This is a genomic window from Rhodococcus sp. 14-2483-1-1 (assembly GCF_002259335.1).
GTDB lineage: Bacteria > Actinomycetota > Actinomycetes > Mycobacteriales > Mycobacteriaceae > Rhodococcoides.
The window spans coordinates 1-115343 of sequence record NZ_NPFX01000015.1 but is presented as its reverse complement, the minus strand read 5'-3'; the positions used below and the strand labels follow the sequence as shown (position 1 = coordinate 115343).

Below are 115343 nucleotides of genomic sequence, written 5' to 3'. Positions count from 1 at the left end.
ACTAGCAGACAACGCACACTGGCAGATCCTCCTCACCGAAGCCCGCAATTTGGCGGAGAACCTCGGCTACGGCGAAGACCTGGAGTCACTCGTAAACCTCGATACCGATACCGATACCGATACCGATACCGATACCGATACCGATACCGACAATGGCACGGGCACTGAAGACAAGGGCGCCGAAAGCAGCGCCGACAGCGGCAGCAGGTCGCAGGTGGTGTTTCATCCGCTGGGACGCAGTCGTCGTCGCGTCGGCGGTTCGGTTCCTCGGCCCCCGAAGTCCGCACAACCACCGCGAAGCACCTGTGTCGCCACACCGTATCGGGGCACTTACACCTTCGTTGCCGAACGCGAAGCGGCCATCACCGCAGATCCCGCTCTTGGGCTCGCGCTCCACCCGGACGGTCATGGAGGTCTCGTGTTGCCTCCACCCGGAGCCCTCGTCTATCGCCCGACTGTTGCACTTGCAGAACGTATTCGGTACCGCGACCGCACGTGCCGGCACCCCGGCTGCGATGTCCCGACCCAGCAATGCGAGATCGACCACATCGTGCCGTACTTCCATCGCGACCCCGAGTCCGGTGGCTGGACCATCGACACCAACCTGCACTGCCTGTGCCGCTACCACCACAGTCTCAAGACCATGGGGTTGTGGACGCCGGTGATGCTCGCCGGCGGTGTCGAGTTCTGGGTCTCGAATGCCGGCACCACCTCGATCACTGTTCCCGGCACCACGCAACTCGCGGACCTGAGCCATCTTCCCGTTGTCCACCGCAGGCCCAAAGGTGAAGCGATGCAGGCAGGTACCCCAATCCTCGAGATAGTCCAGCCGCTGCCCGCGCCGGTACCTACGTCGGCACCCGACGATGATCCTCCGCCTTTCTGATGGATCTCGGGTCAGTACGCAGAAGTTCCACCGCAGTCGACGTGTCTGCGGTGGAACAACTGTGCCCAATCGGCGTCGCGGGTGTCAGCCCGTGTAGGTGCTGAGGTCGTACACCGTCGCGCTGCCGACGGTGCTGGCGGTGAAGTTCGCCTCGACCCATTCCTGGATCTGCGAGGAAGTACTCGCGGAGTCACCGCCCATGCCCCCGCGCGCCATTCCGCCACCCATTCCGCCCGACACGTAGTACGCCACCTCGTGATTGGAGACGTACTCGATAAACTCGTCGAGAGTCGGGGTGGGATCGCCGCTCCATCCGCCGATCGCCATCACTGCCGTATCGGACGCCAACTCGTATCCGGCTGCAGACATCGAACCGTTCACAGCAGCGGACCACCGCGTGGTCGTGGACTCGAGCAGAGCCGTCAACTCCTCGTCGGTCTCACCCATACCGCCCATCGACATACCGCTCGGCAGGTCGCCGCTGCCGAAGCCGGCCGGAAGATCGGCAGCATCAGCCGGCATGCTCGCATCATCGCCCGACGCAGCATCAGCCGGCATCGCATCGCCCGGCATCGCTCCCGTCGGCATACCACCACTCGGCATTCCACCACTCGGCATACCACCGCCTGGCATACCGCCAGGGCCGCTGTCGGTGACGGCACCGGTCGGGCCTGCGGTGGGGACGGATCCACTGTGCGCGTTCGTCGTCGTGGCGATCGCATAGGAAGCGCCACCGCCGAGACCGGCCACGGCTCCGAGGATCAACGCAGCGGCAGTGAGCTTTCGGTACCGCCCGGCCAGCAGAATCATCACGGCCGCAAGGATGGTTCCCGCCAACAGAATCCACTTCAACGCCGGCAGCCAATCCGCGTTGCGGTGCAGCAGCACCCAACTCCAGGTACCGGCCGCAATCATCATCGCCGCCATACCCGCTCTGCCCCAGATGGATTCGCGCCGAAGCCACAGTGCGTAGCCGCCGGTTCCGATCATGCCCGCAAGTGCAGGAGCGAGCGCGACCGTGTAGTACGGGTGGATCGTGCCGGACATGTAGCTGAAGATCAGCGCCGTCACCAAGAACCAACCGCCCCACAGAATCAGGGACGCACGCAGCAGGTCGGTCCGCGGCGCTCGACCACGAGCAATCAGACCGAAGACCAGCGCCACCAGAGCAGCAGGGATCAGCCACGAAATCTGGATTCCCATTTCACTGCCGAACAGGCGGTCCAGGCCGGTCGACCCTCCGAAGCTCGATCCCGCTGCCCCCGCGCTCATTCCGGCTGGAGCCTCCATGCCGCCTCCACCGGTGTTACCGAAGATACGACCGAGCCCGTTGTAGCCGAGCACCAGATCCATCACGGTGTTGTCGGTGGACCCGCCGATGTACGGGCGCGCACTTTCCGGCCACAGCTGAACCGTCACCACCCACCAGCCGGCGGCGGCGACCAATGCCGCGAACGCACCGACCAGATGCAGCAGTCTTGCGCGCAATTGTGCCTGTCCAGCAACCAGATATGTGAGACCGAACGCGGGCAACACCAGCAGCCCCTGCAACATCTTCGTCAGGAACGCGAACCCGAGCGCCACGCCGGCGAAGGCCAGCCACATCGCGGCCCGTCGACCGGCCGATGTCTGCAGAGAGCGCACGACGAAGTAGCCGCCGAGAGTCATGAGCAGCACCAGCAACGCGTCGGGATTGTCGAAGTCGAACATCAGCGCGGCGGCAGGAACGGACGCCAGAGTGAAGCCGGCGAGCAAGCCGGCAGTGGGATTCGCGACCCGCTTGACCGCGGCATACACCGTTGCCACTGCGGCGACACCCATCAAGGCTTGCGGGAGAAGCAAGCTGAAGCTCGAGAACCCGAACAGACGGGCCGACAGTCCCATCACCCACAGTGCGGCCGGTGGCTTGTCCACGGTGATGAAGTTCTCGGAATCGAGTGATCCGAAGAACCACGCCGTCCAGTCCTTGGTGCCTGCCTGCACCGCCGCGGCGTAGAACGTGTTCGCGTAACCACTTGCGGTCAGGTTCCACAAATACAGGGTTGCGGTGGCCGCGAGCAGAATCAGCAGCCCGAGCAGGTGCCGGCGGCGATACCACCACGTGTCCTGCCAGGACGGCTGGCGGGCGTGCGACGGGGGTATCGCGGCCGGTCGGTCGATTTGGGCAGTCATCGCAAATCCTGTTCGTCGAAGTTGTCGACTACGAGAGTGTGCGATGGACCGTCGGCCCGGCTGGGAGCAGCCTGCGAGGTTGCTGTGAACGCGTGAGCTCGGTCAGACGCGATCGGCGTACACGACGATGTTGTCGTCGTAGCTGGAGATGTCCGAGTCGAACTCGCCGCCACAGGTGATCAAGCGCAGGCCGGGATGATCGATGTCGCCGTACACCTTGTCGGTGGGAAACGCGTCTTTCGGATACTGCTCCACCGCGCTGACGACGAAGCGGACGGTACCGCCCTCCTGGTCCGTGACGGTGACGTCGTCACCCTGCGCGAGATCCCGAAGTCGATAGAAGACTCCCGGGCTGCCACCCCAATCCACGTGTCCGGCAACGATCGACGGCCCCAACTGGCCCGGGATCGGCGACCCCGTGTACCAGCCTGCGGGAAAACCACCCGGCGGAACTTCCATCGAACCGTCCGAACGTAGACCGAGACCCATCACGTCGGAACCGACGTCGATCGCTGGAATGTCGATGCGGGCGGGAGGTGATCCGGCCGCCGGTGAGTTCGTTTGCGCTGCAACATCACCGGAAGAGGTATCGGGTGCCTGAGTGGACACGGCCGGAGACGCTGAAGTGCGTTCCGTAGGCGCTTCGTCCGAAGGCGTTGCACAACCGGTGAGAAGCAACAGGAGCATGAAGCAGGCAGCGGCCACTGCTCGCACCGCGACCCGGGAAAGGGTCGCGGTGCGAGCAGATTCAGCCGGAGGTGCGCACTCCGTGACTGCGGATCTCACAGATCAGCGCCGACGTCGGGTCATCATCGTGACCGATACTGCCCCGACCGTGAGCAGAGCGAGAAGAGTCCACATCGTCACGGCCGACGCACTGGTCGACTGCGTGACCGTGCTGCCGTCACCGGTATCGACGCCACCATTGGGAATCTGCGTGATCTGCCCACCCGGGTTGTACGTACCCGGCTGATCCGGGCCGGAGGGAGTGTTCGGCTGATTCGGAACTCCGGGCGTGTTCGGCTGATCGGGCACGTTCGGCTGGTTCGGGACGTTGGGCTGGTTCGGGACGTTGGGCTGATTCGGCACGTTCGGCTGATTCGGCACGTTCGGCTGATTCGGCACGTTCGGCTGATTCGGCACGTTCGGCTGATTCGGCACGTTCGGCTGATTCGGGACGTTGGGCTGATTCGGCACGTTCGGCACGTTCGGCTGATTCGGCACGTTCGGCTGATTCGGCTGATTCGGCACGTTCGGGACACCGGGGATCGGCGGGATCGTGATGCCGGGGATCGGGGGTAGGCCCGGAATCGGGGGCACTTCGATGACAATCGGCGGCGTACCGCCACCATCGCCCGGAGTGCCCGGGGTACCGCCACCATCACCCGGGGAACCGCCACCATCACCCGGAGGCGTCGTGGTCACGGGCGGAGTAGTGGTCACCGGAGGCGTGGTGGTCACCGGCGGAGTAGTGGTCACCGGCGGAGTCGTGGTCACCGAAGGAGTAGTGGTGACGGGAGGCTCTGTGGTTCCGCAACCCGGGTTGGTGATCGTGTTCGAGTCGAGGGTGACGGCACCATCCAGAGCCAGTAGCCGTCCCTGTACATCGGCATTCGTGGTCGCGGTGATCGACGCCCGCGCCATGATCGTGCCCACGAAATCGGTGTTGGTACCGAGAGTGGCCGAGCTCCCGACCTGCCAGAACACATTGCAGGGGTTGGCCCCGTTGATCAGCGAGACACTGCTGTCGGACGCCGTGATCAACGTGGATGCAGCTTGGAAGATGAACACGGCATCGGATCGGCCCTGCGCATCGAGTGTCAGTGTTCCGGTGAGGCCGAGCGTGCCAGAACCGTACAACCCGGCCAGCAGCGTCTGCCCGCCGAGTTCGACTCCGGTCGAGGTTGCTCCCGGCCGTCCGGCCGCGTCGTCGTATCCGGTACTCAGGTCCGCTTTTGCTTGCGCTGCAACCGAATTGCGGTCATTTATGACTCCGCTGGTGAGCTCTCCCGGTGGGAATCCTGTGATGAACGGTTCGACACCGACGCCTGGGCTCACTCCGACGTTGCCGCTGATGCTCGACGGTCCGGTGTTCGTGATCTTGGAACCGGCCAGTACGGCATAGCTCTCGGCGGTGCCGAGTTCGACGGTTGTGGGCTGAGCGAGGGCCAGAGGGGCATTGACCAGCATAAGCGCGCTGGTGGCCAGGGCAATTGTTCCTACGACGGGAATGAGCGTCTTGCTGCGGCCGGTGATGGTGGACGCATGGGTGCGCTGCGAAGCATGCATGGATTACATACCGATCTGCTGGTGGGGGAAGAAGCGGGCCTGCTGCCTCGCTTCGTAAATCACGCGCATCGATCCCCCGACGAGTTCGATTGCGTTGCAAATGATTTCGCGACGTTCGACGATGTTCACTGGCATAAACCAGGGGCGTCGAGGTCTCGCGGTCTGTGCACTTCGATGGCATCGCCTGCCGGCTTTTTGCAACATGGCGATCGGAGTAAGAAGTGCGGAGGCTCGTGCCCCACTCCGCGAAAAAGAGTTTCCCCGTATCTCTACGGTGTAGGGCTACAGCACATCACGTGTAAACTGGTGGGTCAAGCGAAAACACCTGCAGGACAACGAGTTTGTTTACAGGCAAAAAACCGTCCAAATGTCGTTTACTCGATTTCCGGAAAGGTGGTGCTGTTCGTTGTCACCGGTAGACCATTACGACGGGTACGCCCCCGACAAGATCGACCGGGAGTACGTGGTGTCGGCGGCCCTGTCCATCATCGATCGCACCGGACTCGACAGCCTGTCGATTCGCAGCCTGGCCGCTTCGATCGATCGTGATCCGATGACGGTGTACCGGTATCTCCCGACGAAGGAAGCACTACTCGACGCAATCGCCGATTCGATACTCATCACGCTCGTCACCGTGGACCGAACAGACCCCGATTGGCAGGGCCAGCTGAGGATCTTCGCCCGGCACTATCGCGAACTCGCCCTACAGCATCCGAACGCGGTGATCCTGCTGGCAACTCGGCCGCAGTCGACTCCGATGGGACTGGGCACCACCAGATCTTTGAGATCACTGGAGGGCGTTCTGGCGTTGCTGTCCGCCAATGGGTTCAGCGTGCCCGAGGCATTGTCGACCTACCGAACGCTCAAATCGTTTCTACGAGGACACCTGTTGAGCGAAACGCAGGAGATCACCGAGAACCCCGACGAGACCGGCGACCGGCTGACCCTGGCATTGCGTCGGCTACCCATCGACGAATTTCCGCTGCTGTCCACGCTGCCACCCCTCATCACAGAATACGACGGTGCCCTCGAGCTCGAGCGTGGACTCGACGCGCTGTTCGAGGGCCTCGTCCGAACCGTCCGCGGAGCGGGCTGACACCTCGACTCCGCCGGATCTTACGACGCAACCAGCTCCTACGGAGTTCACAGCATCGGAAGTCACCGCACTCACAGCACGGGGCCGGTCTCGTTCGCCTTCTCCTCGTCTCGCTGCTGCTGCGCTGCGGCCAGCCCCGACATCGTGCGCAGCGGAACCTCTTTCAGGAACAGCACCAGCACGAACCCGATGACCATCAGGATCGACACGGCCAGGAACACGTAGTCCATGGCATCCGAGAAGCCGATCCGGAACGGTTCGGCAAGTGCGGGTTCGAGCTTCTGAATGAACGAGCTGTCCTGCAGCGCACTCCCGGCGACCGAGGCGTCACCCGACGCAATGGCCCGGGCGAACCCGGATTCCAGTGGATCGGAACTGCTTGCCGCGGTCTGCACCGCTTGCTGGAAGGCCGGCGTCGAGCTCGCGGCGATCAGTGCATCGCCCGTCTTCGGGGTCAGCTGAGTGAAGAGCATCGACAGGAACACCGCCACACCCACCGTCGCACCGATCTGGCGGAAGAACGTTGCGGCAGAGGTCGATACACCCATGTCCTTGGGCGGCATCGCGTTCTGGATGGCGAGCGTCAGCGGCTGCATCATCGAACCGAGACCGAGACCGAACACGCCCATCACGACCATGGTCTGCCACAGCGGAGTATCGGCGTGCACGTAGTGGAACGTGAACATCGCGATCGCCATCAACGCGGTACCGACGATCGGAAAGATCTTGTAGCGCCCCGTCTTCGAGATCATCCGGCCCGAGACGATCGACGCGATCATCAGTGCACCCACGAGCGGCAGGGTTTGGTAGCCGGCCAGAGTGGGCGAGGAGCCCTTGACGACCTGCAGGTACTGCGGCAGCAGAGAGATACCACCGAACATCGCAGCACCGGCGATGACGCTGACGGCAATACACAACGAGAACAACGGGTTTCGGAAGAATCGCATGGGGATCAGGGCGTCGTCGCCCATCTTGATCTCGGCGAGCACGAATGCGATGACGCCGACGATGCCGATTCCGAAGCACAGCAACGCGCGTGGCGAGCTCCAGCCCCACACACGACCCTGCTCGGCGATGATGAGCAGCGGCACGAGGCCTACGCTGAGAAGCACTGCGCCCCACCAGTCGACGCGCGCTTCGCGTCGGTACACCGGCAGGTTCAGCACCCGCCACACGACGACGAGTGCAATGATGCCGAGCGGCACGTTGATGTAGAAAACCCAACGCCAGCCGGTGATTCCGAGGATCGACGACTGCCCGGCGAGCAGCCCACCGATGACCGGCCCGAGCACACTCGAGGTACCGAAGACGGCCAGGAAGTAGCCCTGGTACTTGGCGCGCTCACGCGGCGGCACGATATCCCCGATGATGGCCAGCGCCATCGACATCAGACCACCCGCACCCAGGCCCTGGATAGCGCGGAAGGCGGCGAGCTCGTACATCGACGTCGCGATGCCGCACAGCATGGACCCGACGACGAAGATCGAGATGGCCGTCATGAAGAACGGCTTGCGCCCGTACAGATCGGAGAGCTTGCCGTAGAGCGGGGTCGAGACCGTGGAGGTGATGAGGTAGGCCGTTGTCACCCAGGCCAGAACCGAGAACCCGTTGAGATCGTCGGCGATGGTACGCACAGACGTCGACACGATGGTCTGGTCGAGGGCAGCAAGGAACATGCCCATCATCAGGCCCGACAGAATGGTCATGATCTCGCGGTGCGAATACTCGCCGCTGGCGGGAGTCACTTCTCGCTCGGTTACCATCTCTTTAGTGCACCTTTACGTAGCGTTTGCTTGTGTCCTACAACGATATTCGGACCACCAGCATGCTCGCAGAAAGCTGTCTAAGCAAAGGTTTATTTGCGACGAATCCTGTCTCGCACCTCACGCATCGTGTGCGGATGAATTCCCTCCGCCGCGAGCACTCGTCTGGTCTTGCGGCGCGTCAGCAGAACGCCGGTAATCGCGACGATCCACACCGGGAACTGCACGAACAAGGCAACCCGGAAACCGTCGAACGTGTAGCCGCCCATCGCGTCGAGAATCCAACCGATCCCCGCTATCACCAACAGCGACGCCAGGAACCCGCCGATGTTCACCATCCCCTGAGCCGTCCCCAGATTTGCGCTCGGATTGAACGTGCGGGCGAGATCGAAACCGATCACCGAACCCGGACCTCCCACCGAGATCACCACCACGAGCAGCACCAGCAACCACAGCGGCGCAGGCCCGGGAAGCGACAGCACGATGGCCCACATCGTGGCATTGCTGATCATGATCGCCAGCACCAGCCACGACCGTCGCATCGGGTAGCGCCCGGTGAGGAGACCGACCACGATGCCCGACACCACCGCGGCCGCCACCGACACCGTCAACAACGCTCCGGCCGTCGACGCGGACAGGCCCTGCGCCGACGTCAGATACGGCACACCCCACAGCAACGCGAACACCGTGATCGAGAACTGGGTGCCCATGTGGGAGAAGAAGCCGAGGCGGGTGCCGGGGCGTCGCCACACCTCCGCGATGGACGCGATGGTCTGCCGCAGCGACGTGGGCTCGGTATCGGGAGTGATGCTGTCACCGGGGCGATCTCGAACCAGCGCGATCACGAGCACAACAGCAAGCAGCCCCAATGCCGCCGCGCTGCCGAATGCGACCGTCCAACCCGGCCCGTTCAACAGAATCAGGAACGGGACCGCCGAGAGCACCTGACCGAGTTGGCCGAGCAGACCTGTCAGCTGCGAGACGATCGGCACCCGCCGCGGGGAGAACCAGCGCGGCACCAACCGCAAGACCGAAATGAAGGTGAGAGCGTCGCCCACGCCGACGAACGCGCGAGCGGCCACCGCGACCGGGAGCGACTCGGTGAGTGCGAGGGTGATCTGAGCCGACGCCATGATCAGCGCGCCCGCGGCGATCATCCTGCGCGAACCGATCCGATCCAACAGCACGCCGGCCGGGATCTGCATCGCCGCATACACGATCACCTGCAACACCACGAACGACGAGAGCAGAGACGGCGACACCGAGAACCGATCCGCCGCACTGAGACCAGCGACTCCGAACGACGTGCGATGCAGCACCCCGATGATGTAGGCGAAGACACCGATGCCCCACACCACCCACACGGTTCTCCCTGTAGTCACGAGACGATTGTGTCAACCACGCTGTGGAATGATCAGACCCGGTAGTTCGTGGAGCAAGAAAGTGAGTGACGTCATGGCCAAGCAGCTGTTGGTACTCAACGGTCCGAATCTCAACATGCTCGGCACCAGGCAGCCCGAGGTGTACGGCCACGCCACCCTCGCCGATGTCGTCGCCCTGTGCGAGAAGACCGCCGCCGACCTCGGACTCACCGTGAAAGCAGAACAGTCCAACCACGAGGGTCAGATCATCGACTGGATCCACGAGGCCCGCGGGGTGGCGTCGGGCATCGTCATCAACCCCGGTGGACTGACGCACACCTCGGTGGCGCTGCGCGACGCACTCGTCATCCCGGAGGTCCCGATCATCGAGGTGCACATTTCCAACGTGCACGCCCGTGAGGAGTTTCGACACCACTCCTTCGTGTCGCCTATCGCCAGTGGCGTCATCGCCGGACTCGGCATCGACGGATACCGCTTCGCCATCGAACGACTGGCTGCTCTCATCTGACGCTCAGGTTGCCCTGCATAAACTGGTCGCCGTGAACACCAGCAACAAGGCATCGAAAGACATCAGGGCTATGCAGAACGGCGACAAGAATCGCCGAACGCTGATCCAGATCGTCGTGGCTGTGGTTCTCATCGCGCTCGTTGCAGCAATTGCCTTGTTCATCGTCAACAGGAACTCGACGTCGGGTGAGGCATCTCCCGCCACGAGCTCGTCACCGGGCCAGCAGCTGACGCCCACGTCGTTGACCGACACCGGTGCCATCCGCTTCGGTAATCCCGACGCCACCACCGTCATCAGTGTCGTCGAGGACTTCCAGTGCCCGGCGTGCAAGAACTTCGAGTCCATCAGCGGGTCGACGTTGCAGCAGCTGGCCGACGCGGGCAACGTCGCGGTGGACTACCGACCCATCTCCATTCTCGACCGCTTCTCGAACGGCACGATGTACTCGACGCGTGCCGCGAGCGCCTCGATCTGCGTCGCCGAAAACGACCGGGACAGCTGGATGGACTGGCACAACTCCATGTTCGCGGAGCAGCCCGCGGAGAACGGCACCGGATTGACCGACGACAAGCTCGTCGAGATCGCCACCTCCGCCGGTGCCGACTCCCCCGCCACCGCGTCGTGCATCACCGACGGCAGCTACACCGATTGGGTCACCAGCCAGACGCAGTCCGTCATAGGCGAAGGCATCAACGGGACGCCGAGCGTGCGCGTCAACGGTACCGACGTCTCCAACCCGACTCCGGAGAACATCCTCTCCGCCGCTGCAGCAGCCGGTAACTGAGCGGCAGCCGGTACCAGAGCATGAGGACCCGCGTCGGTGCCGCAGTCTTCACCGTCTTCAGCGCGATCGGGCTACTCGCTGCGCTGACCCTGACGATCGAGCGATTCAAGTTGCTCGAGGACGCGTCGTACGTACCGTCGTGCAGCCTCAATCCGGTGCTCTCGTGCGGATCGGTGATGGTGACGAAACAGGCTGCGCTCTTCGGCTTCCCGAACCCCATCCTGGGCATCGTCGCGTTCTCGGTTGCGCTCGTCGCCGGGGTGCTGTGGCTCGGCCGCGTCGAACTGCCGCACTGGTTCTGGCTCGGCATGAGTGGCGGCCTGCTGCTCGGTGAAGTGTTCGTGCATTGGCTGATAGTCCAGAGCCTGTACGAGATCGGCGCACTGTGCCCTTACTGCATGGTGGTGTGGGCCGTGACGATGCCGCTGTTCGTGCTGGCTCTGAGCCGCCTGATCAGCACCGGCCCGAACAACGGTGGCACGATCGGCCGTCTTTTCCTCGAATGGCGGTGGACGCTGCTCGCCGTGTGGTACGCAATCGTCATCGCGCTCATCGGAATCCGCTTCTCGGACTACTGGACCTCGTTGCTCTGAGTTTCGCTGCTCTGACAGTTTCGCAGCTCTGAGTTTCGCCGCTCCGACAGTTTCGCAAAACTCATGAGTCGATCGACTGCACCGTGCATGATGGGTACAGCACCCGAGTGAGACTGATCACAGCTCCTGGCTCGGGGAAGATCGTTCGAGTAGCAGGAGTCGATACATGGCAGGCGATCCATTCGCAGTCATCGTTGCCGTCATCGTGTCCGCCGCCGGTGTTGTCGCCGGAACCGACGCCCCGGCTCCGATTCCCGATCAGGCAGTGACGGATCAGGCCGCAGAAATTGCCGCCAACGCCGAGGATCAGGCGAAGACGATGAGCGATCAGTGGACCGAACTCCTGGGCACCATGCCCGAGCCTGCCGCCGACATCGCCGATCGCACGTTGTCCGACGCCGCGGACGGCCTGCACACTGCCGTCGAGCCGATGCTCCCGAACCTTCCGACGGTGGAAGACATCGAGGCGGCCGAGGATGTAGCGGTGCCGACCGCGGCGGAAGATGCACTGGCTGCCCTCCCCACTGCCGCTGCGGCTGTACCTGCTGCCGGCTCCCCGTCTGCCCCACTTCCGTTCAGCGTGTTCGCGCCGAGTGCTCTCTCGTCAACCGCTCTCTCGTCAACTGCAGCCGCACTCGGTGCCGGTGCAGTCCAGTTCGCCGGCCGCACGTACACCGCAGCCGATATCGCCACCCAGACGGCGTTCATGGCGTCGGCCGAGGCCATTCGGCGCGCACTCTTTCCCGGGCTGCCCGTCACGTTCACCGGTATCAATGTGGGCCCGATCGGCTTGGGGGCGGTGGGAGCCATCACCGCCTTCGTGCCGTGGCTGCAGAAAGCAGGCAACATCTGCGGAGGCGTCAAAGGCACCACGATCGCCGCACTCTATGCCGCCGAGAATGGCTTTCGGTACGGTCCGACGGCGCCTGTCTCGAGCACCGGCGCACAGGGACCGGGGCAATTCATGCCGGGCACGTGGGCGACCTACGGCAAGGACTACGACGGCAACGGCGTGGTCGACGTCAACAGCGTCGGAGACGCAGTAATGGCGTCGGGCACGATGCTGTGCGACATCTACGGGCAGGTCGACGGCTGGAAGCGAGAGGGCAAGGTCTCCGGTGACACACTCGACCTGACCCTCGCCGGATACAACGCGGGCGCGGGAGCGGTGCTGCGATCAGGCGGTATGCCCTCGGGCACAGTCGATTACGAGACACAGACCAAGCCGTATGTGGCCCGCATCAGGGCGACCGAGGCGCAGTTCGCCTCGATACTGACCCCGTTCGCGGGGCTCGACCTCACCGGAATGGGCGGCCGGGCAGTGCAATTGGCGATGGACTACCTGGGGCTGCCCTACGTATGGGGTGGCGGAAACATCAACGGTCCGTCCGGTGGTGGATTCGATTGCTCCGGTCTGACGTCGTACGCCCTGTTCAAGGCCTCGGGCGGGAAGGTGACGCTGCCCCGGACCTCCGAAACACAATGGAACGTCGGCACCGAGGTTCCGATGGAACTGGCGCAGCCCGGCGATCTGCTGTTCGGGAACTGGGGACCTGCGGGACCCGGACACGTGGCGATCTACATGGGGAACGGCCAGATGGTGCATGCTCCCACCACCGGTGACGTGGTTCGAGTGGCACCGGTGTTCGACGGTATGCGCGCCCGTCACATCGTCTAGGTGCGCGCGTACAGTGCGAACGTGACCAATGCACGCGTGGAACCGGCCGGCTTCGACGACGAGCTGGCACCGGAGCCGCCGCCCGGTGAGGGCTTCGAGAACAACTGGCCGGTGCGGACGGGCGACATCGATCCGACCAACCGACTGCGGTTCGACGGAGTCGCCCGCTACCTGCAGGACATCGGTACCGACAACCTCGATGCCACGCCGCTGGGCAAGACCGATCCGATGTGGATCGTGCGGCGCACCGTCATCGACGTCTTCGAGCCCATCCACTTTCCGGACCACGTGCACATGCGTCGGTGGTGTTCGTCGATGTCGACGCGGTGGTCGAACATGCGCGTGGCACTGACGACCCCGAAGGGTGGTCGTATCGAAACCGAGGGCTTCTGGATCAACATCAGCAAGGACACCGGAATGCCGACCCGCATCAGCGACGGCGCACTGGAAATGCTGGCCCGAACCACCGATCAACACCGGTTGCGATGGAAGGCATGGCTGATCGAGCCGGTGCCCGCGGAATCGCACACCGACCTTCAGTTCCCTTTGCGCGCAACCGATATCGACCCATTCAACCACCTCAACAATGCGGCCTACTGGCATGCGATCGAGGAGTTGTTGGTCGACGTACCCGCGCTGGCCGCGTCGCCGCACCGCGCCGTGATCGAGTACCTGAGCCCTGTGCTGGCAGGCGAACGCGTGACTCTGCGCCACCGCTACGAAGGCGGCGCGTTGACCGTCTGGTTCGTTGTCACCGGCGCATCGGGCGAGCCGACGGTGCGTACCGTGGCCAAGGTGGCACCCAAGGCCTGATGGTCGAGCTTGCCGCGCGGGGTGCGCGGTAAGGCGTCCACGACGGCGATCACCACGGGCAGGCTCGGGCTCGGCAACATCGAGCGAACGTGCCGCCGTATCTGCGCCACTGTGGGTGAGTTCTGCTGGGCTACAACCACTCCCGCCGCCGGCACCTCACCGGTGCGGTCGTCGGGAACGCCGACAACTCCGGCATCGAGAACACCGGGGATCGACAACAGTGCCGCCTCGATCGGGGCCAGCTCGACCGTGAGCCCGGCTCGAACGATCGTCTCGCTGCCGCGGCCGAGCAACGTCAGTCGACCCTCGTCGACACTGCCGCGATCGCCGACCGTCATCCACCCGTCGACGGGCCCGTTCGTCAGGGTGGTGTGGTCGCCGACTCGGCTCAGGTAACCGTCGAACAGCATGTCGCTGCGCACGTGCAGCAGTTCGTTCCTGGTCTCCACCTCCACCCCGCCGAACAACGCGCCCTCCACACTCGCTGCCTCGACGCCCGTGCCGCCAGGAGTTCGACGGTCGTACGAGACGAAGCTCAGTTCCGATGCACCGTAGAAGTGCGTCATGGTTGCGTTCGGTAACACCGTCGCCAATGCCGTGCGGGCCGACTGCGGCCATCGCGCCGCAGACGAGAGCACCTCGCGGACGCCGGGATACCGGGCGTTGGATCGAGCGATGTCCCAGGCGATGGTCGGTACCGAATAGAGATGTGTCGGATCATCTTCGAGAGCGACCGCCGCCTTCCGTAGATCCACCGTCGCACCGCGGGTGAGCCCGTGCAACGCACCGTAGAGAAAGTGCGTGTGATCAAGGGTGCCGGATGCAGACACTCGATCGCCCGGCCCGAGCTCGAACAGTGCATCGGACCGGTCCAGCGTGGCAGCCCAGGACGCCTGATCTCGAACGAACAATTTGGGTGGTCCGGTCGTCCCCGAGGTGATGCCGACCAGGAGTTCGGCGCTGCGTGCGGGTGGATCGAGCGGCGCGGCACGGCCGGTGGTGAGCTCCTCGGGTGCCAGCACTGTGTCGGCACCCCAACGATGCACTCGTGCGTGCTGGCGCGGATGCGCGACAATCAGCGAGGGCTCACACACCGCCGTGACATCGGCGAATTCTCGAGCCAACAGATGTCGATGCAGCAGAACGACACTCACACCGGCATGCATTGCCGCCAGAACCACGACCAGCGACCCGATGTCCGACGTCGGCAGTACCGCGATGCGACGCTTCCCTGCCAATGCGGTCGCCGCGCATGTCACCCGATCCCAGAATTCACGGTACGTGATTCGGTCGGTCGCATCGACGATTGCGATGTCTTCCCGGTCGGAATGCCGCGCTGTTCGGGCGGCAAGAAGCTCACTGGTCATCGCGTGGTTCGTCTTCACCATCGTCTTCACCGTCGTCGTCCACACCGCGCGCGACGAGGGCATCACCCATCGCATCCGCAGTGCGGAGGGCGCGCACCAGAACCGGGGTTGCCAGAGCCGTCATGGACCATTGCAGTCCGCGGGCTTTGCGAGCCTGGGACACCTCTTGGACGATGGACGCCAGCAGCGGGATGCACCGAATGGCAAGGGCCAGGAGCAGCCCGATGCGATCCGGGTCGACGCCGAAGCGTCGGATCGGCCCGAGTGCTCTCGTGACGGTGTCGAGCATGTCGGTCACCCGGGTGGTCAGCGTGACCAGTGCCGCCAGGGCAACGGAGATCACCAGCACCCCGCACACCACCACCGCGCGTTGCCACGTGGTGATCAGTATCTGGAACACGCCGATGATCAGCAACATCCAGAGCACTGGACGAAGTTGCGCCAGAGCGACTTTCGCCGGAATACCGGCCACAGCGAACAGGGCGGCGACCGCCAGAGCCACCACGCCGACCTCGAGCGGGGTGCGCGCGAAGATCACGGTCGCCAAAATTGCAACTATGAGCGACAACAGTTTCCAGCCCGGGCTCATTCGGTGCAGCAGCGATGTACCGGGGCGGTAGAGACCGATCACCCGATCAGCTCCCGATACGCCGGAACCGCTGCGGCGGGGGCACCGTCGAACGCCACGCGGCCGTCATCGATGACGATGACACGCTCGAAGCTGTCCAGCAGAGCGAGCTGATGAGTCACGACGACGACTTGCTGATCCATCGAATCCAGAGCCTGAGCGACGACGCGTCCGTTGCGCAGATCGAGCAACGTGGTCGGCTCGTCCGCAACAACCACCTCCGGCCGCCTGATCAGTACGGCACCGATCGCAAGCAATTGCTTCTGCCCACCGGAAAGCAGATGCGCCGGGTGATCGCGGTGCTGATCCAGTCGAAAGCGGACGAGGATTTCGTCGACGCGGTCGGCCACCTCTTTTTTGCTCAGCCCGGACCTACGCAGAGAGAACGCGAGATCCTCGGCGACAGTCGGCATGACGATCTGCGAATCGGGGTCGGTGAAGACGAACCCGACCTTCTTACGAACCTGCGCACCCTTCTTCGCGGCGTCGACGCCGTCGACCGTGACGCGGCCGGAGTCGGGCTTGATCAGACCGTTGATCATCCGAGCCAGCGTCGACTTCCCCGACCCGTTCGATCCGATGATGCCGATGCGTCGCTCGTCGAATTCCAGGTCGATGCCATGCAGTACCTGCCGCTCCCCGAAGGAGTGGGAAATGTTCTCGAACTTGATGCTGCTCATGTCACTCGCTCCACCAACATCGCTATTCCTTGCCCGCCGCCGATGGCGCAGGCCGCCAATCCCAGTGCCGGACCACTCGGTTGCAGCATTCGAGACGCCAAGCGCACCAGCAGAATTGCGCCCGATGCGCCCCACGGGTGACCCATCGCGATGGCCCCACCGTCCGGGCAGATGCGCTCTTCGTCGATGCCCAGTGCATCCGAGACCGCGAGCACCACCGATGCGAACGCCTCGGTGATCTCGATGACCCCGATGTCGTCGAGTGACACCCCGGTGCGCGTGAGTAGCTTCTCGATCGCAGGTACCGGGCCCAGACCGGGAAGTGCCGGATCGGACCCGGCCACCGCGCTGCCGAGAATGCGCAGTGCCGGCATTCCGGCGGCACGTTCGGCCGTGGTGATCGCCAGAACTGCGGCACCGTCGGAGATTCCGCAGGAATTGCCGGCGGTGACGGTGCCGTCGGACGTGAACGTGGGACGCAGTCTGCCCAGGCGCTGGGCAGTCATGTTGGGGCGGATGCGTTCGTCTGCGCTCAGCTCTCCGATCGGGACTATTTCGGCGGAGAAGTCGTGTGCCGCAGCTCGTGCGAAGGACCGTGCGGCGTACTCGTCCTGCCGCTTCCGGTCGATTCCACGCCTACGCGCGAGATCGTCTGCCGCAACGCCCATGTCAGGATCGGCGAAACCCTCGGGAGCGAACGGCGCTCGGGTGTATCGAACCGGTTCGCCGCCGTCGACCGGCGGCCAGAACCGCCACGGACTCGTACTGGCCGATTCGACGCCACCAGCGAGAATCAACGTCTCGTCGCCACTGCGGATGCGCGACGCAGCCTGCATGACGGCGTCGAGTCCGGATCCACACTGGCGGTCGACGGTAACGCCGGGGACGTCGACACCGAGCCCCGCGAGCAGGGCCGATACACGCGCAACGTCGCCGCCGGGGCCGAGACAGTTGCCGAGGATCACGTCGTCGATCGGGAGTCCGAGCGAACTAACTTCTGCTGCAACAGCTTTCAGCACCGGTGCAGCGAGGTTCGGGGCGGTCACATCGACGAAGCCGTGACCAGCGATACCGATCGCGGTTCGTTTGGCCGCAACGATTACGGGAGTACTCATAGCAGGGCTTTCCGGGCGATTTTGCCGCTCGAGGTACGGGGTAGCTGCTGCACCACCGTCCACCGTCGCGGCAGTGCCTCCTTGGTCATGATCGAGCGGGCGTCGGCGCGGATACGGTCGAGATCGCGGGATCCGTCGAGTTCGATGACGGCAGAGACCGTTTCACCCAACACCGCATGGGGAGATCCGATGGCAGCCGCGGCTCGAACACCGTCGAGTGCGGTCAGGATTCGCTCGACGTCCTCTGCGACGACGGTGGTGCCGCCGACATTGATCGCCGCATCCCCCCGACCGTGGACGAGCAGTTCGCGGCCGCTGAGCTCGGCCAGATCGCCGACGCCGCACCAGCCAGTGGTGCCGAGTGCCGAGTACGGCGAACGGACGACCAGATACCCGTCTTCGGTGCGCGCCTCGACATCGCGGAGCAATCGCAGTGCCGCGTGCTCGCCTGTTACCCGTGCCGCCACCAACGACAGTTCCGCCGATCCGTAGTACTCCACCAACCTGACACCCATGGCCGAGATCGTCTGCGCTGCTGCGAGATCGAGTCCGGCACCAGCTGCGACCGCCACCCGCGCACCGGGCATCCGACAGACCGTGTCGCGAAGCACCGCAGGTACCGCATGCACCGCCGTGGCCTCGGCCGGGTCGTCGGTGACGCAGGCCCCCAGCCACAGTGCGTGCACGGCGGCGAACAGGTGCATCGTGGCATGCAGTGGTCCGGTGATCAGCACCGAATCGGTGGGGCGGATGTCGGTGATCCCGGTGAACTCGGGGAAGCTGTCGACCCACGACGCGGCAGTGCGTTCGAGCGGCTTGGGGCGTCCGGTGGAGCCGGAGGTCGCGACCAGCAGGAAAGCGTCGGGACTCGGCCCCTCCGCACGATCCGGCCTGGTGGCCGGATCCTCGACTCGCACCGCACTTCCCTGCCGCGCCGCCGCAAAAACGCAGATCAGCGCCTCGGGTAGCTCGAGCGCTGAGGCGTCGTGCACCGGGAGGTGAGGCCATTGCTCGACGGCTGCGTCGAGGTCGGCGTAGGTGAGCGTGCGACCCGACCAGACAATGGCCGGGTTGTCGGCCCGGTCATTTACGCTGCCGTTGTCGCCGCCTCGACCTCCCAGCTCGAGAGTCACGCCTTGATCAGGCCCGGGTATGCACGGTGCACGCTCTTGGCGACCACGGTCGCGACGACGACCTTGGCGATGTCACCGGGCAGGAACGGGCCGTTGGACGTGATCGCAGCCCAGACTCCGACGTCGGTACGCAGGATCAGGCCGATGATCCCGAAGACGTACACCACCACGATGCCGCCGACGGCATTGATCGCAAGACCGAGCGCGATCGAGTACTTCGGCAGGATGCGGGCGGTGAGCCAGCCGATCAGCAATGCTGCCGGTATCCAGCCGATGAGGTACCCGACGGTGGGTCCGGCCATCGCAGACAGACCGGTACGTCCACCCGCCAGCAATGGGAGGCCGATCATCGTCAGCGCTAGAAACACCAGGACCGCAGCAGTGCCTTTCCTGGCACCGAGGATCGCGCCGGACAGAATGATGCCGAGGGTCTGCAAGGTGATGGGGACGCCGGAGAAGCCGACCGTGATCGATCCCGGCAGGCCGAGCGCAGCGATGAGCGCTGCGAACACTGCGATCTGCGCCATGTCGCGGGCGGAGACGTTCATTCGGCTGACCTTACGGCTCGGCGGACGGGTACTGCTGTCGACTTCTGACACGGGTGGCTCCTCGAGGAGTGGGGCGGTCACCTGCCCCAGAGACTTGAACGGCGTTCAAGGTAGCAGGTGTGCGGTTCTGACCACACCCTGGACGGTCTTTTGTTCAAAAGGGGGCGGGATCGTATCTGCTCCGGTCGAGTCGAATGCGCACGTGTACGACGCGGCAGTGGTCGAGGTAGGCACGTCTCTTATCCGCCAGTTTCTTCCGTGCAATGTCCGATGACGCGGAACGAAAATCCGCGAGTGTCGGCGGTGCAGAGCTGCTGTATTCGAGCTCCCATCGGGTGGGTTGGAACGGGGACAGCGCATTGTCGGCCGACTTCTTCCGCCGACGGCGGCGTCGAGGAGGCGACGCGATCGAGAACTCCGGCAACGTGACCGCGCGTAGACCGAGAGAGTTCGACCACAGAATTGCCCCTCCGGCGAGCATCACGGCCGACCACGCTTTCGAGGTCTTCGCCTGATGGTGAAATACGCACACCGGTTGAAGATTGGTCACGATCGTCCAGCCGCCACGCCCCGGATCGTCCTTGTCGAACGGGACCACATGATCGATCTGGCACCGGGCCGAGGGCACGTCACAATTGGGGAACGTGCACGTGCGATAGGCCGCCCGCACGACAGCGGCAACGCGCGCGCTCGGCCGATAGGTCACCGCGGCTCGCGACGGAACGCATTCGCCGCCATGACCGTCGGGAAAAATCCCGCGCGCACGCTCGGGCTGTTCGGCAATCCAACCGAGCCAGCGTGCGACAAGCCCATCGCGGACAGACTCCTCCCCCAGAATCCGATCGGCCGGCGGACAACCTTGGGCGCATACGCCGCGCATCGGCGGAAGCTGAGCGGCACTGCGCACCCGGCCGATGCCCAGCACTGTGCGCAACAGACGGAAGCCGGGTGGAGACGGACCGACCGAGTCGTTGCCTCCGGTTGAACCACCGCCCTCATCGTCGGGACCGCCGGGTCCATCGTCGCCAGAACCGCCGGGCCCATCGTCGCCAGAACCGCCGGGCCCATCGTCGCCAGAACCGCCGGGCCCATCGTCGCCAGAACCGCCGTCGTCGTCCGGGCCGTCGTCGTCCGGGCCGTCGTCGTCCGGGCCGTCGTCGTCCAGGTTGTAGTCGTCCGGGCCATCGGTGTCCGGGCCATCGCCGTCCGGGCCATCGCCTTCCCGGCCGTCATCGTCCGGACTGTCGTCATCCGGGGTGTCTTCATCCGGATCGTCGTCGTTCGGGCTCTCGCCCTTCGGGCTCTCGTCGTTCGGGCTCTCGTCGTTCGAGCCGCGCTCGTCGGGGCTGCCTTGCTCGGGCTTCAGCATGTCGACCAACTCGGTCAGCATTGCCTGCCATTTCGCGTCGGCGGCGACGATGCGCGCCACCTCGGGATCGATCGGAGTTCCGTCCGCCAAGGTCGCGGGCTCCGCGGACAGTCCCAGCAGCGTCTCCACCGCCACCACGATCTGCAGGAGATGTCCGCGCCTCGGTGGGAGATCGTCGGCGGCACCGGCAACCGGGCACTCGTCACCGAGATCGCACTGACAGACGAGCGAATGCTCGCCGTGCAGCAACGCCATCAGTCCGGCGGCCCGCAGCATCCCCGTCGACCGCGGATCGTCCTTGCAGACCGTGCCGACGATCTCGACGATGAGCGCATCTGCCTCGGCCGCTTCGAGATCCGTGATCTTCGCGATGAGCGACGAAATACCGCCGGGACCGGTTCGCACGATCCGCACTCCGACTTCCTCCGACTTCGCCGTCTCGCGAGCCTGCGCAGCGCCGTCCGGATCGGCCTTCATCCACAACCGCCAGATTCGGTTCCGCAAGGCCTGCGGACGCATTCGGCCACCTGCGGCGCAGACCTCGTATTCGATTTTCGAGATGGTCTCGTCAGTGGCGCGATGCAACACCGAGGTGATGGTGACCACCGTCGACCAGTCGAAGCTTCCGGTCACGAAACGCAAGGCCGTCAACGGCATTCGATGTAGACGCTCCGCGACGTCGTGCACCACCGACGCATCGCGACGCGTGCCGGTCATCGTCACGGCCAAGTCGCACAACGCGCCGCGGACCGTCTCGCCCGGATCGCCACCGGCGGCTTCGGCAGCCTCCAGTCGCATCTCGAGTACGTCGCAGTACGCGAGTACGGTCCCTGCCCTGGCAAGGTTCTCGTGGACGCGGTTGAGCGCGATCACGTCGAGAAACCCCGCAATACAGTCATCGACCGGTGGCGTTTCCGCCACGCCCCACCCCCCGGTATCGAACATGCATTCGATCTTACGAGAGGGGTCCGACAAGAATATGTCACGCGCATTCGGCGTCGGGATCGTCATAACGGAACCGCGGGCAATTACTCGATTCGTGACGTCTGGCCGGGTGATGAGGACCAACTCGGCACCGCTCACGTGGCAATCTGGAAGGCGACGTATCCGGGGATGATCCCGAACACCAGAGCACCGGCGTCGCCAGCGAATTGTGGTCGACGCAATCGGCCACCGGAACAGATCTGCATATCTGTGGGACGCAGCGGCCAACGAGCGCGCAATGGCGTTCTATCGCAAGCATCGGTTCGAAGTGGACGGCACCACCCGGTTCGACCCGGACTGGGATTGCGTCGAAGCCCGAATGGTCAGGGCTTGACGGGCGGGTTTCTTCTGGGTGTATCCGGATCGAGCTTCTCGGGATTGAGCACGACCTCGGCCACCATAGGCGTTGTCTCGACAGTCGAATCGCCGTAACGAACGGCCACCGTGTTCGGCAGAAACGCCTCCAGAGCCCTCGGGGTCAGCCACCACAACAGCGCGGTGAACAGGATCAGAATGTTGACCCACTGCATGATCGTTGCGGCATTGTCGGACGGAATCACTCGATCGAACACCTGAACATTCATCACCAGACCGTGCACTGCGATCAACACCCACAGTCGTCGGTAGCGATAGAACACCCACACCGCCGCTGCACCCCAGCACAGCGCCCAGAGAAAACCGCCACCGCCGAAGTACAGATAGAGGAAGCCCCGCATCGTCGCAGACAACGCCATGATTGCCCAGATCGGCAACCTGCCCACGAGCAGCAACACCGGAAGCGCCACCAGGATCGGCTCCTCACGCAGACCGACGGCCAGCGCGGAAACCACTGCAAGCCAATCGGATTCGACCGACGCCGGAACCGAGAAGCTGAAGCGGAGCACATCCATCCGAGACAGCACGAGCAGCAATGCCGACGCAGCACCGATCGCAGCGCACCAGGTGATCGCCGCCTCGAGCGCAGTACCGCGACGCATCGGCCATACCGCGGGCAACGTGCGACGCCGAACGAAATACACCGCAGCGATCGCCGCCGCCCCGATCGCCACCTGAACCACGCCGACCGCAAGGTCCATCCATTGATCCGACAGTGTGAGTACGGGCGCAGGCGCATTCGGCTCGCGGAAACGCCACAGCGCACCCACCAGACCGATGAAGTAGACGACGCCCCAACCGGCTACCAGAGCCAGAATCGACACGGCCGTGCCGACTGCGGTCAAGCCACGTCGACGCGAATGAGCCGCGGCATTCGCATCCAGACTGCTCGCCACCAGGTCACCACCATCCACTCAGCACCGCATCGCCTGTCATCGAACAGCTGTCGACCCCCGGACTTGTTTATCATGCGGAGGCCGAAAATTCAGTACCGTCGCAGCGACGTCGGTCACCGTCGACCATCGTGATCCGGCGTGTCGGTCGAATCCTCGCGTCCGAAAATGTCGTCGCGTAACTCCCCGACAATTCCGCGCCTGTCGGTGGCGCGCCGCGAGTCCCATACGTCCACCACAGCGAGGACCATCAGGACACAGCCGAGTGGGCCGCCCTGGAACCAGAACACCCGCAGGTCCCAGAAGGACAGCGCCAACACTGCGCCGACGACAATCATGACGATGCTGCGCGCATCGGTTGCCCGAAATTTTCCTGCCCTCATGACGCATCCTTTCCTCGGGTCGACCGGGGCCGACGTCACACCAGGTTCATCTCGATGGCCGCATCTGCGACCAGCAGCGCACCCACGACGATCAGTACCGTTCCCACCACGTCCTGGCTCCAGCGTTCGACGCGGTGCATCAGACGCCACAGAAGTGACGAAACGAGTTGCCATGCAGCGACTCTGGCGGTGAGCAGAACCAGAGCCGGTAGCAGGGTGATGAGTACGTAGACCGCCAGAATCGAGACCGAGAATGCCCATCCCCGTCCGGACGCGGCCACCGCGTCGATCGCGGCTGAATAAGGCAGCATCGTCGACACCTCGACCGCGCCCACTGCAACAGCGAGGAGGACCACACCTCGAGCACTCGCCGGTGCCCGCATCCACCACGCACCACTCGGGCGTCGACGCCGTCGATCGCAGACGAGCCCCGCGAGCAGAACGACACCACCCACAGTGATCCGCACCCACGCATTTCCGGGTACCGCATGGGTCATGAAGGCAGCGGTCGCGTCTTCGATCAGCGTCAGCAGCGTGATGCCGACCCCGAGATACAGCAGCCCCAGCACGCCCAGGTGCAACAGAACCCCTCGAACCCGGAACGACGGCTGCACCATCATCCACAGCGGGACGACGAGCGTGCCGACACCGATGCTGTCCAACAGCGCCAGCCCGATCACGTTAAAAAACACAGCTGTACCATAACATCTATTTCACACATCCGTGTCGGAAAAATCCACACGTGCTAGAACAGACCGATGCCGAAGATCGTCGACCACGAAGCTCGCCGAGCGGAGATCGTCGCCGCCGTCTGGCGCGTGATCGAGCGAGCGGGGATGAACGGGGCGACCGTGCGCAGCGTCGCCGCCGAGGCCGGCGTCTCCCCCGGATCACTGCGGTACTACTTCTCCGACCAAGGAGAACTGGTGCTGTTCGCAGCCGAGGCCATGACGCAGCGCATCGTGCATCGGTTGGAAGCACACCCCACCGAGGGTGACGGACTGGCGCGCGCTGTCCGAGTCCTCGAAGAAATGCTCCCACTCGACGAGAACCGCCGCGTCGAGGCGTCGGTATGGCTCGAAGCGATCGCCCGAGCCCGATTCGACGACCGGTTGGCCGCCCTCAAGACCGCGGGATGGTTCGGGAGCCGGTACCTGTGCCGACTCGCGTGGGCGCACCTACGCCATCTGGATCTGCCGAACTCGCCGCAATTCTCGTTCGGAAGCGACGCAGACGAGAACGCCGTCGCCGAACTACACATCTACGTCGACGGGCTCACGCTGCACGCAGTGACGTATCCCGAACAACTCCCATCCGACGAGGTGCGCCGACTGCTGCGGTACTACCTGACGACGCGGCTCTAGCCGGTCTTCGCAGCCGCGACGAATCCGGCCAGATCCGTTACTCGAGGTAACGTCGATGGGATGCATGTGTCCGACCGTCTCACCGACCACGTTCCCGAGCGATGGCTCGAGCCCCTCGTCAAGCACGCCGAGGCTCTCAAGTTCCTCATCGTCGGAGCGATCACCTTCGTCGTCACCGTCGTACTGTTCTTCGGCCTGAAGTGGACGATCCTGCAGGACAAGCCGGTGACAGCGAACGTTCTGGCGGTGCTGATCGCGACGATCGTGTCGTACATCCTCAACCGGGAATGGTCCTTCACCGCCCGCGGCGGACGTCGCCGGCACCACGAGGCAGCGCTGTTCTTCGCCGTCGCCGGAACCGGCCTGGCAATCAACCAGCTACCGCTGTGGGTGTCCAGTTACATGCTGGATCTGCGCGCCCCGAACGTGTCCTTCCTCACCGAAAACATTGCCGACTTCGTCAGCGGCTCGATCATCGGCACACTCCTGGCGACCGCGTTCCGATGGTGGGCAATGCGCAAGTTCGTCTTCCCAGAACCGGTGAATGTTGTCCCCGATTCTGCGCCTCTGACCGTTTACGGTGGACGGCATGGCGACCTCTAGGACCCTCGTGCTGATGCGGCACGGCAAATCCGGCTACCCCGACGGCGTTCCCGACCACGAGCGACCATTGGCGCCGCGCGGCGAACGCGAGGCGGGACTTGCCGGAGCCTGGATTGCCGAGCACGTCGGCCGCGTCGACGCAGTGCTGTGTTCGACGGCCCTGCGCACTCGCGAAACCCTGGCCGCCACCGGTCTGGGCGATGCTCCCACCCGCTTCGAGCGCGACATCTACGGCGGATCCGCAGACGAGATCATCGACGAAATCCGTCTCGCCGACACGTACTTCGACGACGTGACGGTATCGACCTTGCTGGTCGTCGGGCACGAGCCCGGAATCCCTTGGACTGCACTCGAATTGGCGGCAGACGACGACACCGACGTCGCCCGCGAGGTTCGGCACCGCTTCCCCACTTCTGCGATAGCAGTGCTCACCACCGAAAAAACGTGGGCAGAGATCGCAGCAAGCTCGGCCACGATCACCGAGTTCTGCATCCCCCGCGCTGATCAGTAGTCAGTGCTAATCGGTAGTCAGCGGTTCCTGAGGTACAGGTAGCCGGCACCGCCTGCTGCGAGCAACAGGATCAGCGCCGCGGGGAACCCGAGCAGCCACCACACCACTGCCAGCACCACCAGTGCAGGTGCCGCGGCGATCAATGCGATGCCGGGATTCTCACGAACCGTCTCCAACGCGGACTGTGCGTGCACTCTGTCGATCTTCTTGCCTGCCATGGCGGACTCCCTGGTATTGCCTACGTGTCCTGTATGCGTGATTCCACAGTAGCGCGTTCGGCTACGACTTTCGGTGGAGCGCAGCGTCGTACCTTCGGCCGAACCACCAGCTACGACGCCTCCGCGGGGGTATCGCGCGCACATCGGCTGCGGTGAAATCGGGCCATGAACAATCCGATTCTGCTCACGATCGCGGTCTGCGAGGTCGGCTTCTGGGTACTGGTGATCGGCGGACTGTGCCTGCGCTACCTGGCACGCATGAGACGCGCCAGCACGATCACGCTCGCCCTCCTCCCGGTACTCGATCTTGTCCTCGTCGCGGCGGTGGCCCTGGATCTACATCGTGGCGGCGAGGTCGAATTCGCCCACCGTCTCGCCGGCATCTACCTCGGCTGGACCGTCGTATTTGCACACTCCACCGTGGCTTGGCTCGATGTGCGCTTCGCGCACCGATTCGCCGGCGGACCCGCACCGGTGAAGCCTCCCAAGAGCGGCCCACGGGCTTACCGCAACGAGATCCGAGGATTCGTGAAGTGGCTGTGCGCAGCGGCGATCGCTCTGGTGATCACCTACGGACTCGCATACACCGTGGCAGACTCGGAGCAGGCAGCAGCGCTGAAGACCGTGATCCAACCACTCGGCGTCATCACGTTCTTCTGGTTCGTGACCGGACCACTGTGGGTGCTGGGTTCCAAGAACACAGACTCGAAAGATGCGAGCTCGAAAGATACTGCAGGAGAACGGAGTCGACACTGATGCTGGGAGGTTCGCGGGTGCCGGCCGGTTCCACGATGCTAGCTGGTTCCACGATGCTGCGCAGGTTCAGACCCGCGTGGCAGCCGCTCAATCCCGCCATACTGCCGATCGAAATGCTGCTTGCCACCGTTGTCTATGCCGGGTTCCAGCTCTCCACGGGCATGGTCGGTGACACCAGGGACGAACTCGTCGGCAGCCCAGCCCTGATCGCGGTGAGTGTCGTCGCCATCATCGCTATGACTGCTGTGACGTGTGCACGCCGGTCGTTTCCCGTCACGTCCTATCTGACGGTGGTAGCCATCAGTGTGGCGCTGATTCTGGTTCTGCCCGACCGCACTCTTGGGTTCACCCCGCTGTACTGGTTTGGCATCGCCGCGTTGGCAATTCGGGTGACCGGGCTACGCCTGTTCGCACCCCTCACAGTCGGGCTGATCCTCGAAATCGCCGTCAGCGTCGACACCCGCCTGTCTTTCCCGGATGCCACAGCAGGCCCCGGTGGAACGATCGGTGTGGTGGCCGAGCAGGTGGCGAATCTGATCATCAACTACACGGTGCTCATCGCCCTCGGAAAGTACATCGCGCGCAACCGGACCCAGGAACTCGAGAACGAGGCGGCACTGGACCGAGCCGAACTCGAACACCGGCAACAACTGGATGCGGCACTCGACAACGAACGAAGAACCATGGCTCGCGAGCTCCATGACGTCGCTGCCCACCACCTGACCGGAATGCTCATCCAAGCCAAGGCTTCCAAGACTCTCATCACGAGCGACCCCGAGCAGGCACGCGAACTGCTCACCGGTGCAATCGGACACGGCCAGCGCACCCTCGACAGCCTGCGCCAGATCGTCGGCATCCTGCGCCCGAGCACCACCGACGACGGACATGGGAACAGCGCACCGCAGCCGATGATCGCCGACATACCCGGTCTGATCGAGCAGTCACGAATATCGTTCGCGTCCATCACGGTAGACATCGGGGTAAACACCGCCGGAGACACAGGCGACACCGACAGCGCTGTGCAATTGACGTGCTACCGCATCGTTCAGGAGGCGTTGTCCAATGCCCGACGCCATGCGCCCAACTGCGATGTGACCGTGCAGGTATCCGATCGTTCGTCGGTCATCGAGGTGACCGTGAGCAACACGATCACCTCGGACGCCTCCGGCCGGCGCGAATCGGCGGGGCAGGGTTTCGGCATCCCGGGAATGCAGGAGCGAGCCGCACTGCTCGGAGGAACCCTCGACTCCGGATTGTCGGCCGACGGAACGGCATGGTCCGTACGCGCTCGGCTGCCTGTCAACGGAAAGATCTCCCGGCCCACAGAGCTGATTGCATGATCGAGGTGCCGGCATGATCACCGTCCTGATCGCCGACGATCAGCCCGTGGTTCGACAGGGGTTCGAGCTGTTTCTGGCCGGCCATCCCGACATCCACGTCGTCGGACACGCAACCTCGGGAAAGCATGCCGTGCAACAGGTTACGGACCTTCGCCCCGACGTCGTACTGATGGACATCAGGATGCCGAACGGAGACGGACTGACCGCAACACGGGAGATTCTGGCGCGGTTCGACACCATCCGAATCATCGTCGTCACCACGTTCGACCTCGACGAGTACGTGTTCGCGGCGCTCGACAGCGGTGCATCCGGCTTTCTGCTCAAGGACACCGATCCGGACGAGCTCGCCGACGCGGTGGTCACCGTGGCCGGCGGCGGTGCGGTGCTCTCACCCCGCCTGACTCCGCGTCTGATGACGGAGTTCGCCCGCCGGGGCACCCCGCGTCCACCTACTTCCGTTGCACCGCAACATGATCTGAGTCTGCGCGAAATGGAAGTGGTGCAACTGTTGGCGCAGGGCCTGGGCAACAACGAGATTGCCCGGGCCCTGCACCTCGAACAGAGCACGGTGAAAACTCACGTCGGGAACATCTGTCGCAAACTCGACGTCAACACCCGAGTCCACGTGGTTATCTGGGCCTACCGCAACGGCCTGGTGAGCAGCTAGGCTGCCTTTCGTTCCTCGTCATCCGCAGCCTCACCGGCGCGCTCGACCAGCGAGGCCGAGTGGTCGGTGTACTGGAAGTGTGGTCGCTTGTCGCCGATGTACGAGGTCATCCACGACACCACAGCAACGTAGCGGTTTCGGAAGCCGACCAGGTACATCAGGTGCACCGCGAGCCACATGAGCCAGGCGATGGGCCCGGACATGTCGACCTTACCGAACAGCCGTGCCACAGCACTGAATCGGCCGACGATCGACATGCTGCCCTTGTCGGTGTATTTGAACGGCGTCCCGGTGTCGACCTTCCCGATGATCATCTTCGCGACGTGCCTGCCCTGCTGCATCGCCACGGGTGACTGTCCGGGGAGCTTGTTCAACGACGTCACGTCGCCGATCGCGTAGATGTCCTTCGCCGAGCCGACCGTCAGATCCTCGTGTACGAGAAGGCGTCCGGCACGGTCGGTTTCGCATCCGGTCCGCTCGGCGATCGTGGCCGCCAACTCGCTCGCCTGAACGCCGGCCGACCAGATGACGGTCTTGGCCGGGTAGGTACGCGACGTCTTGGTGTCGACGTCCTGCACCGTCACGACGTCGTCGGCGATGTCGGTGACCATGGCCCCGGTGACGACGTCGACGCCCGACTTCTCGAGCTTCGTGCGGGCGTACGCGCTGAGCTTGCCGCCGAATGCGGGCAATACTTCCTTCACACCGTCGACGAGGGTGACCGTGACGTCGCCCGGTTCGATGTCGGGGAACGAGCCGGCGAAGTAGCGGTGCGCGAGATCCCTGATCTGGCCGGCCAATTCGACGCCCGTCGCGCCTGCACCGACGACGACGAAGCTCAACAGCTCCTTGCGGGCGGCGGGATCGGTCGTCATGTGCGCGGTCTCGTAGCAGCTCAGGATCTGCTCACGGAGCGCAATCGCGTCGTCCACGGTCTTGAGCGCGAACGTGCGGTCCTTGAATTCGTCGCGACCGAAGTACGCCTGCGTGGCACCCGTTGCGACGATGAGCCGACCGAAGCCGATGGTGTGGCTCTGCCCGGCACCGATGTAGGTGACCTGGTGCGCCTCGGGATCGACGTCGACGACGCGACCCAGGCGGACGTCGGCGGAGTCGTACTGCGCGAGGATGCGTCGGATCGGCGGGGCGATCTCACCCGTCGAGAGCATTCCGGTGGCGGCCTGGTAGAGCAGCGGCTGAAAGAGGTGCTCGGTGGTGCTGGAGATGAGCGAGAACGTCACACCGGCCTTGCCCAGAGACTTGGCAGCAGCCAACGCTCCGAATCCCGATCCCACGATGACGACGTCGTACGTTTTCACAGCACATCCCTTTCTGAGCCCAAGTCCTTTCCCAAACGAAGAACTACCTCCATGAAACTCCGACCTCGGTGGTCTATCAACGCGAAAGTTGGAATAGCATCCATGAGTAGAACTCATGATTGGAGACGCGCGTGGAACTGCGACAGCTGAAGTACTTCCTCGCGGTCGGGGAAGAACTGAACTTCTCGCGTGCCGCCGAGCGCTGCTACGTCTCGCAGTCCGCGATCAGTCTGCAGATCGGCAAGCTGGAACGAGAAATCGGCGAGCCGCTGTTCGAGCGAACCTCACGCGTCGTTCGATTGACCGTTGTGGGAGCACAATTGGTCTCCATCGCGCGGCACATGGTGGAGCTCGAGCAAGCCGCCCTGGCATTGACGGCGCGCCGCCGAAACCAACTACGCCTCACCGGAAACATGACCTTCGCCGCGAACGCCATCGCCGCCATCGTCTCGGTGCGCGAACACCATCCCGACGCCGAGATCGACTTCGTGCTGAAACGATTCGCAGAACAGATCGAAGCGGTGACGTCCGGAGACTGTCAGGTGGCGCTCATTCGCGGCAGCGTCGAACGTTCGGGACTGCACGTGACCGAACTGTGGACCGAGGACCTCGTCGTTGCGCTCGCCGAGGGTCATCCGCTGGCCGGCGAGGACAATCCGAGCCTGAGCCAACTCGCCGACTACCCGCTACTGCTGCCCAAACGCAGCGAACAGATCCTGCTGCACCGGGTGATCGAACGCGAGATGAAACGCAGCGGGCTTCCACTGACGTTCGGGCCGCCTGTCGCATCGGATCACACCGCAAGCGCCGAACTGCTCAACCATCCGCAATGCTGGACGATTCTGTACGCCAGCACCGCCGACAGCACTCCCAAGACCGGGCTCGTCTTCCGCACCGAGGCCGACCGAAGACTGCAACTACCGGTCTCGGCGGTGGTCGACGCCACCGAGCCAGTCACCGACGTCCAACGCGACCTCGTGGCAGCCCTGGCGGCGACGGCACCGGTTCAGCCGACGGCACCTGTTGAACCAACGACACCTGTTGTACCCAAGAGACCGGCGAGCTGAGCGAAAGCGGCGTCCGCGTCGAACAACTCGGCGCGATCGTACGTCGATGTCGAAGCCATGATCTCGTTCGCGCCCGTGCGATCGATCAATTCCTCCAGCCGCGGGCGCACCTCCCCTGCGGTACCGAGAATCGTCGACGCGAGCGAGTCGTCGATGCGGCCCCTCGTCCGCGGCGTCCACTGCGAGTCGTCGATGGCCGACGCCGGCTCCAGGGCCGGAAATTCACCCTCTCGCCGCGACCTGGCCATGGCCCACGCCTCCGGCAACGCGAGCCTGCGCGCGTCGGCGGTATCGGCTGCGATCGTCACGTCGAGCGAGATGATCACGTACGGTTCAGGATTGGCGGGCGAGGGTCGAAAACTCTTGCGATACATCGCCAATGGGTCGGTCTTGTGCAACACCGGTCCACCGACGACGACCGGAAGACCGGCGCGGGCGGCAACCTCGAGGCCGGCACCGGTCGCGAGAACGAACACCGGCGGAGGCGCGGCGACCGGGCGAGCGGTCACCGATGCCGAACCGTCCAGATACGAACGCAATTCGGCGATGTCGGTATCGAAGGTATCGGCGTGCGCGCTACGTAGAGCTGCGCGTACCGGTTCGGTGAACCCGAGCGAACGGCCGACGCCGAGATCGATCCGGCCGGGAAAGAGGGACTCCAACATCAGGAATTGCTCGGCCACGATCAGCGGCTGATGGTTGGGCAGCATCACTCCCCCGGATCCGACGCGGATGCGTGAGGTGTGCGACGCCACCGCCGCAGCCAGTACCGCCGGAGCGCCCGACGCGATGCCGGGTACACCGTGATGCTCGGCCACCCAGAACCGATGCAGCCCTGTCTTCTCCGCGTGCACCGCCCTTTCGACGGTATGACGCAGCGCCGAGGCGTCGTCCGTACCGGATCGAGTGCGGGATCTGTCGAGAAGGGAAAGCAGCACAGCTAGGACAACCGCCGGGGCGTCGGGCATATTTCTCGTCATGAGTTGGTGGGTGTTGACGCACGTCGATGTCGAGGGTCCGGCGCTGATCGGGACGATCATGGCCGAGCGCGGAATCGAGTACACGGTGGCCGCGTTGGGAAGTGGGGACTCGTTGCCCACAGCCGATGCGGTCACGGGGTTGATCGTGATGGGCGGACCCATGGACGCGTGGGGCGATGTCGCTCACCCTCACGTGCGGACCGAACGGGAACTGATTGCCGAGTGTCTGCGCCGGAACATTCCCGTGCTCGGGGTGTGTCTCGGTGCGCAACTACTCGCGGCCTCGCAGGGATGTGCGGTGTACCGGGGTCCTGTCGCGGAGCTGGGTGCCGGAGAGGTCACCGCAACCGATGCCGGTGTATCGCTCTTCGGAGCAGATTCGGTCTCGGTGGTGCACTGGCATACCGATACCTTCGACCTGCCCGCCGGGGCGGTGCTCCTGGCGAGCTCGAATCTCTACCGCAATCAGGCGTTCCGGTTCGGCAGCGGTCTCGGCCTGCAGTTCCACGTCGAGCTCACACCTGCCGAACAAACGATGCTCGACGCACACATGCCTGCGGGAACGGCACCGAACGCACAGGTCCTCGGTCGCGTCGCCGAGGGCGGACGAAGAATTCTCGGAACATTCTTCGACGAGGCGTCATAGCGGACCGAACATGTCCGCAATGGCGCTCATCATTGCTTCATGAACCTCACCATGAAGATCGAACTCGTCACCCTTGCCGTCACAGACGTGGACCGCGCCAAGGACTTCTACGTCTCGATCGGCTTCAACGCCGACCACGATGCTCGGCCCTGGGACGGCATCCGGTACGTCCAGCTCACTCCCCCGGGCTCGGCGTGTTCCATCGCGATCGGCGAGAACATCACCGATGCCGAACCGGGCAAGGGAGCGGGAATCCTGATGGTCGTGGAGAGCGTCCAGGACGCCTACGAACACCTCACCGCGGCCGGACTGATCATCGACCCGCCCAAGGACGAGGGCTGGGGCACGTTCGTGTACTTCGCCGACCCCGACGGCAACAAGTGGTCGGTGCAGCAGTTGCCCGCGCAGCCCTGATCAGGGCTGACTGGGACCGAAGGCCAGCCGAGCCAGGATGCCGTGGTGGTCGGAGCCGGGAATCGTCACGGCCTCGACCGAACGCACCGCCATGTCGGCCACCAGAACGTGATCGATGGCAATGACCGGCGGGTGCCAGGTGTGCGCCGGGTACGTCCTGAGCATGCCGGCTCCGGTGGCCACCGCGGCATCGACGAAACGCCCGTCCTGCAGGTCTCGATATCGCCGATGATCCTGCGTCGCATTGAAATCGCCCGCCACCACCACGGGACCGTCGTCTGCGGGAATCTTGGCCAGCAATTGCCGCAGCAGCCCCAGCTCGCGGACCCATTCGGACGGTTCCCGCGGCCACGGCGGCACGGGATGCACCGCGAACACGAGCGGGCGGCCCGGCATCTCCACCCGCGCCGAGAGCAACTCGGTCACGAAGCCGTCGTGGCGCTGCTGGTCCACGAGCGGGAAGCGGCTGTAGATGCCGGTTCCGTCGCCGCCCGCGGCAGCGCTCACGTACGTATGCGGCAACGACCCCGCGAGCCTGAGGCGAAGTTGCGCGTCCGCCTCGGGCGTCAACTCGACGAGGGTGAGCACATCGGGGCGGTGCTCGTCGACCAGCGCGACCACCGCGTCGAGATCGGCCTGCCCCAGCCAGATGTTGGCATGCAGCACTGTCAGAATCGAGGCGTCGGAGTTCGTTGTCGATCTTCGCAGCAGTAGGGGCATCTGCGTTGCGGCGGCGCTCGCCATTATCGCCGCGCCGGCCGCCACACCCCACCAACCGAACGCGAAACCTGCGACCACGGTGCCGGGCACAGCGGCGAGCATGAGGACATGTGCCAACGCAGCGGCCACGAGCATCCCCTGTCCTCGCGAGTCGAGGAGGTGCGCCGCGATGCCGACCACCGCCGTGACAAGCAACAACAGAGCCACCGAAGCCGAAACCATGAGCGGAAGTCTGACAGGCAAACCTGAGGCCGAGCTGGGAAGCATCCTCGAGACCGACCGAACCGTTCGCTTTCTCGCGGCAAACACGACAGAATCGACAACGCTGTCCGTGAGTCAAGTAGGGGGACTTTCCGTGAACCGAAGGCAATTGCTGCGGTTGGCCGCTGCCGGAATGCTCGGCGCTGCCGCCGCTCCGGCCCTGAGCTCCGCCGGCCTGCCGGGTTCCGCCCCCGCCGGCGCACTCCCCCTCGGTGCCGACCGAATCCGGTCACTCGTTCCCGAACTGTTCGCGGACCCGCCGCGCCCACCGGACCACTCGTCCGTCATCGTGGTCGGCTCCGGATTCGGTGCCAGCGCCGCCGCGCTGCGTATGGCCCAGGCCGGCACCCAGGTGACCGTGCTCGAGCGCGGACTGCGCTGGCCACGAGACCCCTGGCGCGAGATCTTCACCGCCGACATGACCGCCGACGGACGCGGTCTGTGGCAGCAGAGCTCGTTCACCAACATCACCGGCATGCCCGTCGGACCGGTCGACCTCTTCGGCGGAGTCCTCGACACCACCCGCTACGAGAACCTCTCGGTGTGGCGCGGAGCGGCCGTCGGCGGCGGCTCGATCGTGTACACCGGTGTGACCATCGCACCGGACAAGAAATTCTTCGACCTCTCCTTCGGCGGACGCCTGAGCTACGACGAGATGGCCGCCACCTGGTACCCCAAGGCCCGTTCGATGCTCCGGCCGTCGGCGATGCCCGAGGACGTGTACAACAGCCCGAACTTTGCGCACTCGCGCACCTGGGACGATCACGCCCGACGGGCAGGATTCACCCCGGAAGCGGTCGACGGAAACTGGAACTGGAACGTCGTGCGCGACGAGATCGCCGGCCGGTCTCGGCCGTCCGCGACCGTCGGCGCGAGCACGTTCGGCAACTCCAACGGTGCCAAGCACGACCTGACGCAGAACTACATCCCCCAGGCAGAGGCCACCGGACGCGCGGCCGTCTGTCACAGCCACCGCGTCGCGGCGATCGGCACCGAATCCGGCGGCCGCTACCGCGTCGAGATCGAACGCCTCGACCCATTCGGCAACGTCGTCGAGACTCGCACCGTCACCTGCGACACCCTCGTTCTCGGGGCCGGATCCATCGGTACCACCGAACTGCTGATGCGCGCCCGCACCACCGGAGCACTGGCGAATCTCAACGAGTTCGTCGGCACCGGCTGGGGTACCAACGGCGACGCCTCGATGACGAGGTCGCTCGGGCCGATGTCCGCCGGACCGCAGGGTGCGCCCTGCGCATCCCGCATCGTCGACGACTCCGGGCTGCCCCTGACCGTCGAGAACTGGTACGTGCCAGGCGTTCCCGTGAACCTCGGATTCATCGGATCCCTCGGCATGACCATCGACCCACTGCGCGGAAACTTCGGATTCGATTCCGCCGCAAACAAATTGACCCTGAACTGGCCCAAGGGTGGCAGCCGCGACACCGTCGAAGCCCTACGCGCAGTGCAGAATCGGATGGCGCAGGCCGGCGGCACCATCGTTGCAGCCGAACCGTTCACCCGTGACGTCGACGACACCTTCACCGCCCACCCCCTCGGCGGCGCGGTACTGGGCGACGCCACCGACGACTACGGCCGCGTGAAGGGTCACCCCGGTCTCTACGTCGTCGACGGTGCACTGATCCCGGGAAGCACCGGAGCGGCCAACCCGTCATTGACCATCACCGCACTGGCCGAACGCAACGTCGCACAGATCATCGCCGACGGGCGCTGAGAACGGGCGCTAGCTCAGCTGAATGTCGGGGCGGCCTTCGGGGACGGTGACCGTTGCTGCGGTTCGCACCGATGCGCCCGGTTCGGAAACGCGGTCGAGAACCCTTACCTCCGAACGCCATTCGGTGTTGGTCAGCGTGCTGCGAAGATAGCCGCGACGAGCGTTGCCGTACTTCACATGCGGCGAACCGTCGGCGATGGCGGCTCCGGTGGAGTCGACATCGGCACCGTCCTTGCCCGACGCTATGGATGTGGTCGCGATCTCGACACCTTGGATCGGCGACACTTGATCCTGGTAATCGCGACGCAGTTCCGACACGATCGTGCGGTGAATGTCGCCGACGATCGACGCCACGTTCTTCGTGCCGCGATCCCTGGCTCCGTCGAGAATGCGATGACGCGAGGCCTCGTACCCGCTCCATGGATCCATGCCGACCTTGCGATCGTTGCCCTGCCCCCGCGCGAGATCGGCGATGACCGTCTGGTGCGCCAGAAAGTTCCACTTCGACGGTGACGCGAACCCGTCGAGGATCCATTGTTCCTGTGCCGCACCGGTGATGGTGCGCGACGGATCGGCCGTCTCGGCATCCTGAGCATGCTCGCCGTCTCCGTGCGCCTGATCGCTGCGGTACTGCCGGGTGTCCAGTACCGAGAAGTCCACCAGATCACCGAACGAGAACCGTCGATAGACCTTCATGTCCGGGCCGACGGGCTTCAGATTTGCGCGCACCGGAGTGTTCTCCCACCACGCCTTGAACGCATCGGCTCTGCGCAACAGGAACTCTCGCGGATCGTCGTCGTCCTGACTGATCTGCGAGGCCCAGTTGTTGTCCACTTCATGGTCGTCGAACGTCGAGACGAACGGTGCCGACGCATGCGCGGCAGCCAGATTCTCGTCTGCCTTGTACATCGCGTATCGGTCGCGATAGTCGCTGAGCACCATGGTTTCTCGAGCCGCCGACTCGGTACGTGGCTCGCCCTTTCGTGCACCCTCGTCCTTGATCGCGTACTCGTATATGTAGTCGCCCAGAAAGAACACCACGTCGAGATTCGAGGCCGCCAAGTCCTGGTAAGCGCCGAAGAACCCGTCCTCCCATTTCTGGCACGACGCCCAGGCGAAATCGAGCTTGCTCAGCGACTGACCCACTGCCGGCGCAGTTTTGGTACGTCCGACCGGGCTCGCGTGTGGGCCGACGAGGAAGCGATAGAAGTATTCGCGGGCCGGCTCCAGCCCGCGGACGTCGACGTGAATCGACCAGCCGTCGAACTCGGTGGCGAGCTCGATGCCCTCACGGCTCATGTGTGCGAATTGCTCGTCGGCCGCAATCTGCCACCGCACCGGCACCACGCCAGGCGTCATTCCGCCCACCGGCGCAAAGGGATCGGTGGCGAGCCTGGTCCACAGCACCACCGAATCGGGCAATGGATCCCCGGAGGCCACGCCGAGACGGAAGGGGTAGTCGGGGGTCACGACGGACTGTGCGTGCGCCGTGGTTCCCGCGAGTCCAGGAGTGAAGGCGAGCGCCCCTACCAACGCACTCCACGTCAGAAACTGTCGGCGCGTGGCCCCCGCCCGCAAGGAGATGTCCTGACCGATCCGAATCTCATTACCCCGTCTCACCATTGGTCGAGACTGTCGTGCCCGGGCAAACTGCGCCCGTCATCGACTCGACACAGAGGTGAACACGATGCGGCCTTCAGATGCGTCGAGCTCCTGGGCCCGCCTTGCCCAGCTCGTCGCCGGGGTTGAGCAAGGTGCACTTGCTGAGCGAAAGACATCCACAACCGATGCAGCCGGTCAGTTCCTCCTGCATCCGCGCAATCGACTGCTTGCGATCCTCCAGCCTCTGGTTCCATGCCGCCGAGATCTTAGCCCAGTCACGTTTGTTCGGGGTGCGGCCCGACGGCAGGGACGCAAAGACCTCGGCCACTTCGGAAAGCGGTATTCCGAACCGCACCGCCACCTGAATCAGCGAAATTCGCCGAATGGCGTGACGGGGGAACTTCCGTACGTTGCCGGCCGTCCGCTCGGCGGGAACGAGCCCGAGGGTCTCGTAGTACCGGACCGCGGACACCGCGGCACCGGTTCTGACCGCGACCTCACCGATCGAGAGCAGCTCATCGCTGATGCGGATCATGCTGCCTCCCAGCGGGTCCATCGATTTGACCTAAAGTGCACTTTAGATCTTAACCTTCGTCAACATGCACCCCTCCACCGAACCCACGACCGGAACCTGGCGACAGTTGCTCAGCGCCCGCTACGTCGGCACCGCAACTGTCCTCGCCGGCGGCGTAGCGCTGTACGCCACGAACGTCTATCTCACCACGAGCCTGCTGCCCACGGCCATCGACGAAATCGGCGGCCAACGCTACTACGCCTGGACCGCAACGGTTTTCCTGATAGCGTCCGTCATTTCTTCGATGCTGGTCAGCAACGTTCTGGCTGCCCGCGGACCTCGCGGTGCCTACCTCATCGGCCTGACGATCTTCGCTCTCGGAACCGTTGTGTGCGCCGTCAGCCCCACGATGGAACTCCTGCTGGTGGGCCGAACGATCCAGGGTTCGGGAGGTGGACTACTGGCCGGACTCGGTTATGCCGTCATCAATGCAGCTCTGCCGCAGCATCTCTGGACTCGCGGAGCTGCGCTGGTCTCCGCCATGTGGGGCGTGGGAACGTTCGCAGGCCCGGCGATCGGTGGCATATTCGCTCAATTCGAAGCCTGGCGGTGGGCTTTCGGCGTGCTCGTCGTCGCAGCACTCGCGGTGGCCACCCTCGTCCCCAAGGCGCTTCCCGCCCACACCAGCGAGCCCACCGACTCCAGCCCGGTACCGACATGGTCGCTGACCCTGCTGACCACGGCCGCAATGCTGGTGAGCGTGGCCGGCGTGATGCCGAGTCTAGCGATCACTGCAGCCATGGTTGCGGCAGGAGTGCTGCTGCTGATCGCCTTCGTCGCAGCGGACCGGCGCGCACCGTACGGCGTTCTCCCGCCGTCGACCTTCAGCGCGTCGTCCCTGAAATGGGTGTACCTGACCATCGTCGTCCTCGCCGTTGCATCGACGGTGGAAACGTTCGTCCCACTGTTCGGCCAACGACTTGCCGGATTGGCACCGTTGGCGGCCGGATTCCTCGGAGCTGCACTGGCATTGGGCTGGACTCTCGGCGAGATTCCGAGCGCGTCGGCCACGGCTCCGCGCATCGTACGACGCATCGTCATCGGCGGACCGATACTCGTCGCTGTCGGATTGTGCACCATGGCAACGTTTCTCACCGATCGAGCAGGTGCCGGCCTGATCACCGTATGGGTGGTGGGCCTGATCATTGCGGGAGTAGGAATAGGAATCGCATGGCCGCACCTGGCGGTGGGTGCCATGACATCGGTCACCGAACCGGGTGAAGGCGCACGAGCCTCGGCCGCCATCAATACCGTCCAACTGATAGCCAACGCTTTCGGCGCAGCCCTTGCGGGAGTGCTGGTGAACCTCGGGGAATCGTCGACGCTGCGATCGGCTCAGTTGCTGCTGTTCACCTTCGCAGCCGTGGCACTGATCGGCGTGGCAGCGGCGGCGCGATCACAGCGGGCTTAGGTTCGGGGCGGCCCCATCCGATTCAGGACCGAACTCGTCCGTGATCTCGGCAAGACTCGAACGCATGACGAACCTCGACCGCACCGGATCTCAAATCGACCACCTCAACATCGGCGTCGCCGATCTCGCCGCCAGCGCCGAGTTCTACGGCGCCGCACTCGCACCGCTCGGGATCACCGAGATCATGCGAGTACCGCACACCCCCGAGGCGAACCAGCTCGCCATGATCGCCTTCGGTTGGGAGGAAGTGAAGCCCTTCTTCTGGATCGTCGACGCCCCGGGGTCGACTGTCGGACCGCACACCCATCTCGCGTTCAGTGCCCCGGACCGCGCCACGGTCGATAGATTCCACGCGGCAGCGCTGTCGGCGGGAGCGATCGAGCTCCGACCTCCAGGACTACAGCCCGAATACCACGCGACGTACTACGGATCTTTCGTGCGGGACCTCAACGGCATAGACCTCGAGGCTGTCTGTCACCACGGATGAACGACGTTGTCGTAGTCCGAGGTGGAGGTTGTCGCTGCGGTCGGGGCAGTCACTGCGGTTGAGGCAGTGTCCCGTTGATTCGGATGTGGTCACGCAGACGCGTGAGAATCGACTCGAGAGTGGAGACTTCGTCGGGTGCAAGCCCGTCGAAGAACAATCGACGCACCACGTCGACGTGACCCGCTGCCGACGCGTCCAGAGCCGCTCTGCCCGCTTCGGTGAGAACGGCATCCGTGGCGCGCGCGTCGGTAGTCGAGACCGTGCGATCGGTGAGACCTCGTGCGGACATTCGGGCGAGGTGATGGGAGGCCCTGCTGCGCTCCCAGCCGATCTCGGCGGCCAGGTCGGTCACCCGGCGACGTCCATCGGGACTGTCCGCCAGCGCGACGAGCACCGAGTAGTCGGCCAGGGATAGACCGTGATCCTCGGTCAGCTGGCGGTTCATCTCGAAGGTCATCTGCAGCGACAGCCCCATGTAGGCGCGCCACGCCGATTCCTGGGACGGCGTCAGCCAGGGAGAGTCGGCCATCGACCGATTACGTGACATGTCATGTTCTTTCTGAGATGCTTGATCCGGGGTGCAGACGCAGTAGACCCCGATAACCAACCTTAGGGGCACAAATGGATCGCACGTCTCATGCCGAGTTGGTACGTCGCAACGTCGTCGAGGTGTTCAACGCCACCGACGCCGAACGACGACGCGAGCTGATCGAATCCATGTACCACCCGGACGCGGTGTTCTACGACGCCGAGCACACCGCGACCGGACGCGAAGCCGTCATCGACGCCATCACCGCGCTCCTCGCGGACTCCGCAGGCCTGTCCTTCTCCGTCACCGTCGAACCCGCCGTGCTGGGCGACGTTGCCCGCATCTCCTGGGCACTCTCACCACCCGACGCCCCGGCCGTCGTCACCGGCCAGGACTTCGCCGTCGTCAAGGACGGCACGATCGCCGAGCTGTACACGTTCGTCGATCAGAAACAGCCCGGCTGACCCGTCAGGCTTGTACGACCCACACCGCGTTGCCGTCGGGATCTCGCAGCGCAAACATGGGCGGTACGCCGTCCACTTCTTCCATCAAGTCGTCGAGATCGACGCCGTCGAGGGCGCTGAGCCGCGCATGCTCGGACGCGACATCAGCTGTCTCGACACCGATGGACCCACCGCCGGGCGTGCCTCCCATCGGCGGGTTGAGGGCGAGCCGCGCGGTCGAACCGGGCGGTGCCACCTCCAGCCACCGGTACTCACCCTCGGGGCCGAAACGCGAATCACCGCGAACCTCGAACCCGAGCACACGCGAGTAGAAATCGAGAGCCGCATCCTGATCGGCCACGGAGAACATGGCCACGCCGATGTTCACGATAGAGCTGGATGTTTGGTTGGTCATACCGGTAACGACTCGAGGCGCATCGAAAACTCATCGCTCCCAGAGTCACAACAACAAAGCCCCGCACCGACCGAAGTCGATGCGGGGCTTGTGTCTGCAGGCTCTGTCGTCGTGAGCGGAAACTCGTAGTGGGCTACGAATTTCTGCTCACGTGCGACGAAGTCGCTCTAGCGGTATTCGTTGGAGAAACCGTAGTCGTCGAGCGGCACTGCAGCGCCGGTTCCCTGGCCGAAGCCGTCCGGGCTGTAGTACTGATCGTCGTACGACGGCACCGCGTATGCCGCGGCACGCGCCTCTTCGGTCGGCTGCACCGTGATGTTCCGGTACCGGTTGATGCCGGTACCAGCCGGGATGAGCTTACCGATGATGACGTTCTCCTTGAGACCTATGAGCTTGTCGCTGCGGCAGTTGATCGCCGCATCGGTGAGCACACGAGTGGTCTCCTGGAAGGACGCTGCCGACAGCCACGAGTCGGTGGCCAGCGACGCCTTGGTGATACCCATCAAGACCGGACGTCCGGCTGCGGGCTCGCCACCCTCGGAGACGACACGACGGTTGCTCGACTCGAATTCGCTGCGCTCGGTGAGTGAACCGGGCAGGAATTCGGTGGAGCCGCTGTCGATGATCGTCACGCGACGGAGCATCTGGCGCACGATCGTCTCGATGTGCTTGTCGTGAATCGACACACCCTGCGACCGGTACACCTCCTGGACCTCGTTGACGAGGTGGATCTGCACCTGACGGGGACCCATCACACGCAGAACCTCGTGCGGATCGGCAGCACCTTCCATGAGCTGCTGGCCGACCTCGACGTGGTCACCGTCCGCCAGAAGGCGCTCGGTGCCGTCGTCGTGCTTGAAGACGCGCAGACGCTGACGCTTGGAGAGCTTGTCGTAGACAACCTCTTCGCCGCCGTCGTCCGGGACGATGGTGATCTTGTAGAAACGATCGCCGTCCTCGAGCTGGATGCGTCCCGACACGTCCGCGATCGGAGCCTTGCCCTTCGGCACACGTGCCTCGAACAGCTCCTGCACGCGAGGCAGACCACCGGTGATGTCATCTCCGGCGACACCACCCTGGTGGAAGGTACGCATGGTCAGCTGGGTTCCGGGCTCACCGATGGACTGTGCGGCAACGATACCGACGGCCTCACCGATGTCGACCAGCTTGCCGGTGGCCATCGAGCGGCCGTAGCAAGTGGCGCAGACGCCGGTTCCGGTGGTGCAGGTGAGCACCGAGCGAACCTTGACCGACGTGATGCCCGCAGCGAGCAGCGCGTCGATGGCCGGGTCACCGAGATCGTGTCCGCGAGCGACGATGACCGTGCCGTTCTCGTCGACAGCGTCGTTCGCCAAGGTGCGGGCGTACGTGCTGGTCTCGACGTGAGCGTCGCGGATCATCTTGCCGTCGGCGGTCTTCTCGGCGATCGTCGTGACGATGCCGCGCTCGGTGCCACAGTCGGTTTCCCGAACGATGACGTCCTGCGAGACGTCGACCAGACGACGCGTCAGGTAGCCCGAGTCGGCGGTACGAAGCGCCGTGTCGGCCAGACCCTTACGAGCACCGTGCGTGTTGATGAAGTACTCGAGGACCGTCAGGCCTTCCTTGAAGGAAGACTTGATCGGACGCGGGATGAACTCACCCTTCGGGTTCGTCACCAAGCCCTTCATGCCGGCGAGCGAGCGAACCTGAGTCATGTTTCCGGCTGCGCCGGACTTCACGATCATCGGGATCGGGTTGTCGTCGGGGAAGTGGGCCTCCATGGCCTTACCGACCTGCTCGGTTGCGTCCTGCCAGATCTTGACCAGTGCGGAGTTGCGCTCGACCTTGTCGAGTGCGCCACGCTGGTACTTCTTTTCGATCTGATCGGCCTGAGCCTCGAAGGTCTCCATGATCTGCGGCTTCTCCGGCGGCACGAGGACGTCGGAGATCGAGATGGTGACACCCGAACGCGTGGCCCAGTAGAAGCCTGCGTCCTTGAGCTTGTCGACGGTCTGCGCGACGACGATCATCGGGTAACGCTCGGCGAGATCGTTGATGATGGTCGACTGACGCTTCTTCGGCATCTGCTCGTTGACGAACGGGTAGTCCGCCGGAAGCAGCTCGTTGAAGAGCACGCGTCCCAGAGTGGTTTCCGCGGTCCATGCCTCGCCACGGTTCCAGCCCTCGGGGAACAGCTCGTTCTCGATCTCACGCGGCGGGCGCTGCGTGGTGAGACGAACCCGAATCTGCGACTGCACCGTGAGCGATCCACGGTCGACGGCCATCTGCGCCTCGGCCGGGGAGGAGTACGCCCCGAACTCTGCGTGATCGGTCTTGGCGTCGGCGCGCTCGCCGACAGCACCGGCATCGAGACGCGTCAGGTGGTACAGACCCGTCACCATGTCCAGACGCGGCATGGCGAGCGGACGGCCCGATGCCGGCGAGAGGATGTTGTTCGACGACAGCATCAACACGCGTGCCTCGGCCTGAGCCTCGGCGGACAGCGGGAGGTGGACAGCCATCTGGTCACCGTCGAAGTCGGCGTTGAACGCCTCACACACGAGCGGGTGCAGCTGGATGGCCTTGCCCTCGACGAGCTGCGGCTCGAACGCCTGGATGCCCAACCGGTGCAGGGTGGGTGCACGGTTCAGCAGCACGGGGTGCTCGGCGATGACCTCTTCGAGAACGTCCCACACCTGCGGACGCTGACGCTCGACCATGCGCTTGGCCGACTTGATGTTCTGCGCGTGGTTCAGATCCACCAGACGCTTCATCACGAACGGCTTGAACAGCTCGAGAGCCATCAGCTTCGGCAGACCGCACTGGTGCAGCTTGAGCTGCGGGCCGACGACGATGACCGAACGGCCCGAGTAGTCGACGCGCTTGCCGAGGAGGTTCTGACGGAATCGACCCTGCTTGCCCTTGAGCAAGTCGGAGAGCGACTTCAGCGGACGGTTGCCCGGTCCGGTGACCGGACGTCCACGACGACCGTTGTCGAACAGGGCGTCGACCGACTCCTGCAGCATCCGCTTCTCGTTGTTGACGATGATCTCGGGTGCACCGAGATCGATCAGACGCTTGAGGCGGTTGTTGCGGTTGATGACGCGGCGGTACAGGTCGTTGAGGTCGGACGTCGCGAAACGGCCACCGTCGAGCTGCACCATCGGACGAAGCTCCGGTGGGATGACCGGGACAGCGTCCAGGACCATGCCCATCGGCGAGTTACGGCCCGCCTGGAATGCAGCGACGACCTTCAGACGCTTGAGCGCGCGCAGCTTCTTCTGACCCTTGCCACTGCGGATGGTCTCGCGAAGAGATTCCGCCTCGGCATCGATGTCGAAGGTCTGCATGAGCTTCTGGATCGACTCGGCACCCATGGCACCGGTGAAGTACTCGCCGTACCGGTCGATGAGCTCGCGGTAGATGAGCTCGTCGACGATGAGCTGCTTGGGAGCAAGCTTGGTGAACGTGGTCCAGATCTCTTCGAGACGATCGAGCTCACGCTGCGCGCGGTCACGGAGCTGACGCATCTCGCGCTCGCCGCCGTCCTTGACCTTGCGACGCACGTCGGACTTGGCACCCTCTGCTTCGAGCTCGGCGATGTCGGCTTCGAGCTTCTGCGCACGAGCCTCGAGATCGGCGTCGCGCTGATCTGCGACGGCCTTCTTCTCGACCTCCATCTCGGCCTCGAGCGTCGAGAGCTCGTTGTGACGGAGCTCGTCGTCGACCGTGGTGATGACGTAGGCAGCGAAGTAGATGATCTTCTCGAGATCCTTCGGAGCCAGGTCGAGCAGGTAGCCCAGACGCGACGGCACACCCTTGAAGTACCAGATGTGCGTGACCGGAGCGGCCAGTTCGATGTGGCCCATGCGCTCACGACGCACCTTGGCGCGAGTGACCTCGACGCCACAGCGCTCACAGATGATGCCCTTGAAGCGGACGCGCTTGTACTTGCCGCAGTAGCACTCCCAGTCCCGAGTGGGGCCGAAGATCTTCTCGCAGAAGAGGCCGTCCTTCTCGGGCTTGAGCGTGCGGTAGTTGATGGTCTCCGGCTTCTTGACCTCGCCGTAGGACCACTGACGGATGTCGTCCGCAGTGGCAAGGCCAATGCGAAGTTCATCGAAGAAGTTGACGTCGAGCACGTAACTTCCTTTCCCCGTTATGGGTGTTGTGCTGGAAGAGCAAATGAGAGAAACGCCTGCCGGATCCGCACTGGGCGGATCCGGCAGACCACAGAACTACTGAGCGAGGTCGTCGACCGTGGCAGCTTCGTTGCGGGAGAGGTTGATTCCCAGGTTGGCTGCGGCACGCTCGAGGTCTTCGTCGTCACCGTCGGCCATCGTGATGGCAGCACCGTCCGAGGACAGCACCTCCACGTTGAGGCACAGCGACTGGAGCTCCTTGAGGAGCACCTTGAAGGACTCGGGGATACCGGGCTCCGGGATGTTCTCGCCCTTGACGATCGCCTCGTACACCTTCACGCGGCCGACAACGTCGTCCGACTTGATGGTGAGAAGCTCCTGCAGCGTGTACGCGGCACCGTAGGCCTGCATGGCCCAGCACTCCATCTCACCGAAGCGCTGTCCACCGAACTGAGCCTTACCACCGAGGGGCTGCTGCGTGATCATCGAGTACGGCCCGGTCGAACGAGCGTGGATCTTGTCGTCGACCAAGTGGTGCAGCTTGATGATGTACATGTAGCCCACCGACACCGGGTACGGGAACGGCTCGCCGGAGCGGCCGTCGAACAACGTGGCCTTTCCGTCGGATCCGACCATCTGCTCGCCGTCGCGGTTCGGAATCGTGCTCTCCAGCAAGCCGGCGAGCTGATTCTCCTTGGCACCGTCGAACACCGGGGTGGCGATGTTGCTGTCGGCCGGAGCCGCCAGCATCTCCTCGGGCAGGCGTTCGGCCCAATCGGGCTTGCTGCCGTCCGCGGCGATCTGCACGTTCCAACCGGTCTTGCCGATCCAACCCAGGTGGGTCTCGAGGACCTGACCGATGTTCATACGACGCGGAACACCGTGGGTGTTGAGGATGATGTCGATCGGGGTGCCGTCGGGCAGGAACGGCATGTCCTCCTGCGGGAGGATCTTGCCGATGACGCCCTTGTTGCCGTGACGGCCGGCGAGCTTGTCGCCGTCCTGGATCTTTCGCTTCTGAGCCACGTAGACGCGGACCAGCTCGTTGACGCCGGGAGGCAGATCGTCGTCGTCGTCGCGCGAGAAGACGCGGATGCCGATGACCTTTCCGTTCTCGCCGTGCGGAACCTTGAGCGAGGTGTCGCGAACTTCGCGAGCCTTCTCACCGAAGATGGCGCGCAGCAGGCGCTCTTCGGGGGTCAGCTCGGTCTCGCCCTTCGGCGTGACCTTTCCGACCAGCACGTCGCCGTCACGAACCTCGGCACCGATACGGATGATGCCGCGCTCGTCGAGGTCTGCGAGGACCTCGTCGGAGACGTTCGGGATGTCGCGAGTGATCTCTTCGGCACCGAGCTTGGTGTCGCGAGCATCGATCTCGTGCTCCTCGATGTGGATCGAGGTGAGAACGTCCTCTTCCACGAGGCGCTGCGACAGGATGATCGCGTCCTCGTAGTTGTGGCCCTCCCACGGCATGATCGCCAGCAGCAGGTTCTTGCCGAGTGCCATCTCACCGTTCTCGGTGCAGGGGCCGTCGGCGAGGACCTGGCCGGACTCCACGCGCTGTCCCTCGTCCACGATCGGACGCTGGTTGGCGCAGGTGCCCTGGTTGGAACGCGCGAACTTGCGCATCCGGTAGGTCTTGCGCGATCCGTCGTCGGCCATGACCGTGACGTAGTCGGCGGAGACCTCTTCGACCACACCGGTCTTCTCGGTGATGACGACGTCACCGGCGTCGACAGCGGCACGCAACTCCATGCCGGTACCGACGATCGGAGCCTCGCTGCGAACCAGCGGGACAGCCTGACGCTGCATGTTCGCGCCCATCAGGGCACGGTTTGCATCGTCGTGCTCGAGGAACGGAATCATCGCGGTGGCGACGGACACCATCTGACGAGGCGAGACGTCCATGTAGTCGATGTCGTCGGACGAGACGAACTCGACCTCTCCACCCTTACGACGGACGAGAATCTTCTCTTCGATGAAGTGACCCGAATCGTCGACCGGAGAGTTCGCCTGCGCGAGCGTGTGGCGATCCTCCTCGTCAGCGGTCAGGTAATCGACATCGTCGGTCACCTTGCCGTCGACGACCTTGCGGTACGGGGTCTCGATGAAGCCGAACGGGTTGACGCGTGCGTACACCGAGAGCGATCCGATCAGGCCGATGTTCGGGCCTTCCGGGGTCTCGATGGGGCACATGCGGCCGTAGTGCGAGGGGTGCACGTCGCGGACCTCGAGGCCGGCGCGCTCACGAGAGAGACCGCCGGGTCCCAGTGCCGACAGGCGACGCTTGTGCGTCAGACCCGACAGCGGGTTGTTCTGGTCCATGAACTGCGAGAGCTGGGAGGTTCCGAAGAACTCCTTGATCGCAGCGACGACGGGACGGATGTTGATCAGGGTCTGCGGCGTGATCGCCTCGACGTCCTGAGTCGTCATACGTTCGCGCACGACGCGCTCCATGCGGGACAGGCCCACGCGGATCTGGTTCTGGATGAGCTCGCCCACGGTACGCAGACGACGGTTGCCGAAGTGGTCGATGTCGTCGACCTCGACGGGAACCTCGACGCCCTCGGGTGCGGTCATCGAGGTCTCACCTGCGTGCAGACGCACCAGGTACTCGATGGTCGCGACGATGTCTTCCTCGGTGAGGGTCGACGCCACGATGGGCTGACCCGAGTTGAGGCCGAGCTTCTTGTTGATCTTGTAGCGACCCACGCGAGCGAGGTCGTAACGCTTGTCCTTGAAGAACAGGTTCTCCAGCAGGGTCTGCGCCGACTCCTTGGTCGGCGGCTCGCCTGGACGCAGCTTGCGGTAGATGTCGAGGAGAGCCTCGTCGGTACCGGCGGTGTTGTCCTTCTCCAGCGTGGCCATGAGGATCTCGGAGAAGCCGAAGCGCTCCGTGATCTGCTCGGTGGACCAGCCGAGAGCCTTCAGCAGCACCGTGACGGGCTGGCGACGCTTGCGGTCGATGCGGACACCGACGGTGTCGCGCTTGTCGACGTCGAACTCGAGCCAAGCACCGCGGCCGGGAATGACCTTGACGCTGTGCAGGTCCTTCTCGGTGGTCTTGTCGATCGAATGGTCGAAATAGACGCCCGGAGAACGCACCAGCTGCGAGACGACGACACGCTCGGTGCCGTTGATGATGAAGGTGCCCTTGTCGGTCATCATCGGGAAATCACCCATGAAGACCGTCTGGCTCTTGATCTCGCCGGTGTTGTTGTTGATGAACTCGGCGGTGACGAACAGCGGAGCTGCGTACGTCATGTCCTTGTCCTTGCACTCATCGGTCGAGGCCTTGACCTCGTCGAATCGTGGGTCGGAGAAGGAAAGCGACATAGAGCCCGAGAAGTCCTCGATCGGAGAGAGCTCGGTCAGGATGTCCTCGAGTCCGCCGGAGACACCACTGTCTCCGCGGGCGGCGGCACGGTCGCGCCAACTCTGCGCACCTACCAGCCATTCGAACGAATCCGTCTGTACATCGAGGAGACCGGGTACCTCCAACGGCTCGCGAATGTTCGCGAACGAAACCCTCCTCGGGGCTCCCGGTGTTCCGACAACTGCCTTGGTCTGGCTAGAGACTGCCAAGATGCGTCCTTCCAGCACCTCACGCGGGTCGCGCCGTTCCGTCGACTGACAGGACCTGTCAGCTGACACGACATGGCGACCGCCGCTGTATCTGTTTGCTATATGTGGGGCGAATTTCGGCTGGTCGCAACCAGACCGAATCCCCATCACAGCGGCCCGAAAACGTGCTTTCGGGTAACAGTGATCGAGAGGTGGACAGGAGGCAGCCAGCGCAACGTCCAAAGGTACCCCAAATGTGCGCACAGCGCAACGGGGGCATCAAAAGTAGCACCCGAGGTCCGTTCGCGCGCCGAGTCGGCAGCAGCGTGTCGACCTTCCTCGCCGCGACCCGATCGAGAGCGCCCGCCGAGCGGACGACATACGGGCCTGCAACCGATGACGAACAGCTGCGGCGAACAGAAAGCTGTGGTGAACGATCGTGTGCGGTCGCCACCACGGGGGTGCTCCTTCACGACAAGAGTGAACCCTGCGTCTTCCTTCGTCAAGAGGTCCGAGTGAATCCGCCGCCGCTATGGCAATCGAGCGCGGCTTCTGCTTGTATTTCTTCTGTCGCAACCGGGGGTGGCGTCGTCAGGTGATCGGGTTCGCCGCGTGACAGATCTCCTCTGTGCCACAGGCATATTCACGGAGCACTCACATCACGTCTCGCGGGGGGACAACATGATTACGGTGGTAGTGGTCGACGCCGGATGCAGGTGTCGAGCCTTCGGTAGTCCCGCGTGACCAGGGGTTCGCCCGTCGTCGACTTGCTCGTTGCCCGTGCCCGCTGGGTCCTGGCCGTCGTGGTTGCGACCGTTCTGCTCGCCGGAACCTGGGGCCTGGGCGTCGTCGACGAACTCAGCCTCGGTGGCTACAGCGACCCCGGCAGCGAGTCGGCGAAGGTCGACGCTCTCGTCGAATCCCGGTTCGGCCGCGATGTTGCGGACGTCGCGGTGGTCTACACCCCGACGGACGGACGAACGGTCGACGAGATTGCCGATACCGTGGGCGCGAGCCTCGCCGGTATCGACGCGGGAGTGCTGGCCCGCGACCCCGTCACCTACTGGACGGTGCCCGACGCCTTTGCTTCGGGCCTGCGATCGTCGAACGGGAACTCTGCCCTCGCGGTGCTGACGCTGACCGGCGACGAGGACAAGCGCGTCAAGTCCTACCAGGACCTGCGCGGGGAGTTGACGATCGATGGCGTGACCGTGCAGTTCGGTGGATTCTCGGCCGTCGTCGACGCGTACAACGAGCAGGCGAGCGCAGATCTGGTGCGAGCCGAGACCATCACCTTCCCGATTCTGCTGGTTCTGCTCCTGATCGTCTTCGGCGGACTCGTCGCCGCAGGAACTCCGTTGGTGATCGGCGGACTGAGCGTGCTGGCGTCCCTGGCCGTGCTGCGAGCAGTGAACAGTGTCTCCGAAGTGTCGGTGTTCGCGACCAATATCGCGTCCCTCGTCGGACTCGGAATGGCAGTCGACTACAGCCTGTTCGTGATCACCCGGTTCCGCGAGGAGTTGCGCAACGGGCGCGGAACGGCGGACGCGGTACGCCGCACGATGTCCACCGCCGGCCGAACCGTGGCGTTCTCGGCACTGCTGTTGATCTGCGGGTTCGTCGGAATGCTCATCTTCCCGCAGGCGATGATCCGCTCGCTGGGCTTCGGCGGCATGGCGGCAGTGGCCGTCGCCGCCGTGATCTCGCTGACCGCCCTCCCCGCCGCACTCGTCCTCCTCGGCCCCCGCATCGATTCGCTGAGCTGGCGCAAGGGTGCAATCGACCGCGGCGAGGCACGGGCGCAGAAGTTCTGGGGCACGGTGGCAGACCGCGTGATGCGCAGGCCCGTCCTCGTCGCCGGTGCCATCATCGGTGTGCTGGCCGTGCTCAGCGCGCCCATCTCCGGCGTAGCTCTGGGCGACCTCGACCACACCGGTCTGCCCCCGGACTCGCCCGCCCGGATCGCCACGCAGAAGCTGATCACCGAATTCACGCTCGCCAACAGCGGCGTCACCGTCGTCGTCGAATCGGTCACCGATGCACCGCCGAGCCCTGCCGCGGTCGCAGAAGTCACGGACGCCATCGGCCGCGCGGACGGAGTCGCGGCAGCATTTCCCAGCGGCACCGCCGACAATCTGACCGTCGTCGATGCCATCATGACCTCGGCCGATCGCACCCCGGCCGCACTGGCGACAGTCGATGCGATTCGATCGATCCCCGCTCCGGCCGGGACCACGCTGAGAGTGGGCGGCACCACCGCGCAGAGCGAGGACGGCATAGACGCGATCTACGCCACCATTCCGTGGATGTTGGCCATCATGGTGCTGGCCACTTTCACGATGACGACACTGGCATTTCGCTCGATCGTGCTCAGCCTCAAGGCAATTGCCATGGCGATGGTCAGCCTGGCGGCCACTTTCGGTGTGCTCACCTGGATCTTTCACGACGGCCACGGCAGCGGGCTGATCGGCGTCACTGCCGGCCCTTTGCAGTCCACGATGAGCATCCTCGTCATGGCCGTCGTATTCGGCCTCTCCACCGACTACGAGATCTTCCTGCTCTCACGCATCGTCGAGGCACACGACAACGGAGCCACCACCGCAGACGCAGTCCGCATCGGGGCCGCTCGCACCGGACGCATCGTGACGGCCGCTGCGCTGCTGCTCATCAGCGTCACCGCGTTCTTCTCGTTGTCCGAACTGTCGATGATGCGACTCGTGGGCATCGGCATCATCGTCGGTCTCGTCATCGACGCCACCATCGTGCGGATGATGCTCGTGCCCGCCCTCGTCACGCTGATGGGAAATGCGAACTGGTGGCTCCATCCCACCCCAAAACGATCGACGGAGACCAGGCAGGGCGGGGCCGGTCAGGACGGGGCCGGAGTCCACGAGGTTCCGGGAACTCCGGCCCCAGCCGACTACTGACTACCTTCGCGCCATCGGGTGGCCTCGGCGAGCGCGAACCCGTGGACGTCGGCCAGCTCACCCAACCGTTCGACGCTGTCTCCGTCGAGACTGGTGCCGATGCTGCGGAGGTCGAACTCACCCGACAACGCGATCAGCATCGTCTCGGCCATGCAGGCATACGTCAGACCCGGAGCCAACCCGTAGGTCAAACCGAAATCCGAACCCGACGGCACCCGCACGATGCCGCCGTCGAACACCGTCACGTCCGGCCGCTCACCGCGCACATCGCGGCCGATGTTCGGCGGCTGCGCAACATCGCAGACGATGGCACCGTCCATCAGATCGGTCGGGTCGATCAGTGCGTGCGGTGCCGACGTCGCCGCAATCACGATCAACGAATCTTGCACCGCAGCAACGGGATCGGTGAAGAACTCGATGTGCCCGGACCTGATCAGATCATCCAGGTCACCATGCATCTCGAGTGCAGCACCGGCGAGATCCCCTGAGCCGGATCCGCCCGTCGCACTCGCCACCATTTCCTGCGCCGCCGCCCACAACTTCGGCGCGATGACCGAGCTCTCACCCTGCCGACCGACCAGAGCGATACTGCCGACCTCGCCGGCCAGCTGCTTGCCGATGGTCCGCCCGATGGCACCGGCAGCACCGAGAATCGTCACCCGGGCCTGCGCGACGTCGATTCCTCGTTCGCGGCACACGCGTCGGACAGCCCGCAGACTCGCCGCGGCGGTGAACGTGTTGCCGGTGGTGATAGGCCGAGACGTTGCCCCGAGACCCAACCCGTTCCCGGTGATCACCGACGAGTAGCCGCCCAACCCCACTACCGTCGCGCCGCGCGAGATCGCGAGTTCGACCGCACCGCCCACCACCCGCAGCGCCTGCTCGGTCGGCAGATGCAGCAACTGCTCCGAGGTGTAGGGCAGCCCGATCAGGTCACCGTGTGCCGTCGCGTCCCCTCCCCCGACGACCCGGCCACTGCCGATGACGAACGACGCGGGGTCGAGCTCGGACGTCGATGCAGCGAACCGGCGAAGCAGATCCTGTCGTTCGGAATGATCGAACACCTCGAGCGCAGGATCGAAGGCGGCGAAGAACCCCAGATCCAAAGGGTGCGCGATGAACGCGAACCGGCGATCCGTGGAGCGCACGGCGATATCGGGGGCGCGGCCCGGACGTAGTGCGGTGAGCGAGGGTGGGGTGCCGACGGTCGGGCGACCCAGCAGGTGCCCGAACAATCCGTCCAGGTCACCTACCGCCGCGTAGCCCAGCGCGCGATCCAACGCGGCCACCAGACGTGCACACTGCGCCGCCGACACCGTCAGCGGTGGCTCGATCCGAATCACCCTGGTACCGAACAGCGTAGGAGCAACCCGGATCCCTTCGACATTGAGCAGGTAGGAGCAGATCACCGCAGTCAGATTGTGTTGCTCGGCAATCGAACCCAGCAGCGACTGACGCCCCACGAAGTTCACGTCCGCAGTCAGCTCGATTCCGAGCAACAAGCCGCATCCGCGAACGTCGGTGACCACGGACGGATACTTCTCGGCCAACGCACCGAGATCCTTCGTCAACTCCCGACCGAGCACGGCCGCGTTTGTCACCACCGCGCAGTCGTCCCTCGTGAGCTCGTCGATGACTGCGATGCCCACCCGAGCCGCCAGCGCGTTGCCCGCGAACGTCGACGTGTGACGAAGTGCGAAGCTCTCGTCCACCAGCTTCGGCGCACACAACACCGCACCCACCGGCACTATGCCGCCACCGAGCGCCTTCGCCACGGTCAGAATGTCGGGCACCACCCCCTCGTGTTCCGCGGCGAACATCCGCCCGGTCCGGCCGAGCCCGGTCTGCACCTCGTCGAACGCGAGGAGCACACCGTGCCGATCACAGACATCCCGCACACGCCGCAGATAGCCGTCGGGCGGACACACCACTCCGCCCTCACCCTGAATCGGTTCCACGAGAAAGACCGCATAGTGATTCGGCGCGGCCGTCAGGGCCGCATCGAGTGCATCCGCGTCGCCGAAGGCGATGTGATCGAACCCGGCCACCGGTGCCCCGAATCCACTCTGGTACTTGATGTTTCCGGTCGCAGACAGCGCGCCGAGCGTCTTGCCGTGGAAACTGTTGCCGGTGGTCAACACTCCCAGTCGTCCGGTGTGCGCTCGCGCGAGCTTGAGCGCAACCTCGGTGGCCTCGGCACCACTGTTGACGAACGTCGTTCGCGTCAACCCGTCGGGTGCGATGCGCCCCAACCGATCTGCCAGTTCACCCGCTGCCGTCAGCACCGAGGGCTGCACGAAAATTGCCTCTCCACTGCACCGAACATCGTTGATCGCCTGCCAGATCGGCGTGGGGCCGTGCCCGAACGGAAGTGCCCCGTACGCACCGGCGAAATCGAGATAACGTCGGCCCGAGGCGTCGAACAAGACGGTCCCGTCGCCGCGCACGTACTCGCGATCCAGATCGAGGGCGGACAACAATCGGTACAGTTCGGGATTGACGTTCTCGGCGAAGCCCGAGCGACCGGACCTCGATTCCAGCACGGATAGATCGATAGTTGTGTCAGTCATGACCAGCATGCTCCGTTTTCATCGGATCCATCCCTGGCTGTCGAGCGTCGAAATGGTTGTCCCGAACAACCAGGGCTCGTCCCAAGCCAGGACGCAAACGCGATGGTAATCCGGTCGTGCGCATGCGACAGATGAGTACACAACGCACGAAAAAGCCCCGTTCGAGCAGAGTTTCTGCGTCGAACGGGGCTGAATCGAAGAGCGGGGCCGAATCCCTGAGCGGGGCCAGCGGGTACCGGTACTACTGGTCGTCGATGGCCGACAGCTTCCAGGTGCCGTCGACCTTCTCCATGTTGACCGTCAGCGGGCCCTCGGCACTACCCGACGCCACACCGTCCTGCGTGGCACTGATGTTCACGTTGGCGATCAACTCGGCCTTGTCGTCCTCCAGCCGCGAGACGCCGATGTCGGTAACCATGGCCTCGGTTCCCGTTTTCGTTTGCACCACAGCGGATTTGGTTGTGTCCGCGGTGGAGTTGAACTCATCGAGCATCGACTGATTGAGCACCGCACGGGCAGCATCGAAATCGGCATCGATCGTATCGGCCTTGTACGTGTACAGAGTCTGAAGCGCGTCGGTCGCCGCCGCGGTGACTTCCTGGGTGGCTGCAGAATCGACCCAGGCAGCATTGTCGATCGTGGCGAACGGCTTGAACGCCGCAACAGCAGCGAATGCACCGAGCACCACGGCGATGATCGCGACGACGATCACGTGCTTGTAACCGATACCCGACGCCTTGCGCGAGGTGACAGCCTGGTCCGCGTCCGCGTCGGAAGCCCCTGACGTCACGGAGTCCAGCGGAGTGGCGGCCTTCTCGGTAGCGTCGGACTTGGTCGCGTCGGGCTTGGTGGCGTCGGGCTTGGTGGCAGCCTTGGCCAATGAGGGCTTCGAAGTCGCGCTCTTGTCGGCAACGGTCTTGTCGGCCGCAGTCTCGTCGGCAACCGTCTTGTCGGCAACCGTCTTGTCGGCAACCGTCTTGTCGGCAACCGTCTTGTCGGCAACCGTCTTGTCGGGCGCAGGGGTGCTGGGTGCCGGCGTTGTGATCGCGGTCGTCTCGGTCGTGTCCGAACCCTCCGCGGTGGTCGAACCCGCGTCGGACGCTGCGGGCTTACCGGTGCCGGCCACCTTGCGGCGCACCTTGCTGGTGGTGGTGGGTGGGACGATCTTGCGACGCTGGGGAGGCACTACAGAACTCCTTCGAAACTCACTGCACTGAAACTCACTGCACTACAGACGGAAAAGACACTGCCCGGGGAACGTCAGTTGCCACCGGAATCCGGCTGTGGGGCCGGCGTCGCTTCCGCGCTGGGGGTAGCCGCATTCGGGTCTGCTGCATTCGGGTCGGTAGCACCCGGTTCGCTCGGGATGACGGGATTGGTGTTGGGGTTGTCCAACGAGATCCGCGAACCGATGGGGTCGACCTTGTTGGTCTTCCACACCCCGTCGACCTCTTCCATGGCCAGTCGCATCGTGAGCTTGCTTCGCTCGACGCGGTCGGGCCACGTCGTAGTCGTCTTGATGACTACGAGAGCCTCGGCGGTGTTCTCGTCGGTACTGAGCTCGGTCACCGCGGCATGCAACACCTCGGCCTCACTCTTGGCACCGGACTGACGGACCTGATCGGTGATACCCGAACGCGTCTGCTCGAGGTCGTTGAGCATCAAGTCACCGGTGATGGACGACTTCATGTTGTCGAACGACTGATCGATGTTGGCGGCGTCGACCGTGTTCAGGTTGACCGCCGCCTGCTGGGCACCGGTGAGGGCAGAGTCGCGAGTATCTTCCGTCGGCTTCTGGCTGAACAACGCCGTGCCCCAGCCGTAGCCGAAGAACACTGCCGCTGCGAGAGCAGCCACGGCGATCACCGTGACGACGGCAAGAAGAATTTTCGCTGTCTTGTTCTGCCCTGGAGTCGCTGGGGACTCCAGGGCTTCGGTGCTCGAGTTCACAATTTCACCCTACTACTCGGTAATATCCGGCCGAACCACTCTCGGCCCGACGATAGTGCTGAGCAGCAGTTCTTCCGATGTCGCTACTTCGGCGTGACGCCGATGAGCGGTGCCAACTGGGTGGCGATGGGGTTGAGGTTGAGCTTCTCGGGATCGACCTTGGGGTTGAGGTCCCACGGCTGCGGCACGTCCGGATCGGCAAAGACGATTCGGTTCGCGCTGCGAACGCCCGTCACGCTGCCCTGTGGCGTTGCACAGTTCGCGTCGAGGTTCAGCGGGTAGTTCTCTCGGGTCGGGTCGAAGTTCGGGTTCTTCCGCTTCTCTTCGTCCAGGATCGCCTGCGAGCCCTCGTAGCCAACCGTGCAGGGCGGCGGGTTGTTGACCTCGAGCAGCAGACCCTGATGGATCGTGCCGTCGTTCGGGACGATGGTGGAGATACCGGCACCGAGCGCAGGCAGGAATGTCAGGAACGGCCGCAGAGCGAGATACCGCGGCTCGGCCTGAGCGGCGACCAGCGCAAGGTTGTTGATGTCGGTCGTCAAGGCCGGACCGGCATCGGTGATCAGACCACCGAGCTGATCACCCGCAGCGGTTCCGGTGTCGATGAGCCGACGGATGTCGGGATCGCTGGACTTCAGCTGAGCCGTCACCTGATCCAAGCTGGTACTGAACTCGCGGATCAGATCCGACTGCTCGGACTGTGTGTCGAGCACCGGCACCGCGTCGCGCACCAAAGCCAGCGTCTGCGGCAGTGCCTCGTTGCCCGCCTCGGAGATGTTGCCGAGCGAGTCGACGAGCGATTGCAGGTCGTTGCCCTTGCCGTCGAACGCCACGCCGAGCTCGTTGACGACCTTGGTCAAGTTCTCCAGCGGTACCGACCTCACCAACGTGTTGGTGTTGGCCAGCACGTCCTCCACCGGAACGGGTGTCGAGGTGTCGGCGGCCGCGATCTGAGAACCGTCGACCAGAAACGGTCCTTGATCGGTCTGCGGCTGAAGGTCGACGTACTGCTCGCCGATCGCGGACCTGTTCGCCACGACGGCCTTCGTGTCGGACGGGATGTCGGGACCGCCGTTGTCGAGCTTGAGCTCCACCTGGACACCGTCCGGTGTCAACTGCAAGCCACCGACGGTACCCACCGGCACCCCGCGGTACGTGACCTCCGCGTTGGTGAAGATTCCACCGGAATCGGCGAGATTGAGCGCCACCTTGTACTGCCCGAACCCGAGCATGTTGTCCAGACGAACGTACTTTCCGCCGACGAAGATCAACCCGACGAGGGCGATCACGACGAATACCACCAACTGGTACCGAACGAGCTTCGATCTCACTGGCCAACTCCGAACTGTTCGAGCAGATCATTCAACGGGGCCAACGGGGTCAGCGGCGCAGGCTCTGCCCCGGCGGCCTGACCGCTCGGTGCACCCGGTCCGGGAACCGGTGACGGGATGATCGGCGGCAACGGCAGCAACGAGATCGTGGGCCAGCCCGGACGCGGTCCGTTTCCGTTGTAGTACGGATTGGACGGATCGACGACGGGGAGCGTATTGCCGTACTTCGGCTGAACGTAGACCGGATCTCCCTCGCCCACACCGAAGTTGCGAAGCGCCGTTCCGATCGACAGGTCCAGCGACAGGAACAGGTTGGCCGAGTTGCCCTCGATGATCTTCTCCGTGCCGTCGGCGAACGGCAGTGTGGGGATCACCGACAGCGACGTCACCACGTCGTCCGCCGAATCGGCCAGTGCCTGCAGCGTGGGACGTAGCGCCCGCAGGTCTGCGATCAGATCGTCCTTGGATCGGTTGATGACATCGGTGCCGACCGAGCCGAGACGATCGAGCGCACCGAGCATCTCCGTCAGCTGCGGTCGCTGCTGCTCGAGAACGTCGGTGGCGATCGGCAGGTCCTTGAGCACCCCGTCGATCTTGTCGGTCTGCGAGTTGACGCGCCCGCTGAGCGTGTCGAGACCGTCGATGGCACGGGTGATGTCGTCACGCTGCTGATTGAGTCCATCGATCAGCGTGTTCGCCTGCTGCAGAAGCTCTTTGGTCTTACCTTCCCGACCGTCGAACGCCGTACTCAGTTCCTTGACGATGGGCGAGAGCTGACCGACGCCTCCGCCGTTGAGCAGCAGCGAGAGCGCACCGAGGACCTGTTCGATATCGGTGGCGTGGCGAGTTCGATCGAGCGGGATCGTGGCACCGTCCTGCAAACGCGCGGCTTCCTCGTCACCCGGAGGCGCGGACAGCTGCACGAACTTCTCGCCGAGCAGGTTGGTCTGCTGGACCGACGCGATCGCGTTGGCCGGCAGGTCGACGTCGGAGTTCAGGATGACGTTGACGTCGGCGGTCCAACCGTCGTTCGGAACCGTGATCGTGTCGACGCGGCCGACGGCCACACCATCGACCTTGACGGTCGACTGCGGGACGAGGTCCAGCACATCGTCGAACTGCACCGTCAGGTTGAACGGGTTGTCTCCGACATCGGCACCACCCGGTAGCGGGATGGCGTAGATGCCTGCCGACGAGCACGCACCGGCAGACAGGGCCACCACGCACAGTCCTGCGCCGAGGGACAACGAACGCTTCACGCGAGCTCGATTCCGATTCACAGAGGTACTCACTGTCCCCCACCTCCGATGTACGACTGCTCCAGACCCGGCATCGAGCTGGTTCCGAGCTTGGGCGAAACCACGCCCGGGACCGTGCCCGGCACGGACTGGTTCTGCTGGATGTCGTTGGTGAGAACACCGAACGGCAGCACAATCCGGTTCTGGTCGGCGAGAGGGGCCTGAATCATGGTGGTGATGTTGGCGCACTGATCGATGATCGGCTGAATCTGCGCTCCCAGAGCCTCGAAGCGAGGATCACCGGGTACCAACTTGCCCAGGTCGATCAACCGGCAGACGGTGCCGAGAGGATCCTGGGTCTCGTTCTGCAGATTGGCGCGCGAGGCGAGCGTGCCCGACTCGGCGTCGTACGCATTGACCAGGTTGCTGATCGCCAGTGGCAGCAACGTCAAGGTCTGCACCAGCTGCTCACGGTTGTCGGCCAGGGTTTGAGTGGGCTGTACGAGCCCGTTGGCCGCGTCGGTCAGTTCGGTTCGGTTGTCCGCGACGAACGTTGCGACGTCACCGAGCGACACCGAGAGTTGCTGCAGCGCAGCACCGAGATCCTCACGCTGACCGGACAGGAAACCGGTCAGGTCGGCCAACTGGGTGTTGAAGTTGCGCACCTGCTGATCGTTCACGGACAGAGCACTGACGAAGGTCTGCAGATTCTTGATCGTGTCGAACACATCGGTACGCGAGTCGCTCAGGGTCCGACCGGCCGCCGATAGCTGAGTGATGCTGTTGCCCAGCGCTTCACCGTTGCCCTCGAGGTTGGCGGCACCGGTGTTCACGAAGTCCGTGAGCGCGCCGTCCTTGTTGGCCCCGTCGGGTCCGAGAGCTTTGGACAGGTCGTTGATCGACGAGTAGAGCTCGTCGACCTCGACAGGTGTGGCCGTGCGATCGCGACCGATGGTCGTTCCGCTGGCCATGGTGTCGCCGCCGGTGTACGCGGGTGCGAGCTGAACATAGCGATCGGCGACGAGCGACGGGGTGACCTGGACGGCCTTCGCATCGGCCGGAATGTCGATGCCCCGGTCGACGCGGAGGACGACCTCGACGTCGTCGCCCATCGGAGTGACGGAATCGACGGTACCGACCTTGACGCCGAGCACACGCACCTCGGAACCCGAATAGATGCCGACCGACTTGTCGAAGTATGCGGTGATCTTGGTTGTTCCGGCTCTGGTGAACAGCCACCAACCGGCGACCGCTACGACCAGTGCCACCACCACGACGACCGCGATGATTGCGAGCTTGTTCTTGTTTCGTGGCGCTGCCTGAGTGTCTGTCATCAGTTCCCCGCCAACTTGTCGACCGAGGGCTCGCGGTAACCAGGTATCAACGGAACTCCGGGTGGTGTGAGGTTGGCCAGGACGATATCGAGCCACCGGCCGTTACCGGTCACGTTGGTGTAGAGGCGAATGAACGGCTCGTACAACTTGAGTGCCCGGTCCAGATTGTCGTTGTTGCGCTGCAGGATCTCGATGACTCCGTTGAGCTGCTGCAGCATCGGGTTGATGGTGGCCTCGTTGTCGCGGACCAGACCGGTCAGCTCCTGAGATACGCGCTGCGTGCCGGTGAGGAGCTGCGAGATGGCCTGCTGCCGGTTGTTGAGCTCTTCGAGCAACGGGCCTGCATCGGTGATCAACTTGTTGAACTGCTCGTTGCGGTCGGCCAGCACCTTCGATGTCTCGCCGGTGGCGGCGAACAGCTTCTTCAGTTCCTCGTCGCGGCTTGCCACCGTCTGCGACAGCCGAGTCACGCCGTCCAAGGAGGCACGAATGTTCGCCGGCGTCTCCGAGAACGCCTCGGACAGGGTTCGCATGCTGTTCGCGAGTTGATCGGTGTCGATGTCGTTGATCGTCGATGCCGCCGCCGAGAACGCATCGATGACGTCGTACGGAGACGTGGTGCGATCGAGTGGAATCGTGTCCTTGGGGCTCAACGTGTCCGAGCCACTGGGGTCGAGGGCCAGGTATTTCTGACCCAGGAGCGTCTTGATGGCGATGGCCGCCCGTGACTCGTTGCCGACCCAGGCGTCCTGCACCGTGAAGTCCACGAGTACCCGGTCGCCTTCGAGACGCACATCGGTCACCTTGCCGACCTTGACGCCCGCGATACGGACCTCGTTGGACGGTTTGAGACCTGCTGCTTCGCTGAACTCTGCGGTGTACACCGATCCTGCACCGATGATCGGAAGCCGGTCGAGAAAGAAGACAGACATCGTGGCGAGCAGGATGATGGCGATTCCCAGCGCACCGATGGTTGCCGGACTACGACGAGATTTCATTGCTTGATCCCCCCAGCTTTGCAGCGCTCTGCCGAGTTCGTGTACAGCGGCTGGTTTACGGTCGGAAGCCCGGTCGGCAAGTTCAGGTTCGGCGAAGACCCCGGTCCGGCAACGATGTCGATGCCGCAGAGGTAGAACGTGAACCAGGATCCCTGCTGGGCCGTGCGGATGAGCTTGTCCAGCTTGTTGGGCAGAATTCCGAGGACCTTGTCCACGTCGTCGCTGCGGCGGTTGATGGTCTCCGACAGCGTGTTCAGCGCCGTCACCGATCCCTGGATCGACGGCCTGGTCGGCTCGAGCAAATCGGCCGTTGCGTTGGTCAGACCGGCCAACGACGTGACCGCCGAGCCCACGACATCACGATCGGCCGACAGTCCGGAGACCAGCTTCTGCGTGTTGACGATGAGACTGTCGAGCTGACCGTCGTTCTGATTGACCGTCGCCAGCACGTTGTTGAGATTGGTGATGACCTGGCCGATGACCTGATCCTTGTCTGCGACCGTGTTCGTCAGACTCGCAGTGTTGGTCACCAGCTCGTTGATGGTGCCAGACTCCCCCTGGAACACCTGGATGATCTGGTAGGACAGCTTGTTGACGTCATCTGCACTGAGCGTGGTGAACAGCGGCCGGAAGCCGTCGAACAGCGTGGTCAGATTCACCGCAGGCTTGGTCCGCTCCAGCGGGATCGTCGCACCCCCGTTGATCTTCTGTCCTTGGTCCCCCGAGCCCTGCTCGATGGCGATGTAGCGCTGGCCCACCAGGTTTCGGAAACGGATGGTCGCCGTCGAGCTCGCCGGCAGCCAGTCGCGGCTACTGAGCGTGAAGTCCACTTTCGCTTCGCGCTCATTGGCGATCTCGATGTTGTCCACCTGGCCGACACGAACGCCTGCGATCCGAACTTCGTCGCCCTTGTTGAGAGAGGTGACGTCGGTGAACATGGCCGAGAACGTGGTGCCGCCGCCGCCGCTCGAATTGGCGATGGTGAAGGCAAGGGTGGCCGTGGCGAGGATCGTGACCACGGCGAACACGACCAACTTGATGATCGGCGCGAGAAGGCCTCTCATTTCACGCTCACCTCCGCTCCTCTCAATGCCGGAGCGCCGATAGCGGCTGCCCACGACGGAATACTTTCGGGTGCAACACCACTCGCCTGTCCGTAGATCACGGCGAGAGTGTCACGCTCGAAGTCCGAGCCCTCGTAGCTCGCCGGCTCCGCGGATTCCGCGATGGCCGGAACGATGGAACTCTGAGCCGACTTGGGTGGGCCCTGTCCGGGGATCTCCTGCGGACCCGGGTTGCGGGTCGGGACCTGGTACGAACCGTCGTTGATCGAGCCTCCCGGGTACTGCGGGAAGAACTCGCCGGGTGCTGCAGGCTCGAAGCACGTGGCTCCGCGATCGTCGAACAAGCGCGGCTCGTCCTGGTTCGGCAAGTAACGGCCCTTCGGGTTCACGAACGATGCGGAGACGTTGATGCCGGGGTACTCGTCGCCCTCGCCGAGCACCACCGCGCCGCGCCTGGCACCTTCGGCGAACTGCGTGAAGGTGCAGCCGAACGTCGGTGAGAACTCGGCAAGCAGTTCGAGAGCCTCACGGGAATTCGACGCCAAGCTGATCAGATTCTCGGAGTTCGCCTGCAGGAAGTCCGCGGTGACGTTCGACGCCGACGTGAGCGAGCCGTACAGCGTCTCGAGACCGGACTGACGCTCGACGACGGTGTTGCCCGTCGTACGCAGATTGTCCAGAGCCGAGATCAGCTCCGGTGCCGCGTCCGCGTAGGTCTGGGAGAAATCCGCGAGACCGACGAGGGTCTGCTGAATGTTCGGCAGCTCCGTGTTCAGACCCGACACGATGTTCGTCAGATTGTCGATGGTCTGCCCCAGTTGCTCGCCGCGCCCACTGAGACCCTGAGCCAGTGACCCGAGGGTATTGGCCAGATCCTGCGGCGGAATCGCCTGCAGCAGCGGGAGCAAGCCGTCGAGCAGCTGCCCGACCTCGATCGCGTTTCCGCTCGTGTCCTGACGGAGAACCGTGCCGTCGGTGATCGGCGACGCCGAATCGTTCTCGGGCACGATCAACGAGACGTAACGCTCGCCGAACAGAGTCTTCGGAAGCAGCCGAGCCGTCGCGTTCGACGGAATCAGCGGTGCCTTGTCCGGATCGATCGCCAGCTGCGAGGTGACGACACCGTCGACGCTCGACGCCGATCGCACCTCGCCCACGATCATTCCGCGCACCTTGACGTCCGCGTTCATCGGCAGAGAGTTTCCGACCGAGTCGGTCTCGAGGCTCACGTTCACCACGGACTTGAACGTCTTGTTGTAGGAGGTGATGCTCCATCCGAGGAACAGGATGAGCACCAGGAAGAATGCAAGTCCGAGCAGTACTCGCTGCAGTCGCGACGGCGAGTCGATCATCCGGCAACCCTCACTGTGGTGGTCGTGCCCCAGATGGCGAGGCTCAGGAAGAAGTCCAATACGGCGATCGTGACGATTGCCGTACGCACGGCGCGGCCCACTGCGACACCGACGCCAGCCGGTCCGCCCGAGGCGTGATATCCGTAGTAGCAGTGGATCATGATCAGCACGAAAGCGAAGATGAGCACCTTGAGGAAGGAATACAGCACGTCTTCGGGGGGTAGGAAGAGATTGAAGTAGTGGTCGTACGACCCCGACGACTGGCCGTTGAAGATCGTGCTGATCCCCCTGGACGCGACGTAGGACGCAAGCAGACCGACGATGTAGAGCGGGATGACCGCGACGAAGCCGGCGATCATGCGGGTGGTGACGAGGAACGGCACGCTCGGCACAGCCATGACCTCGAGCGCATCGATCTCCTCGGAGATCCGCATGGCACCGAGCTGAGCGGTGAAGCCACAGCCGACGGTTGCCGAGAGCGCCAGGCCCGCGACGATCGGTGCGATTTCACGGGTGTTGACGTACGCGGACAGGAACCCGGTGAGCACGGAGCTACCGAGCTGTTCGAGCGCTGCATAGCCCTGCAGGCCGACGACGATGCCGGTGAAGCCCGACATCATCACGATCACGCCGATGGTGCCACCGATGACGGCCAGCGCACCGCTGCCGAAGGTGACCTCCGCCAGCAGGCGGAGCACCTCCTTCTTGTAATGCACGGCAGTCTTGGGGATCCACCCGATCGCCCGCAGATAGAAGGACATCTGCTCGCCTGCGCGATCGAGCACGTTGAGCGGAGCATTGCCGACGCGCTTGACGCGCATCAGTGTGCGGTCACCGCGACCTCTTGCGATAGTCATCGCGGTTACGCTCCCTTCGCTGGAACGACCTGGAGGTACACCAGGGTCAGAATGAGGTTGGCGAAGAAGAGCAACAGGAACGTGATGACCACGGTCTGATTCACTGCCTCGCCGACGCCCTTGGGTCCGGGATTGGGGTTGAGCCCCTTGTACGAGGCGATGATGCCCGCAATCAGACCGAAGATCGCCGCTTTCGCTTCTGCGACATAGAGATCCGGGAGCTGTGCCAGCGCCGAGAACGATGCCAGGTACGCACCGGGGGTACCGCCCTGCAGGATCACGTTGAAGAAGTAGCCACCCGCGATGCCGACCACCGACACCAGGCCGTTGAGCAATAGCGCGATGAGGATCATGGCCAGCACACGCGGAACGATCAAGCGGTGCACCGGGTCGATACCCAGGACACGCATCGCGTCGATCTCCTCACGGATCGTCCGTGAGCCCAGGTCGGCGGTGACGGCCGAGCCTGCGGCACCGGCAACGAGAAGGGCCGTCACAAGGGGTGAACCCTGCTGGATGACCGCGAGCACGCTGGCTGCACCCGTGAACGATTCCGCACCGAGCTGCTTGATGAGCGATCCGGTCTGCAGCGAGACCACAGCGCCGAAAGGAATGGCAACGAGCGCAGTCGGCAAAATCGTCACGCTGGCAATGAACCAAGCCTGCTCGATGAACTCGCGGAACTGGAACGGCCTACGAAAGGTGTTCCGAACGACCTCGACCAGCAGTTCGACGATATTGCCGGCTTGTGTCAGAGCGGCGTTCGCCGGAGCGAACGCGGACTTCTTCGATCCCGCCATGTCTGCTATTGACCCCGACCTTGCGTAGGAGCTTGGTAGCCCTGTTGATCATGACCTTGACCGCCGTATCCCTGCTGGTCGTAACCCTGCTGGTCGTAACCCTGCTGGTCGTAGCCTTGCTGGTCGTACCCCTGCTGGCCGGCGTAGGCGGGGTACTGCTGACCGGGGTCGGTGGTGTCGAGGCTCTCCTGGATGGCGACCTGCGCGTTGTGCGGCAACGTGTGCATGATCTGACGGACCCGCTCCTGCCTGCGTCCGACAGCCTGCCGCACCGGGGTGCCGGGGGTGGCCTTCATCTGCGGCACGATGCCTTCCACGTCGTCGACGCCACCGGCGTGGTGCCCGGCGTCGACGAGGGCCTGCTCGTGCGCCATCTGCGCCTCGTCCTTCTCCTCCGACATGCCGATCGGACCGATCATCGTTCCGTTGAGGAACTGCTTGACCACCGGCTCGTCACTGGTGAGAAGCACCTCGCGTGGGCCGAACATGACCAGCTGACGACGGAAGAGCATGCCGATGTTGTCGGGCACCGTTCGAGCGAGGTTGATGTTGTGCGAGACGATCAGGATCGTGGCATCGATGTTGGCGTTGATGTCGATCAGAGTCTGCGAGATGTACGTGGTGCGAACGGGATCGAGGCCGGAATCGGGCTCGTCGACCAGAATGATCTCGGGATCGAGCACAAGAGCGCGGGCAAGGCCGGCGCGCTTGCGCATACCACCGGAAATCTCGCCGGGCAGCTTGTCCTCTGCGCCGAGCAGACCCGTCAGCTCGAGCTTCTCCATGACGATCTTGCGGATGTCGGACTCGGACTTCTTCGTGTGCTCGCGGAGCGGGAAGGCGACGTTGTCGTAGAGGTTCATCGAGCCGAACAGTGCGCCGTCCTGGAACAGCACCCCGAACAGCTTCCTGATCTCGTAGAGCTCACGGGAGGAGCACTGCAGGATGTCGGTTCCGTCGATGAAAATCTTGCCCTGTTCGGGACGCAGCAGGCCGATCAAGGACTTCAGGAAGACCGACTTGCCGGTACCGGAAGGACCGAGGAGCGCACTGACTTCACCCTTCGGCAGGGTCAACGTCACGTCCTGCCAGATCTTCTGTACCCCGAAAGACTTGGTCAATCCTTCGACCGAAACCTCGACTCCCACGCTGACCTCCACAATTCGTACACATCGACCCGGATGTGGGTTGCGTCACTGTATCCCATGCAGGTGTCCGCACCGACACAGGAGCTTACCGCCCAGTAAGAACTTCCCCGAGTCAGGCTGTAGAGCTTGCATCAGTGTGGCTCATCTCACGCGACACGGTCGGCGACTCGCCAGAACTGTGACAAGTACCAGTGGCGAAATGCTGTGACACACCACAAGTGAACCCAACCGAAACCCTTCGACGTGCTTCAGACTTCGGCGAGGTCGAGTAAACAGGGGCCGAATCGGGGTGTCACGCGTTCCGGCAGAGTCAGTGATCGATCACAACGATGCACCCGATACAACGCCTGGAACACAGAAGAGGGCAGGGCTCGAAACACAGAAAAGAGGCCGCTCCCACCGAGGTGAGAACGGCCCCTTCTGCGCTCGTGCGATCAGAGCACGAAGTACGACTGCAACGAAGCGGTCTTACTTGACGGAGATCTTTGCGCCGGCAGCTTCCAGCTTCTCCTTGGCAGCCTCGGCTGCGTCCTTGGCGACCTTCTCCAGGATGGCCTTCGGAGCGCTCTCGACGAGGTCCTTGGCTTCCTTCAGGCCGAGGCCGGAGACGACCTCACGGACGACCTTGATGACCTGGATCTTCTTGTCGCCGGCCGACTCGAGGACGACGTCGAACTCGTCCTGCTCTTCGGCAGCCTCAGCCGGAGCACCGGCTGCGCCTGCTGCTGCGACGGCGACGGGAGCGGCTGCGGTGACCTCGAAGGTCTCCTCGAATGCCTTCACGAACTCGCTGAGCTCGAGGAGGGTGAGCTCCTTGAACTGGTCGAGCAATTCTTCCGTGCTGAGCTTCGCCATGGTGGCGGGTCCTTCCTGTAAGTACCTGGTCGCTGATCCGCGACTTGGTGTTGGTGGTGTGGAGCTGAGCTGTTCGCCAATACCAGCGGATCAGCTTTCGGCGGGAGCTTCCGCCGGTGCTTCTGCTTCTGCAGGTGCCTCGGCTGCGGCGGGTGCGCCGGCAGCCTTCTTCTCCTGCAACGCGAACGCCAAACGCGCGAACTGCGATGCGGGAGCGTTGAACAGGCCTGCAGCCTTCGACAAGTTGCCCTTCATGGCGCCGGCGAGCTTGGCCAACAGGATTTCGCGCGACTCGAGGTCTGCGATCTTGTTGATCTCGTCCACGGACAGCGTTGCGCCGTCCATGTAGCCGCCCTTGACGATCAAGGCCTTGTTGTCCTTCGCGAAGGCCTTGATGGCCTTCGCAGCGTCGACCGGCTCGCCCTTGATGAATGCAATGGCGGTCGGTCCGACGAACAAATCGTCGAGGCCGGTGATACCGGCTTCGGCAGCTGCGCGCTTGACCAGGGTGTTCTTGGCGACGGAGTACGTGGCACCTTCGCCGAGCGCACGCCGGAGCTGAGTCAGACCGGACACCGACAGGCCACGGTATTCCGTGACGACGGCAGCCGTCGAACCCTTGAACTGTTCGGTGATCTCCGATACTGCTGAGACCTTTTCGGGCTTTGCCATACTTCGCCTCCTCTCGTGGGAAGTTGTGTCGATCGCGAGAGGGCCGGAAAACGACGAACGCCCCGGCGCGAGAAGCACACGGGGCGTGAACGAGCGGGCAGCCGCGAGGGCTGCATACAGGTTCCCTACCTCGTTCTCCTGCGTGGGCCGTCCGAAGCGATCTCGGACCTTCAACCGCGCAACTCCCGGAAGCGAATCCTTCGAGAAGGCGGTGACCAACGGTCTTGGGTAGAACTTGATTGGGCGATCTGGATTCGAGTGCGAGCACTCGTGATCCGAACCGTCGACCAGACTACAACACCCTCGACGATAACTCCAAAACGCCGAGCTACTGCCGTACCCCTCCTACTGCCGAATACCGTAGACGACGAGGTTGCGCTCGTAGCTACCCACGGACGTATCGAAATCACCCGAGCACGTGATCAGCCGGATCTCGTCGGCAGGCACCGCCCCGAAGACCAGCGCCGTCGGGAACTCTGCTTTTCCGTAGTCGCCGATCCGATCGACGCGGTAGTCGGCTCGGCCACCCGTCCCGTCCGCCACCGTGACGACATCTCCCGGTCGCAGCTCGGACAGCCGATCGAACACCGCGGGACCGGTCGTGGAATCGACGTGCCCGGCAAGCACCGTCGGACTACCGATCGCGCCCGGTCGGCCGCCGCCGGTGAACCATCCGACGTCGTCGTAGTCGCTCGGCACCTGCATCTGCCCGTCTTCGGTGAGACCGAGGCCGATCAGTGGCTCGTCGAGATCGATGGCCGGGGCGCTGAGCCGCGTCGGCGGCTGCCCCACGGAGTCCGTCGTCGGGCCAGATTCCGGTGCGTTGCTCGAACTCGGCGGCGCGTCCAGCGCGGGCCCAGCCGGTACCGACGACTCGGTCGGTGGTGCGGAAGGTGATGGTGCGTCAGGTGGTGATGGTGCGGCGGTACAGCCCGTCACCACCACCACTGCCGTCACGGCAACCAGAAGCCGGTATCTCAGCTGCGTGCCGTTCCGCTGCGGCGAGCAACCAATGTCGCTCCCGCGATCGCCATTGCGCCGAGGGCTACCGCGCCGACAACGGGGGCTGCCGAACTGGACGCCGAATCGGATGCCGCGGCGAGTGCCGCGCCGCCACCTCCGGTTGCCACTGATCCGACCGGAATCTGGGTCAGCTGCCCACGCACCGCACCGGCCGAGAAGTCGACGGTGTGGGTGTCGGCCGCGAAGCCGGCCGGGTTGGCTTCGATCTGGTCCAAGGTGAATCCGGTACCGCTGTCGGCGCTGGCCCCGGCCGGCGTCAGGCCGGTGGTGAACGGTCCCTGCATGCAGCCACTACTGGTACGCGGGCCGTCACCGATAGGAGTCGGGTTCGGGAACGCCAACCGCGGCGGCCCTGCTGCACCCGCCGCCGCCTGGTGGAGGTGCGTGGCGGTCTTGGCCGGGCTCATGTAGTCGCCGGTGACGCCGTCGAGCGCGATGTCGTAACACACGATGTCGAGGTCGGAATTGATACGCAGCGTGAAGGTTCCCATTGCGCCCGGCTGACCTGGCGTGGCCACACCCTCGCCGTTGAGCACCTGGTCGGGGGTTGCCATTGCGGTGAACGCGCTGGTGAACGAATCCGGTTCGGCAACAGGGGTATCGGCCCCGGCGGGGGCGGCGGTGAACAGCATCAGAGCAGCGGCCGTGCCACCGACGACTGCAGCGGCGGTGCCGCGGACGGACATTGCCGGGCGGGTGATCGAGCGTGTGGTCATCTCGTGTGCCTTCCGTGGGAGTATCGGGCAGGCGAGCCCGTGCAAAGGTGTACGACCGTTGATGCCACGATGTTCAAAGCTCGGTAAAGAAATGTCCCAGTCCCGGATATGAACGCCCGGGCGTCCGTCGACGTAGTCACTGTCATGAGCATCGGGAGCGTGATCGAACTGGACTTCGACGTCGCTGCCGCGTACGACGAGCACGCGTCGGCCATGCTCGGTTTCGCCGTCAATGCACTACGCGACCGAACGCTCGCCGAGGATTGCGTCCAGGAGACGTTCCTTCGCGCGTGGCGAGCACGATCCCGCTTCGAGCCAGGTCGAGGATCGCTGCGCACATGGTTGTTCGCCATCGAACGCAACGTCATCGTCGACGTCCAACGGTCGCTGAGCAGAATGCCCAAGTCGGCGTCGGAACGGATCGAGGACGTCGATCGGCAATCGGTTGCGATCTCGCGGGACACCAGCCCCGACGTCGACGAGCGGCTGCGCATCATCGCCGCGCTGGCGCTGCTCTCTCCCGACCACCGACAGGTCTTCGTCGCCGTGCACCTGGCCGGAACGACCTACGCGGAGCTCTCCGAGTCGACGGGAGTGGCCGTGCGAACACTGCGCACCCGCGCCTTCTACGCATTGAGGGCGCTCCGAGACCATCTCGACGGACAGGAGGAAGCATGAACGCCCGAGACGATCGCCGAGCCGAGCTGATCGCCGCTGCCGTCGCCGACGACCTCGACGACACCGAGACCGCAGAACTGCGCGAGCTCGCAGCGTCGGATCCCACCGTCGACACCGACATCGCCGAACTACGCGCGCTGACCGGGACTCTCGGTTCTCGCGGTCCGACCGGACCGTGGCTCGAATTTTCGACGTCGCCCGACCTGCGCGAGCGAGTTACGGGTACGACGGGCGACTCGGCGTGGCGGTCACCTCGTGAAAAGGACGCGCCCCGATTCGGTGGGCGACGTAGGTCTGCCGCTCTGGTGGCTGCAGCCGCACTGGTGGGACTGGTGGTCGGCAGTGGCGTCGTACTCGGCGTCGACGCCTTTCGGCCGAAACCCGCGGAGCCGTCTGCGGCGATCACCGGCCCACCGGGCACCCTCGGTGCCTACGAGCAGGTCGCCTTCATCACGAGCGTGCCGAACGTGGACATCGAGGGCGGCCTCGTCGCCCACACGTGGGGCACCGAGACCGTCCTCGACATGGATGGCATCTCCGATCGGGGCCCGTACGAGGTCGTTCTCGTCGATCGGTCGGGCACCGAACTGACGTCCGGCACGTTTCTCGGTAGCGACGTCACCATCGAGTGCCGCATGAACGCAGCCGTTCTTCGCGGCGACGTCACCGAGATCGAGATCCGCAGTTCCGACGGCTTCGTGCTGGCGTCGGCTCAGTTGCCGACCACCTGACGATCCCGCGAACCGGGCCACCAGTTTCGCGCGCCGAACAGCTTCATCATGGCCGGCACCATCATCATCCGAACCAACACGGCATCGAAGAGCACAGCCACGGCGAGCGCGAAGCCGAACTGTTGCAGCTCGAGTACGTCGGCGGTCAGGAAGCTCGCGAACACCGCGATCATGATCGCGGCTGCCGCGGTGATCGGCCGGGCAGTGTGTTCCAGCCCGTCGACGATCGCAGTGTCGTTGGCCCTGTCGGTGTCGGTGCCGGTTACGTCGTTGCGCACGAACACTTCTCGCATGCGGCCGATGAGGAACACCTCGTAGTCCATCGAGAGGCCGAAGACGACTGCGAAGACGGTGACCGGTAAGTACACCTGAATGTAGCCCGGGCTCTCGAATCCGAGGAGCGACGAACCCCACCCCCACTGGAACACCGCCACGGTGGCTCCCAATGCGGCACCGGTCACCAGCACGTTCATGGCCACTGCCTTCACCGGAATCACCACGCTTCGGAAGACGATGCCCAGATACACCAGAGAGAAGGCCAGGACTGCGGCGACGACCCAAAGAAATTTGCTCGATATCTCCGCAGAGGCGTCGACCACCAGAGCGGTCGTCCCACCGACGGACACGTTCGTCCCGTCACGTTCTGCTGCCAGCAGCGCCTGCGATCTGATCGACGTGACCAGGTCGGAAGCGTCGGTCGAATCGATCGGCACCGATGGAACCACGATCAGCAGCGTTCGACCACCGTCCTGCTGGGCGAGTGCGTACTCGACGCGGTCATCGGCGCGAACGTCGTCGGCGAACGACGCGACCGTTGCCGTCTGGACCGGATCGAGTGGGCGGTCGTCCTCGCCGGTGAACACGATGGTGATGGGCGAGATGGTGCCGGGAGCGAACTTGTCGGTCAGTACCGCGTTGGCTTTGCCACTCGGTTCGGCGCTCAGCGCGTCGGCTCCGAGATCGACACCGTACTGAATGGAACCGATCGGTGCGAGGCAGGCGAACAGGACTGCCGCGGTGACGGCGGTGTAGCGCCAGGGCCGTTCGATGACGTGCCGAGCCCACCGCGACCACCACGTGGGAACGGCTGCAGCGTGTTCGCCGACCGACGGTGGTTGAAACCGCTGTGGGAGCGACAATCCGGAGATTCTCGAACCCAGGACCGCAAGGATGGCGGGCAGCAGAGTCCACGCCACGATGACGACACACGCCACCGTCAGAGCGACGACGAACGAAATACTCTGCACCGCAGGGACATCGACGATGGCCAACGCACCGAGGGCGATGAGAACCACCAAGCCGGAGATGACGATCGTGTGCCCGGCCGTTCCCATCGCGGCACCGACGGCCGCGTCCGTGCGGGCACGGCCATCGGGCTCACCCGGAACTGCTCGGTCCATCTCCTCGCGGAATCGGCTGACGATGAACAGCGCGTAGTCGATACCGAGGCCGAGCCCGAACATCGACGCCACCGTCGTCACCAGCACATCGAATGTCATGACGTTGGACAGGAGTGCAAAAACTCCGAAGGCGGCCAGCACTCCGATTCCGGTGGTGACGAGCGGAACGATGCCGGCGACCACCGAACCCAGAGCCAGGACCAGCAACACGAATGCGAGGGGCAGTCCGATGCTTTCCGCGCGCACGGCGTCGTCGGATTCGACCTTCGTCAGGTCCACCGTCATCGGGGAGTAGCCGGTGACCGCCACCTCGATGCCGTCGCGGGATGAGCCACCGATCAGCTCCTGGATCCGTTCGGCCACGGCGATGCGATCACGCGGATCGCCGCCGACGCCGACGAACGCCAGCGCCGACGTCCCGTCCGCGGAGATCGTCGGGACGAATCCGGCGCTCTCGTAGGGATCGACGACACGCAGTACGTCCGGTGACTGCCGCAGTGAGGAGACGACCTCCCCCACCCGTTCGCGAAAGGCCGGGTTCCGGCTGTCGACCGTATCGGAGGTGAACGTGACGACGAGCTGTTCGGACCCGAACGACGCGAAGTGCTGTTCGACGAGTCGGTCGGCGCGGCTGGACTCGGTTCCGGGTACGGAGAAGTTGGCGCCCACCAACGAGTTCTGCAGCGCGGGATACAGAATTGCGGACCCCACTGCGAGCAGCAGCCAGACGGCCAGCACCGCCCACCGATGTCGCGCGACCGTTCGGCCCCAACGGTCGCCGATACTGCGCCGGCGTCGGCTGGATTCCAGCACTGCCGACCCGGTCATGTCTGCGGGAGCTCGCGGCTGAAGATTCGGTAGGTCCGGTGCGGTGATTGCTCCATCCGAGTGAGCACCGAACCTTTCATCCAGGGACTGTCGTCGAGTACCGGCGCGGCCTCGACCCTGGTGAATCCGAGATCGCGCATCCGCACCGACATCTCCATGATGAGCAGCGACGACACGGCTCGGTCGGGGCAATCGGGATCGACGAACAACATGTCCACACGGACCCCGTCGATCACGTCGGTTCGACCGGGCCGTTTGACGTGCCAGAGCGTCACGAGGTCTCGCAACCACCTGGACTTCAGGTGCGCCGCCTTGGCCGCGGCCTGATTCACGTCCGGAATTCCCATCAGGAATCCGACGGGCTTGCCGTTCAACTCCGCCAAGAGAGTGAGGCGGCGATCGAGGACGGGCAACATCATCTTCAACAGCTCGAACAGTTCGACGAACGACAGCGGCGAGTAGCCCCAGAAGTTCACGAACGTCTTGTTGTAGAGGTCCCGCACGATGCGTGCGTCGCGGCGCAGCGTCCGATACTTCATCGACCGGAACGTGACCTCGGACCGCGCCTTGATCTTCTCGAAAATCTGCATGTGCCGGGCGTATTCGGGACGGTTGTAGATGACGCACGGATCGTCGAACAGGTAGCTGTAGAAGTCCTTGATGCCCACCAGACCCCACTTCTCGAAGTGAGCGGCGTAGTACAGCGGGTTGTGCGGCATTCCCACCAGCGGCAGGACGGGTACTTCGTCGACGACGATGCCCGCGCTGTAGAACATCGACGGCCCGAACGGCCCGGATACGGTGGCCAACCCGCGCGCGGACAACCATGCCGCTGCCGCATCGAGCAGGCCTGCCGCGATCTCGTGGTCGTCGATCGCCTCGTAGAACCCGAAGAATCCGATCGACTCACCCGTGTACTCGGTGAAGCTCTTGTCGTGAATGGCCACCACCCGTCCGACAGCGACGCCGTCCTCACGGGCGACGAAGGCACACGTGTCTCGCGTTCGTGCGATGGCGGCGGGCGGCGAGATCAGAATGCGATCGAGATCCATCGGCTCGTCGGGCAGTCGGTGCGGGTCGCCCCGGTACACCAGATCGGCGACGGCCTCGAATTCTTTCCAGTCTTTTCCTGATACGACCTGTTCGACGGTGATCATCGTTCCTTCTCACGAGATGGTGTGTCGGACACGGAAATCGGCGAGCGAGCTACGACGGACTCCCCCGCGAACACGTACTGCCCCGGCCTGGCGGAGATGCTCTCGACCAGCGCGTCCGGCACGAACACGTCGCACTGAGAACCGAATTTGATCATCCCGTACTGCTCGCCGCGTTCGACCGTGTCGCCTACCGCGATGTGCGCGACGATGCGGTTGACCCACAGGTCGGCTATCTGCGTCACCGTCACCACGGCTCCGGACGCATGCTCGACCGCAACGGTGAGACGCTCGTTGGTGAGCAGGTAGTCGCAGCCCTCGTCGTACGGAGTTCGCCGCGTCAACAGATTGGCCCCGACCCGTGCCATCGATTTGTTGAACGGTGCCGCAGACCGGTGCCGGCGCATCGCGACGGTGCCCGAGATGGGAATTCGATTGCGGTGCACCGAGTATTCGGACATGTAGATGCCGATGAGATATCCGCTGTCGGCTGCAGCGACACCGGCGATCTCGTCGAGGGCAATGGTTCGCCTCTTCTTGACTGCGAACGCGGTACTGCCTGCCTCCACCCGTTTCACGTACGTGACGAAGCCGTCTGCAGGAGCGACCACCGCCCGCGGATCGGCGGGAGGTACGCGATGCGGATCGCGAAAGAAGAACCGCGTGCGCCAGTAGACGAACGTCGCGAACGGAAGAGCCGTCACCGTAGCGATACCGCCGACCCATCGAGCGACCGACATCAGGTGTGCCGCTGTTCGTCGATGCTCTCCGACCAGCCCACGAACGCGTCGGCCGCCCTCGTTCTCGCTGCGCCGGGCAGGAGTCCGATGAGACCGCAGACGACGTAGAAGCCGAGCGAGAGAACACCATTGGTCACCTCGCGGTGCATCGACACGTCTCGCAGACGTACCGAAGTCGGCTCGAATCCGTCCGCCACGTCAGTGAGCGACAGCGGGCGTGAGCGTCTTGAGCTGCGCCTTCTCGAAGTACAGCTCGAAGAGTCGGCGGTGATCGCACCACGAGATGTCGTGATCGACAGGCAGAATGGCCTCGGGCTTGTGCACCAGGCGCATCAGCTGATCGATGTTGTCGGCCAGCATCGTCTCGGCGAATCGAGGCGAAATTCGAGAACTGACGCGCTCTTTGAATTCGTCCCAGCTCACCAGGTCGAGTCCGAGCAGCTCGGCGTAGAGGTCGTGTCCGTAGCCGGTGGGGTTGCTCGGCAGTAGCCGTGTCAGAGGATGACTGCGCAGCGCATTGCCGGCCATGACGTCGCACATCACGTCCACCGGAACGTAGTTCATTCCCGGGCCGTCCCAGATGGCACCGGCGGCGATGGCCAGTTCGATGATGCGCCAGAAGCTGTACACCCGTCCGGGATCACGGCCGAGTTCGGTACTGCCGAGAATGTAGGGGGCCTCGCACAGGGTGACGGAGTAGGTGTCCGACATCGAGAGCCACCCGAGAAGCGTTGCGTTGACCCACTTCATCTGCGCGTAGCCGGAGTACCACCACGAATCCGGGCGGCGGAAATCCTCGGGCTTCTGGTAGAGGTGAGCGCCGATGCTGCCCACGTAGGTGAGGTGCTTGCGCGTGGAGGTGATGCTGAATTCGAGGATGCGCAGCACGCTGACGAACCAGTCGTCGCGCAGATCGGCATAACTCTCGGTGTAGTCGGTCGAGCTGGCACAGTTGAAGATCTGCCCCACTCCCGCTGCCAGATCGAAGTAGGCACCCTTGTCGAGACCGAAGCGGAATACCGTCGGGGTGCCTTCAACGATTCGAATCTTGTCGGTGTCCACCGCGATCTCGTACTGGTCGAACGTGCGCTGAAGACGCTCGAGAGCAGACTCCTCCTCGGTGGGGCGCACCATGGCGTATACGACCTCCACCGCCGCATCACGCGTCAGTCGGCCGATCAGATGGGCACCGAGAAAGCCGTTGGCACCGAACACCAGCGCGGTCTCGGTGACCGGGGGTGCCATCGCCGCTACCCGGCGGCGGGTTTCCTCGTCGATGTAAGGCCGCAGCGCAGTAGGATCACCGTTGCTCAGGGCAACGACGTCCGCGTACTTTCCGCCGAAGCGAAGCCCCGGGCATTCATTGGTGATCAGTGCGTCCACGTGCGGCCAGACCGGACGCAACGAACCGTCTCCGAACAGTGCTTCTACGTGCATTCGTGCTCCCCTGCAACGATCGGTGTCCCATGTCACTTCGGACCGGCAGAACGTAGCAATCCCGCGGGCTCGAGACTCGCTGACCAGAAAAGTCTGGTACGCCCCATAACGTCGCTCAACTTATGTTGAGAGGGTTCCCAACAAAACACAGGACGACGCTCGTTTTGTTGGAGCTGATGACGACCGATCGGTGTTCCTCAGGACAAATGGGGTCGTTCGAGGGTCTAATCGACTGTCATGACTGCCGTGCAGCCCCACCCCCTCCTGCAACCCGTACGCGATCCCAGCGGCGGTGACGCGGCAGCGGCGTGGGCGGAAATAGTGCGCGAGCAACCGCGCTTTCCGAAGGTCTCGATCTCGGCGAACGTTCGCATCCCGATGAGCGACGGCACGGCGCTGCGTGCGTACGTCATCCGCCCCGCGGACGCCGCGGGTCAGGCGGTGGAGGGCAGTTTTCCCACCGTCCTGAACCTCACGCCCTACAACAAACTGCTGATCAAGGGAATCGACACGATCCTCGAGACGCCTGTTCTCGGCCGTTCCATCAGAGCCTTCTCGGCCGCATTCGATCTCACCGGAACGAGATTCGACGGCATCACCGAAATCACCCGAGTGGTTGCAGGCGGGGCGGCCGATCTGCTCTCGGTCAACCGCCACCTGGTGCGCAGCGGGTACGTGCAGATGATCGTCGACGTCCGCGGCACCGGTAGTTCCTCGGGCACCTGGGACGTGCTGGGCACCAGGGAACAACTCGACTCGCTCGAGGTGATCGAGTGGGCCCGACGCCAGTATTGGTGCAACGGCAGGGTGGGAATGGCCGGGATCTCGTACTCCGCGATCAATGCCCTGCAGGCCGCGGCCAAGCAACCCGCCGGGCTCGACGCGATCTTCGCCGTCGAGGGCTCGGTGGACATCGTGCGTGAAATCTTCGCCACCGGAGGGGCCACCTCGGCGTTCATCCCGCTGTGGCTCGCCGCCGTCAACGGGTTGAAATGGGCACCGGCCATCGGCGGAGTCGATACGTTCACCTGGCTCCGCGATCGCGCTCGATCCCCCGCCACCAATCTGTTCGATCTGGCCAAAGGCTTTGTCACAGGCCGGGATCCGCGAATCTACGACAACGAGTACTACGACGCCATCGACGCCGTCATCGAGGACATCTCGGTACCGACCTTCCTGTACGGCTGCTGGCACGACATCTTCGGTGGATCCGCTCCCGACATCTACAACCGGCTCCCACTCGAACGTGGATCGAAGCAATTGCTCGTCGGCGACGGGTACCACGGCAACCCCGGCATCGGGTTCGGCGAGCCCGGATTTCCACCGCGCCTCGATGTGCTCGAGCGAGCCTGGTTCGACAAGTGGCTGCGCGACGTCGACAACGGGATCGAGAACTACGGTCCCGTCACGCTGCGTCAGCAGGGCGGCAATTGGACTGCGCACGGGCGCTTTCCGGCTCCGCAGGCGCAGCCCCGGAGGCTGTACCTGTCGGCTGCGCCCTCGGGCACCGCAGCCCATGCCGTCGCCGACGGCAGCCTCACCGCCGCACCGGCCACAGCCCGCGACGTCCTGACGGTGCGGCCCTCGTTGCGGGCCGTCGTCTCGCGTGACACCACGCAGGTGCTCGCCGGCGTGACGGCCGTGTTGGGTGGTGGATTCACCTACGACAACCGATTCGCCGAAGGTGCCGCCGTCACCTTCACCACCGGTCCGGCCGAGTCGGACGCCGTCGTGTCCGGTCCGATGAACCTGCATCTACGCGTGGTCTGCCACGCGCGGGAAGCGTTGTGGGCCATCATGATCTGTGACGTCGCTCCGGACGGGACTTCGACGGTGCTCAGCAACGGCGCACTTCTCGCCTCGCGCCGGGCCGTGGACGACGAGCGTTCGCTGTTCGCCCCGAACGGCGACTACACCCGGCCGTACCACCCGCTCACCGAGGCGGCGCTACTTCCGGTGCCCGTCGGTGAAGCCATAGTTCTCGACATCGACATCCTCACCACCGAGGCCGTCATCGCGACGCGGCACCGACTGCGAGTCGACGTATTCGCCACCGACACACCACGGTTCATCCCGATCCTGCCGGACCTACTGCGTACGCGGCTGCGCAAACAGGACATCAGCATCGACCCGGAGAGTCCGAGCTACCTGGTGGTGCCGATACTCGGCGAGCCGGGCTGGTAGGAACGACATCATGAGAATCGAACAAGGCATCGCGCCGGCGAACTCCGTCGAGATCGCGTACGAGGACATGGGTTCCGTCGAGGATCCCGCGGTCCTGCTCATCATGGGCCTGTCCGCTCAATTGACGTTGTGGCCCATGGATTTCTGTACCCGCCTCGTCGATGCGGGATACCGAGTGATCCGGATCGACAACCGCGACATCGGACTGTCCACGAAGATGACCGGGCAGAAGGTGCGGGGATCCCAGATCCTTCGGATGATCCGACACGAGCTCGGGATGTCCTCGGACGTCCCGTACACGATCGTCGACATGGCCTCCGACGCCGTCGGAGTACTCGATCACCTCGGCATCGACACCGTGCACGTCGTCGGTGCGTCGATGGGCGGGATGATCACTCAGGTCTTCGCCGGTAGCTACCCCGAACGAACCGAATCGGTTGGCATTCTCTTCTCGAGCACCAACGAGCCGTTCCTGCCTCCGCCGGACCCACGCGCTCTGCTGCCCCTGCTCGGTGGCGTCGGGAAGGACGCCACGAAAGAACAGATCATCGCGCATTCGGCGAAGACGCTGTCCACCATCGGCTCTCCCGGATTCCGCACTCCACTCGAGGAGCAACTGGAGATCGCGCAGGTGATGTACGAGCGCAACTACAACCCGTCGGGCGTCGTACGTCAGATGGCTGCGATCACCGGCACCGGAAGTTTGCGGCCCTACGCGAAGAAGATCACCGCACCGACCACCGTCATCCACGGCACCGCCGACAGACTGGTCCGACCGTCCTGCGGCAAGGCCATCGCCCGCGCCGTCCCCGGTGCCGAACTGACGCTGATCGACGGCATGGCCCACGATCTACCGGCAGCGTTGCTCGACCGCATCAGCGGCATCATCCTGGCCAACTTCGCTCGCGCGAACGCGGCCTAGATCTTCGGCGAGACATACGACTAAGGCCGGCCTCCCACAGGGAGACCGGCCTTAGTTCGGAGCTGTCGAATTACGCGTTCGCGTCGTCCTCGAGGAGGTTGCGCGTACGGTTCGGATCGACCTGGACGCCGGGTCCGGTGGTGGTCGAAACGGTGACCTTCTTGACGTAACGACCCTTGGCCGACGACGGCTTCGCACGCAGGATCTCGTCCAGCGCTGCGCCGTAGTTCTCCACCAGCTTGGTCTCGTCGAACGAGGCCTTGCCGATGACGAAGTGCAGGTTGGCCTGCTTGTCGACGCGGAAGTTGATCTTGCCGCCCTTGATGTCGTTGACAGCCTTGGTCACGTCGTTGGTGACCGTGCCCGTCTTCGGGTTCGGCATCAGGCCACGCGGTCCGAGGACACGGGCGATGCGGCCGACCTTGGCCATCTGATCAGGGGTGGCGATCGCAGCGTCGAAGTCCAGGAATCCGCCCTGGATGCGCTCGATCAGATCTTCTGCTCCGACGACGTCGGCTCCTGCTGCCTCGGCCTCTGCGGCCTTCTCACCAGCGGCGAAAACAATAACCCGAGCGGTCTTGCCGGTGCCGTGGGGAAGGTTGACGGTGCCGCGCACCATCTGATCCGCCTTGCGGGGATCGACGCCGAGTCGCACTGCAACCTCGACGGTGGGGTCGAACTTGCTCGACGCGGTCTCCTTGGCCAGCTTTGCGGCTTCGAGAGGCGAGTAGAGGTTGTCCTGGTCGATCTTTGCGGCCTGCTCGAGGTAGGCCTTGCTGCGCTTTGCCATGTCTTGCTGTCCTTCGTTCGAGTTCAGTGTGGTTGACGAGCCTGGCCGGCTCTCCCACGTGTATTGCTGTTACTGCTGAGGGCTGAAAATCAGCCTTCGACCGTGATGCCCATCGAGCGAGCAGTGCCGGCGATGATCTTCGCGGCCTGATCGATGTCGTTGGCGTTGAGGTCTTCCTGCTTGGTCTTGGCGATCTCGCGCACCTGATCCATGGTCACCTTGGCGACCTTGGTCTTGTGCGGCTCGCCGGAACCCTTTGCCACGCCTGCAGCCTTGAGCAGCAGCTTGGCAGCGGGAGGAGTCTTGAGCTTGAAGTCGAACGTGCGGTCTTCGTAGACCGAGATCTCGACCGGCACGACGTTGCCGCGCTGCGACTCCGTCGCGGCGTTGTACGCCTTGCAGAACTCCATGATGTTGACGCCGTGCTGGCCCAATGCGGGGCCGACGGGCGGTGCCGGGTTGGCGGCACCGGCCTGGATCTGAAGCTTGATGATCCCGGCTAGCTTCTTCTTCTTCGGGGGCATTTCTTTTTCCTTGTATTCGCTCGGGTTTCTTGCGGTTGCTACTGCAAGTCTGTGCGCGCGGCTTCTAGATCTTGGAGACCTGGGTGAAGCCGAGCTCGACCGGGGTTTCACGGCCGAAGATCGATACCAACACCTTGAGCTTCTGCTGCTCTGCGTTGACCTCGCTGATGCTGGCGGGGAGGGTTGCGAACGGGCCGTCCATGACGGTGACCGACTCGCCGACCTCGAAGTCGACCTCGATGGTCGGCTTCGAGGTGGTGTCGCCACTCTGGTCGCTTGCGCCCGCGGTCGCTTTCGCGTCCTTCTTGGCGCCTTCCTGCGGCATGAGGAACTTGACGACCTCGTTGATGGTCAACGGTGACGGACGCGACGTCGCGCCGACGAATCCGGTGACGCCCGGGGTGTTGCGCACCGCGCCCCAGGACTCGTCGTTGAGTTCCATGCGGACCAGGATGTAGCCGGGCAGAACCTTACGGTTGACCTGCTTGCGCTGACCGTTCTTGATCTCGGTGACCTCTTCGGTGGGAACTTCCACCTGGAAGATGTAGTCGCCGACGTCGAGGTTCTGAACACGGGTCTCGAGGTTGGCCTTGACCTTGTTCTCGTATCCGGCGTACGAGTGGATGACGTACCAGTCGCCGGGAGCGCGGCGCAGAGCCGCCTTCATCTCGGCAACGGGATCCTCGGGTTCGGCAGTGACGTCGGCATCGGCCGCGTCGGCACCGTCGACGGCAACTTCCTCGCCGGTCGCTGCTGCCACATCGGCCTTGATTGCTTCGTCGGTCTCGCGGTCCTGAGCGGCCTGCTCCGCTTCGAGGCCCTGCTTGGTCGCCTCGACATCGGCGTCGAATGCGGCCACTTCGGTGGCGTCGTTGTGCGGCGTGCTCACGTCAGCACCCTTTCTCTAGTTTCCTGCTCGGTTCGATCGTCGAAAAGTCAGCCGTGTCGGTCAGCCGAACAGCCAGCCGACGCCCTTGAGGAACAACACGTCGAGACCGCTGATGTACGCGACCATGAACGCCAGGAAGACGAGCACGACGGTGGTGTACGTGACCATCTGCTTCTTGTTCGGCCAGATGACCTTGCGCAGCTCGGCAACGACCTCGCGGAAGAACTGCAGCAGCCGAAGAAAAACGTTGGGACGCTTGTCCGCCTTGGTCTTGCCCGAACGTCCCTTGCCGGACTTGGCTTTCGCCGGCGTGGTGGGAGCCTTCGTCATCGACACCGCGGCACTGCTGCGTGACCTGCTCGACGATCGTTTACCGGTGGGCACCACTGCATCTGCAGCGGTTTCACCGGCGGACGTATCAGCATCGGAGAGACGGCCCTCGGAGCCAGGTACGACGTCGTCTGGGGTCGAAGAGTCCTCGAACTCCCCCGATCGACCGTCGCGCTTACCGCGCTCCTCGCTCACGTCGTTCCTCTCAGTTGCTGACACCTTGGGCAGGGGCGACAGGACTTGAACCTGCAACCTACGGTTTTGGAGACCGTTGCTCTACCAATTGAGCTACGCCCCTTCGGCCGAAACTTCTCGGCCGCTCTGGTGTCCATCCGACTCACGCGAAGACCCACGCACCCTCAGGAAGAGGACGCGGGCAGCGCAGAGCGCCGGATTACCCCAGAAATCTCAGTGTACTGCACACCCTTCGGAACAGATAAATCCCGTCGTCCCGGCCACGAACTGCCTCAGCCGGATCGACATGCTCAGGCCAAACGTACCGTTGCGGTCGCTCGCCCGAAAATCTTCTTGCCCGCGGACTTCGCGACGATGGCAACGGTCGCAGTTCGCGCCTCGGCGTCCATCGATTTGATCTTGCCGGTGAACTCGACCTGCGCTGCGGAATCTGCCGAGACGTATACCGGGGTGGAGAAGCGCACGTTGTACTCGGTGACCGCACCCGGATCGCCGAGCCACGATGTGACGAAGCCTGCGCCGAGACCCATCGTGAGCATGCCGTGCGCGATCACGTTGTCCAGTCCGGCCATCTCGACTACTTCGTCGCTCCAGTGGATCGGGTTGGGATCGCCGGACACACCGGCATAGTTCACCAGGTCGCCGCGGGTCAGAGACACGATCCGCTCGGGCAGGTCGTCGCCGACCGAGACGTCGTCGAAGCTACGAAGCGCCATGCCTGATCACTTCCTTGACCGCGTGAGCGATGTTCTCGTCGATCTCGCCACCGGTACGAGCCACAATGGTCGTCCACGTGGTCTGCACGAGGTCGCCATTCTGGTCGGTGATGATGTTCTTGGTGGTCATGATGTCGCTGCCGCTCATCTGCCGGAACGACTCGAGATACACGTCGCAGAAGATCCGGTCACCGACCTGGAGCGGTCGATGGAATTCCAGCCGCTGATCGGTCTGCAGAATCTGGCTGGGGTCGTAACCGGTGATGACCTCTTGCAACATCCGGGTCTGCGACATGATGCCGAGCAGCGAAACGAAGGTCAAGGGCGCGAGGAGACCGTCGTAACCGAGGCCCTTCGCTGCGTCCTCGTCGTGGTGCGCGGGATGAGAATCTTGGACGGCACGCGCATACTCACGAATCTTCTCGCGGCCGACCTCGTAGAAGTCGTCGACGCGGAAATGAGAACCGACCATGGACGCCGCGTGTGCGGACGCATCCATGGTCGGGACGTCATGTGGAGCTTGTGACACGGTGGAGACCTTTTCTACCCTGGACGCAAGAGCCGTTAGGGGAAGAAAATGCGACCTAACGCCGGGCGCCGATTAGAGATCGGAACTGCGAACCAGCGAGCCGTGCAATCTAGCGAGATTCGCGGTGAGCCCGGTGCGTTCCGCAGTTGGAGCAGAACTTCTTCAGCTCGATACGGTCGGGATCGTTCCGACGGTTCTTCTTGGTGATGTAGTTGCGGTGCTTGCAAACCTCGCAGGCCAAGGTGATCTTGGGCCGCACATCGGTGGAGGAGGCCACTGGACGCCTACTTTCGGGTAAATCTGATCTGGGTCAATCAGGACTGTTCATGGGTGCTACTGGTCGTGCTTGCCTACTGTGTAGCGGTGACCGGACTTGAACCGGCGACGCAACGATTATGAGTCGTTTGCTCTACCAACTGAGCTACACCGCCTCAGGTGCTCATCGTCTACCATCCCACGTGAGGAACGCGACGTCGAGCAATCCAATCCAGCGAGCCCCCTAACGGAATCGAACCGTTGACCTTTTCCTTACCATGGAAACGCTCTACCGACTGAGCTAAGGGGGCGGGATCAGTTCACGTTGCCGTGCGCTGAAGCCTTCAAGAGGTTACACATTCCGAGCGCCCAGTACCAAATTGCGTGGTCAGCGACCCATCCCTGTCCTCTTCACATGGAAACCCCAGCGAGAGAAACACTCGCCGGGGTTCCAGGTGTGGCAGATGTAGGATTCGAACCTACGTAGGCATAAGCCGACGGATTTACAGTCCGCTCCCATTGGCCGCTCGGGCAATCTGCCGTGCTGCGATCGAAGCTCGTACTGCTCTTCGGCGCGGTGAGAAGAATACAACGAACGTCCCCCCGGAACGCAAACCGGGTGGATACGGTCGGTAGCGGGCCGATAAAGTCCCTGCAGGATGTGAGCCGACCCCCTCGCCACATCAAATATTTCGATTCGACTGGAGAGTGTGAGAAGTGGCTGATTCGTCCTTCGACGTAGTGAGCAAAGTCGACCGCCAGGAAGTGGACAACGCTCTGGGACAGGCCGCGAAGGAGCTGGCGACCCGCTTCGACTTTCGCGGATCCGACACCAGCATCGAATGGTCCGGCAGCGGCGAGTCCGAGACCATCGTCATCACGTCCGAATCCGAGGAGAAGGTCAAAGCTGCCCTGGACGTGTTCAAGGAGAAGCTGATTCGACGCGACGTCTCGCTCAAGGCCTTCGAGACCAACGATCCTGCCGCGTCGGGCAAGGTCTACAAGGTCACCGGCAAGCTCGTACAGGGCATCACCACCGAGAACGCCAAGAAGATCTCGAAGAAGATCCGCGACGACGGTCCCAAGGGCGTCAAAGCGCAGATCCAGGGCGACGAGCTGCGCGTGAGCAGCAAGAAGCGCGACGACCTGCAGGCCATCCAGCAGTTGCTCAAGAACGAGGATTTCGGAATCGCACTGCAGTTCGTCAACTACCGATAGAGCGGCTTCTCACCTGGGTCGTTCCGCAGGCTCCACTCCTGCGCCGCTCAATACGGCCGGTGGCCGGCCATCCGTTCGAGTCGCTCGATGCGGTCGGCCATCGGCGGGTGGGTGGCGAAGAGCGCACCCGCCTTGTCACCGATCCGGAACGGATTGGCGATCATCAGATGTGACTCCGCCGCCAGCCGCGGCTCGGGCGGCAGCGGCGCCAGCTGCACACCCTGCTCGAGCTTGCGGAGCGCCGACGCCAGCGCCAGCGGATCGCCGGTCAGCTCGGCGCCGGACTGGTCGGCCTGGTACTCACGCGAGCGAGAGACCGCCAGGCGAACCAGGCTGGCCGCAATGGGCCCCAGCATCGACACCAGCAGCAGCGCGAGCGGGTTCGCTCCCCCGTTGCCGCGTCCGCCGAAGACGTTGGCGAAGAAGGCCAGGTTCGCCAGACCCGAGATGACCGACGCCATCGCACCGGCAACCGACGAGATCAGGATGTCGCGGTTGTAGACGTGCGACAGCTCGTGGCCGAGCACCGCGCGTAGTTCCCGCTCGTCGAGGATCCGCAGAATGCCCTCGGTGCAGCACACGGCCGCGTTGCGCGGGTTTCGCCCGGTGGCGAAAGCGTTGGGATTGTTGGTCGGGCTCACGTACAACGCGGGCATCGGCTGATGAGCGGCCGTCGCCAACTCGCGCACGATCCGATACATCGCCGGCTGCTCGATCTCGGTCACCGGCACCGCATGCATCGACCGCAAGGCCATCTTCGCGCTGTTGAAATACGCATAGCCGTTGACGCCGACGGCCAAGACGATCGAGCCGACCAGAATGGTCGCGTTACCGAACAGCGATCCGATGAAGACGATGAGTGCAGACATTCCGACCAGCAGGCCGACAGTCTTCGCGCCGTTCGCATAACCGTTCATGTCCGAAGTGCCTCCTCGTACCGGGTGTTACTACCCGTTTCAACGAAAAGACCCCGAGCTGCGGTTCCCGGGCCTTGCCCAGGTCGTCAGCCCACGCGTTCGACGGTGTAGTTCACCAACCGGCCGAGTGCATCGTTGGCCGGCCCCTGCGGCAGCTGCGCGAGCTCTGCGTGGGCCCGAGCTGCGTATTCACCGAGCGTCTTCTTGGCCGAGACCATTCCCGGCGAGCGCTGCAACAGCTCGAGGGCCTCGGTGACCAAGGCGTCCTCGGTGACCGGGCCGGCCAGGATCTCGCGCAGCCGGTCGCCGTCCGCACCCTCCTCGCGCAGCGCGAAGAGCACCGGGAGAGTGTGTACGCCCTCCCTCAGATCGGTGCCGGGGGTCTTGCCGGACTGCTCGGTGGCCGAGGAGATGTCGATGATGTCGTCGGAGATCTGGAAGGCGGTGCCGACGGCGTCACCGAGGCGCTCGAGGCGTCCCACGTGCTCGGCGTCGCCGCCACTGAACGTTCCGCCGAAGCGTCCGCACGACGCGATCAGCGATCCGGTCTTCTCCCACACGACCTTCAGGTAGTGCGCGACGGGATCCTCGGTGCCCTTGGCTCCGATCGTCTCGCGCATCTGCCCGGTGACCAGCTCGGCGAAGGTCTCGGCGATGATGCGGACGGCGTCGGGACCGAGTGTGGACACCAGCCGCGACGCATGCGCGAACAGGTAGTCGCCCGCGAGAATCGCCACACTGTTGCCCCAGCGTGAGTTCGCGCTCTCCGCACCGCGGCGCATCGACGCCTCGTCCATGACATCGTCGTGATAGAGCGTCGCGAGATGAACCAGTTCGACGACCGTGGCGGCGGTGACGATCGCGGGGTCTGTCGGTGACGGTCCCAGCTGGCCGGTGAGCACCGTGAACAGGGGCCGGAATCGCTTTCCGCCGGCCTTGGCCAGGTGCAGCGCGGCCTCGGTCAGGAACTCTTCTCCATCGGAGAGTTCGCTGATCATCAGCTCTTCGACGCGTGCGAGGCCGTCGGCGACGGATCGCGCGAGCTCCGGGTCACCCAGGTCGACTCCGGCAACGACCGTTGCTACGGCAGCGTCGTCTGTACTCACGATGTTGGTCCCTGTCCTGTCGTCGACGTGCCGGCGGGAGCAGCTCAAGCGCCGCTGCTCGCCTTCTACCGTAGTGAACCTAGCGTGCACACCGGTGCGACGGTGTCACCGACCACAGGTGACGCTTCACTCACCCAGGTTGCCGGAAATGACTTCGAGGGTCGCGGCCATCGCCGCCGACGCCCTGTCGCCCAACGCGTCGGTCAGCGCCGCCATCAGTCCCTCCAGCAGGATCACGTGCGGAATCCGGCTGGTGACAGCAAGTTCGCGCTGGAAACTGAGATCTCGCATGCCCACCACCAAAGCGATGTCCGACGCGGCCGCAAGAGTCGAGCGAGCGAACGAGGTCACCGACACCACGGTTGCCCCTCGCTCCCCAGCAGCCTGTGCGGCCTTGGTCGAAGCGCTCGTCGCGCCCGATCCACTGATGATCAGGGCGACATCACGGTCGGTGAGAAGCCGAACGGCAACCTGCTGGGCGATGGAGTCGGTGGGAGCGTGCGAGCGCAGACCCAACGAGCGCATCCGGGCATCGGTATCGGCAGCCAGCGCAGCCGAAAGCCCGTTCCCGATGACCACGATGGACTCGGCACCGGCGAGGATGGACACGGCTCGCGTGACGTCCTCGGCAGTGAGCAGAGCCGTCATCGCCGCGATGGACTCACCGACGTGGGCGAACGTCTCCGTGACGATCGCAAAGGGACCGTCTGCCGAACGCTCCTGGGTGGGCAGCGCGCGCGCCGCGTCACGCGCGAGCAGCACCCGCAACTGCTGATAGCCGCCGAAGCCGAGACTCTGACAGGTGCGCACCACCGAGGCCCGCGATGCGCCTGCTGCATCGGCGACCTGCTGCGAGGACATCTCGACGATATCGGCGGGACGTTCGAGAAAGACTTCGGCGACGGCCCGCTCGGCCGGCAGCAACGACGGAATGATCGATCTGATGTGCGGGACGACTCCACCCGGCGCGAGATCCATGCTCATATCTTGCTCGTACCTTTTCTCTGCCGGCCCGATATGGTCGCTCCGCGGGCTGCGCTCCTGCTCCAGTGTCCGTCGATGATGCGGCGACGCACCCGCCCGGAGATCTGATCGATGATCACGGTGATGACCACAACGACGATCAGCAGCATGCCCACAGCACCCCACTGCCGGTACTGCACGTTGTCGACCAGCATGCTGCCGATACCGCCTGCACCGATCAAACCCAGGATGGCCGACGCACGAACATTGATCTCGAAGCGATAGAGCCAGAACGCGAACACCTCGGGGGCGACATCGGTCCACAGTCCCCACCGCACGATCTGCGCCGTCGAACCACCTGCGGCCCGAGCCGCTTCGATCGGCCCCTTCTCGGCACCTTCGATGGCCTCGTATCCCCATTTGCCGAGGGTGCCCACCGAGCCGATGGCAATGGCGAGGGCTCCGGTGAACGCGGTGAGCCCGGTGACCGAGAGGATGAGAATTGCGATGACCACCTCGGGCACCGCCCTGATGACCGCGAACACCACGCGCAGCGGCCACCGCAGCCAGAGCGGCCCGATGTTCGCGGCCGCGAGGAAGCTCAGCGGAAACGACACGACTATGCCGAGCACCGTTCCGAACCACGCCATCTGCACCGACTCGATGGTGGCCGAGACGGCCTTGCCCAGCGCGGAGACGTCCGGCGGGACGAACATCAGCCCCGCGTAGCGCACCAGGTTCTGAGGTAGCTCCAGCAGCCTGTCCCAGCGAATCTCGATGCCGTACAACGACAGTGCGAACAGTGCGACGATGCCGACCCACACCGCGGTGCGCAGGGGGTTGCGTGGTTTGCGCGGCCGAGCCGGGGTGACGCGGGTGGTGCGGTCGATGACGCTCATCCGACCAACTTTCGACGGGCCCAGGACGAGATCAGTTCCAGCGCCAGGACGATGACGAGAATCTCGAGGATGATGAGGCTGAGCTGGTGATACTTGTAGAAGGTACGGACGTTGTCGATGAGCATGCCGAGGCCACCTGCGCCGACGAGTCCGATGACCGCCGAGGCTCGGACGTTCAGCTCCAACGTGTAGAGAGTCTGCGAGACGAACGCCGGAAAGATCTGCGGCGCAACAGCACTGCGATCGGCCGCGATCCAGGTGCCTCCGGCAGCGAGGGCCGCTTCCTGCGGACCGCGATCGACGGAGTCGAGTGCCTCGGAGACGAGCTTGACGATGATGCCGACGTTGAACACGATCAGCGCCAGAATTCCCGACAACGCTCCGGTCCCGACCACCGCGACCAACACCGCCGCGTACAACAGATCAGGTACGGCGCGAACGACATTCATGATTCCGCGCACGACCGTCAGCAACGGTCGATTCGGGTTGGTGACATGTGAGGCCGCAAAACTGAGCGGAAAGGAGACGGCGGCACCGATGGCGGTCGCGATGACGGCCATCTGCAGCGTCTCGAGGATCGCGTCGACGGTTTCGGGGAAGAACCAGTAGTCGGGCTGCATCAGCTGCACAAGTTTGCCGGTCGCGTTGCCCCAGTTGTCGATGATGTCGCCGAGGTCGGCACCGACACCGATCCCGGCCCAGACCGTGATGACAGCGATAATGGCGAATGCCACAACGGTTTTCCATGCCGACCGCGGCTTGACCGGGCGACTTGCCAGCGGCGCACTCACAGTTCGGCCTTGGCTTCCAGCACGTCCTCGGCGGTCAGCGAGCGACCGTAGATACTCTCGAACACCGCTTCGTCGGCGTCCCGGCCATGGCCGTCGAACACGACCTTGCCGTCGCGCAGTCCGATCAACCTGTCGCCGTAGCGCCTGGCCAGATCGAGGAAGTGCAGGTTGACGACGACGGTGATGCCGAGCTCTGCGTTGATGCGCTGCAGATCCCGCATGACGACGTGCGAGGTCGGCGGATCGAGCGAGGCCACCGGTTCGTCCGCGAGGATCACCCGCGGCTGCTGCGCCAATGCTCGCGCGATGGCTACCCGTTGCTGCTGACCGCCGGAGAGCGACGACGCCTTCTGATAAGCCTTGCCGACGATCTCGACTCGTTCGAGCGCCTGCATTCCCAATTCGGTGTCTTCTGCGGACCACGCACCGAGCAGTGTTCGCCACATCGGCGAGCTGTGCAGCCGGCCCATCATCACGTTGTTCAACACGCTGGTGCGCTTGGCGAGGTTGAAGCCCTGGAAGATCATGCCGATGTCGCCGCGCAGATCTCGTAAACCTTTGTTGCTCAAGCTGTTCACAGCACGATCACCGACGGTCACGGTGCCGGAGGTGGCTGGAACGAGGCCGTTGATGGTGCGAATCAGCGTGGACTTTCCTGCGCCCGACAACCCGACGACGGCAACCATCTGGCCCGCTGGAATCTCCAGCGTCACGCCGTCGAGCGCGGTGTGGCCGCCCGCGTAGGTGACCGAGACGTCGTCGAATGCGATGCTGTCGCCGCTCATCCGAATCAGTTCCCCAGGCCGATGGAGTCCGCCTCGGTCTGCGCCTGCTGGAGCGCAGCGGGATCGGCCTTGTCGAGTCCGGTGATCTGGTAGATCGCCGTCAGAGCCTCGACGCCCTCGGGGGTGGACGCGTAATCCTCCATCGCGTCCGAGATGCGCTGCTGTAGATCAGGGCTGAGCGAACTGCTGATCGAGACACCGTCGTTGGGGATCTCGTTGGTCAGCGCGAAGACCACCAGATTCTTCGCCACATCAGGGGTGTCCTTCACGACGGTTTCGCGGGCGTCCCAGAACGACACACCCACCTCATCGTCGCCGTTGTTCACCGACAGCACCGCCGCCGGGTGCGAGGTGACCTGCGTCAGGTCGAGGTCGGTGGTGGAGTCGATGCCCACCGCCTTCAGCGCGGCGGAGGGGAAGACGAATCCGGCCGAGGACGCTGACTGCAGCATGACGGTCTTGGCATCCTTCATCTTGCTCAGCGAGTCGAGTCCTGCTGGGCCCGTGCCACCTTCGGTTCCGTTGCAGTACAGCAGGCCGTTGGCTCCCGTGACGGGTGCGTCGTCGCAGTACTTGTCGGGGTTGTTGGTGTAGAACTGCGCCGCGTACGTGGTCTTGCCCTTACGCACCGTCTGCAGAGCCGGCTCGGCACCGTACTTGTTGCAGGCCTGCACCATCTGCAGCGGTGGCAGCATGCCGATCTGCGCCTGGTTCGCACCGATGGCCTCCACCGCCGCCTGGTAGTCCTGAGTGATGACGCCGCGGACGGGGATGCCGAGGCGCTCGGTCAGTGCGTCCTGCAGTGGCTTGACGGTTTCGACGAGCTTGTCGGCATCCCCCGAGGGGACGAGTGCGAGCGTCAGCTCGGACGGGTCGGCAGCGTCTGCAGCGCTGGACCCGGTGCAGGGCGACGCAGCCGTGGACTCGGTGGTGGACTCGTCGCGGGCACCGCACCCGGCGAGCGAGGCAGTGAGCAGTCCGGTGGCAACCACCGCGAGCAAGGGCGTACGAATTCTCATGACTGTCCTTCATGGGTGAGTGCGAATGCTGCTGGTTCGGTGGACCATTCGAGGAGTTCGTCGTACATGGCCTGAAACGTCGAGGCGCAGAACGTCGCCTCCGGCCGAGGATGACCGTGACGGTCGATGTAGGCGGTGACGGCGCCGCGACGATGCGGCGCGTCGAGATCGTTGCGCCAGATGTCGCCGACGCTGGCCAGTAGATGCGGTGGCCGCGTGTCCAGTAGCGACTCCACCAGCTCGGGCATTTTCTCGGGCTTACCTGCATCGGTGAACACACGGTCCATGCGCCCGGTCAGACCGAGACGCTCGAGGGTTTCCATCACGCCGCGCTGTGGGGCATTGGTAGCCAGCACGACCTCGGCGGACACACGGCCGAGGAATGCCGCGAGCCCGGCGGGAGCCCACACCTCGAGCTCGCCCGCCGCCAGGCGTTCGCGGGAGTGCGCGTACGCCGCGGCAAGGGTGGCAGCATCGACGCCCATCGACAGGTGCTGGACGGCGGAGTAGCCGTCGAGGTACTCCCCCGCACCGGTCTCGAGGAAAGCCGTCAACCCGGCGCGCAGTGTTTCGGCAGAGGCCGTGTCGAGGCCGTCGGCGACAGCGTCTGCGTACGCCCGCACGGGGTCGTCGCCGAGGCAGACGGTGCCGTCGAAGTCGAGTAGGAGGATCGGTCGGTGCACGAGAGAGACGCTAGACCCGTCATGAACGATCCGTCCATCGATTCTGAATCTATGAAACAAGCGTTCACACGGCGTTAACCGGAGGCCCTCGACGCACCCGATCGCGTAAATCCGGATACTGGAGTACGTGAGCACTCCCCAGCCGGCCCCACCCACCTCGACCGATGTTCTGGTCGTGGGCGCGGGCCCTGCAGGATCGTCCGCGGCGGCATGGGCAGCACGATCTGGCCGCGACGTCGTCCTCGTCGACGCAGCCGTCTTTCCTCGGGACAAGACCTGCGGCGACGGCCTGACGCCTCGCGCCGTCGCCGAACTCGATCAGCTCGGCCTGGGCGAATGGGTGCGCGGCAAGGCACGCAATCGCGGTCTGCGGTTGAGCGGATTCGGCCAGGAACTGCAGCTCGAGTGGCCGAGCAAATCCCTGCCCACTGTCGGAAGTGCCGTTCCCCGAACCGAATTGGACGATCGAATTCGCGCGGTTGCCGTCGAATCCGGGGCGGTCATGGCCGAGGGGTCGAAGGCCGTTGCCGTCACCCGAGAGGGAAACTCCGTCCGGTCGGTGACGTTGCAGACCGCCACCGGCACCCACGAGATCTCCTGCCGCACACTGATCGTTGCCGACGGCGTCCGCTCCACCCTGGGCAAGCAACTCGGGCGGCAGTGGCATCGGGACACCGCCTTCGGCGTCGCGGCTCGCGCGTACATCACCTCGGGACGCAGCGACGACGAGTGGATCAGCTCGCACCTCGAATTACGTGATGCCGCAGGCACTCTGCAGCCCGGCTACGGCTGGGTCTTCCCGCTGAACGACGGGAACATCAACATCGGCGTCGGCACCCTGGCCACGGCCAAGAAACCGGCACCCGGCGCGTTGCGCCCACTGCTCGACCTCTACACCCAGCAGCGGCGTCCGGAATGGGCGTTGACAGGCGAACTGCGTGCGGTGGCGTCGGCGCTGCTCCCGATGGGCGGCGCTGTCTCCGGTGTCGCGGGCACCAACTGGGCCATCATCGGCGACGCCGCAGCGTGCGTGAACCCACTCAACGGCGAGGGCATCGACTACGGACTCGAGGGCGGCCGCATGGTGATCGACCTGCTCGATCACCCCGACCTCACCGACGCCTGGCCGACCCTGCTGCGCGAGCACTACGGACAGGCGTTCTCCATTGCGCGACGCCTCGCCGGTCTGTTGACCGTGCCGAGATTCCTGCCCGCAGCGGGACCGGTGGGCATGCGCTCGCGGGCCCTGATGAAAGTTGCCGTCCGCTGCATGGGCAACCTCATCACCGAGGCCGACAGTGACCTCGTCGCCCGCACCTGGCGGGCATCGGGAACCGGGTCACTGAAAATCGACTCCCGGCCGCCATTTTCGTGAACCGCTCTACGGTCGAGTTGCCTTGTGCAGCGCCACGATTCCACCGGTGAGGTTGCGCCACTGCACATCCGTCCAGCCGGCATCGGCGATGCGCTGCGCCAACTGTTCCTGCGTGGGCCAGGCACGGATGGACTCGGCCAGGTAGACGTAGGCATCGGGGTTACTGCTCACTGCACGAGCGACTTTCGGAAGCGCCTTCATCAGGTACTCCATGTACACGGTGCGGAACGGGCCGAACACCGGGGTGGAGAACTCCGACACCACAAGGCGTCCACCGGGTTTGGTGACCCGGGCGATCTCGCGCAGTCCGGCGTCGAAGTCCGAGACATTGCGGAGGCCGAACGAGATGGTGGCCGCATCGAAGCTGGCGTCGGCGTAGGGCAGCGCCATCGCGTCACCCGCTACCATCGGAACGCCGCGTTGCAATCCCGCCTGCAACATGCCCTTGGAGAAGTCGGTGGCCACGCACCACGCTCCACTGCGGCCGAGCTCGACGGTCGAGACCCCGGTACCTGCTGCAAGGTCGAGTACCCGCTCTCCGGGTTCGAGAGCCAACGCTCGACGCGTCAGCTTGCGCCAACTGCGGTCCTGCCCGAACGACAGAACCGTGTTGGTGATGTCGTATCGACGGGCGACGCCGTCGAACATCGACGCCACCTCGTGGGGCTCTTTTGCCAGGGTTGCGCGTGATGTCTGGGCCACGAGGTCCAGACTACTCAAGCAACGTTCGCCGCCTGCGGCGCTGTGATGCCTTGCACGTCGTAGTAATGAGAGATCAGCTCGTCGCAGATGGCCGGCCAGGTGCGGTGCAGAACCGACTTACGAGCGGCGTCGCCGAAGCGGGCGCGGGCGATGGGTTCGGCCAGTGCTCCGACGGCGCTGGGCAGTAGCTCGGTGAACCTCTCGACCGGCAGCAGATAGCCGTTGCGGCAATGCGAGATCAGATCGCGCGGGCCGCCGGCGTCGGGTCCGATGACGGGCACTCCGCTGGCAAGTGCTTCCTGCACTGCCTGGCAGAAGGTTTCGTGTTCGCCGGGATGCACGAAGACGTCGAAACTGGCGTACGCCTGCGCGAGTTCGACGCCACCGAGTTGACCGGTGAAGATCGCGGTGGGCATCAGTTTCTGCAGCGCTGCAGTGTCGGGTCCGCCGCCGACGATCACCAGCTGGATCGACGGGTCTGCGGCGAGGACGGCGAGCCGCTCGACATGCTTCTCCGGGGCGAGCCTGCCGACGAAGCCGACGATCAGCTTCTCGCCTGCTCCCCACTGGCTCCTGAGCGTCTGCGACTTGGCAGAGGGCGCGAAGCGGACGGCGTCCACTCCCCTGGCCCACCGATGGACGCGCGGGATGCCGTGCAGCTCCAGAGCGTCGACGGCGGAGGTGGACGGTGCCAGGGTGCGGGCCGCGCCGCGGTGCAGTCTCCTGGTCCAGCGCCACGCCGCCTTGGACGTCAGGCCCAGGCCGTAACTCGCGGCGAAACCGGCGACATCGGTCTGATAGACGGCAACTGCGGGCACGTCCAATCGGTTGGCGGCGGCCAGGCCACCGGCCCCGAGCAGGAACGGCGAGGCCAGATGCACGACGTCGGGGGCGAACTCGCGCAATGCCGACACCATGCCGAGTCCGGGGACCCCGACGGGCAACGAGCTCACCTTCGGAACCATCACGGACGGCACCCGATGCACCGGAACGTTGTCGTGCCACGTCGCAGCCTTCGGGCCGGACGGATTGTCCGGGGCGATGACGATGGCATCGTGCCCGGTCTTGTCGAGGTGTTCGAGGACACGGATCACCGAGTGGGTGACGCCGTTCATGTTGGGTAAGAACGATTCCGCAACGATGGCTACTCGCACGATCCTCAGTGTGGGCGGCCTCGCCGTCGACCAGGTATGGACAACGTTACGTGTGGGCCAACGTCACACGAATTGCGTGAGCACCCACGACGGATCGGGGTTGGTGCGGTGCTCGGACGCGGCGAACACCGTCGGGACCGTCTCGTTGCCGTCGTTGACCGACCGAACCCGCGCTGCCGCAGCAGGATCCTGGCGGATGCTCGTCCACACTGCTTTCTTCCCGCGTAGCAGCAGCGCCACCCGCAGTCGCAGGCAGAAGATGCAGCCCGGGCGCCAGTAGATCAACGGCACCGACTTCTCTGCCGCGAGCACTCGCGAGGCGTCGTCGGACAGAGAACGCGGATACAGCACCGGAGTCGTCAGAACGAGTAGGAACACCACGGCAAGCACCATCACGACGATCGACGACGCGATGTTGCCGAAATTCACCAACGCGAACCCGGCCACCGCGGCGAGAGCGGCGATGCCCCACTGCTTGGCGTTACGCATACTTTGCCTCCTTGCGACGGAGCCAGAACAACACAGGCCCGGCTATCAACCATGTGACGACGATGACCGATCCGGCCGGAACGATGGCGACGGTGGCGTCACGGCCTGCGACCCGCACCAGCAATTCGACGTCGTCGGGGTCGGCCTTGTAGTACTCGACCTCGATGCGTTGGCCCGCGACGAGGTTGGTGGGATACAGGACGCCGAGCGCCGGGTTGTGCGTCACGCCGTCCGGAGTGATGAAGCTGACGGCCGACCGCAGCTTGCCTGCCGACAGTACTTCGGCGGTGGCGGTGCCCTTGTCGGAATCGATGGTGACGTCGTTTCGCCAGGCTCCGACCACCAGCAACACCGCCAGCACCGAAATCGAAGTGGCGACCACGAGCACGACGAGCCGGGTCCTGCGCAGGGTTCGGCTGCCTCGGGCTGTGTCGGTCACTTCGACAGATTACTTCGCAGCCGATCGGGCTCGGCTCGGGTAGCGTCTGCTCTCATGTCTCGCAGCTTCGAATTCACCGTCGAATCGCCCAATCCTCCCGCTGAAGTGCACGCCGCACTCACCAGCGAGGACCAGTGGGCAGCCCGCTTCGCCAAGGCGAAGAAGACGGACGGGTACGAGATGACCAAGCACCCCGACGGCGGTCTGACGGTCGACATCACCGAAGAGGTCGGCACCTCCGAACTCCCCGGATTCGTCACGAAGGTCATCAAGGGCAAGCTGATCGTCTCCCGCACCGATCACTGGGGTCCGCTCGAGGGCGACCACGCCGAGGGAACGCTGATCGGCGGCACCACCGGTCTACCGGCGAAGGTGAACGGCACGCTGTCTCTTCGACCCGACGGAACCGGTGCGAAGTTGGTCGTCAAGGGCGAATCGACGGTGAAGATTCCACTCGTCGGCGGCAAGATCGAGGACCTGATCAACAAGATGATCAAGGACATGATCGACCAGGAGACCGGCGAAACGCTCGAATGGGTTGCGGCGCAACAGAGCTAGCGGATGTCTATGCCCGGATCCCTGTGGGCGTAGAAGATCATCTCTCGACCCGGTCGGTCGGGAGCATCGCGGACCTCGCGGATCGTGAACCCGTGCTCGACGAGGGCACCTTCCACCTCGTCGCGCTCGCGGAACCGCAGCGTCGAATTCGACGTCAGCACTTCACCGTCACTGGCGAAGACGTACGTCCACCGAAAACTCACCACAGGCCCGTTCACCTCGGTGGTCTCCAGCCAGCTCTCCACCCGGCCCACACCCGGAATCTCGCGCACTGCTAAGGAGTCTCGTCTGTTCCACTCGGTCCAGGCCGTGCGAGTAGGTATGCGAGTCTCGAACACCAGACATCCGTCCGGACGCAGTGCATCGTGGATTCGCGCCAGCGTGAGCGACCAGTCGTCGTCGTCGACGATGGCCTGCGCGACGTTGCCCGTCATCGTCACCAGATCGACCTGGAGTGCCGGTAGGTCCCCGGCGTACCCCTGAACCCACCGAATCTGTTCGGCACCCGGTTTGCGTCGGGCCACCTCCAGTGATCCGGCCGCCGGATCGAGTGCGGTCACCGCTATCCCACGAGAGGCCAGGAGCAGCGCCAAAGCCCCTGTTCCGCAACCGATATCGAGCACATCGCGAGCATCGACATCCTGGGCCGCCGACACGTAGACGTCCAGATCGGAGCGCTCGCCTTCGAGCGCATCGTAGATGGCCGTCAGCCGGGGATGCTCGAACATCCGATCGGGCACGCTCTCTCGCCCCTACTACAACCGGGCGCGAATTGCCGCGTGCAGATCGCGCAATCCCGATCGCTCCGTGGTCACTTCCAACACCCTGATCCCCTCGGCATGCGCGGTGAGTTCGGTTGCCAGCTCGGACAACTCGACCAAGCGATGCTCCACACGGTAGGCCGCGCACAACGCTCCGAGATCCATTCCGTGTGGCGTACCGAATACTCGCTCGAACACGCCCGCATACTGCGGATCCCCCTGCTCGAGCAGCTCGAAGATACCGCCGCCGTCGTCGTTCGCGACGACGATCGTCAGATCGTCGGGACGCGGCTCGCCGGTTCCGATGAGCATGCCCGCTGCGTCGTGCAGAAACGTCAGGTCCCCGAGAAGCGCTATGGTGCGCCGCTTTCCGGCCATCGCGGCACCGATGGCCGTCGAGACGGTGCCGTCGATGCCGGCAACGCCGCGATTGGAGAGGACCTTCACGCCCGGGATCGGAGTCGAGACGAGTGCTGCGTCGCGCACGGGGTTGGAAGCTCCGAGCACCAGCTGATCGCCGGGCTGCAGCGCAGACATCACGACGTCGGCCACGTGCAGCCCCGTCGGCTTGGGATGCTCTCGAAGTTGTTCGTGCACAGCCAGTTCGGCCCTGTCGGACAGGGTGGCGCAACGGGCGATCCAGGCGGGGTCGGGCGCACCGGTGGTGACCGCTCGGGTGCCGGTGGCCAACACGTTGCCCGAGACGTCGGGCCAACGCGGTCCGGTGGTGAGCGCGATGACGTCGACGGCGGGGTCGGCAAGCAGCGCCGAGACCTGGCGGTGCAGTGTCGGACGACCGGTGATGACGGCCTGACGCGGTTTCAACTGCGCCAGAGCCAAGGGGTGCAACGCAATTCCGTGCAGCGGCGCGGTCGGCTCGGCGACGGTCGGCAAGCCGGCAAGCTCAGGACGAACGGCGCCGCCGTGCCCGGATACGACCACGGTGTCGATTGTCAGGTCCAGCTCGACCGGCACGTCCAGCGTCGCCTGGGTGGTCGACGTCCACGGCATCCCGTCGGGACGCCCTTCGGGCCGCGCCCCCGGATCGCCGAAGGCGGGAACCAGAGGTTCACGCAGTGGAATATCGAAGTGCACGGGCCCGGCGTTGCCCGAGCGAGCGCCGCGCGCCGCAGCGATGACTCGCGAGACCGCGCTGCGCCACTGACTGTTCTGTTTCGGCCCCTCCTCGGCGAGCCCGAGGCTGATGGTCGCGCGAACCTGGGATCCGAACAGGCCGAGCTGCTCGATGGTCTGGTTGGCTCCGGTACCGAGCATCTCGTAGGGCCGGTTGGCACTGATGACGATCAACGGGATGCGGGCGTAGTTCGCTTCGAGTACGGCGGGTCCGAGGTTCGCCACCGCCGTCCCCGACGTCATCACCACCGGAACGGGCTGGCCGCTGCCCAGGCTCAATCCGATGGCAAGAAATCCGGCGGTGCGCTCGTCGATCCGCATGTGCAACCGCAGACGTCCGGCCACGTCGGCTTCCTGCAACGCGAACGCCAGCGGGGCGTTCCGCGAGCCGGGGCAGAGCACGACGTCTTCGATCCCGCTGCGCGCCAGTTCGTCGACGACAGCAGTGGCCTGAGCAGTGGACGGGTTCACGGTTTCCAGAGTGTCAGATGCTCCGGTCGGCCGCCGCAACCGGGCTTTGACAGTATTGAGGGGTGCGTACAGTCTTCCGACCCGATGAGGTCACCCCACGTCGCTTCTACCAGCTCCTGACTGCATCGGTGGTGCCCAGGCCCATCGCGTGGGTGTCCACCGTGTCCGCCGACGGTGTGGCGAACCTCGCGCCCTACAGCTTCTTCACGGTCTCCTCGGTGGAGCCGCCGGTCGTGCAGTTCACGTCGGTGAGCCGAAAGGACAGCCTGCGCAATATCGAGGCCACCGGTGAGTTCGTCGTCAATCTGGCGACGGCACCGTTGGTCGATCAGGTCAACGACAGCTCGGCGAGCTTCGATCACGGCGTCAGCGAGTTCGAAGCGGTCGGCATCGAGAGCGAGCCCAGTGCGATCGTGACGCCGCCGCGAGTGGCGGCCGCACCGATCGCCATCGAGGCGACGTTGCATCGCGTCGTCGAGGTGGGCAACTGCTTCGTCGTCATGGGCACCGTCGTCGCGCTGTCGGTACGACCCGAATTCCTCGCCGAGGACGGACTCCCCGAGTTCGAGACCATTGCCCCGCTCAGTCGCCTCGGCCGTACCGAGTGGGGATTGCCGCCCGAGGTTCGTGAGATCGAGCGACCTTCTTGATTCGCTGGCTGCTGCTGATAGCCGTCACGGTCGGACTGACCGTCGGAGCCGATGCGCTCGGTGTGCCGTCGGCGGCATTGTTCGTTGCGTTGTTGGTGGCCGTGGTGTTCGCACTCGCCGGTTGGGCTCCGACAACGGGCACCGAACGGGCACCGCTGCCGCGCCGACTCGGGATGGCGGCGCAGGCGATACTCGGCGTCGAAATCGGAACACTGGTGCAGCGTGAGACCCTGAGCTCGCTGGGCGATACGTGGCTGCCGGTACTGCTGGCGTGCATCGGCACCCTGCTGCTGTCGATCGCGGCAGGAGCGCTGCTCGGACTTCGCAAAGATATCGATTCGCTGACCGGTTCTCTGGCCCTCGTCGCGGGCGGAGCGTCGGGGCTGGTGGCGATCACGCAGGAGCTCGGCGGCGACGAACGAGTCGTGGCGGTGGTGCAGTATCTCCGCGTCGTGCTGGTGACCACTACGTTGCCACTGGTCGCGACCCTGGTGTTTCGCGCTCAGCCCGGACAATCGACGGTCACCGCCGACGTGCACGAGGCGCTCTGGATCGATCTCACGTTCGTCCTGATCTGCGGCGTCATCGGCGTGGTGCTGGCTCGCGCGATCCGGCTGCCCGCCCCCGCCCTGCTCGGCCCTTTGATCATGGCCACGCTCGCCGATGTACTCGGCGTCTCGTTCGACGCATCCGTCCCGACGCTGTTGCTGTGGGCGGCGTACATCGTGATCGGCTGGCAGGCCGGGCTGCGCTTCACCGTCGCCAGCCTCAAGTCGATCTCACGGGTGCTGCCCGCATCGCTGATGTTGATCATCGCCGTCACGGTCGGCTGCGCGATGCTCGGATTGTGGTTGGCGTCGGCAACCGGAACGAGCGGGTACGAGGGCTACCTCGCGACTACGCCGGGCGGGGTCTACGCGGTACTTGCCATCGCGGCCTCGACCGGCGCGAACGTGACGTTCGTCGTGGCTGCCCAGGTCATCCGGGTGTTCATGATGTTGTTCGCGGTGCCCGTCGGAGCCAAGGTGGTCCAGCGGTACCGGCGCGGCCGGCCCGACTGAGACATCGACGCAACCCCATCGGTGATTAGGGTCGGCTAACCTCTGCGACATGAGCAAGTACCTCAAGCCGGACAAGCCCGCTTTCTACCGCCTCACCGTGCTCGAGAGCGACCGAATCAGCCCCAGCTTCATCCGGGTCACCCTCGGCGGCGATTCGATGTCGAACTTCCGATACATGGGCTACGACCATTGGTTTCGCCTGTTTCTGCCGCAGCCGGGTCAGGACGAGCCGCGCATCCCCAGCACCACCTCGATGCTCTGGTACGCGCAGTATCTGGCGTTCTCCAAGGACACCAAGCCGGTGGTCCGCAACTACACCATCAGCCGGTACCGGGCTGCGGGACAGGGCAAGCACGGCGACGGCCCGGAGCTGGATGTGGACTTCGTGGTGCACGGGAGTGGGGCCGGCGGATCTGGTGGCGGCAGTGGCCCGGCGTCGGTGTGGGCGCAGAAGGCCGCTCCGGGCGACCGGGTCGCGATTCTCGACGAAGGGCGCATCTACACCGACGACGGACGATCGAGCTGGCAGTTGCTCGTCGGCGACGAGAGCGCGGCCCCGGCCGTTCTCGGCATTCTGCGGTCGTCATCGGAGGACGTTCGGGTCAAGGCCTTCATCGAAGTTCCCACCGAGGCCGACATCCAGATGCAGGACGTGCAGGCAGGCGTCGAGATCGAATGGATCGTGCGCCCCAATCCTCACGCCAAGCCCGGTGACGCAGCGTTGGCCGCGGTGCAGAAGGCCGAGCTGCCCGACGGACATCCCGTCGTCTACGTGGCAGGGGAACAGGGACTGGCGACGGGCCTGCGCCGATACCTGGTGAACGAGCGTTCCGTGCCCAAGTCGCAGATCTGCTTCACCGGATACTGGAAGTTCGGTAAAGCCGCCCCGTAGCGCTCGATTAGTGTGATCTCACATGTCCGGCTCCGTAAAAGGTCACACCGTCGTCACCGACTCGGTAGGGGTCGACGGCGCACCGTACGCATCACTGCGCGCTCGGCCGCTCCCCCGGGCCGAGCGGTACGAACTGGGTCGACGCCTGCGCGAGAAGGTGCCGATCGCCTCGCTCGGGGAGTGGACAGCGCCGCCGGATCGCCCCGACCCGGTCAAGCAGATCGAATACTCGCATCAGGGCCGCATCGAATGGTTGATTCCCACCCGCCTCGAGCGGATGGTCGAATCCCCCTACGGATTTCTGCGCGGAACGGCCATCGTCATGGCTCGGGACGTCGCGATGCTGCCCTCGACCGGAATCAACCCGGTGATCAGCGGCGACGCCCACCTCGGCAATTTCGGCTTCTACGCCTCGCCGGAACGTGACCTCGTCATCGACCTCAACGATTTCGACGAAGCGCATCCGGGAGCCTGGGAGTGGGATCTACGACGCCTCGCCGCGAGCATCTGGGTGGCCGGGCGGCAGAACGGACGCAGCGAGGATCAGTGCCGCGATGCCGTCACCGCCTGTGTGTCCTCGTATCGGATCGAGGTGGCCAGGCTGGCGGACGAGCCGCTGATGTCGCGCTCGTTCCAGCGTCTGACGGCAGAGAAACTGCAACGGGACGCCACCGCCGGATCGTTGCGCAAGGAGATCAAGCGCGCCACCAAGAAAGCGCGTCGGCGCACCAGTGATCGCGTGTTGCCTCGATTCACCGAGGAGCACGAGGGCAAGCGCAGGATCGTCGAGGAGCCGCCGATCACCACACGCATCTCGGCGAAGGACGAAGAGCTCCTCGCCGTCGGGCTGGACGAATACCTGCTCACCCTCACCCCGCATTGGCGTCGGGTGCTGGGGGGATACACGTTGATCGACGTCGCGCACCGAGTCGTCGGAGTCGGCAGTGTCGGGCTTCGGGCGTACGTCGCGCTACTCGAGGGCACCAGCGAGGACGATGTGGTGTTTCTGCAGCTCAAGCAGGCCAGACGGTCGGTGCTCGCACCGTACGTGCACGGCGAATCGGCGTGGCACGACCATCAGGGACAACGAGTCGTGGAGTACCAACAGGATCTGCAGACGGTGAGCGATCCGCTGCTGGGCTGGACCACTATCGCCGGCCGGCAGTACTACGTGCGGCAGTTCCGCAACATGAAGGGGACGATCGATCTCTCGTCGATCGATGCACCGGCCCTGGTGGACTACGCGCGGGTGGTGGGGCGCCTCCTGGCCAAGGGACATGCCCGCACCAGCGGCGCATCGATGATCTCGGGATACACCGGCGATTCCGATGAGCTCGACGTTGCTTTGGGCCGATTCGCGCGGCTGTATGCAGATCAGACCGAGGCCGATTGGGAGCGGTTGAGCGCTACGCGCATGTGAGCAGAAACTCGTAGCAGGGTACGAGGTGGGAGTGGAGCCCGCGGAACGACCCGAGGGCTCCACGCTCACATGCGGCGAAGCCGCTCAGGCGTGCTTGGTGACCAGGTCACCCACCCGAGGCAGTGCCTCGGTGACGTTCTTCTTGGCCGAGCCACGCAGGCTGCCGTAGAACTTCTTCACGACGGACTTGTCGGTTTCCTCGATGCGCGCATCGGTGACCGAGAGCAATGCGTCGGAGGCGGCGTCGCCGTTCGCGGCGAGGTACTCACCGAACGTGCCCTGCGGGGCAGCGTTGTACGACTGCCAGAACGGGTCGAGCTTGTCCACGAAATCGGGCCACAGAGCCGAGACCGCGCTGTCGATGTACGACGGCCCGACCTTCTTCACTGCGCCGTATCCCCCCTTGACCGCGAGCCCGCTCGCGCCCTTCTTGTCCGCAACCTCGGCGTCGATCAGCGCCAGGACATCGACGCGCAGCGCGTCGGCCTTCGACTCGTCGAGCAGCGAATCCTTCAGTGCAGCAACCACTTCGAAGTTCCTCCCAGATGTGTAGCGGCCCAACGCGGACCGGGCGCAAGACTACCGCAGAAGGGCGTGGCAGCGCCGAACTCGATCGATCCACCACTGCGTGCGCTCGGCGTCGGCACCGAGTTCGATCAGGGCCTGCGCATCCGGTTCGGCGCTGCGCACCGGATACGTTCCGTCGACCACGTCCGGTGCCGGGGCGACGTCACGGACGAACAGGCTGCCCGTCCCCAATCCGCACGCGAATTCGAGATGCGGCAGCGCAGCGGCTGCGGCCAACCCGGCCGAGATACCGACCGCGGAATCGAGCGCACTCGACACCACCACCGGCACGCCGTACTCCCCCAGTTCGCCGGCCAGTTCGAGCACCGCCCGCATCCCGCCCAGCGGAGCGACCTTCAGCACCGCGATGTCGGCTCCGCCTGCCCGCACGACCCTCATCGGGTCTTCGGCTCGGCGGATGCTCTCGTCGGCGGCCACCCGTATCCCCGGTGTTCGACGCCGCAGTTCGACGAGCTCGGCAACGGTGGCACACGGTTGCTCGGCGTACTCGAGGGGACCGTCGGCTGTCAGGGCCGCCAGCGCCGTCACCGCCTCGTCGACGGTCCAGCCGCCGTTGGCGTCGATTCGGACCCGCGGCACCAGCTCGCGCACTGCACGGACGCGAGCGACGTCGTCGGCGAGGGTCTGCCCTTTCTCGGCCACCTTCACCTTCGCCGTCTCGGCCCCGGGAGACCGACTCAGCACCGACGCCACCTCGGAGGCAGGCACCGCAGGAACCGTCGCGTTCACCGGGATGCGTCGACGCAGTGGGCTCGGCGGGCCCTCCCACGCAGCCTCGATCGCCGACGCCAACCACGGAGCCGATTCGCCGTCGTCGTACTCGGTGAACGGCGAGAACTCACCCCATCCGGCGGGCCCCTGAATCAACATCACCTCGCGGGTGGTGATGCCGCGGAATTTCGTCCGCATCGGCATCGAGAGCACGTGTGCGCCGTCGAGCAGATCGTCGACCGCCGGGATCATTGCTGCCCCGGAAGCAACTGCACCATCAACGCCTCACAGTCGGCCAACAGGTTGCCGTCCAGATCGGTGAGCCGAGCGTTGATGAACGTCTTACGCCCCTCCACCCTGTCCACTGCACCCTCGACGACCAGCTCGGTGTTCAGCGGCGTCACCTTGCGGTAGTTGATGTGCAGGTACGCCGTCCTGCTGATGGGCCTGCCGTAGGCGTGCTGGATCAGGCCGAAGAGGTCGTCGAACAGCAGGGGCAGCGTGCCGCCGTGCGCGGCGGAGTTACCACCGAGATGGAAACGCCGGAACATGCCCCGGCTGCGGACGCCGTCGGCGTCGATCTTCTCGATGATCCAGGGCATCAGCAACAGCGAGCCTCGGCCCGGCAGACGCGGAACTCGCCCGGCCGTCTGACGGCCCTCGGCCACCACGTGCGGCGTCAATAGTTCGATCAGTTCTCGGGCCTTGCCTGCGGCTGTCTCGGCGACCTCGGCAGGCAGCGAGGTGGACACCGCGAGGTCCTGCACCGTGCGCAAGGCCTCGAGCAGCTGCCCGTATTCCGGGCCCACCTTCGCCGGCACGAAACGCGGGAAGCCTCCGTGATGGTCGTAATCGCGGTCGAGCTGCTTCGGATCGGTCATGACTGCACGCTAGCTGCACCGACCGGTCGGCACGGATGCAACCCCGGCCACCGTTAAGCTGACGCCCGTGACCTTCACTCCCGAGCTGTGGCTCCCCGTTCCCGGTTTCGAAGATCTGACCGACATCACGTATCACCGGCACGTGTCGGATGCGACCGTGCGAGTTGCGTTCGATCGTCCCGAGATTCGCAACGCGTTTCGGCCGCACACTGTCGACGAGCTCTACCGCGCGCTCGAGCACGCACGGGTGAGCTCCGACGTGGGAACGGTGCTGCTCACCGGAAACGGGCCGAGCAGCAAGGACGGCGGCTGGGCCTTCTGCTCCGGCGGCGATCAGCGCATTCGTGGACGAAGTGGTTACCAGTATGCGGACGGTGAAACGGCCGAGACGGTCGACAAGGCTCGCGCCGGCCGCCTGCACATCCTGGAAGTACAGCGGTTGATCAGATTCATGCCCAAGGTCGTCATCTGTCTGGTCAACGGCTGGGCAGCGGGCGGGGGCCACAGCCTGCACGTGGTGTGCGATCTGACGCTGGCGAGCCGCGAGCACGCTCGGTTCAAGCAGACCGACGCCGATGTCGGCAGCTTCGACGGTGGCTACGGCAGCGCGTACCTGGCCAAGATGGTCGGTCAGAAGTTCGCCCGAGAGATATTCTTCCTCGGCGAGACGTACTCGGCCGAGGAGATGCACCGCATGGGCGCGGTGAACAAGGTGGTCGATCACGCCGAGCTAGAGAACACGGCCATCGAGTGGGCCGCGAAGATCAACGCGAAGTCCCCCCAGGCGCAACGGATGCTCAAGTATGCGTTCAACCTGCAGGACGACGGCCTGGTGGGCCAGCAGTTGTTTGCCGGTGAAGCGACTCGCCTGGCGTACATGACGGACGAGGCCGTGGAGGGGCGCGATTCGTTCCTGGAGAAGCGCGAGCCCGACTGGTCACCGTTCCCTCGTTATTTCTGACCCGCTCGTGAACTCCCCAGGCGGCTCTCGGAACGCACTCGTGCGTTGGTTTCTGCAGCCGTTCGACTACGCCTGGATGGCGGATTTTCAGAACTCGCGTCCCACCGGACGACTCATCCGCTGGGTGATGGCCGTCCTGACGCTGAACTACGGCGCTCTTGCGGTGGTGTCTCTCTTTTCCGTCGGCACCTCGCGGAGCGTCGTCGCGATCGGCTGGAAAGCCGTCTTGCTCGTGATGGTCGTGGTGGTTGCGGCGGCGTGGATCACCAGGCCGTTCCCCGGCCGATTGGGGGTGGTGGCCTTCGCCGTGTTCGCCGACCTGGGCACAGCGTCCGCGCTCCTGATCAACCCGATCGTGGACGCCATTCTCACGTGCGCACTGTTCGCCGTGATCGGCACCTTCTGCACGTTCTTCCTCAGCCCGCGCTGGCTGGTGGCCCATTTGTTCTTCGCAGTGGCGTGCACTGTCGCGGCTGCAGTGGCGACCCACGCTGCCGACGACGTGGACATCGCATCGTTGATCTTCCGGACCAACGTGGTGCTGTTGGCGATCGCCGGGGTTCCGCTGACCTCGCACCTGCTGGTGACCGTTCTGACCGAGGACGCTCGAAGTTCCTTTCTCGATCCGCTCACCGGACTGCTCAATCGACGCGGACTCGATGCGGCCGTGGACGACGTGTGGCTGCTCGGGCGGGACCAGGATCGGTGCGTGGCCGTGCTGGTGGTGGACATCGACCGCTTCAAAGCCGTCAACGACCGCTACGGGCACGAGGAAGGAGACGCGGTCATCGTGCGCGTCGCCGAGCGGCTCGGATCCCACCTCGGCGAGTACGGGGTGCTCGCCCGCACCGGCGGTGAGGAGTACCTCGCCGTGGTGTCGACGTCGCGATTGCACATCGACGCGCTGATCCACGGAGTGCGCCGAGCCCTACGCGACCCGGCCGACTCCGTCTCGGTGACCGTCAGCATCGGGGCAGCCATCGTGTACTGGGATTCGGCGCTGTGGGATCAGGACGTCGACATCGTCACGCGCGCAACACGGGTGGCGGACTCGATGATGTACGAGGCCAAGGCTGCGGGCGGCGATCGGGTGATCAAGAGCGTGCTGTGAGTCGAACCCGCCGAGTGGAGCCCGCGGAACGACCATGATCCGGAACGACCGCGCGTGAGCGTGGTATCCATGCGGGGTGGACATCCTCGCTTCTCGGACAATTCTGCGGCCGGCCGACTATCGGAAGACCCTCGAGTTCTATCGCGATGGCCTCTCTCTTGCCGTGTTTCGGGAGTATCCCGGCGGCACGGTGTTGTTCGTGGGCCAGGGTTTGCTCGAGATCGCGGCGCATCATCGCGGCGACGAGCCAGGAACGTTCTCCGGCGCGCTGTGGCTGCAAGTACGCGACATCGACTCGGTAACCGAGGAATTGGAATCAGCGGGGATTCCGATCGTGCGCGAGGCGCGAACGGAACCGTGGGGCCTGATCGAAATGTGGATCGAGGATCCGGACGGGATTCGGATCGTGCTGGTGCAGATCCCGCAGGATCACCCGCTACGACGAGACAACCGCTAACCGCTGCCCACGCTGTCGGCGATCGTACGCAGTACCGACTGCGCCGACTGCGGCCGCGACCACAGGTACCCCTGTGCCAGGGTGCACCCGAGTTCGAGTGCAGCGTCGGCCTGTTCGCGGCTTTCGATGCCTTCGACGATCATCGTCAGATCGAGGTCCTTCGCGACTCCGGCCAGCGACCTGATCATCGCCCGTCCGGCGACGGTATCGACGAACCGCGTCAGGTGACCGTCGATCTTGATGCCGTCGGGCTGCAATGTCACCAACCGTTCGAGCGAGGACCAGCCCGAACCGAAATCGTCGAGCAGCACCCGGAAGCCCAGCCGATGCACGTCGTCGATGTGCCGGCGCAGCAACGGGCCCGGTGTCACGGCGGTGGTTTCGGTGAGTTCGAGCGAGATCGACGACGGGGACACTCCGGACGACGCGATGGCGCGTTCGAGGTGGCTGACGCCGTCGGGGTGGGCGAGGTGGCGTCCGGAAATGTTGACTGTCAGCCGAAGGTCGGGACGGTGGACGTGCCACTTCTTCATCTCGGCGGCGGCCTGGGTGAGCACACTGAGGTCGACGTCGATGATCAGTTCGCTGGCCTCGGCGAACGGGACGAAATCCGCCGGTACCACCATCCCACGGGTGGGGTGGTGCCAGCGCGCCAACGCCTCGAAGCCGACGATCTCCTCGGTCCGCAGATCCACGATCGACTGGAACCAGGGCACGATGTGACCGTCGGCAATGGAGTCGGCGATGTCGTTGTCGCTGCCCAAGCGGATGACGCCGGATCCGACGCGGCGATGCAGATCGAGTTGCTCCTCGAGCACCGACGCGAACTGTTCGAGTTCCTGCATCTGCTCACCCGAGAGTGATCGCGGCGTGCGATCGAGCAGGCACAGGGTGCCGATGACCAGACCTTCTCGACCGCGCAACGGAACGGAGGCGTAGGACGCGATGCCGTTGTCGTCGAGGATGGCGCGCTGCCGGGTGGTGGCGTGCACGCGCCCGAGCGCGACGACTGCGGGGTCCCCGGTTCGCACCACGTCGTCGCACAGCGTGTCGGCTCGGTCGACGGTGGACACCGGCGGCCCGCCCACGTTGACCAGCGTGTACTGAGTGTCTTCGTCGAGCACGTTGAGCTGGGCGATGGCGAATCCGACGCTGCGAGCGGCGAATTCGACCGTCGAACGCAACGCTGGAGTGGTCGCCTCGAAATCGAGATATCGACGAGCGGAGTCGCTCTGTCGGCGAGACTGGGAGCGCGCGGTGTCCGCGACCTCACCGTCCACCGGCATCTCCTCACCCAAGACCGGGCCCGTTCTGGAACCGGATCCACGTGAGCTTAACCGGGCGAGTTCGGCAGATTCGACCGATAGCCCAACTCGGAGTGGTCACAACGACGGATAGCGCGTGTGAAGAAGACGGTGCCGCAGTACCGCAGCTGCGAGCCGCTTGCCTTCTTCGGTCGCGACCGATCCGGCAGTGTGCGATCCGGACGTACGATCGCCTTCCGAGAACTCGACTGCTCCGAGTGCGCTCAGCTCGGCCACCAAGGTCCTGGCCAGGGGTTCGGCATGCTCGGGAGACGGAGCCTCGCCTGCGTGGGTCCATCCTTCGGCACGCAACAGTCGCGCCAGGTCGTCGGCGCTCGTCTCCACGTCGGAGACGTCCTGACCGACGATCATGCGAGCAAGAATCACCTCCGCGGCAATCGTGTCCGGGTGATATCCAGTGCCGACGATGCCGCCGGTGAGCACACGCCACAGTCCGTCGGAGCTGAGCTGCCGGGTGCGGGCGGTGGGCACCAACCGTCCGGCGGATCGACGCAGCAGACGCACCCGCATGAGCAGGCGTCGGAGCACGAGAATCTTCTCCGTGTCGAGTTCACGACCGATACGGGAGGGACGCTCGTTCGGAGGAAAAACGGTGTTCGCGATGGTTGCCACCAACTCGTCGGGCAAGTAGCCGGCATCGGTCAACGCGACACCGTCACCGATGCATCCGATGAAGGTCTCCAGCCTGCGAACGCAGCCGTACATCGGCTCGACGGCATCGTGCAGCGCGTCGCGCAGCCCCAGATAGAGCTCTGCCCGCGGTGCGCTGTAACCACTCCAGAGTTCGATGCGGTGGTCGAGCAGTTGCTCCAGCAGAACGGCCTCGGAGTGGTCCCTCCCGCGATCGGAGGTCAACACCGCGTCGGTGACGCCGCGTCGCCGCATGGCCCGCGCGTTGGCACCGAGTGGTCTACCACCCGGCCTCGACGGTTCGAACTCGCCGGCGATGGTCGCCACTTCCAGTGTCTCGCCGATCTTTTCGACGATGACCCGCTCGATGCCGGTGGGGGCGTCCTGCCAGGTGACCAGTTCTGTGTCGAGGGCACCGATGCCCGACTGATCGGTGGCCGCGCGGTACTTCTGCAACCAGGCCGCGTCGTCGGGTGTTCGGACGAGCTCCTCGGTGACCGCGCTGCGCGCGATGTCTGCGTATCCGACGCGGCCGAGGCGGTCGAGCAACTCGCCGAGCGCGCGAGCGATGTCGACGCCGCGATCGGGACCCTCCGCGGCGTGCCGCAGATAGACCCAGAGAAAGGACTGCACAGAATGCTGAGTGGGGCCCGCAGGCGGAGACACGCCGACCAGACCGTCCCACCCCAGACGCGCATCGGCAGCGAGCGCGGGATCGACGGAATCGAAATACGACAGAGCGGCCGACACCGCGTCGTCCATGCTCGATCCCTTCACGGTTTCCACTGTTCCACAACGGCTCGGTTCGAGGCGACGACCGCCGTGTGCTGCGACACAGCAAAATTGGACATATAAGGCAAAAAGGTGAACGGGAGGTGAACTGCGGGCGACTTCACAGCGCCCAAGAAGAACACTTCGCAAGAAATTTCCGCGAAACAACGTTCATGTCCCACACTTTCCACCGTGAGCGCTGAATTCCTCGTACTTCTCGTGGTGGTCGTGACGGCATTGGCCTTCGACTTCACCAACGGTTTCCACGACACCGCCAACGCCATGGCGACGTCGATCGCGACGGGGGCACTGAAGCCCAAAGTCGCGGTCACCCTGTCTGCCGTCCTCAACCTGGTCGGTGCCTTCCTGTCCGTAGAGGTGGCTGCCACCGTCGCGAAAGGCATCGTCAACCTCGGCGACACCGGCGGCCAAGCCCTGCTGACCATCATCTTCGCCGGCCTCGTCGGCGGCATCCTGTGGAACCTCGCCACCTGGCTGCTCGGCATCCCGTCGAGCAGCTCGCACGCACTGTTCGGCGGCCTCATCGGTGCCACCATGGCGGGGCTGGGAACCAGCGGTGTCGTGTGGGACGGGGTGTGGAGCAAGATCGTCTTGCCAGCCGTGCTCGCCCCCATCGTCGCCGGACTCGTGGCCACCGTCGGAACCTGGATCATCTACCGCATCACCGACGCAGTTCCCGAGAAGTCGAAGGAGCGCGGATTCCGCTGGGGCCAGATCGGTTCGGCCTCGCTCGTATCGCTCGCGCACGGCACCAACGACGCCCAGAAGACGATGGGCGTGATCTTCCTGGCGCTCGTTGCCTACGGCACCGTCTCACCCGATGCCGAGATGCCCCTGTGGGTCAAGGTCACCTGTGCACTCGCCATCGCGTTGGGCACCTACCTCGGCGGCTGGCGCGTCATCCGCACCCTGGGCAAGGGCCTGGTCGAGATCGCATCTCCGCAGGGCATGGCCGCCGAATCATCCTCGGCAGCAATCATTCTGACGTCGAGCCACCTCGGCCTCCCGCTCTCGACCACCCAGGTTGCCACCGGCTCGATCCTCGGATCGGGACTCGGCAAGCCCGGTGCCGCAGTGCGATGGAACGTCGCAGGCCGCATGGCCGTCGCCTGGGTCATCACCCTTCCGCTCGCCGGAGTGGTCGGTGCCGCATGCTGGCTGCTCGCACACACGATCGGCGGTCTGCCCGGCATCCTCGTGGTCTTCGCCATCCTCGTCGGCCTGGCCACTGTCATGTACATCCGCTCGCGCCGCGAACCCGTCGATCCGGACAACGTGAACGCCGAGTGGGACGGCGGACTCGTTCCCGCCGCCACCGAAGCCGACTCCCCCGCGAAGGTCTGAAGACACCATGGAAACCCTCAAGCACACGCTCGATTCGCTCTGGCAGGTAGTTCTCGTCGGACTCCTGCTCGGTGCCGGACTGCCCGCGATCTTCGCTTTCGGACTCAAGGCACTCTCGGTCGGTGAGCCCTCGGACGAGGCCACCGCCGCAGGCACCACCCGGGTGGCCCGCCCGGCCGTCGCCACTGCCGCGGCCGTCCTCTGTTTCGCAGTGGTCGTCGTCGCGATCGTGGCCGGAATCCTCTTCATCATGAAGAACTTCCTCGACAGCACATTCGGCATCTCCGTCTTCTGACACCCGAGAAGGGGTACAGCTCTCATGACCGACTCGACCAAGACCGCATTTCCGGCCTCGGTGCTCGAATGGCTCCGAGCCGGATATCCCGAGGGCGTTCCGCCCAAGGACCGCTTCCCGCTCGTCGCGCTCCTGCGCCGCGCCGCACTCACCGACGTTCAGGTGCAGGAGATCGTTCTCGAACTGGTCTCTCCCGCCAACGGCGCACTCGACGACGGTGCCATCTCGCACGACGAGATCGCGACGTACATCCGCGAACAGATCGACGCCGAGCCGACGGCCGAGGACATCTCTCGTGTCTCGGCGCGGCTGGCAGCCGGTGGTTGGCCGCTCGCGGATCCGGCGGCCCTGTAAGTCCATGTCGGTCCCGTCGTTCCTCCACTCGATCGTCGGGTGGCTTCGCGGTGGGTATCCCGACGGGGTACCCGAAGCGGATTACGTTCCCCTCCTTGCTCTTCTGAATCGGCGACTGTCCGACGACGAAGTGCAGTCGGTGATGGATGCCCTCATCGCCGACGGCCAGCTGCCTGCCGACAAAGCAGGTATTTCCGTCACCATCACCAAGGTCACCAACGAGATGCCCCGGGAAGAGGACGTCAACCGGGTACGCGCGAACCTCGCCGCCGGTGGCTGGCCACTGGCCGACCCGTTCACGCTCCGCCGCGAGGACTAACCTCGCACGTGTGCTCGAGAGCGTTCCCATACCGACCGGACCAGCCGCGGCAGACATCCTGCCGCGGCTGAGCCGTGTGCTGGCCGGTGACGGACCGGCCGTACTTCCCGTCCCCGCCGACGACCCGCGCGAGATCCGACGCCTGCACGACGCGTTGGCACCCGGCACACCTATCGAGGACGGCGTCGCACTGGTCGTCGCAACGTCGGGCACAACGGGAATACCCAAGGGTGCCATGCTGTCTGCATCCGCTCTGGTCGCGTCGGCGACGGCCACCGAGGAGCGGCTCGGCGGGCCTGGCTCGTGGCTGCTGGCGCTGCCCGCACACCACATCGCCGGGATGCAGGTCTTGCTGCGCAGCGTGCTCGCCGGAACCTCGCCGGTGATCATGGATGTGTCCCACGGCTTCGACCCGGTCGCCCTGATCGAGTCGGTGGGCCGGATGTCGGGTCCCCTGCGCTACACGTCCCTGGTTCCCGGCCAGTTGGTGAAGGCATTCGAGAACCCCGAGGCCGTGACTGCGTTGGCCTCGCTCGATGCCGTGTTACTGGGCGGCGCGGCAACGCCGATTCCGTTGCGGGAGAAGGCACATGCCGCAGGAATCCGCTTGGTTCGAACGTACGGCATGAGCGAAACCGCAGGCGGCTGCGTCTACGACGGAGTTCCGTTACGCAACACGGTGGTGCGCATCGACGAGGGCAGGGTCGTGTTGGGCGGAAGAACCCTGGCCTCGGGATATCGCGGGTTACCCGATCACCCGGCGTTCGCCGAGCCGGGATGGTTCCGCACGGACGACGCGGGAACAATGGTCGACGGGGTATTGAGCATTACCGGCCGACTCGACGAGGCCATCTCGACGGGTGGCTTGACCGTCGTACCGCAGGTCGTCGAAGCGGCGCTGGCAACGCATCCCGCGGTCCAAGAGTGCGCGGTCGTCGGATTACCGGACGAGCGCCTCGGCCAGAAAGTGGTGGTCGCGGTGGTCGCCTCCGCGCAGGTCACGTTGGCGGAGTTACGCTCTCACGTCGCATCGTCGTTGGACATCACGGCCGCGCCACGTGAATTGTTTCTGGTCGAATCACTGCCGACCCGAGGCCCGGGAAAATTGAACCGCGCAGAATTGCGGGCAATGCTGGGGAAGCGCTGAGCGGGCCGCTGCTCGGCTCGTTCGGGCGCAAACGCGAGCGCGTTTGTCAGGTGCGCGCGAGATAGTTGGCGAACCCGCGCGCGTTCGGCAAACGCGAGCGCGTTTGCGGCGGTCAGTTCAGCGGCGTGCCTTGATGGTGCACCAATTCCCATCCCGATTCGATGCGACGCCACAGCGATGTTCGACGCGCCCGCATGCCCGACCGTCGCGAAATCCAGTGCACCAGAACCAAATCCGTACTGATTGATCGCCCACTCGGTTCGAGCACCTCGATCTCGGCGGAATCTTCGCTGCTCAGTAGGTCGAGGATCGACGCCTTGTCCCACACCGCGCCCGAGGCGCCCACTTCGGTGAAGTCGTCGGCGAGCAGACTGACCAGCCGCCCGCGGTTGCGTCGACATTCTGGGGTCTGCAACTCTCGCTCGAGCTCGAGAACTGTCGACAGGTCGGTGTCCGAACAGGGCTCATCGTTGGGCGACATGAGTCACTGTCTCACGCACGAACGCGAGCGCATTCGCCAGGTGCGCGCGAAATAGATGGCGCCGAGGTAGCGAACTCGCGCGCGTCTGGCAAACGCGCGCGCGTTTGCGCTCGATCAGGGGCCGGGGCAGGGGA

113 protein-coding genes and 4 tRNA genes (1 of these 117 running past the window's edge) are annotated in these 115343 nt (G+C 64.5%); 40 read left to right on the top strand and 77 right to left on the bottom strand.

The annotated features are described in order from the left end of the window. Positions 1-886: the final stretch of an HNH endonuclease signature motif containing protein gene (locus tag CH294_RS15890; protein ID WP_094738551.1), read on the top strand. It extends 902 nt beyond the left edge of the window; only the last 886 of its 1788 coding nucleotides appear in the window; the start codon falls outside the window, past its left edge; the stop codon is at positions 884-886. A gap of 84 nt (positions 887-970) precedes the next feature. On the opposite strand, the gene CH294_RS15885 is transcribed toward CH294_RS15890, so the two are convergent. The 3 genes from CH294_RS15885 to CH294_RS15875 form a co-directional block, all read right to left on the bottom strand. After that, positions 971-3058 carry a glycosyltransferase family 39 protein gene (locus tag CH294_RS15885; protein ID WP_170944745.1) on the bottom strand — a complete coding sequence of 696 codons (2088 nt, stop codon included), beginning with the start codon at positions 3056-3058 and terminating at the stop codon, positions 971-973. Positions 3059-3160: 102 nt separating this feature from the next. Further along, the gene (locus CH294_RS15880) at positions 3161-3667 is read right to left on the bottom strand and encodes a class F sortase (RefSeq protein ID WP_052077441.1); all 507 of its coding nucleotides are present in this window, start codon (positions 3665-3667) and stop codon (positions 3161-3163) included. Positions 3668-3847: 180 nt separating this feature from the next. Further along, the gene (locus CH294_RS15875) at positions 3848-5347 is read right to left on the bottom strand and encodes an ice-binding family protein (RefSeq protein WP_094738481.1); all 1500 of its coding nucleotides are present in this window, start codon (positions 5345-5347) and stop codon (positions 3848-3850) included. Positions 5348-5753: 406 nt separating this feature from the next. Between CH294_RS15875 and CH294_RS15870 the strand changes: the two genes are divergently transcribed. Beyond that, a complete protein-coding gene (locus CH294_RS15870) occupies positions 5754-6443 on the top strand; it encodes a TetR/AcrR family transcriptional regulator C-terminal domain-containing protein (protein WP_249305318.1) in 690 nt (229 codons plus the stop codon). Between the two features lie 71 nt (positions 6444-6514). On the opposite strand, the gene CH294_RS15865 is transcribed toward CH294_RS15870, so the two are convergent. Both CH294_RS15865 and CH294_RS15860 read right to left on the bottom strand, forming a co-directional pair. After that, complete coding sequence (locus CH294_RS15865; protein WP_037153574.1) at positions 6515-8206, bottom strand: MDR family MFS transporter; 1692 nt, start codon at positions 8204-8206, stop codon at positions 6515-6517. A 92-nt stretch (positions 8207-8298) separates the two neighbouring features. Next, positions 8299-9588, bottom strand: a complete 1290-nt coding sequence (locus CH294_RS15860) for an MFS transporter (RefSeq protein ID WP_094738479.1) — start codon at positions 9586-9588, stop codon at positions 8299-8301. 73 nt (positions 9589-9661) lie between these two features. Between CH294_RS15860 and aroQ the strand changes: the two genes are divergently transcribed. The 5 genes from aroQ (at position 9662) to CH294_RS15835 (ending at position 13964) form a co-directional block, all read left to right on the top strand. After that, positions 9662-10096, top strand: coding sequence for a type II 3-dehydroquinate dehydratase (gene aroQ / locus CH294_RS15855; RefSeq protein WP_170944754.1), 435 nt, complete (start codon positions 9662-9664; stop codon positions 10094-10096). A gap of 31 nt (positions 10097-10127) precedes the next feature. After that, positions 10128-10880 (top strand): thioredoxin domain-containing protein, encoded by a 753-nt coding sequence (locus CH294_RS15850; protein ID WP_242640202.1) that lies wholly within the window; start codon positions 10128-10130, stop codon positions 10878-10880. A gap of 20 nt (positions 10881-10900) precedes the next feature. Beyond that, positions 10901-11473, top strand: coding sequence for a vitamin K epoxide reductase family protein (locus tag CH294_RS15845; protein ID WP_037153576.1), 573 nt, complete (start codon positions 10901-10903; stop codon positions 11471-11473). Between the two features lie 166 nt (positions 11474-11639). After that, positions 11640-13151 carry an NlpC/P60 family protein gene (locus tag CH294_RS15840; protein ID WP_037153577.1) on the top strand — a complete coding sequence of 504 codons (1512 nt, stop codon included), beginning with the start codon at positions 11640-11642 and terminating at the stop codon, positions 13149-13151. A gap of 36 nt (positions 13152-13187) precedes the next feature. Then, on the top strand, positions 13188-13964 hold the full coding sequence (locus CH294_RS15835; protein WP_094738548.1) for an acyl-ACP thioesterase domain-containing protein: 777 nt from the start codon (positions 13188-13190) through the stop codon (positions 13962-13964). On the opposite strand, the gene CH294_RS15830 is transcribed toward CH294_RS15835, so the two are convergent. The 10 genes from CH294_RS15830 to CH294_RS15785 form a co-directional block, all read right to left on the bottom strand. Then, positions 13868-15352 (bottom strand): AMP-binding protein, encoded by a 1485-nt coding sequence (locus tag CH294_RS15830; RefSeq protein WP_249305317.1) that lies wholly within the window; start codon positions 15350-15352, stop codon positions 13868-13870. The two genes, CH294_RS15835 and CH294_RS15830, sit on opposite strands and share 97 nt — an antisense overlap. Further along, positions 15321-15962 carry an energy-coupling factor transporter transmembrane protein EcfT gene (locus tag CH294_RS15825; RefSeq protein WP_094738478.1) on the bottom strand — a complete coding sequence of 214 codons (642 nt, stop codon included), beginning with the start codon at positions 15960-15962 and terminating at the stop codon, positions 15321-15323. Before CH294_RS15825 ends, CH294_RS15830 begins: the two co-directional genes overlap by 32 nt. Further along, positions 15959-16639: an ABC transporter ATP-binding protein gene (locus tag CH294_RS15820; RefSeq protein ID WP_032380487.1), complete on the bottom strand. Its 681-nt coding sequence runs from the start codon at positions 16637-16639 to the stop codon at positions 15959-15961. The genes CH294_RS15825 and CH294_RS15820 overlap by 4 nt, the downstream gene beginning before the upstream one ends. Further along, positions 16636-17754, bottom strand: a complete 1119-nt coding sequence (locus CH294_RS15815; protein WP_094738477.1) for a thiolase family protein — start codon at positions 17752-17754, stop codon at positions 16636-16638. Before CH294_RS15815 ends, CH294_RS15820 begins: the two co-directional genes overlap by 4 nt. Next, entirely contained in the window at positions 17751-18887 is a 1137-nt protein-coding gene (locus CH294_RS15810; RefSeq protein WP_094738476.1) for an AMP-binding protein, read from the bottom strand. The genes CH294_RS15815 and CH294_RS15810 overlap by 4 nt, the downstream gene beginning before the upstream one ends. Next, positions 18884-19414: a biotin transporter BioY gene (locus tag CH294_RS15805; RefSeq protein WP_032380827.1), complete on the bottom strand. Its 531-nt coding sequence runs from the start codon at positions 19412-19414 to the stop codon at positions 18884-18886. Before CH294_RS15805 ends, CH294_RS15810 begins: the two co-directional genes overlap by 4 nt. 175 nt (positions 19415-19589) lie before the next feature. Continuing rightward, the gene (locus tag CH294_RS27515; RefSeq protein WP_170944744.1) at positions 19590-21749 is read right to left on the bottom strand and encodes an HNH endonuclease signature motif containing protein; all 2160 of its coding nucleotides are present in this window, start codon (positions 21747-21749) and stop codon (positions 19590-19592) included. Positions 21750-22111: 362 nt separating this feature from the next. Further along, on the bottom strand, positions 22112-23059 hold the full coding sequence (locus tag CH294_RS15795) for a CPBP family intramembrane glutamic endopeptidase (RefSeq protein WP_170944743.1): 948 nt from the start codon (positions 23057-23059) through the stop codon (positions 22112-22114). A gap of 113 nt (positions 23060-23172) precedes the next feature. After that, entirely contained in the window at positions 23173-23439 is a 267-nt protein-coding gene (locus tag CH294_RS15790) for a hypothetical protein (protein WP_094738474.1), read from the bottom strand. A gap of 35 nt (positions 23440-23474) precedes the next feature. Further along, positions 23475-24131, bottom strand: coding sequence for a GAP family protein (locus tag CH294_RS15785; protein WP_094738473.1), 657 nt, complete (start codon positions 24129-24131; stop codon positions 23475-23477). 66 nt (positions 24132-24197) lie between these two features. On the opposite strand from CH294_RS15785, the gene CH294_RS15780 reads away from it, so the two are divergent. From CH294_RS15780 to CH294_RS15770, 3 genes are read left to right on the top strand one after another with little or no spacing between them, the layout of a single operon-like run. Beyond that, positions 24198-24803 (top strand): TetR/AcrR family transcriptional regulator, encoded by a 606-nt coding sequence (locus CH294_RS15780; protein ID WP_094704079.1) that lies wholly within the window; start codon positions 24198-24200, stop codon positions 24801-24803. Positions 24804-24863: 60 nt separating this feature from the next. Next, entirely contained in the window at positions 24864-25406 is a 543-nt protein-coding gene (locus CH294_RS15775) for a GtrA family protein (RefSeq protein ID WP_032380483.1), read from the top strand. Then, the gene (locus tag CH294_RS15770; RefSeq protein WP_037153873.1) at positions 25393-25917 is read left to right on the top strand and encodes a histidine phosphatase family protein; all 525 of its coding nucleotides are present in this window, start codon (positions 25393-25395) and stop codon (positions 25915-25917) included. The genes CH294_RS15775 and CH294_RS15770 overlap by 14 nt, the downstream gene beginning before the upstream one ends. A 17-nt stretch (positions 25918-25934) precedes the next feature. On the opposite strand, the gene CH294_RS15765 is transcribed toward CH294_RS15770, so the two are convergent. Then, positions 25935-26135: a hypothetical protein gene (locus CH294_RS15765; protein ID WP_037171706.1), complete on the bottom strand. Its 201-nt coding sequence runs from the start codon at positions 26133-26135 to the stop codon at positions 25935-25937. Positions 26136-26300: 165 nt separating this feature from the next. Between CH294_RS15765 and CH294_RS15760 the strand changes: the two genes are divergently transcribed. From CH294_RS15760 to CH294_RS15750, 3 genes are read left to right on the top strand one after another with little or no spacing between them, the layout of a single operon-like run. Beyond that, the gene (locus CH294_RS15760) at positions 26301-26891 is read left to right on the top strand and encodes a hypothetical protein (protein WP_094738472.1); all 591 of its coding nucleotides are present in this window, start codon (positions 26301-26303) and stop codon (positions 26889-26891) included. A 53-nt stretch (positions 26892-26944) separates the two neighbouring features. Continuing rightward, complete coding sequence (locus tag CH294_RS15755; protein WP_170944742.1) at positions 26945-28231, top strand: histidine kinase; 1287 nt, start codon at positions 26945-26947, stop codon at positions 28229-28231. A 13-nt stretch (positions 28232-28244) separates the two neighbouring features. Next, positions 28245-28898 carry a response regulator transcription factor gene (locus CH294_RS15750; RefSeq protein ID WP_094738470.1) on the top strand — a complete coding sequence of 218 codons (654 nt, stop codon included), beginning with the start codon at positions 28245-28247 and terminating at the stop codon, positions 28896-28898. Here CH294_RS15750 and CH294_RS15745 read toward each other — a convergent pair. After that, positions 28895-30217 carry an NAD(P)/FAD-dependent oxidoreductase gene (locus CH294_RS15745; protein ID WP_094738469.1) on the bottom strand — a complete coding sequence of 441 codons (1323 nt, stop codon included), beginning with the start codon at positions 30215-30217 and terminating at the stop codon, positions 28895-28897. The two genes, CH294_RS15750 and CH294_RS15745, sit on opposite strands and share 4 nt — an antisense overlap. A 131-nt stretch (positions 30218-30348) precedes the next feature. Between CH294_RS15745 and CH294_RS15740 the strand changes: the two genes are divergently transcribed. Next, a complete protein-coding gene (locus tag CH294_RS15740) occupies positions 30349-31284 on the top strand; it encodes a LysR substrate-binding domain-containing protein (RefSeq protein WP_094738468.1) in 936 nt (311 codons plus the stop codon). Here CH294_RS15740 and CH294_RS15735 read toward each other — a convergent pair. Continuing rightward, the gene (locus CH294_RS15735) at positions 31224-32222 is read right to left on the bottom strand and encodes an MsnO8 family LLM class oxidoreductase (protein WP_170944752.1); all 999 of its coding nucleotides are present in this window, start codon (positions 32220-32222) and stop codon (positions 31224-31226) included. The two genes, CH294_RS15740 and CH294_RS15735, sit on opposite strands and share 61 nt — an antisense overlap. A 40-nt stretch (positions 32223-32262) precedes the next feature. Between CH294_RS15735 and CH294_RS15730 the strand changes: the two genes are divergently transcribed. Both CH294_RS15730 and CH294_RS15725 read left to right on the top strand, forming a co-directional pair. Further along, complete coding sequence (locus CH294_RS15730) at positions 32263-32910, top strand: type 1 glutamine amidotransferase (protein ID WP_094738466.1); 648 nt, start codon at positions 32263-32265, stop codon at positions 32908-32910. Positions 32911-32949: 39 nt separating this feature from the next. Beyond that, positions 32950-33324 carry a VOC family protein gene (locus CH294_RS15725; protein ID WP_094738465.1) on the top strand — a complete coding sequence of 125 codons (375 nt, stop codon included), beginning with the start codon at positions 32950-32952 and terminating at the stop codon, positions 33322-33324. Here the strand turns inward: CH294_RS15725 and CH294_RS15720 are convergent, their stop codons facing one another. Further along, positions 33325-34266, bottom strand: a complete 942-nt coding sequence (locus CH294_RS15720) for an endonuclease/exonuclease/phosphatase family protein (RefSeq protein WP_170944741.1) — start codon at positions 34264-34266, stop codon at positions 33325-33327. A 172-nt stretch (positions 34267-34438) separates the two neighbouring features. Between CH294_RS15720 and CH294_RS15715 the strand changes: the two genes are divergently transcribed. Next, positions 34439-36040 (top strand): GMC oxidoreductase, encoded by a 1602-nt coding sequence (locus CH294_RS15715; protein ID WP_230592381.1) that lies wholly within the window; start codon positions 34439-34441, stop codon positions 36038-36040. Between the two features lie 9 nt (positions 36041-36049). Here the strand turns inward: CH294_RS15715 and CH294_RS15710 are convergent, their stop codons facing one another. Both CH294_RS15710 and soxR read right to left on the bottom strand, forming a co-directional pair. Then, positions 36050-37663 carry an alkaline phosphatase D family protein gene (locus CH294_RS15710; protein ID WP_094738463.1) on the bottom strand — a complete coding sequence of 538 codons (1614 nt, stop codon included), beginning with the start codon at positions 37661-37663 and terminating at the stop codon, positions 36050-36052. Between the two features lie 73 nt (positions 37664-37736). Continuing rightward, entirely contained in the window at positions 37737-38174 is a 438-nt protein-coding gene (gene soxR / locus CH294_RS15705) for a redox-sensitive transcriptional activator SoxR (protein WP_170944751.1), read from the bottom strand. Positions 38175-38241: 67 nt separating this feature from the next. Here soxR and CH294_RS15700 point away from each other — a divergent pair, with 67 nt between their 5' ends. Continuing rightward, on the top strand, positions 38242-39627 hold the full coding sequence (locus CH294_RS15700) for an MFS transporter (RefSeq protein WP_094738461.1): 1386 nt from the start codon (positions 38242-38244) through the stop codon (positions 39625-39627). Between the two features lie 64 nt (positions 39628-39691). Next, the gene (locus CH294_RS15695) at positions 39692-40114 is read left to right on the top strand and encodes a VOC family protein (RefSeq protein WP_094738546.1); all 423 of its coding nucleotides are present in this window, start codon (positions 39692-39694) and stop codon (positions 40112-40114) included. Positions 40115-40163: 49 nt separating this feature from the next. Here CH294_RS15695 and CH294_RS15690 read toward each other — a convergent pair whose 3' ends face one another. Beyond that, positions 40164-40661, bottom strand: a complete 498-nt coding sequence (locus CH294_RS15690; protein WP_094738460.1) for a MarR family winged helix-turn-helix transcriptional regulator — start codon at positions 40659-40661, stop codon at positions 40164-40166. Between the two features lie 74 nt (positions 40662-40735). On the opposite strand from CH294_RS15690, the gene CH294_RS15685 reads away from it, so the two are divergent. Continuing rightward, entirely contained in the window at positions 40736-41107 is a 372-nt protein-coding gene (locus CH294_RS15685; protein ID WP_094738459.1) for a nuclear transport factor 2 family protein, read from the top strand. A gap of 4 nt (positions 41108-41111) precedes the next feature. Here the strand turns inward: CH294_RS15685 and CH294_RS15680 are convergent, their stop codons facing one another. The 3 genes from CH294_RS15680 to rpoB all read right to left on the bottom strand — a co-directional run bounded on the left by CH294_RS15680 (position 41112) and on the right by rpoB (position 49228). Continuing rightward, on the bottom strand, positions 41112-41474 hold the full coding sequence (locus tag CH294_RS15680; protein ID WP_249305315.1) for a VOC family protein: 363 nt from the start codon (positions 41472-41474) through the stop codon (positions 41112-41114). A gap of 194 nt (positions 41475-41668) precedes the next feature. Continuing rightward, the gene (locus CH294_RS15675) at positions 41669-45625 is read right to left on the bottom strand and encodes a DNA-directed RNA polymerase subunit beta' (RefSeq protein ID WP_032401941.1); all 3957 of its coding nucleotides are present in this window, start codon (positions 45623-45625) and stop codon (positions 41669-41671) included. 96 nt (positions 45626-45721) lie between these two features. Next, complete coding sequence (rpoB, locus tag CH294_RS15670) at positions 45722-49228, bottom strand: DNA-directed RNA polymerase subunit beta (protein WP_032380471.1); 3507 nt, start codon at positions 49226-49228, stop codon at positions 45722-45724. Between the two features lie 701 nt (positions 49229-49929). Here rpoB and CH294_RS15665 point away from each other — a divergent pair. Beyond that, entirely contained in the window at positions 49930-52116 is a 2187-nt protein-coding gene (locus CH294_RS15665; RefSeq protein WP_094738457.1) for an MMPL family transporter, read from the top strand. Here the strand turns inward: CH294_RS15665 and CH294_RS15660 are convergent. The 16 genes from CH294_RS15660 to CH294_RS15585 form a co-directional block, all read right to left on the bottom strand. Then, positions 52110-54686, bottom strand: coding sequence for an aminotransferase class III-fold pyridoxal phosphate-dependent enzyme (locus CH294_RS15660; protein WP_094738545.1), 2577 nt, complete (start codon positions 54684-54686; stop codon positions 52110-52112). The two genes, CH294_RS15665 and CH294_RS15660, sit on opposite strands and share 7 nt — an antisense overlap. A gap of 241 nt (positions 54687-54927) precedes the next feature. Next, a complete protein-coding gene (locus CH294_RS15655; protein WP_094738456.1) occupies positions 54928-55872 on the bottom strand; it encodes a hypothetical protein in 945 nt (314 codons plus the stop codon). 74 nt (positions 55873-55946) lie between these two features. Then, complete coding sequence (locus tag CH294_RS15650) at positions 55947-56636, bottom strand: hypothetical protein (RefSeq protein WP_032380469.1); 690 nt, start codon at positions 56634-56636, stop codon at positions 55947-55949. Between the two features lie 83 nt (positions 56637-56719). Continuing rightward, positions 56720-57967 carry an MlaD family protein gene (locus CH294_RS15645; protein ID WP_032401938.1) on the bottom strand — a complete coding sequence of 416 codons (1248 nt, stop codon included), beginning with the start codon at positions 57965-57967 and terminating at the stop codon, positions 56720-56722. Continuing rightward, entirely contained in the window at positions 57964-59226 is a 1263-nt protein-coding gene (locus CH294_RS15640) for an MCE family protein (RefSeq protein ID WP_094609535.1), read from the bottom strand. The genes CH294_RS15645 and CH294_RS15640 overlap by 4 nt, the downstream gene beginning before the upstream one ends. Before the next feature lie 29 nt (positions 59227-59255). Continuing rightward, positions 59256-60539 carry an MCE family protein gene (locus CH294_RS15635; RefSeq protein ID WP_032380466.1) on the bottom strand — a complete coding sequence of 428 codons (1284 nt, stop codon included), beginning with the start codon at positions 60537-60539 and terminating at the stop codon, positions 59256-59258. Continuing rightward, positions 60539-61537, bottom strand: coding sequence for an MCE family protein (locus CH294_RS15630; protein WP_032380465.1), 999 nt, complete (start codon positions 61535-61537; stop codon positions 60539-60541). Before CH294_RS15630 ends, CH294_RS15635 begins: the two co-directional genes overlap by 1 nt. Then, positions 61534-62601 (bottom strand): MlaD family protein, encoded by a 1068-nt coding sequence (locus CH294_RS15625; RefSeq protein WP_032401936.1) that lies wholly within the window; start codon positions 62599-62601, stop codon positions 61534-61536. The genes CH294_RS15630 and CH294_RS15625 overlap by 4 nt, the downstream gene beginning before the upstream one ends. Then, positions 62598-63953, bottom strand: coding sequence for an MCE family protein (locus tag CH294_RS15620; RefSeq protein ID WP_032401935.1), 1356 nt, complete (start codon positions 63951-63953; stop codon positions 62598-62600). Before CH294_RS15620 ends, CH294_RS15625 begins: the two co-directional genes overlap by 4 nt. Further along, entirely contained in the window at positions 63950-64810 is an 861-nt protein-coding gene (locus tag CH294_RS15615; RefSeq protein WP_032365270.1) for an ABC transporter permease, read from the bottom strand. Before CH294_RS15615 ends, CH294_RS15620 begins: the two co-directional genes overlap by 4 nt. Positions 64811-64815: 5 nt before the next feature. Then, positions 64816-65610: an ABC transporter permease gene (locus tag CH294_RS15610; protein WP_032401934.1), complete on the bottom strand. Its 795-nt coding sequence runs from the start codon at positions 65608-65610 to the stop codon at positions 64816-64818. 5 nt (positions 65611-65615) lie between these two features. Further along, positions 65616-66758 (bottom strand): ABC transporter ATP-binding protein, encoded by a 1143-nt coding sequence (locus CH294_RS15605; RefSeq protein WP_179276345.1) that lies wholly within the window; start codon positions 66756-66758, stop codon positions 65616-65618. A 468-nt stretch (positions 66759-67226) separates the two neighbouring features. Continuing rightward, positions 67227-67613 carry a 50S ribosomal protein L7/L12 gene (gene rplL / locus CH294_RS15600; RefSeq protein ID WP_032380460.1) on the bottom strand — a complete coding sequence of 129 codons (387 nt, stop codon included), beginning with the start codon at positions 67611-67613 and terminating at the stop codon, positions 67227-67229. Positions 67614-67703: 90 nt separating this feature from the next. Next, positions 67704-68285: a 50S ribosomal protein L10 gene (gene rplJ / locus CH294_RS15595; protein WP_032380459.1), complete on the bottom strand. Its 582-nt coding sequence runs from the start codon at positions 68283-68285 to the stop codon at positions 67704-67706. A gap of 345 nt (positions 68286-68630) precedes the next feature. Beyond that, positions 68631-69077: a class F sortase gene (locus CH294_RS15590; protein ID WP_249305314.1), complete on the bottom strand. Its 447-nt coding sequence runs from the start codon at positions 69075-69077 to the stop codon at positions 68631-68633. A gap of 185 nt (positions 69078-69262) precedes the next feature. Continuing rightward, the gene (locus CH294_RS15585) at positions 69263-70024 is read right to left on the bottom strand and encodes a CHRD domain-containing protein (protein ID WP_094738455.1); all 762 of its coding nucleotides are present in this window, start codon (positions 70022-70024) and stop codon (positions 69263-69265) included. Between the two features lie 144 nt (positions 70025-70168). Between CH294_RS15585 and CH294_RS15580 the strand changes: the two genes are divergently transcribed. Both CH294_RS15580 and CH294_RS15575 read left to right on the top strand, forming a co-directional pair. Further along, positions 70169-70702, top strand: a complete 534-nt coding sequence (locus CH294_RS15580; RefSeq protein WP_249305312.1) for a sigma-70 family RNA polymerase sigma factor — start codon at positions 70169-70171, stop codon at positions 70700-70702. Further along, positions 70699-71433, top strand: coding sequence for a hypothetical protein (locus CH294_RS15575; protein ID WP_094738453.1), 735 nt, complete (start codon positions 70699-70701; stop codon positions 71431-71433). The genes CH294_RS15580 and CH294_RS15575 overlap by 4 nt, the downstream gene beginning before the upstream one ends. Here CH294_RS15575 and CH294_RS15570 read toward each other — a convergent pair. Genes CH294_RS15570 through CH294_RS15550 form a run of 5 tightly spaced genes read right to left on the bottom strand, consistent with a single transcriptional unit; the run spans position 71415 to position 76992 of the window. Further along, complete coding sequence (locus tag CH294_RS15570) at positions 71415-73661, bottom strand: MMPL family transporter (RefSeq protein WP_094738452.1); 2247 nt, start codon at positions 73659-73661, stop codon at positions 71415-71417. The genes CH294_RS15575 and CH294_RS15570 overlap by 19 nt on opposite strands. Further along, positions 73658-74818 carry a hypothetical protein gene (locus tag CH294_RS15565; protein ID WP_094738451.1) on the bottom strand — a complete coding sequence of 387 codons (1161 nt, stop codon included), beginning with the start codon at positions 74816-74818 and terminating at the stop codon, positions 73658-73660. The genes CH294_RS15570 and CH294_RS15565 overlap by 4 nt, the downstream gene beginning before the upstream one ends. After that, complete coding sequence (locus CH294_RS15560; protein ID WP_094738450.1) at positions 74815-75555, bottom strand: phosphatidylserine decarboxylase; 741 nt, start codon at positions 75553-75555, stop codon at positions 74815-74817. The genes CH294_RS15565 and CH294_RS15560 overlap by 4 nt, the downstream gene beginning before the upstream one ends. Further along, positions 75555-75752 (bottom strand): hypothetical protein, encoded by a 198-nt coding sequence (locus CH294_RS15555; RefSeq protein ID WP_032380451.1) that lies wholly within the window; start codon positions 75750-75752, stop codon positions 75555-75557. Before CH294_RS15555 ends, CH294_RS15560 begins: the two co-directional genes overlap by 1 nt. A 1-nt stretch (position 75753) precedes the next feature. Continuing rightward, positions 75754-76992, bottom strand: coding sequence for an SDR family oxidoreductase (locus CH294_RS15550; RefSeq protein WP_037153672.1), 1239 nt, complete (start codon positions 76990-76992; stop codon positions 75754-75756). A 237-nt stretch (positions 76993-77229) separates the two neighbouring features. Here CH294_RS15550 and CH294_RS15545 point away from each other — a divergent pair, with 237 nt between their 5' ends. Together CH294_RS15545 and CH294_RS15540 are read left to right on the top strand one after the other, a co-directional pair. After that, a complete protein-coding gene (locus CH294_RS15545; RefSeq protein WP_094609529.1) occupies positions 77230-79176 on the top strand; it encodes a CocE/NonD family hydrolase in 1947 nt (648 codons plus the stop codon). A 10-nt stretch (positions 79177-79186) separates the two neighbouring features. Next, positions 79187-80098: an alpha/beta fold hydrolase gene (locus tag CH294_RS15540; RefSeq protein ID WP_032380448.1), complete on the top strand. Its 912-nt coding sequence runs from the start codon at positions 79187-79189 to the stop codon at positions 80096-80098. Positions 80099-80168: 70 nt separating this feature from the next. Here CH294_RS15540 and rplA read toward each other — a convergent pair whose 3' ends face one another. From rplA to CH294_RS15485, 11 genes are all read right to left on the bottom strand, one after another. Continuing rightward, entirely contained in the window at positions 80169-80888 is a 720-nt protein-coding gene (gene rplA, locus CH294_RS15535; protein WP_027498276.1) for a 50S ribosomal protein L1, read from the bottom strand. 89 nt (positions 80889-80977) lie between these two features. Beyond that, positions 80978-81412: a 50S ribosomal protein L11 gene (rplK, locus tag CH294_RS15530; protein ID WP_008713829.1), complete on the bottom strand. Its 435-nt coding sequence runs from the start codon at positions 81410-81412 to the stop codon at positions 80978-80980. Between the two features lie 64 nt (positions 81413-81476). Beyond that, positions 81477-82301, bottom strand: coding sequence for a transcription termination/antitermination protein NusG (gene nusG, locus CH294_RS15525; protein WP_032401923.1), 825 nt, complete (start codon positions 82299-82301; stop codon positions 81477-81479). Positions 82302-82361: 60 nt separating this feature from the next. After that, positions 82362-82826 carry a preprotein translocase subunit SecE gene (gene secE / locus CH294_RS15520; protein ID WP_032402115.1) on the bottom strand — a complete coding sequence of 155 codons (465 nt, stop codon included), beginning with the start codon at positions 82824-82826 and terminating at the stop codon, positions 82362-82364. A gap of 30 nt (positions 82827-82856) precedes the next feature. Then, positions 82857-82929: transfer RNA gene (locus tag CH294_RS15515), tRNA-Trp, on the bottom strand. 187 nt (positions 82930-83116) lie between these two features. Then, on the bottom strand, positions 83117-83542 hold the full coding sequence (hadB, locus tag CH294_RS15510) for a (3R)-hydroxyacyl-ACP dehydratase subunit HadB (RefSeq protein WP_094738449.1): 426 nt from the start codon (positions 83540-83542) through the stop codon (positions 83117-83119). Further along, the gene (gene hadA, locus CH294_RS15505; protein WP_052058666.1) at positions 83529-84041 is read right to left on the bottom strand and encodes a (3R)-hydroxyacyl-ACP dehydratase subunit HadA; all 513 of its coding nucleotides are present in this window, start codon (positions 84039-84041) and stop codon (positions 83529-83531) included. The genes hadB and hadA overlap by 14 nt, the downstream gene beginning before the upstream one ends. Positions 84042-84180: 139 nt before the next feature. Then, a complete protein-coding gene (gene rpmG, locus CH294_RS15500) occupies positions 84181-84348 on the bottom strand; it encodes a 50S ribosomal protein L33 (protein WP_027498281.1) in 168 nt (55 codons plus the stop codon). An 81-nt stretch (positions 84349-84429) separates the two neighbouring features. Continuing rightward, a tRNA-Met gene (locus CH294_RS15495) sits at positions 84430-84502 on the bottom strand. Between the two features lie 62 nt (positions 84503-84564). Next, a tRNA-Thr gene (locus CH294_RS15490) sits at positions 84565-84637 on the bottom strand. 147 nt (positions 84638-84784) lie between these two features. After that, positions 84785-84867, bottom strand: a tRNA-Tyr gene (locus tag CH294_RS15485). 176 nt (positions 84868-85043) lie between these two features. On the opposite strand from CH294_RS15485, the gene CH294_RS15480 reads away from it, so the two are divergent. Next, positions 85044-85544 carry a YajQ family cyclic di-GMP-binding protein gene (locus CH294_RS15480; protein WP_032401922.1) on the top strand — a complete coding sequence of 167 codons (501 nt, stop codon included), beginning with the start codon at positions 85044-85046 and terminating at the stop codon, positions 85542-85544. Positions 85545-85591: 47 nt separating this feature from the next. On the opposite strand, the gene htpX is transcribed toward CH294_RS15480, so the two are convergent. The 8 genes from htpX to CH294_RS15440 all read right to left on the bottom strand — a co-directional run bounded on the left by htpX (position 85592) and on the right by CH294_RS15440 (position 92707). Further along, positions 85592-86461 (bottom strand): zinc metalloprotease HtpX, encoded by an 870-nt coding sequence (gene htpX, locus CH294_RS15475; protein ID WP_094738448.1) that lies wholly within the window; start codon positions 86459-86461, stop codon positions 85592-85594. A gap of 86 nt (positions 86462-86547) precedes the next feature. Beyond that, positions 86548-87567, bottom strand: coding sequence for a polyprenyl synthetase family protein (locus CH294_RS15470; RefSeq protein WP_032380443.1), 1020 nt, complete (start codon positions 87565-87567; stop codon positions 86548-86550). 126 nt (positions 87568-87693) lie between these two features. Then, complete coding sequence (locus CH294_RS15465) at positions 87694-88551, bottom strand: MurR/RpiR family transcriptional regulator (RefSeq protein WP_094738447.1); 858 nt, start codon at positions 88549-88551, stop codon at positions 87694-87696. Next, positions 88548-89429, bottom strand: coding sequence for a phosphonate ABC transporter, permease protein PhnE (gene phnE, locus CH294_RS15460; RefSeq protein WP_094738446.1), 882 nt, complete (start codon positions 89427-89429; stop codon positions 88548-88550). The genes CH294_RS15465 and phnE (CH294_RS15460) overlap by 4 nt, the downstream gene beginning before the upstream one ends. Beyond that, on the bottom strand, positions 89426-90163 hold the full coding sequence (gene phnE, locus CH294_RS15455; RefSeq protein WP_212709805.1) for a phosphonate ABC transporter, permease protein PhnE: 738 nt from the start codon (positions 90161-90163) through the stop codon (positions 89426-89428). Before phnE (CH294_RS15455) ends, phnE (CH294_RS15460) begins: the two co-directional genes overlap by 4 nt. Before the next feature lie 53 nt (positions 90164-90216). Continuing rightward, positions 90217-91005, bottom strand: a complete 789-nt coding sequence (gene phnC, locus CH294_RS15450; protein WP_052058668.1) for a phosphonate ABC transporter ATP-binding protein — start codon at positions 91003-91005, stop codon at positions 90217-90219. A 5-nt stretch (positions 91006-91010) separates the two neighbouring features. Beyond that, the gene (gene phnD, locus CH294_RS15445) at positions 91011-92024 is read right to left on the bottom strand and encodes a phosphate/phosphite/phosphonate ABC transporter substrate-binding protein (protein WP_094738445.1); all 1014 of its coding nucleotides are present in this window, start codon (positions 92022-92024) and stop codon (positions 91011-91013) included. Further along, a complete protein-coding gene (locus CH294_RS15440) occupies positions 92021-92707 on the bottom strand; it encodes a hypothetical protein (protein ID WP_094738444.1) in 687 nt (228 codons plus the stop codon). The genes phnD and CH294_RS15440 overlap by 4 nt, the downstream gene beginning before the upstream one ends. A gap of 127 nt (positions 92708-92834) precedes the next feature. On the opposite strand from CH294_RS15440, the gene CH294_RS15435 reads away from it, so the two are divergent. Continuing rightward, positions 92835-94082, top strand: coding sequence for a geranylgeranyl reductase family protein (locus CH294_RS15435; RefSeq protein ID WP_094738443.1), 1248 nt, complete (start codon positions 92835-92837; stop codon positions 94080-94082). A gap of 6 nt (positions 94083-94088) precedes the next feature. Here CH294_RS15435 and CH294_RS15430 read toward each other — a convergent pair whose 3' ends face one another. From CH294_RS15430 to CH294_RS15415, 4 genes are all read right to left on the bottom strand, one after another. Next, positions 94089-94784, bottom strand: a complete 696-nt coding sequence (locus tag CH294_RS15430; RefSeq protein ID WP_052058671.1) for a demethylmenaquinone methyltransferase — start codon at positions 94782-94784, stop codon at positions 94089-94091. A 14-nt stretch (positions 94785-94798) separates the two neighbouring features. Beyond that, positions 94799-95938, bottom strand: coding sequence for a glycosyltransferase family 1 protein (locus CH294_RS15425; protein ID WP_212709804.1), 1140 nt, complete (start codon positions 95936-95938; stop codon positions 94799-94801). 63 nt (positions 95939-96001) lie between these two features. Next, positions 96002-96427 (bottom strand): glutaredoxin domain-containing protein, encoded by a 426-nt coding sequence (locus CH294_RS15420; protein WP_032401915.1) that lies wholly within the window; start codon positions 96425-96427, stop codon positions 96002-96004. Continuing rightward, a complete protein-coding gene (locus CH294_RS15415; protein WP_052058672.1) occupies positions 96420-96866 on the bottom strand; it encodes a DUF3592 domain-containing protein in 447 nt (148 codons plus the stop codon). The genes CH294_RS15420 and CH294_RS15415 overlap by 8 nt, the downstream gene beginning before the upstream one ends. A gap of 54 nt (positions 96867-96920) precedes the next feature. Between CH294_RS15415 and CH294_RS15410 the strand changes: the two genes are divergently transcribed. Beyond that, the gene (locus CH294_RS15410; RefSeq protein WP_094704049.1) at positions 96921-97424 is read left to right on the top strand and encodes a DUF2505 domain-containing protein; all 504 of its coding nucleotides are present in this window, start codon (positions 96921-96923) and stop codon (positions 97422-97424) included. On the opposite strand, the gene CH294_RS15405 is transcribed toward CH294_RS15410, so the two are convergent. Both CH294_RS15405 and menD read right to left on the bottom strand, forming a co-directional pair. Further along, a complete protein-coding gene (locus CH294_RS15405; protein WP_094738442.1) occupies positions 97421-98164 on the bottom strand; it encodes a class I SAM-dependent methyltransferase in 744 nt (247 codons plus the stop codon). The two genes, CH294_RS15410 and CH294_RS15405, sit on opposite strands and share 4 nt — an antisense overlap. A gap of 15 nt (positions 98165-98179) precedes the next feature. Continuing rightward, positions 98180-99790, bottom strand: a complete 1611-nt coding sequence (gene menD, locus CH294_RS15400) for a 2-succinyl-5-enolpyruvyl-6-hydroxy-3-cyclohexene-1-carboxylic-acid synthase (RefSeq protein ID WP_094738441.1) — start codon at positions 99788-99790, stop codon at positions 98180-98182. Between the two features lie 62 nt (positions 99791-99852). Here menD and CH294_RS15395 point away from each other — a divergent pair, with 62 nt between their 5' ends. The 4 genes from CH294_RS15395 to CH294_RS15380 are packed head-to-tail and all read left to right on the top strand — an operon-like array spanning position 99853 to position 103813. Beyond that, the gene (locus tag CH294_RS15395; RefSeq protein WP_032401911.1) at positions 99853-100440 is read left to right on the top strand and encodes a flavin reductase family protein; all 588 of its coding nucleotides are present in this window, start codon (positions 99853-99855) and stop codon (positions 100438-100440) included. Continuing rightward, a complete protein-coding gene (locus CH294_RS15390; protein WP_032401910.1) occupies positions 100437-101501 on the top strand; it encodes an AbrB family transcriptional regulator in 1065 nt (354 codons plus the stop codon). The genes CH294_RS15395 and CH294_RS15390 overlap by 4 nt, the downstream gene beginning before the upstream one ends. Before the next feature lie 49 nt (positions 101502-101550). Continuing rightward, on the top strand, positions 101551-102393 hold the full coding sequence (locus tag CH294_RS15385; protein WP_094738440.1) for a siderophore-interacting protein: 843 nt from the start codon (positions 101551-101553) through the stop codon (positions 102391-102393). 22 nt (positions 102394-102415) lie between these two features. Beyond that, entirely contained in the window at positions 102416-103813 is a 1398-nt protein-coding gene (locus tag CH294_RS15380) for a DUF2252 domain-containing protein (protein WP_032380430.1), read from the top strand. 84 nt (positions 103814-103897) lie between these two features. On the opposite strand, the gene CH294_RS15375 is transcribed toward CH294_RS15380, so the two are convergent. The 3 genes from CH294_RS15375 to CH294_RS15365 are packed head-to-tail and all read right to left on the bottom strand — an operon-like array spanning position 103898 to position 105993. Next, positions 103898-104341: a hypothetical protein gene (locus tag CH294_RS15375; RefSeq protein WP_032380429.1), complete on the bottom strand. Its 444-nt coding sequence runs from the start codon at positions 104339-104341 to the stop codon at positions 103898-103900. A gap of 51 nt (positions 104342-104392) precedes the next feature. After that, positions 104393-105364, bottom strand: a complete 972-nt coding sequence (locus tag CH294_RS15370; protein WP_094738439.1) for an o-succinylbenzoate synthase — start codon at positions 105362-105364, stop codon at positions 104393-104395. Further along, positions 105361-105993 carry a PaaI family thioesterase gene (locus tag CH294_RS15365; protein WP_037153693.1) on the bottom strand — a complete coding sequence of 211 codons (633 nt, stop codon included), beginning with the start codon at positions 105991-105993 and terminating at the stop codon, positions 105361-105363. Before CH294_RS15365 ends, CH294_RS15370 begins: the two co-directional genes overlap by 4 nt. Before the next feature lie 67 nt (positions 105994-106060). On the opposite strand from CH294_RS15365, the gene CH294_RS15360 reads away from it, so the two are divergent. From CH294_RS15360 to CH294_RS15350, 3 genes are all read left to right on the top strand, one after another. Next, positions 106061-106954, top strand: coding sequence for a 1,4-dihydroxy-2-naphthoyl-CoA synthase (locus tag CH294_RS15360; protein ID WP_032401906.1), 894 nt, complete (start codon positions 106061-106063; stop codon positions 106952-106954). A 40-nt stretch (positions 106955-106994) separates the two neighbouring features. After that, positions 106995-108065 carry a GGDEF domain-containing protein gene (locus CH294_RS15355; RefSeq protein WP_249305310.1) on the top strand — a complete coding sequence of 357 codons (1071 nt, stop codon included), beginning with the start codon at positions 106995-106997 and terminating at the stop codon, positions 108063-108065. Between the two features lie 76 nt (positions 108066-108141). After that, a complete protein-coding gene (locus tag CH294_RS15350; RefSeq protein ID WP_094738438.1) occupies positions 108142-108522 on the top strand; it encodes a VOC family protein in 381 nt (126 codons plus the stop codon). Here the strand turns inward: CH294_RS15350 and CH294_RS15345 are convergent. After that, a complete protein-coding gene (locus CH294_RS15345; protein ID WP_037153698.1) occupies positions 108519-109808 on the bottom strand; it encodes an EAL domain-containing protein in 1290 nt (429 codons plus the stop codon). The genes CH294_RS15350 and CH294_RS15345 overlap by 4 nt on opposite strands. Positions 109809-109904: 96 nt before the next feature. Then, complete coding sequence (locus CH294_RS15340) at positions 109905-111254, bottom strand: hypothetical protein (protein ID WP_037153889.1); 1350 nt, start codon at positions 111252-111254, stop codon at positions 109905-109907. A gap of 186 nt (positions 111255-111440) precedes the next feature. Between CH294_RS15340 and CH294_RS15335 the strand changes: the two genes are divergently transcribed. From CH294_RS15335 to menE, 5 genes are read left to right on the top strand one after another with little or no spacing between them, the layout of a single operon-like run. Next, on the top strand, positions 111441-112613 hold the full coding sequence (locus CH294_RS15335; protein WP_032380423.1) for an inorganic phosphate transporter: 1173 nt from the start codon (positions 111441-111443) through the stop codon (positions 112611-112613). Positions 112614-112620: 7 nt separating this feature from the next. Further along, positions 112621-112908, top strand: coding sequence for a hypothetical protein (locus CH294_RS15330; protein ID WP_032380422.1), 288 nt, complete (start codon positions 112621-112623; stop codon positions 112906-112908). Between the two features lie 24 nt (positions 112909-112932). Continuing rightward, positions 112933-113262: a DUF3349 domain-containing protein gene (locus CH294_RS15325; protein ID WP_037153701.1), complete on the top strand. Its 330-nt coding sequence runs from the start codon at positions 112933-112935 to the stop codon at positions 113260-113262. 4 nt (positions 113263-113266) lie between these two features. Then, positions 113267-113581 carry a DUF3349 domain-containing protein gene (locus CH294_RS15320; protein ID WP_032380420.1) on the top strand — a complete coding sequence of 105 codons (315 nt, stop codon included), beginning with the start codon at positions 113267-113269 and terminating at the stop codon, positions 113579-113581. 10 nt (positions 113582-113591) lie between these two features. Further along, complete coding sequence (menE, locus tag CH294_RS15315; RefSeq protein WP_094738437.1) at positions 113592-114728, top strand: o-succinylbenzoate--CoA ligase; 1137 nt, start codon at positions 113592-113594, stop codon at positions 114726-114728. 112 nt (positions 114729-114840) lie between these two features. Here menE and CH294_RS15310 read toward each other — a convergent pair whose 3' ends face one another. Then, positions 114841-115209 carry a DUF4440 domain-containing protein gene (locus CH294_RS15310; protein ID WP_094738436.1) on the bottom strand — a complete coding sequence of 123 codons (369 nt, stop codon included), beginning with the start codon at positions 115207-115209 and terminating at the stop codon, positions 114841-114843. Between the last annotated feature and the right edge of the window lie 134 nt (positions 115210-115343).

Bases quoted from the DNA above. Each gene is read 5' to 3' on its own strand.
- CH294_RS15625 (WP_032401936.1), bottom strand. From the start codon at position 62,601: ATGAGAGGCCTTCTCGCGCCGATCATCAAGTTGGTCGTGTTCGCCGTG.
- CH294_RS15345 (WP_037153698.1), bottom strand. From the start codon at position 109,808: ATGCCGGTGGACGGTGAGGTCGCGGACACCGCGCGCTCCCAGTCTCGC.
- CH294_RS15760 (WP_094738472.1), top strand. From the start codon at position 26,301: ATGAACAATCCGATTCTGCTCACGATCGCGGTCTGCGAGGTCGGCTTC.
- CH294_RS15775 (WP_032380483.1), top strand. From the start codon at position 24,864: ATGCATGTGTCCGACCGTCTCACCGACCACGTTCCCGAGCGATGGCTC.
- CH294_RS15840 (WP_037153577.1), top strand. From the start codon at position 11,640: ATGGCAGGCGATCCATTCGCAGTCATCGTTGCCGTCATCGTGTCCGCC.
- hadA (WP_052058666.1), bottom strand. From the start codon at position 84,041: ATGGATGCGTCCGCACACGCGGCGTCCATGGTCGGTTCTCATTTCCGC.
- CH294_RS15630 (WP_032380465.1), bottom strand. From the start codon at position 61,537: ATGAAATCTCGTCGTAGTCCGGCAACCATCGGTGCGCTGGGAATCGCC.
- CH294_RS15690 (WP_094738460.1), bottom strand. From the start codon at position 40,661: ATGTCACGTAATCGGTCGATGGCCGACTCTCCCTGGCTGACGCCGTCC.
- CH294_RS15420 (WP_032401915.1), bottom strand. From the start codon at position 96,427: ATGCGTAACGCCAAGCAGTGGGGCATCGCCGCTCTCGCCGCGGTGGCC.
- CH294_RS15820 (WP_032380487.1), bottom strand. From the start codon at position 16,639: ATGAGCAGCATCAAGTTCGAGAACATTTCCCACTCCTTCGGGGAGCGG.
- CH294_RS15730 (WP_094738466.1), top strand. From the start codon at position 32,263: ATGAGTTGGTGGGTGTTGACGCACGTCGATGTCGAGGGTCCGGCGCTG.
- CH294_RS15620 (WP_032401935.1), bottom strand. From the start codon at position 63,953: ATGATCGACTCGCCGTCGCGACTGCAGCGAGTACTGCTCGGACTTGCA.
- CH294_RS15380 (WP_032380430.1), top strand. From the start codon at position 102,416: ATGTCCGGCTCCGTAAAAGGTCACACCGTCGTCACCGACTCGGTAGGG.
- CH294_RS15720 (WP_170944741.1), bottom strand. From the start codon at position 34,266: ATGGTTTCGGCTTCGGTGGCTCTGTTGTTGCTTGTCACGGCGGTGGTC.
- CH294_RS15770 (WP_037153873.1), top strand. From the start codon at position 25,393: ATGGCGACCTCTAGGACCCTCGTGCTGATGCGGCACGGCAAATCCGGC.
- CH294_RS15550 (WP_037153672.1), bottom strand. From the start codon at position 76,992: ATGCACGTAGAAGCACTGTTCGGAGACGGTTCGTTGCGTCCGGTCTGG.
- CH294_RS15565 (WP_094738451.1), bottom strand. From the start codon at position 74,818: ATGATCACCGTCGAACAGGTCGTATCAGGAAAAGACTGGAAAGAATTC.
- CH294_RS15615 (WP_032365270.1), bottom strand. From the start codon at position 64,810: ATGACTATCGCAAGAGGTCGCGGTGACCGCACACTGATGCGCGTCAAG.
- CH294_RS15875 (WP_094738481.1), bottom strand. From the start codon at position 5,347: ATGCATGCTTCGCAGCGCACCCATGCGTCCACCATCACCGGCCGCAGC.
- CH294_RS15715 (WP_230592381.1), top strand. From the start codon at position 34,439: ATGCTCGGCGCTGCCGCCGCTCCGGCCCTGAGCTCCGCCGGCCTGCCG.
- CH294_RS15725 (WP_094738465.1), top strand. From the start codon at position 32,950: ATGAACCTCACCATGAAGATCGAACTCGTCACCCTTGCCGTCACAGAC.
- CH294_RS15790 (WP_094738474.1), bottom strand. From the start codon at position 23,439: ATGAGGGCAGGAAAATTTCGGGCAACCGATGCGCGCAGCATCGTCATG.
- phnC (WP_052058668.1), bottom strand. From the start codon at position 91,005: ATGAGCGGCGACAGCATCGCATTCGACGACGTCTCGGTCACCTACGCG.
- CH294_RS15710 (WP_094738463.1), bottom strand. From the start codon at position 37,663: ATGGTGAGACGGGGTAATGAGATTCGGATCGGTCAGGACATCTCCTTG.
- CH294_RS15660 (WP_094738545.1), bottom strand. From the start codon at position 54,686: ATGACTGACACAACTATCGATCTATCCGTGCTGGAATCGAGGTCCGGT.
- hadB (WP_094738449.1), bottom strand. From the start codon at position 83,542: ATGGCGCTTCGTAGCTTCGACGACGTCTCGGTCGGCGACGACCTGCCC.
- phnE (WP_094738446.1), bottom strand. From the start codon at position 89,429: ATGAGCGTCATCGACCGCACCACCCGCGTCACCCCGGCTCGGCCGCGC.
- CH294_RS15700 (WP_094738461.1), top strand. From the start codon at position 38,242: ATGCACCCCTCCACCGAACCCACGACCGGAACCTGGCGACAGTTGCTC.
- CH294_RS15885 (WP_170944745.1), bottom strand. From the start codon at position 3,058: ATGACTGCCCAAATCGACCGACCGGCCGCGATACCCCCGTCGCACGCC.
- CH294_RS15545 (WP_094609529.1), top strand. From the start codon at position 77,230: ATGACTGCCGTGCAGCCCCACCCCCTCCTGCAACCCGTACGCGATCCC.
- CH294_RS15325 (WP_037153701.1), top strand. From the start codon at position 112,933: ATGACCGACTCGACCAAGACCGCATTTCCGGCCTCGGTGCTCGAATGG.
- CH294_RS15750 (WP_094738470.1), top strand. From the start codon at position 28,245: ATGATCACCGTCCTGATCGCCGACGATCAGCCCGTGGTTCGACAGGGG.
- CH294_RS15815 (WP_094738477.1), bottom strand. From the start codon at position 17,754: ATGAGTACTCCCGTAATCGTTGCGGCCAAACGAACCGCGATCGGTATC.
- rplJ (WP_032380459.1), bottom strand. From the start codon at position 68,285: ATGGCAAAGCCCGAAAAGGTCTCAGCAGTATCGGAGATCACCGAACAG.
- phnD (WP_094738445.1), bottom strand. From the start codon at position 92,024: ATGAGAATTCGTACGCCCTTGCTCGCGGTGGTTGCCACCGGACTGCTC.
- CH294_RS15310 (WP_094738436.1), bottom strand. From the start codon at position 115,209: ATGTCGCCCAACGATGAGCCCTGTTCGGACACCGACCTGTCGACAGTT.
- CH294_RS15830 (WP_249305317.1), bottom strand. From the start codon at position 15,352: ATGGTGAAGACGAACCACGCGATGACCAGTGAGCTTCTTGCCGCCCGA.
- CH294_RS27515 (WP_170944744.1), bottom strand. From the start codon at position 21,749: ATGTTCGATACCGGGGGGTGGGGCGTGGCGGAAACGCCACCGGTCGAT.
- CH294_RS15695 (WP_094738546.1), top strand. From the start codon at position 39,692: ATGACGAACCTCGACCGCACCGGATCTCAAATCGACCACCTCAACATC.
- CH294_RS15765 (WP_037171706.1), bottom strand. From the start codon at position 26,135: ATGGCAGGCAAGAAGATCGACAGAGTGCACGCACAGTCCGCGTTGGAG.
- rplK (WP_008713829.1), bottom strand. From the start codon at position 81,412: ATGCCCCCGAAGAAGAAGAAGCTAGCCGGGATCATCAAGCTTCAGATC.
- aroQ (WP_170944754.1), top strand. From the start codon at position 9,662: ATGGCCAAGCAGCTGTTGGTACTCAACGGTCCGAATCTCAACATGCTC.
- CH294_RS15685 (WP_094738459.1), top strand. From the start codon at position 40,736: ATGGATCGCACGTCTCATGCCGAGTTGGTACGTCGCAACGTCGTCGAG.
- CH294_RS15330 (WP_032380422.1), top strand. From the start codon at position 112,621: ATGGAAACCCTCAAGCACACGCTCGATTCGCTCTGGCAGGTAGTTCTC.
- CH294_RS15410 (WP_094704049.1), top strand. From the start codon at position 96,921: ATGTCTCGCAGCTTCGAATTCACCGTCGAATCGCCCAATCCTCCCGCT.
- CH294_RS15865 (WP_037153574.1), bottom strand. From the start codon at position 8,206: ATGGTAACCGAGCGAGAAGTGACTCCCGCCAGCGGCGAGTATTCGCAC.
- CH294_RS15780 (WP_094704079.1), top strand. From the start codon at position 24,198: ATGCCGAAGATCGTCGACCACGAAGCTCGCCGAGCGGAGATCGTCGCC.
- CH294_RS15580 (WP_249305312.1), top strand. From the start codon at position 70,169: ATGAGCATCGGGAGCGTGATCGAACTGGACTTCGACGTCGCTGCCGCG.
- CH294_RS15805 (WP_032380827.1), bottom strand. From the start codon at position 19,414: ATGGCGCAGATCGCAGTGTTCGCAGCGCTCATCGCTGCGCTCGGCCTG.
- CH294_RS15755 (WP_170944742.1), top strand. From the start codon at position 26,945: ATGCTGCGCAGGTTCAGACCCGCGTGGCAGCCGCTCAATCCCGCCATA.
- CH294_RS15320 (WP_032380420.1), top strand. From the start codon at position 113,267: ATGTCGGTCCCGTCGTTCCTCCACTCGATCGTCGGGTGGCTTCGCGGT.
- CH294_RS15560 (WP_094738450.1), bottom strand. From the start codon at position 75,555: ATGTCGGTCGCTCGATGGGTCGGCGGTATCGCTACGGTGACGGCTCTT.
- CH294_RS15540 (WP_032380448.1), top strand. From the start codon at position 79,187: ATGAGAATCGAACAAGGCATCGCGCCGGCGAACTCCGTCGAGATCGCG.
- CH294_RS15370 (WP_094738439.1), bottom strand. From the start codon at position 105,364: ATGATCCCGGCGGTCGACGATCTGCTCGACGGCGCACACGTGCTCTCG.
- CH294_RS15585 (WP_094738455.1), bottom strand. From the start codon at position 70,024: ATGACCACACGCTCGATCACCCGCCCGGCAATGTCCGTCCGCGGCACC.
- rplA (WP_027498276.1), bottom strand. From the start codon at position 80,888: ATGGCAAAGCGCAGCAAGGCCTACCTCGAGCAGGCCGCAAAGATCGAC.
- htpX (WP_094738448.1), bottom strand. From the start codon at position 86,461: ATGAACGGTTATGCGAACGGCGCGAAGACTGTCGGCCTGCTGGTCGGA.
- CH294_RS15570 (WP_094738452.1), bottom strand. From the start codon at position 73,661: ATGACCGGGTCGGCAGTGCTGGAATCCAGCCGACGCCGGCGCAGTATC.
- CH294_RS15635 (WP_032380466.1), bottom strand. From the start codon at position 60,539: ATGACAGACACTCAGGCAGCGCCACGAAACAAGAACAAGCTCGCAATC.
- rplL (WP_032380460.1), bottom strand. From the start codon at position 67,613: ATGGCGAAGCTCAGCACGGAAGAATTGCTCGACCAGTTCAAGGAGCTC.
- CH294_RS15365 (WP_037153693.1), bottom strand. From the start codon at position 105,993: ATGACCGATCCGAAGCAGCTCGACCGCGATTACGACCATCACGGAGGC.
- CH294_RS15845 (WP_037153576.1), top strand. From the start codon at position 10,901: ATGAGGACCCGCGTCGGTGCCGCAGTCTTCACCGTCTTCAGCGCGATC.
- CH294_RS15465 (WP_094738447.1), bottom strand. From the start codon at position 88,551: ATGAGCATGGATCTCGCGCCGGGTGGAGTCGTCCCGCACATCAGATCG.
- CH294_RS15385 (WP_094738440.1), top strand. From the start codon at position 101,551: ATGAGCAAGTACCTCAAGCCGGACAAGCCCGCTTTCTACCGCCTCACC.
- CH294_RS15610 (WP_032401934.1), bottom strand. From the start codon at position 65,610: ATGGCGGGATCGAAGAAGTCCGCGTTCGCTCCGGCGAACGCCGCTCTG.
- CH294_RS15575 (WP_094738453.1), top strand. From the start codon at position 70,699: ATGAACGCCCGAGACGATCGCCGAGCCGAGCTGATCGCCGCTGCCGTC.